This window comes from Streptomyces sp. NPDC047081, assembly GCF_040643775.1.
Taxonomy (GTDB): Bacteria; Actinomycetota; Actinomycetes; order Streptomycetales; family Streptomycetaceae; genus Streptomyces.
Genome location: NZ_JBEYUY010000036.1, coordinates 1 through 92987, shown reverse-complemented (window position 1 = coordinate 92987; position 92987 = coordinate 1). Strand labels below are relative to the sequence as shown.

Here is a 92987-nt window from a genome sequence, read left to right as displayed (position 1 = left end):
TCTCCCCTCTTGATCTATGGGGCGGTGGCGGGCGCCCCCGGGGTTGGTGTTCTTGCGGGTTTTATTTTGTCAGCTTCTGGGGTCGGCCCCGGCGACCAGTGGTCGCCGGGCCCCTCTCGTACTCTCCCCCCGCCCTCCCCACAAGATTTTTTTCCTCCACATATGGAGCACAAGGAGCGCACAGAGGAGGATTGCATTCCGCAGGTCACGGGTATGACGGGCTACGACCGTGATGCGCAGTGTGGCCGTGTGGGAGGGACCCCATGATGTTGTTCGAAGCGCTCGGCTCCGCTCTGCTCGGTCTGGTGCTGGCATGGGCGGCGAAGCGCCGCTTCTCGCACCGCCTCCCGGCCCGTTCCCTGGTGCTCGCGACGGGCGTCGCCGGAGCCCTCTTCGGCGCCTTCATCACCCACAGCGCGCTGGACCCCGGCTACGTGGTCTTCATCCTCCTGGGAGCGGCGGCCGTCTCGGCGGCCTCCCTCTCCCTGCTGCTGCGCCCGGCAGGAAGACTCCGCCGGTCGGCCCCGGCGTAGAGGACGACGGGCCCGACCCCTAGGCGGACCCCTAGGCGGCCAGCCCCAGCGCGGCCATCCGCTTGGTGTGCGCCTCGGTGATCCGGGAGAACATCCGCCCCACCTCGGCGAGATCGAACCCGTCGTCGACCCCGCCCACGAGCATCGTCGACAGGGCGTCCCGGTCGGCGACAACCCTCTGCGACTGCGACAACGCCTCCCCCATCAGCCGCCGGGCCCACAGCGCGAGCCGCCCGCCCACGCGCGGGTCGGCGTCGATGGCCGCCCGCACCTTCTCCACGGCGAAACCGGCGTGCCCGGTGTCGTCCAGCACCGCGAGCACCAGCTCGCGCGAGTCGGAGTCGAGCCGCGCGGCCACCTCCCGGTAGAAGTCGCTGGCGATCGAGTCACCGACGTACGCCTTGACGAGTCCCTCCAGCCAGTCCGAGGGCGCCGTCTGACGGTGGAAGCCGTCCAGGGCGGCGACGAACGGCTCCATCGCGTGGGTGGGCTCCTCGCCGATCTCCGTCAGGCGGTCGCGCAGCCGCTCGAAGTGGTGGAACTCGGCCGACGCCATCTTCGCCAGCTCCGCCTTGTCCGCCAGGGTCGGCGCCAGCTTGGCGTCCTCCGCGAGCCGCTCGAACGCCGCGAGTTCGCCGTAGGCGAGCGCGCCGAGGAGGTCGACGACCGCGGCACGGTACTGCGGGTCGGCGGAGGCCTTCGCCCAGTCCTGGGCGGCGACTCCGGTGTGTTCCTGGGGGGCTTCGGAGGCGTTGTCAGGCTTGTCAGAGGTCGTCATGAAGCGCACAATAGCCCGCCTGCCGGGCGGGGGAAGGCCCTGGTCAATCAGTGTGACGACGACTACGTGACCAAATCGGCCATCGCATGTGCAGGATTCCGGGGTATGGTGGTAATGCGCCTGCTGAGTACGTACGTCGCAGAGAAGCCTCTGCGGACGCCGTACACGACGGGCCGCACGTTTGAGGATGCCCGGTCGGTGGCCCGATCGGCTCCGACCCGACAGCTCTCCGAGGTCGCACGGCACATCGCGTACGACGACCGGAGAGACACCCTCAGCGGTACGAGCGCTAGAGCGTCGGCAGTGGTCCCGTGCGTTACGGCAGCAAGCCCGTAAGGCAGCCGACGTCCCCGGCACGGTCCGTCAACGACCCCCGCGCTCGCCTCGCACCGCGCACACAGAAGAGGCAGCACCCTGACTACGACGTTCAGAGATCTCGGAATCCTTCCCGAGACCGCCGAGGCCCTTGAGGCCGTCGGCATCATCACCCCCTTCCCCATCCAGGAGATGACCCTCCCCGTCGCCCTCTCCGGCACGGACGTCATCGGACAGGCCAAGACCGGCACCGGCAAGACGCTGGGCTTCGGCCTCCCGCTCCTCGAGCGCGTCACCGTCCCCGCCGACGTCGAGGCCGGCCGCGCGAAGCCCGAGGACCTCACCGACACCCCGCAGGCGCTCGTCGTCGTCCCCACGCGCGAGCTCTGCACCCAGGTCACCAACGACCTCCTCACCGCCGGCAAGGTCCGCAACGTCCGCGTGACGGCGATCTACGGCGGCCGCGCCTACGAGCCCCAGGTCGAGGCCCTCAAGAAGGGCGTCGACGTGGTCGTCGGCACCCCGGGCCGGCTCCTCGACCTCGCCGGCCAGAAGAAGCTCAACCTCAAGCACATCAAGTCGCTCGTCCTCGACGAGGCCGACGAGATGCTCGACCTGGGCTTCCTGCCCGACGTCGAGAAGATCATCGACATGCTCCCGGCCAAGCGCCAGACCATGCTGTTCTCGGCGACCATGCCGGGCGCGGTCATCGGCCTCGCGCGCCGCTACATGTCGCAGCCCACGCACATCCGCGCCACCGCGCCGGACGACGAGGGCGCGACGGTCGCGAACACCTCCCAGCACGTGTACCGCGCGCACAACATGGACAAGCCCGAACTCGTCGCACGCATACTGCAGGCCGACGGCCGGGGACTGGCCATGGTCTTCTGCCGCACCAAGCGCACCGCGGCCGACCTCGCCGACCAGCTCAAGCAGCGCGGCTTCGCGGCCGGCGCGGTCCACGGCGACCTCGGCCAGGGCGCCCGCGAGCAGGCCCTGCGCGCGTTCCGCAACGGCAAGGTCGACGTCCTCGTCTGCACCGACGTCGCCGCCCGCGGCATCGACGTCGAGGGCGTCACCCACGTCATCAACTACCAGTCCCCCGAGGACGAGAAGACGTACCTGCACCGCATCGGCCGCACCGGCCGCGCGGGCGCCAAGGGCATCGCGATCACCCTCGTCGACTGGGACGACATCCCGCGCTGGCAGCTGATCAACAAGGCGCTGGAGCTGTCCTTCAACGATCCGCCGGAGACGTACTCCACCTCCCCGCACCTCTTCGAGGAGCTGAGCATCCCCGCGGGCACCAAGGGTGTCCTGCCGCGTGCCGAGCGCACCCGTGCGGGCCTCGACGCGGAGGAGCTGGAAGACCTGGGCGAGACCGGCGGCCGCGGTGGACGCGGTCGCGGTGGCCGGGGCGACCGCAACGGCCGCGCCGATGACCGCACTTCGGACCGCGAGCGCCCGGCGCGCACCCCGCGTCGCCGCCGCCGTACGCGCAACGGAACCCCGCTGGACGGCACCGCCGCTCCGGAAGCCACGCAGGAGACGTCGACCGCCGCCGAGGAGGCCACGGCCACCCGGACCCCGCGTCGCCGCCGCCGCACCCGCGCCGGCGCGTCCTCGGACCAGCTGCCGACCACGGCAACGACGACGACCGAGCCCGCGGAGTCCGCCGTAGCCACGGCGGAGGGCCCGGCCCTGGACGCCCCGGAAACCCCGGCCACCCCGCGCCGCCGCACCCGCAAGGCGACGACCACGGCGGAAACCGCGGTCGACACGGCCGAGGGAACCACGGAGCCCACCCCGGCCGCGCCGGAGCCGACACCGCGCCGCCGTACCCGCAAGACGACGGCAGCGACGGAGACCGCCACGGAAGCGGCCGAGGCACCGGAGGCCAAGCCGCGCACCCGCACGGCAGCAACCACCGCGGTCGACACGGCCGAGGCCACCGAGGCAAAGCCCCGCACCCGGACCCGCAAGGCAACGGCCGCCGCCGAGACGGCAGTTGACACGGCGGAGGCGACGGAGGCCAAGCCGCGCCGCCGCACCCGCAAGACGGCCGAGGCGGTTACGGCGACGGAGGCCACGGCGTCCGAGCCCCAGCCGCGCACCCGTACCCGCAAGGCGACGACCACGGCCCCCGAGGCAGCGGCCGACACGGCCGAGGGCACGGAGGCCAAGCCCCGGACCCGCACCCGCAAGGCAACGGCAGCCGCGGAGGCCGCGGTCGACACGGCCGAGGCCACGGAGGCGAAGCCGCGCACCCGCACCCGCAAGACCGCGGCCGCAGCCGCCGAGATCCCGGCCCAGATCGCGGAGGAGCCCGAGGCCAAGCCCCGAGCCCGCCGTACCCGCAAGGCGACGGCGGCGGAGACGGCGGTCGACACGGCGGAAGCCACGGCCCCGAAGGCGCGCACGCGCAAGTCGACGGCAGCCGCCGAGGCCGCCACCGACACGGCGGAGGCAGCGGAAGCCAAGCCGAGCCGCCGCACCCGCAAGGCGACGACCACGGCCCCCGAGGCCGCCGCGCCGGAAACGACCGAGGCCAAGCCCCGCACCCGTACCCGCAAGGCAACGACGACGGCAGCCAAGGCCGCGGTCGACACGGCCGAGGGCACGGAGGCCAAGCCGCGCACCCGCACCCGCAAGGCGACGGCAGCGACGGAGCCCACGGCCGACACCACCCAGGCCACCGAGACCAAGCCGCGCCGCACCCGCAAGACCGCGGCCGCCGCCGAGATCCCGGCCCAGGCCACGACGGAGCCCGAGGCCAAGCCTCGAGCCCGCCGCACCCGCAAGGCAGCAGCCACAGCGGAGCCCACGGAGAGCTGACCCTCTCCACACCGACGGCCCGGCCCACTTCACGTGGCCCGGGCCGTCGCCATTCCAGCCAAGACAACGCAAGCCAGTCGAGCCCGAACCACCGCCCCGCGCCCCCCACGGGAGCGGACCAGCGGCGGCCCCACAACCGCTAGCCGCGTACTCACGTCGAGCGAGCCGGGGAGCCACGGCCGCCCACACACGGGGACGGACCAGCGGCGGGCCCACCGACCGGCAGCCGCGCACGCACCCGAGCGAGTCGAGGAACCCGCGACCACCCACACACGGGGACGGACCAGCGGCGAGCCCACCGGCCAACAGCCGCGCACGCACCCGAGCGAGTCGAGGAACCCACGGCCACCCAAACACCGGAACGGACCATCAGCGGACCCACCAACCGCCAGCCGCGCACGCACGGGAACGGGTCAGGGGCCCGCGGCCACCACACACGCGAGCAGACCAGCGGTCGAACCCACCGGCCGCCAGCCGCGTACGCACGGGAGTGGGTCGGGGCGGTGCGGCGCAACCCGCCGCGTACGACGCCAGACGGGCTCGCCCGCCTCCCGACCAACAGCGGGACCGACGGCGGCGGGTTCGCCGTACCGCCCCGACCCCGACCCCCCACGCACCACCCGCGACCAGGCACCCCCGGCCCCGACACCTCCCCGACACCCTCGCCGGATAACCTCACCCCATGAGCCGCCCCCCGACCTTCACCCCACCCCCCGGCGCCCACGCGATCACCCTCCGCACCTCCCGCGGAGACTTCGCAGCGGTAGACGCCCCCGCGGCGGCCGGCACCTCCCCGAAGGGCACCGCCCTCCTCCTCCCCGGCTTCACCGGCAGCAAGGAGGACTTCAACCCCCTCCACGAGACGCTCACCGCCCGCGGCTACCACACCGTCGCCGTCGACGGCCGCGGCCAGTACGAGTCCGACGGCCCGGAGACCGACGAATCGGCCTACGCCCAGGAGGAGTTGGCCCGCGACGTCCTCGCCCAAGCCGCCGCCCTCGCTGCCCTCGGCGCCCCGGACACGCCCGTACACCTCGTCGGCCACTCCCTCGGCGGCCAGATCGCCCGAGCCGCCGTACTCCTCGACCACTCCCCCTTCCGCTCCCTCACCCTCATGGCCTCCGGCCCCGCCCAGATCTCCGTCTCCCAGCAGCAACGCGTCAAGCTGCTCCAGGACGCCCTCGCCGTCATGACGATGGCCGAGGTGTGGGAGGCGATCCAGGCGATGGAGCCGCCGGAGGAGACCGAGACCGGAGACGTGGAGGGAGGCCTGGACGAAGGCCTCGCCGACCAGGAAGACCTGCGCCGCCGCTGGCTGGGCAACAAGCCCGCCCAACTCCTCGCAACCGGCCGCCAGTTGTGCGTCGAACCGGACCGCGTCGCCGAACTCGCCGCCGTCCCGATCCCGTTCCACGTCCTGTCGGGCTCCAGGGACGACACCTGGCCGGTGACCCTCCTCGACGACATGGCCCTACGCCTGCGCGCCCGCCGCACGGTCATCCAGGGCGCAGAACACTCCCCCAACACCGACAAACCCCTGGAAACGGCCCAAGCCTTCGCCGACTTCTGGGACCAGGCAGACCCGACCAGCCCACAGCACCAGAACTAGCACCAGCAGCCCGCAGCCCGCAGCCCGCAGCCCGCAGCCCCAGAACTAGTACTGCGCCTGCAAGTGCTCCCAAAACCCATCCCGCAACGCCCGCCGCAGATCCGCCTGCCCCCGCAGCGAGTACTGCAGCAACCCCTCCGCCTCCACCAGCAGATCCTGATCCACCGACCCCGGCAGATACGGATGCCCCGGCAGCAGCTCGACAAGCGCCTCCCGCCCCCGCGCCGCCAGCCACTTCGCCGCGATCTGCGCGCCGACGAACCGCACGTCCTCCCGGGTCGGCCGGGTCGCCGTGGCGTCGTACGCAGGCGCCGCCCGCCGGGAGACGTACGGCTTGAAGAAGTCGAGGTCGAAGGTCCGCTGGCTGTCGACCTCCCACAGCAGCGGCTCGGCCTGGTTGCGCCCCTCCGGCGCCTCGATCCCCCACAGGTGCACCCGCGCCCCGTACCCCTGCGCCGCCTCCACCGCCGACACCAGATCCTCGTCGCCGCCCAGCAACGCCGCGTCGCTGATCGCCCGGTGCCTGGCCAGCGACTCCAGATCCGTCCGGATCAGTGAGTCGACGCCCTTCTGCTGGTTGTTGGCGTTGAGGTTGCCCAACCGGACCTTCACGTCCGGGAGTTCGGCGATCGACTGCTGCTCGGCCGTATGGATACGCCGCCGAGCCCCGTCGTACCAGTAGACCCGCAGCAGCCGACTGTCCGCGAAGATCGTCCGCGCCTTGTCGATGAGCGCCTCGATCAGCCCCTCCGCGTCCAGGTCGAAGGCGCGCCGGTCCTCCGTCCCGGCGACGAGCCGTCCCGCGGCCGCGTACAGATACCCCGCGTCGACGAAGATCGCATGCGTCGAGGGCGTCTTCGCCACCTCGGCGAGCATGCGCTGGAGCAGCTCGTTCGTGCGGTCTATACGGGCACTGAGGGCCGCGTGGTCGTCGTTCATCGCCACCATTGTCCCGGCGGTCACGCTGCGAACACAACCGGTCCCGGTCAGTCTCCTTCAACCACCTCATACATGGCTTACCGGTCAGTAATTAGTCGTTCGAAAAATTTCTTTAGCGTAGGGAATGTTTGTAACACACAGGCCGTTGACTGCTATGGAACACAGCGAGACGAAGGGAGAGGCCATGCGCTTCGAAATCATGCGACTCGACGAGGTCGACGGTACGCCCGTGGACAGCACTGTCGTGGACGCCGCCTCCGTCAACCGGATCGTCCAGCAGGCCGCCGCGATCGGCCAGCGCCTCTGGATCCGGCCGGCCGAGAACACGGCCGCGTAAGAGACGCGGATCACGCGGATCACGCGGATCACCGCAGAAGCTTCGGAGCCCTGGTACGGCAGCGACGCCGTACCAGGGCTCTAACGCTTTCCGGCACCATCACGCGCCCTTGATCACCTGAGTCACCCCGTTGATGATCTGCTGCACGGCGATGGCCGACAGCATCATCCCCGCGAGCCGGGTCACCAGCACCACACCGCCGTCCTTGATGACGCGGATGATCAGCAGCGAGTACCGCATGACCAGCCACAGCACCACGTGAATGGCGAGGATCGCGCACCACACCGACACCTGCGTGGCCACGCTGTCGGCCTTCTGCACGGCGAGGATCACGGACACGATCGCCCCCGGCCCGGCCAGCAGCGGCATGCCCAGCGGTACGAGCGCCACGTTGACGTCCTTGGTCTGCTTCGGCTCGTCGGTCTTGCCGGTCAGCAGATCCAGCGCGATCAGCAGGAGCAGCAGCCCGCCCGCGATCATCAGCGCGGGCACGGAGACATGCAGGTAGTTCAGGATCTGATGCCCGAGCAGCCCGAACACCACGATCACACCGGCCGCCACGCACACGGCCTGGAAGGCCATCCGCTTCTGCACCTTGCCGGGCCGGCCGGCGGTCAGGGCGAGGAAGATCGGGGTGATCCCAGGGGGATCCATGATGACGAAAAGGGTCAGGAAGAGAGAGCCGAAGACGGCGACGTCGAACATGACTGAAGAGGCCTTGCGGGAAGAGGTACGAATACGGAGGTGAGGTTCGGACGGACCTCAGACCCCGCCCGCACCCGGCACCGGAAACGCCCCGGTGGCCCGCCGCGTGATCTCCCCGTACACCTCGGGATCCGTGACGTACTCCCCGAGCACGCACGTCTTCCGGCTGCCGTGATAGTCGCTGGACCCGGTGACCAGCAGCCCCAGTTCCTTCGCCAGCCCCCGCAGCCGCGCCCGGGTGTCCGGGTCGTGGTCCATGTGGTCGACCTCGATGCCGTCCAGCCCGGCGGCCGCCATCTCGGCGATCGCCGACTCCGGCACCGTACGACCGCGCTTGCTGGCCCCCGGGTGCGCGAACACGGTGACCCCGCCCGCGGCCTTGACCAGCCGGATCGCCTCGAAGGGGTCGGTCTCGTGCTTGTCCACGAAGGCCCGCGCGCCGTCGGCGAGCCACTCGGGCGTGAACGCGTCGCCCACGCTCGCCACGACACCCAGCTCGACCAGCGCGGTGGCGACATGCGGCCGCCCGACCGAACCGCCGCCGGCGATCCGCTCGACCTGCTCCCAGGTGACCGGCACCCCGAGCCCGTTCAGCTTGGCGACCATGCCCTTGGCCCGCGGCACCCGGTCGTCCCGCACCAGCTCGCGCTCGGCGAGCAGGGCGGGCTCCTCGGGGTCGAAGAGGTAGGCGAGCATGTGCATCGAGATGCCGTCGATACGGCAGGACAGCTCGGCACCGGTGACCAGCGTGAGCCCCTCCGGCACCGCGGCGATCGCCTCGGCGTACCCGCGGGTGGTGTCGTGGTCGGTCAGCGCGACGACGTCCAGCCCGGCCGCGGCGGCGTTCCGCACCAGCTCGGCGGGGGTGTCCGTACCGTCGGAAGCGGTGGAGTGGGTGTGCAGATCGATGCGCACGACGCGGACTCCAGGCGGTGACGGTACGGAAGGGGACACCCAAGGATAACGGGACTCCAGGGGTGCCTTGTCACACCCGAACCCGCGCCGCGCCCCCTACAGCCAACGCTCAGGGTTCCAACAGCCGGGGCGAAAGCGCCCCACAGGGAACCAGCTCGACCTCCGCCCCCGCGTCCCGCAGATCCGTCAGCACCAGTTCGTCGTACATCAGCAGCCCCGACTGCTCGGGCCACACCACGGCCCACAGCCACAGCCCACGCGCCTCACCCGCGAACACCGCACGGTCGTCCGGTGTGCCGGAGACATGCCAGAGCGGCGTGGGGCGGCCGCCGGCCAGGACCTTGGCCTGGGGTGGTTTCTCGACGTTCATGTACGGCCCCGGGTCCGGGCCGTCGATGCCCGCGTACCGCGCGCCGAGGCCGACGCCCAGCTCCTCGGCGACGAGGATCAGCTCCCCTATACCGCCGAGCGGGCCCGGTCCCGAGCAGGCCACCGCGGTGGCGCGGCCGCCGTGCCGGTCGTCGCCCGCGCAGGCCACGCCCGTGTGCAACCAGCCGACCGGCAGGGGCCACGGCATCCACACCGGGACCTGCGTGCGGTGCACCACCACGCTGAGGGCCTCGACGCTGGGCGGGATCACGGGCTGCACCGGATGCACGGTGCCGTGCACGTCGCACTGCCAGGTATCGGCGAAGAGTCCGGGAGCCCTGACCCGGCCACCACACTTCGGGCAACTGGGTTCGCCCCTCATAGGGCCCCACGGTCCTACCCTCGCTCCCCCACGTCAAGGACGATCACCCGTCCGGAGGGAACCCTTCCCCGCCGGGAACTAGATGCATCTTGCATTAATTAGCCGCCCTAACTTACTATGTGCATATACCAACCATCTCGATCCGGGAGGGCACGAAGACATGGACCCCTTCGATGCGGGAGCCGGTGGCATCCTGCGCCAGCCCAAGGCCGTGTGGGCGACGGCGGGCGCCTCGGTCGTCGCCTTCATGGGCATCGGCCTCGTCGACCCGATCCTGCCGTCCATCGCCAAGGGCCTGGACGCCACGCCCAGTCAGGTCTCCCTCCTCTTCACCTCGTACTTCCTGATCACGGCCGTGGCGATGCTGGTCACCGGCTTCGTCTCCAGCCGCATCGGCGGCCGCAGGACGCTGCTGCTCGGCCTCGCCTTCGTGGTCGTCTTCGCGGGCCTGGCCGGCACCTCGAACTCGGTCGCCGAGCTCGTCGGCTTCCGCGCGGGCTGGGGCCTCGGCAACGCCCTCTTCGTGTCGACCGCCCTCGCGGTCATCGTCGGCGCGGCGGCCGGCGGCAGCGCCGCGGCGATCCTGCTGTACGAGTCCGCACTCGGCCTCGGCATGGCCTGCGGCCCCCTGCTCGGCGCACTGCTCGGCAACCAGAGCTGGCGCTACCCCTTCTTCGGCACCGCGTTCCTCATGGCGGTCGGGTTCCTCTGCATCACGGTGTTCCTGAAGGAACAGCCGAAGCCGGCCCGCAAGACCTCGCTCCTGGACCCCATCAAGGCGCTCGGCCACGGTGGCCTGGCCTCCGCCGCCGCCTCCGCCTTCTTCTACAACTACACGTTCTTCACCGTGCTGGCCTTCACGCCGTTCGTGCTGAACATGACCCCGTACAAGTCGGGTGCCGTGTTCTTCGCCTGGGGCGTGCTGCTCGCCGTCTTCTCGGTGATCGTGGCGCCGCGCATGCAGGCGCGGTTCGGCTCGCTGAAGGTGCTCGGCGGCTCACTGGTGCTGCTCGCGGCCGACGTCCTCGTCCTCGGTTACGGCAGCCACACCGCGGCCGTCGTCTGCACGATCCTGTCCGGTGCCTTCATCGGCGTGAACAACACCGTCTACACCGAACTGGCGCTGGGCGTGTCGGACGCGCCGCGCCCGGTGGCGAGCGCCGGCTACAACTTCGTGCGGTGGTTCGCGGCGGCCGCGGCGCCCTACTTCGCGCCGAAGATCGAGGAGTGGAGCGACATCCACATCCCGTTCGTGGTCGCGGCGGTCACCGCGGTGCTGGGCGCGCTGGTGGTCGTCGTACGGCGGGAGGCGCTCACGCACGACGCCGAGGAACTGGGGACGAGGCACGCGAGCGAGGACAGTGTCACCGTGTTTGCCAACTGACGCTTTTCGGCCACCGGTTGGTGAGCTTGCTCACTCGGTGGGTCAGTCGAGCGGGACGGACTTCCGGGCGGGATCGCGGAGGTCCGTCCCGTTCGTCAGCCAGCGCTCCTGGAGGGCCTGGGCGCCGTGGACGCGCTTCCAGGCCGCCTCGTTCGCCGTCATCGGCAGCAGGGGGAGGAAGCGGACCGGGTCGAGGGGTTCGTCGAGTTCGAGGTCCTCGACCAGGCCGCCCGGCTCGGCGACCAGGACCGAGCTGAACGGGGCGCCGGGCCACAGGGGTTCACCGACGTCGAGGGAGGCGCCGGGGGCCACGATCACGCCCTCGACCTGCGGGGACGCGGCGAGCACGGCCAGCGGGCGCAGCGCCTTGTCGGTGTCGGCGAGACCTCCCCGTACCGAGAGGACCAGCTCCGCGCGCGGTCCCTCGACCGGATCCGCGAGGACCGCGGTGGGGTCGCTCATCGGCTGTGCGGACATGCCGAGCGTGGCGTAGCGGACGATGTCCTCCGACCGGAAACGCAGCACCTCGATGCGGTCCGTGCCCAGGAAGGTGACGGCCGCGCGGGCGTCCGGTTCGCCCAGCGCGGAGCGCAACCGGGCCTCGACCAACGGAAGAACATCAACCATGCGGCGAGCATAGAACTCGTCAGTACCGGGCAAAGCAGCGCCTTGACAGTTTGGGCGGCTGATACTCTGGCCCGGTCGTTCGGGCAGCACGCAGAAGCGTCGCGATCACGTCCCGACGCGATATGGGACTCCCTTACGAGGGACCGGCCGGAGGAGGTGGGGCTGTCATGGATCGAAGTCACCCGGGCAGTACCACTCGCTCTTCCCGCCGCTGATACAGCTGATCCGGCTCTGGCTGACCGCCGCCTTTCACGCTCACGTCTTCTTGCGGAAGAGCGCTTCGTCTCGTTTTGCCTGATCCGTCTGATCTGACTCTGCAGCGAAGCTCGCCACCGCGATGGTGCGGTGCTCCCCGCTTTGTGGACGTGCCAAACACCCGCAGCAGGACGTCCCCATTCCGGGTAGTTCCAACCGTCGTCGGCGGTCTTTCGTTGCCTGCCACGAAGGAGCCAGCCATGTCGATGATCCGTGACCTCCGAGCCGCGGTCCGGCCCTCCCGCCCGTCCCTGCGCAAGGACACCGGCACGTACGACACGACGCGCGACCCCGGCACCCCGTCGGCCGTCGTGGACTGCGCGGTCTACCGCGACGGCGCCCGCGTCGACACGGGCAAGTCGCTCACCCCGCACGAGGCGATGCGCACGGTGCGCCGCGACGGGGGCTTCGTCTGGATCGGCCTGCACGAGCCGACGGAGGCCGAATTCGCCGGTATCGCGAGCGAGTTCGGGCTGCACCCGCTGGCCGTGGAGGACGCGGTCCAGGCCCACCAGCGCCCCAAGCTGGAGCGCTACGACGACTCCCTGTTCACCGTCTTCAAGACCGTCCACTACGTCGAGCACGACCGGCTCACCGCCACCAGCGAGGTCGTGGAGTCCGGCGAGGTCATGTGCTTCACCGGCCGGGACTTCTTCATCACGGTCCGGCATGGCGGCCAGGGCTCACTGCGCGCGCTCAGGCACCGGCTGCAGGACGACCCGGAGCTGCTCGCCAAGGGCCCCTCGGCGGTACTGCACGCGATCGCCGACCATGTCGTCGACGGCTATGTCGCGGTCGCCGACGCCGTCCAGGACGACATCGACGAGGTGGAGACCGAGGTCTTCTCGCCCGGCCGGCGCGGGGTCGCACGCGGTGTGGACTCGGCGCGGATCTACCAACTCAAGCGCGAGGTCCTGGAGTTCAAGCGCGCGGTCTCCCCGCTGCTGCGGCCCATGCAGCTGCTGAGCGAGCGGCCGATGCGGCTGGTCGACCCCGACATCCAGAAGTACTTCCGGGACGTCGCCGACCACCTCGCCCGCGTCCAGGAGCAGGTCCTCGGCTTCGACGAACTGCTCAACTCGATCCTCCAGGCCAACCTCGCGCAGGCGTCCGTCGCCCAGAACGAGGACATGCGGAAGATCACCGCGTGGGCCGCGATCATCGCCGTACCGACCATGGTGACCGGTGTGTACGGCATGAACTTCGACCACATGCCCGAGCTGCACTGGCGGTTCGGCTACCCGATGGTGCTGTGCCTGACCGTCGGCCTGTGCCTGGGCATCCACCGCACGCTGAAGCGCAACGGCTGGCTGTGAGCGGGCCTGGATAGGCTGGGCCCATGACAAGCGAGCTGCTCGACCAGGCCCTCGTCGAGGAGGCCACGAAGAAGTCCGGCCTCGTCTGGGTCTCGGGAGCCGGCGTCCCGGCCCGTGCGCTGTGGCACGTGTGGCACGAGGGTGCCGCGTGCCTGGTCGGCGACGGGCCGGGCGAGCAGCCGCTGCCGGGGCTGGTGGACGGCGGCTCCGCCGAGGTCACCGTGCGCAGCAAGGACAAGGGCGGCCGGCTGGTCTCCTGGTCCGCGAAGGTCGTGGAACTGACCGCCGGGACCGAGCAGTACGAGGCGACGGTCGCCGAACTGAAGGGGAAGCGCCTCAACGCCCCCGACGGCGAGGCGATGCCGGAGCGCTGGGCGCGCGAGTGCCGGGTGCTGCGGCTGGAACCGACCGGGGCGACAGCGCCGTTGCCCGCCGACAGCCTGGCCGAGGCACCGCTGCCGACGCCGGCCACGACCCGCCGGCCCATTCCCGCGGGGCTCCCGCGGCTGCTGCTGAAGAAGAAACGCCGGTAGGCACCTAGGACGTCGGCAGCTGCTTGCCGTAGTCCACCGTCTCGCCGGCCTTCGGTTCGGTGAGCGCGAAGGCCTTGTTCCAGGAGGAGAAGGTCAGCGTGCCCGCGCCGGCCGCGCGCTCCAGCCGCAGCGGGTACGGCTTGCCCTCCAGGGAGACGTCCAGCGTGCCGCCGGAGCCCTTGTCGCCGGTGATGCGGATGGTCGGGGTACCCGACTGCTCGTGGTGGCCGTCGGTCGCGAGGTCACCGTGCAGTGTCAGCAAGCCTTCGAGGAGTACGTCCATGTCCGTGAAGCCGCTGAACTTCTTGTACGCCGGGTCGCCCGAGGGCACCTTCACGTACTTGCCGTCGAGCTTGCCCGCGGCCGACTCGTCCTTGTCCCCGTCCTTCTCCCCGTCGGCGTGGTCCCAGAACTCCGCGCCGGCCTTCAGATACAGGTGCTCGCCGATCCGCAGCAGCCCGAAGGCGATGCCCTTGGAGGTGACCGAGCCGGTGGCGCCGTCGGACTTCAGCCGCATGTCGAGCTTGTACGTGCGTCCATTGGTGACCACGGTCCCGGCCAGCCGCACGGCGTCGGCCGAGTCGGCGGCCGCCCGGGTCTTCGACTGGATGGTCGCGGCCGGCAGCTTGCCGACCCCGTTGGTCCCCTCGTCCGGGTCCGAACTGCACCCGACGAGCAACCCCGCCCCCATCACGGCCAGTGCGCACAGCGCGGTCCGGCGGTTACGGCCCTGGGGAATCGCGGTCACAGGCGGGGCTGCCTTTCGGTCGGGGGACGTGGGCGGCGTACGGCAGCGTACCGGTGAGTGGGGAGTCGAGCGGAGGCAGTCCGTCCGGACCTCCCACCAGCGCGGATCCGATCGGGACGGGCTAGCCTGAAGCCCACCGAGCGGGCAATCCGGAAAAGAAACCCAGAACGGAACCCTCGTGAGAAAAGGAGGCGCACCATGGCAGCGGGCGCCCCTTCCCGGATCTTCGTCTCGCACCTGTCCGGGGTCGCCGTGTTCGATCCCAACGGCGACCAGGTCGGCCGTGTGCGCGACCTCGTCGTCATGCTGCGCGTGGGCCGGCGGCCCCCGCGCGTGCTCGGGCTGGTCGTCGAACTGCCCACCCGGCGCCGCATCTTCCTGCAGATGACCAGGGTGACCAGTATCGAGTCGGGCCAGGTCATCGCCACCGGCGTGCTCAACGTCCGCCGCTTCGAGCAACGCCCCACCGAACGCCTCGTCTTCGGCGAGCTGCTCGACCGCCGGGTCACCCTCGTCGAGACCGGCGAGGAGGTCACCGTCCTGGACCTGTCGGTGCAGCAGCTGCCGGCCCGCCGGGACTGGGAGGTCGACCGGGTCTTCGTCCGCAAGGGCAGGAAGGGCGGCGCCTTCAGAAGGGCCGGAAAAGAAAGGCGCGTAGCGCTTCCTTGGAAGGGTGGTGGTGGGCGACGGGCGGGCGAGGCGCTGACCGTCGACTGGTCCTCCGTCACCGGCTTCTCCCTGGAGGAGCACGGACAGGGCGCCGAGAGCCTCCTGGCCACCTTCGAGCAGCTGCGCCCGGCCGACCTCGCCAACGTCCTGCACCACCTCTCCCCCAAGCGGCGCGCCGAGGTCGCCGCCGCCCTCGACGACGACCGGCTGGCCGACGTGCTCGAGGAGCTCCCGGAGGACGACCAGATCGAGATCCTCGGCAAGCTGAAGGAGGAACGTGCCGCCGACGTCCTGGAGGCCATGGACCCGGACGACGCGGCCGACCTGCTCGCCGAACTCCCCGAGGAGGACAAGGAGCGGCTGCTGAGCCTGATGCAGCCGTCCGACGCGGCCGACATGCGGCGCCTGATGTCGTACGAGGAGCACACCGCCGGCGGTCTGATGACCACCGAGCCGATCGTGCTGCGCCCCGACGCCACCGTCGCCGACGCCCTCGCGCGCGTGCGCAACCCCGACCTCTCCCCGGCGCTCGCCGCCCAGGTCTACGTCTGCCGCCCGCCCGACGAGACGCCGACCGGCAAGTACCTCGGCACGGTCCACTTCCAGCGGCTGCTGCGCGACCCGCCGTACACCCTGGTCAGCTCGATCATCGACGACGACCTGCAACCGCTGGACCCGGAGGCGCAGCTGCCGGTCGTCGCCGGGTTCTTCGCGACGTACGACATGGTGGCGGCGCCCGTCGTCGACGAGGCCGGGTCGCTGCTCGGCGCGGTGACCGTGGACGACGTACTCGACCACATGCTGCCGGAGGACTGGCGGGAGACCGAGTTCCACCTGGACGAGGGTGCGGAGGGGGTGACCGCGCATGGCTCCTGAGCGTGAGAGCACACGTGAGCGGACGCCGGCGGGCGCGACGGCGGCCACACGCCCGCGGGTCCGGCTGGACCAGCCGCGTCCGCCGCGGCGCAGGCTGCTGCCCGAGTGGGACCCGGAGGCCTTCGGGCGGCTGTCGGAGCGCATCGCGCGCTTCCTCGGCACGGGACGGTTCATCGTCTGGATGACGGTCGTCATCGTGCTGTGGGTGGTGTGGAACGTCTTCGCGCCGAGCGGCCTGCGCTTCGACAACTACCCGTTCATCTTCCTGACCCTGATGCTGTCGCTGCAGGCCTCCTACGCGGCCCCGCTGATCCTGCTCGCGCAGAACCGGCAGGACGACCGCGACCGGGTCAACCTCGAACAGGACCGCAAGCAGAACGAGCGGTCCATCGCCGACACCGAGTACCTGACCCGGGAGATCGCCGCCCTGCGCATCGGGCTCGGCGAGGTGGCCACCCGGGACTGGATCCGCTCGGAGCTCCAGGACATGGTGAAGGAGCTGGAGGAACGGCAGAACGGCCACCACAAACACGTGGTATTCCCGGCAGAACGGCCGTCGGGACGTGACGTAGACGACCGGTGACGGGCTTACCGGGGCCCGGCTACCGAGCCGTACCATCGTCTGTATGGCTAGCGAAGACGCGGTGCGCGAGGCACTGGCGACGGTGAACGACCCCGAGATCAACCGACCCATCACCGAGCTGGGGATGGTCAAGTCGGTGGACATCGGCGCGGACGGGGCGGTCGCGGTCACCGTGTACCTGACGGTCTCCGGCTGTCCGATGCGCGAGACGATCACGCAGCGCGTGACGGACGCGGTCTCGGCGGTCGAGGGCGTCACCCGCGTCGACGTCTCGCTGGACGTGATGAGCGACGAGCAGCGCAAGGAGCTGGCGAACGCCCTGCGCGGCGGCCAGGCCGAGCGCGAGGTCCCCTTCGCCAAGCCGGGTTCGCTCACCCGCGTGTACGCGGTGGCCTCCGGCAAGGGCGGCGTCGGCAAGTCGTCGGTGACGGTGAACCTGGCGGCGGCGATGGCGGCGGACGGTCTGAAGGTCGGTGTCGTGGACGCCGACATCTACGGCCACAGCGTGCCGCGGATGCTGGGCGCGGACGGCCGTCCCACCCAGGTCGAGAACATGATCATGCCGCCGTCCGCGAACGGCGTGAAGGTCATCTCCATCGGCATGTTCACGCCCGGCAACGCGCCGGTGGTGTGGCGCGGCCCGATGCTGCACAGGGCGCTCCAGCAGTTCCTCGCGGACGTCTACTGGGGCGACCTCGACGTCCTGCTCCTGGACCTGCCCCCGGGCACCGGCGACATCGCGATCTCGGTCGCCCAGCTGGTCCCGAACGCGGAGATCCTCGTCGTCACCACGCCTCAGCAGGCGGCGGCCGAGGTCGCCGAGCGCGCGGGCTCCATCGCCGTCCAGACCCACCAGAAGATCGTCGGCGTGGTCGAGAACATGTCCGGCCTGCCCTGCCCGCACTGCGGCGAGATGGTCGACGTCTTCGGCACGGGCGGCGGCCAGACGGTCGCCGACGGCCTGACCCGCACGACCGGCGCGACGGTCCCGGTCCTCGGCTCCATCCCGATCGACGTCCGCCTCCGCGAGGGCGGCGACGAGGGCAAGCCGGTGGTCCTGAGCGACCCGGACAGCCCGGCGGGCGCGGCGCTGCGGGGCATCGCGGGCAAGCTCGGCGGTCGGCAGCGGGGTCTTTCGGGACTGTCCCTGGGGATCACGCCGAAGAACAAGTTCTAGAGGACTTCTGTTCTGGAGGACTTCTTACGGCTGTGGGGCGCCACCCGGTGGGGTGGTGCCCCTTCGTCGTCGTCAGGCGTACTCGCCGATGTCCTTGATCATGGCGAAGCCCAGCCCGTAAGCGCTCATACCTCTCCCGTACGCCCCCACGTGCACGCCCTCCGAGGTGGACCCCGCGAGCACCCACCCGAACTCGGACTCCCGGTAGTGGAAGGGCGTCGGCACACCGTCGACGGGCAGGGACAGCGTCGACCACTCCGCGCCGTCCAGGTCGTCGGCCAGCGCCCACGCCGTCTCGGTCTGCTGCTCGAGCCAGTCGTCGCGCAGCGAGTGGTCCATCTGCCCGGGCCAGGTGAACGACAGCAGCCCGACCCCGGCCAGCCAGGCCGCCGAGGAGACGGACGTGGCCTCCAGCAACCCCGTACCGTCGGCGCTCCTGCGGGACGGATTCGCCGCGACCGTCACGACGACCGCGAACTTCTCGCGCGGCTCACCGGTGGAGCCCGCCTCGTTCTTCACCGAGGGCTCGTCGCCGTGTCCGATGGACCCGTGCTCGACGGCCCCGTCGGCCGCCGTCCCGACCTGCATCAGCCAGCGCGGCCCCGTGAAGGCCTCGTCGAGGCCGTACCACGGGAAGGGCGCCTGCAGGTAGCCGTCGACCGTGCGCCGGGCGGAGGGAACCTGTTGTCCACCCTCCGCGGCCGGCGCCTGCGCGACCTGACTCGTCGTCTCCATGTGCCCGGACGCCTCCTCGCTCTCGTCGGACCGGAGCGGCCCGCCCCCCTTCGGGCTGACTCGTCCGGTCCGCACAACAACTCGGCAGCATAGCCACACCACAGAGAGCAACCGGGAAATCGCCCGGCGCGTGGGTCGTGCGGAAGGCGGGTTCAGGCCGCGCGAAGGCGCGTACGAGTATGAAACGCGTCACGTACGACGGTCTCGAAGCCGGTGTCCGTACGGCTCAGGTGGCGTCCGCGTCGAAGGGCGGGCGGTCGTCGTCCTCGGGCTTCTTGGTCATGTCGACGCGGCCGGAGGAGGACGAACCGGAGGACGCGGAGGAGGAGGACGACGACGGGGCGTCGGTGCTGTGCACCGCGTCCGTGACCTCGGCCATCTCCTTCTTCAGGTCGAAGCCGTTGCGGATCTCCTTGAGCCCCAGCTCGTCGTTGTCCAGTTGCTTGCGGATGAACGTCTTGGGGTTCAGGTCCTCGAACTCGAAGTCCTTGAACTCGGGTCCGAGCTCGCTGCGGATGTCCTGCTTGGCGCTCTCCGAGAACTCCCGGATCTTGCGGATCGTCCGCATGACGTCCTGAATGACCTTCGGGAGCTTGTCCGGACCGAAGACGAGCACGGCGAGGACAACGAGCGTGATGAGCTCGAGCGGTCCTATGTCATTGAACACCTGAAGCTCCTTGCGATTCCGGGCCGGATCCACGGTACCCGGCGATCCGGTACGACCGGTACTGTCCCGGCCTCCGCGAGTGCGCGCGGCCGGGCGGTTTTCCGCGATGTTTGCCTTGTGGGACGGGGTACGGGCGGTCGCCTATGAGGTTTCTGTCAATCGCGCTCGGCCTTGCCCAGCCGCCTCAGCTGCCTTCGGAGGAGCCGAGGACCAGCGAGATCGTCAGCTCCTTGCCGCCGCGCCGCACGGTCAGCTCCAGTCGGTCGCCGGGCCGGTGGGCGCGGGTCTTGACGATCAGTTCCTCGCCGGAGTGGACGCGCTGGCCGTCGACCTCGGTGATGATGTCGCCCGCCTTGATGCCGGCCTTGTCGCCGGGACCGCCCGCGTTGACGGCGGGGCCGCCGCCGGTGGCCTTGGTGCCGACGCGGGCGCCGTCGCCGGTGTAGTCCATGTCGAGGGTGACGCCGATGACGGGGTGGGTGGCCTTGCCGGTGTTGATGAGCTCCTCGGCAACGCGCTTGGCCTGGTTGACGGGGATGGCGAAGCCGAGCCCGATGGAACCGGCCTGACCGGTGTCCGACCCGGAACCGTCGTCGGCGGACCGGATGGCGGAGTTGATCCCGATGACGCGGGCGCTGGTGTCGAGCAAAGGCCCGCCGGAGTTGCCGGGATTGATCGGCGCGTCGGTCTGCAAGGCGTCGACGTACGACACATCGCTCCCGTCGGCGCTGTCGCCGCCGGCCGTGATGGGCCGTTCCTTGGCGCTGATGATGCCGGAGGTGACGGTGCCCTCCAGGTCGAAGGGGGCGCCGATGGCGACGACGGGGTCGCCGACCTGGACGTTGTCGGAGTTGCCGAGGGCCATGGGCTTGAGCCCGTGCACGCCGGTCACCTTCACGACGGCGAGGTCGTACCCGGTGTCCCGGCCCACGACGGTGGCCTTGGCGGTGTCCCCGCTGTTGAAGGTCACCGATATCTGCCCGTCGGCCCCGGCGGGCTCGACGACGTGGTTGTTCGTGAGGATGTGCCCCCGGTCGTCGAGCACGAACCCGGTCCCGGTGCCGGACTCCTCGGCCCCGGTCACATGCAGGGTCACGACACTGGGCAGGGCCCGCGCGGCGATCCCGGCCACACTGTCGGGCGCCCGCCCGACGGCCTCTTTCCCGGCCTGCGGAAGCGATACGTCGCCCACCCCGCCGTTCCGCTCCAGATAGGCCCCGATGGCACCACCGACGCCTCCGGAGACGAGCGCCAGAACGACGGCACCGGTGACGAGGGCCTTCCTCACCCGCCGACGGCGCTTGTGTTGGTCGTCGACGGGGGCGCCGTTCTGCTGGAGGGGGGCGGCGGGGACGGGGACCCAGGGGTCGTAGTTCTGCCAGGGGTTGGTGGAGGGCTGGGGGTCGGGGTGAGGGGGCGGCGCGACGTGCTGGGGTGCGGGCGGGGCCGGCAAGGGCGTGCCGTGGGCCGGTGTGGTCGCGGGGTGCTGGACGGGCGGGGCGGGGGCCCAGGGGCCGGGTTCGCCGTACGGCGGGGTGCCGTAGGGGTCGGGAGCGTGCAGGGGCTTGGGCTGCTCGGCGCCGGGGGCGGGAGCAGGAACCGCAGCCGAGGGCGCAACGTCGCCGCCGGCAGCGGGCGAGGCGGGCACCTCGGAGGCAGCGGGCGGGGCAGGCACCTCGGCAGGCCGAGCCAGCTCGAAGTCGCCGTCGGCCCCGGACGCGTCGACACCCTGAGGAGGCCTCAACTCGAAGTCGCCATCGGCGGAAACGCCATCCGGGACAGGGACGGCATCCCGACCAGGACCGGCGTCCGACCCGGGAACGACAGCCGGCCGAGCCAACTCGAAGTCCCCGCCGTCGTCCTCCCGCGTCACCCCGGCCGCCCCCTCGGGACGCGGTCGGTTCCACCAGCGCTTCGTGGGCTTCCCCTCGTTCATGCTCTCCCCACAGCTGGCCGCGGCACGGCACGGCGGCGGCCCCAGTTCGTCGGCTCCGTGCCCCGCGGCCGAGGCCGGTCCCGGCCGTGGGCACGGCTCACCCTGGATTGAACCAGGTTCCCGGGCCGGGGGTCAGCGGGCGGTGTGGGAGGGGGAAGGAGAGGAAGTCGAGTCGGGGACGGGTGCGGCGAGGAGGCCGAGGCCCGTGGCCTCGGAGGCGGTGGACCAGGAGGTCAGGGTGAGCGGCTGAGAGTCGGTGAGCGGACGTATCAGCGGGGACATCACGGCCGCACCGGCCATCACGGGAGCGGCCAGCGTGTGCATGGCCTCCTCCCCGACGGCCGGGCTCGGTACGCCGGGCAGCAGCGGTGCGGACACCTGGGTCGGGGCGGCCGGGGTGTCGCCGAGCGAACGCTGCCCCTGCACCTGCCCGAGCAGCGGGCCGACGCCCCGGCGCCGCTGGCTCTCGGGAGCCGTCGCGGCCCCCGCCCCCGGCGTACGCGCCGGTGTCACATTCGAGCCGCCGGAACCGCCGCGCGCGTCCGCGGCCGTGTCCGTCACCGAACCGGTCGTGACCCCGCCCAGCGCGATCGCGGCCAGCGACACCGCCCCGGCGGCGACGAACGCGAACCGCATCCCACGCGAGGCCGAGCGGTCGGTCTCGTGCCGGCTGACGTCATGGATGCGGAAGCCACGGTCGGAGGCGGGGAGGCTCGGGGTGGGGGCGATGTGCGGCGCGGCGGGGGCGTAGTCGAACTCGAAGCGGTCGGGGCGCTGCTTCAGTCCGAAGACTCCGGTGGTGCCGAACTTCCCGGTGGCGGAGCCGGGGAGTCTTCCCCCGCCGAACGGCGAGCCGCCGTCCGGATCGTCACCTCCTCCGGGGAGCCCCTGGAGCCTGGCCAGGAAGCTCTCGGAGGGCGGCGGGGGCGCCGCCTCCGCGAAGACGTTCTTCAGCTGTCGCTGGGCGTCGGCCTCCGCCTTGCACCGGGCACAGGTGGCCAGGTGGGCGAGGACCCGCTCGCGCGACTCATGACCGAGCTCTCCGTCCACCAGGGCGGAGAGTCGGTCTCCCAGATGCTGCTCGGACAGATGCCGCTCGGCGGGGCCGGGGCCGGGTCGTGATCCACTCACGCGGTCGCGCCCCCTCCCCCCAGAGCGGCCACGCGTGGCACGAAGGACCGGCGCTCGGCCGCGCGGGCCTCCGGCGAACGGTGCGCGAGGGCCTTGCGCAGCTGGGAACGGCCGCGGTGGATCCGGGAGCGGACCGTGCCGAGCTTGACGCCGAGGGTCGCGGCGATCTCCTCGTACGACAGTCCTTCGATGTCGCACAGGACGACCGCGGCGCGGAACTCGGGCGCCAGGGTGTCGAGGGCCTGCTGGACGTCCGCGTCGAAGTGGGCGTCGTTGAAGATCTGCTGCGGGTTGGGCTCGCGGCTGGGCAGGCGCTCGGCCGCGTCGTCCCCGAGGGCGTCGAAGCGGATGCGCTGCTTGCGGCGGACCATGTCGAGGAACAGGTTCGTCGTGATGCGGTGCAGCCAGCCCTCGAAGGTGCCGGGCGTGTAGGTGGACAGGGAGCGGAAGACGCGGACGAAGACCTCCTGGGTGAGGTCCTCGGCGTCGTGCTGGTTACCGGTCAGGCGGTACGCCAGGCGGTAGACCCGGCCGCTGTGGGTGCTGACGATCTCCTCCCAGGTGGGCGGAGTCCATGCCTGCCCGTCCGCGTCGGTGGAGAAAGTCGCGGTCTGGGCCTCGCCCGCGTGGGCGTCGGCGTGGCTGTGGTCAGCAGCGGTGTCGTTCACGGATTTCGGCCTGCCCGCCGATCCGAGGAAGCGCCGCAGCACTCCTCCGCGATCCACAGGCGCAGCCGCACCTCCCCTGTCGGCTCTGGTGGTGTCCAGTGGAGCCCCTACCATAGCCACCTCGCCCGTTAGCTCCGGATAAGCGGTTTTACGAGAATTTGATCTGGGCTGATACCGCTCGGACCCCTGCGTCTGCAGTTGCTCGGGCCGCTGCCCCTCGTCGTGATCCAACTGTGTCCCCCCGGTGTCGTCTCCACCCCTCTAAACGCCCGGTCCCATCTGCGGGTTCCCGGCCCCAACGGATACAGTCACGCCCAGGCAACCACGGGGACAGGAGAGGGTCATTACCGGCAACCGGCAGACGAGCTGGGCGTTCGCCGACGCCTACGTCGCCGAGGACGAAGTCCTGCGCTGGGCCCGTGACCGGGCCCGTGACGCGGGGCTGCGCTCGGTGTCGCCCGGCACGGGCGCCGCGCTGCGGTTGCTGGCGGCCTCGGTGGACGCGAAGGCGGTCGCCGAGATCGGCACCGGCACCGGTGTCTCCGGCATCCATCTGCTGCACGGAATGCGCCCCGACGGGGTCCTCACCACCGTCGACCCGGAGCCGGAGCACCAGCAGTTCGCCCGCCAGGCCTTCCGCGCCTGCGGTTTCGCGAGCAACAGGGCCCGCTTCATCCCCGGGCGCGCCCTGGACGTCCTGCCCCGGCTCGCGGACGCCGGTTACGACCTCGTCTTCTGCGACGGTGACCGGCAGGAGGTCATGGACTATCTCGCTGAATCGTTGCGCCTGCTCCGTCCGGGGGGCCTGGTGGTCTTCGAGGGCGTCTTCGCCAACGGCCGCACGGTCGACTCGGGGCCCCAGCCGACCGAGGTCCTGCGACTGCGGGAGCTGCTGCGCGCGGTGCGCGAGAGCCAGGAGCTGGTGCCGTCGCTGCTGCCGGTGGGCGACGGTCTGCTGTGCGCCGTCAAGCGGTGACGAGGCCCACAAACAGCAACCCCGGCATCACTTGGATGCCGGGGTTGCTGAAAGGGTATGGTCGCTTCCGCGTCAGCCGACGACCTTCTTGAGGGCGTCACCGAGCGCGTCGGCCTCGTCAGGGGTCAGCTCGACGACGAGTCGACCGCCGCCTTCGAGCGGAACGCGCATGACAATGCCCCGCCCCTCCTTGGTCACCTCGAGCGGGCCATCGCCCGTCCGCGGCTTCATGGCCGCCATGCTCGTTCCCCTTCCTGAAACCAGCTCATCGTCAAAGCCGACGGCCCGGGAGGGCACGCGCGGGCCACAGCGTGGGACTGGGACACGCGACACCGGCATCGAACACATTGCTTCCAAGCCATTATCCCGCATCTCAGGACCCGATGACCAACATCAGTCGGCATCGCTTGGGCAACGCGCGCGAGCAAAACCACCCAATTCGGCGATGTGACTGCGATACTGCTCGGCCCCGCGGACTCCCGCCGACCGGAAACCGCCCCGAATTCTTTGACGCAGGTCACACGTCCACTCCGGTCTCTCTCCGCCATGCTGTCCTACGGACAGGGGCGTACCGGCCGGTACGCCCGAGCCGCGACTGCGGAGGGGACACACCATGGCCGACACCGTGCTCTACGAGGTGACCGACGGTCTCGCGACGATCACGCTGAATCGCCCCGAGGCGATGAACGCGCTGAACATCGCGACGAAGGTCGCGCTGCTGGAGGCGGTGCGCTCGGCGGCCGAGGACGACGCCGTACGGGCGGTGCTGCTGACGGCCGCCGGTGACCGGGCGTTCTGCGTCGGGCAGGACCTCAAGGAGCACATCGGGCTGCTCGCGGAGGGTTCGGCGCAGGTCATGAGCACGGTCAAGGAGCACTACAACCCGGTCGTGCGGGCGCTGACGGAGATGCCGAAGCCGGTGGTGGCCGGGGTGAACGGGGTCGCGGCGGGCGCCGGCTTCGGGCTCGCGCTGGCCGCGGACTATCGCGTGGTGGCCGACACCGCCGGGTTCAACACGTCCTTCGCGGGGGTCGCGCTGACGGCGGACTCCGGGATCTCCTGGACCCTGCCGCGGGTGGTGGGGCCCGGGCGCGCCGCCGACCTGCTGCTCTTCCCCCGCACGATCAAGGCGCAGGAGGCCTACGAGCTGGGGATCGTGAACCGTCTCGTGCCCTCCGCGGAGCTGCCCGCGGAGGCGGAGAAGACGGCGCGGGCCCTGGCCGAGGGGCCGACGGTGGCGTACGCGGCGATCAAGGAGTCCCTGGCCTTCGGCTTCTCGCACTCGCTCTCCGAGACGCTGGAGAAGGAGGACGAGCTGCAGGGCCGGGCGGGCGCGTCCGAGGACCACACGATCGCCGTACGGGCGTTCGTGAACAAGGAGACGCCGAAGTACCTGGGCCGGTAGCGGTCAGGCCCGTCTCGCGACACAGGTCGCCAGATGGTCGTCCACCAGCCCGCACGCCTGCATCAGTGCGTACGCCGTCGTCGGGCCGACGAAGCGGAGGCCCTGCTTCTTCAGGGCCTTCGACAGCGCCGTCGACTCCGGTGTGACCGCCGGGACGTCCGCGAGCGTCTTCGGGGCCGGGCCCGGCCCCGGGGCGTGGGACCAGATCAGCTCGTCCAGGGTGCCGGGCGCCCAGTCGGCCAGCACGCGCGCGTTGGCGAGCGTCGCGTCGATCTTGGCGCGGTTGCGGATGATGCCCTCGTCCAACAGGAGGCGGGCGCGGTCCTCGTCGGTGAACGCGGCGACCCTGGCGATCCTGAAGTCGGCGAAGGCCTTACGGAAGCCGGGGCGGCGGCGCAGGATCGTGATCCAGGAGAGCCCGGACTGGAAGGCCTCCAGGCTGAGGCGCTCGAAGAGGGCGTCGTCGCCGTGGACCGGGCGGCCCCACTCCTCGTCGTGGTACGCCACGTAGTCCTCGGTGGACAGGGCCCAGGGACAGCGCAGCGCGCCGTCCACCCCCGCGATCGCGGCGCCGTCGCTCACTGCTGCTCCCCCTGCCCGTGCACCGGCTTCTCCATGGAGACGTGGTGGGCGGCGGCCTGCGCCCCGGCCAGCGCGGACTCCAGGTCGGCGATCCGGGCGTCGCGCTCGGCGAGCTCCGCGGCGAGGCGGTTGAGCGCGTCGTCGACGTCCGCCATGCGGTAGCCGCGGGCGGCGAGCGGGAAGCGCAGGGCGTCCACGTCGGCGCGGCCCACCGGGCGGTCCAGCGGCAGGGGGTCCTGCAGGCGCTCGGGGTCCACCTCGGGCAACGGGCCCTCGCCCTCCCCGCCGCCCACCACGGCCAGTGTCACCGCGGCGACCACGACGGCGAGGGCGACGACCAGGAACAGGAACATAACCATCGCTGCGGTCCCCAAGCTCGATGTCAGGAAGCTGAATGTGTCAGGGTCCGATCGTGCCATGCGAGTCCGACAGTTAGGGTCGCAGGCGGCACAAAGGCCACCGACACCCAGGTCGTACTAGCGGAGGTCACAGGGGATGCTCAGGCTGGGCAGGCGTGAATTCGCGGCGCACGAGCCGGTGATCATGGCGATCGTGAACCGGACCCCGGACTCCTTCTACGACCAGGGGGCCACCTTCCGCGACGAGCCCGCCCTCGCGCGCGTGGAGCAGGCGGTGGCCGAGGGTGCCGCCATCATCGACGTCGGCGGGGTGAAGGCCGGCCCCGGCGAGGAGGTCACCGCCGAGGAGGAGGCGCGGCGGACCGTCGGCTTCGTGGCGGAGGTGCGGCGGCGCTTCCCGGACGTGATCATCAGCGTCGACACCTGGCGGGCGGACGTCGGCGAGGCCGTGTGCGAGGCCGGCGCCGATCTGCTGAACGACGCCTGGGGCGGGGTCGACCCCCGGCTGGCGGAGGTCGCCGCGCGGTACCGGGTGGGCCTGGTGTGCACGCACGCGGGCGGCGCGGAGCCCCGGACGCGGCCGCACCGGGTGACGTACGACGATGTCGTGGCCGACATCCTGCGGGTCACCCTGGGACTCGCGGAGCGGGCGGCGGAGCTGGGCGTGGCGCGGGAGTCGATCCTCATCGACCCCGGGCACGACTTCGGCAAGAACACGCGGCACAGCCTGGAGGCGACGCGGCGGCTCGGCGAGATGGTCGAGACGGGGTGGCCGGTGCTGGTCTCGCTCTCCAACAAGGACTTCGTCGGCGAGACGCTCGACAAGCCCGTGAAGGAACGGGTGGTCGGGACGCTCGCGACCACCGCCGTGTCGGCCTGGCTCGGTGCGCAGGTCTACCGCGTGCACGAGGTCGCGGAGACCCGGCAGGTGCTGGAGATGGTCGCGTCGATCGCGGGCCACCGGCCCCCGGCGGTCGCCCGCCGAGGGCTCGCGTAGGCGGCCCGCGCTAGCGCGCGGCCTCCTTCGACACCAGGGCGACCGCCTCGTCCACGTCGTCCGTGACGTGGAACAGGAGCAGGTCCTTCTCCGAGGCCTTGCCCTGGGCGATCAGCGTGTTCTTCAGCCAGTCGACCAGGCCGCCCCAGTACTCGCTGCCGAACAGGACGATCGGGAACCGGGTGACCTTCTGGGTCTGGACGAGGGTGAGCGCCTCGAAGAGCTCGTCGAGGGTGCCGAGGCCGCCGGGCAGGACCACGAAGCCCTGCGCGTACTTGACGAACATCATCTTCCGCACGAAGAAGTAGCGGAAGTTGAGGCCGATGTCGACGTAGGGGTTGAGGCCCTGCTCGAAGGGCAGCTCGATGCCCAGGCCGACCGAGACGCCCTTCGCCTCGACGGCACCCTTGTTGGCCGCCTCCATGGCGCCGGGGCCGCCGCCGGTGATGACCGCCCAGCCGGCTTCCACCAGCGCGCGTCCGAGCCGTACGCCCGCCTCGTACTCCGGGGAGTCCGCCTTGGTGCGGGCCGAGCCGAAGACGCTGATCGCGGGCGGGAGTTCGGCCAGCGTGCCGAAGCCCTCGATGAACTCCGACTGGATGCGCAGGACGCGCCAGGGGTCGGTGTGCACCCAGTCCGACGGGCCGCCCGCGTCCAGCAGCCGCTGGTCGGTGGTGCTCGACGTCACCTGACCCCGCCTCCGGAGGACGGGTCCCAGGCGCTGTTCCTCCGGTGGCTGCTTCTTGCCCTCGGGGTTCCCGGTAGCCATGTGCGCTCCCTCCGCTTGCAGGTGTTCCTGCTTCAGCGTAGATCTACGCGGGTTACGGACGGGGGACGTCAGCGTGTCAGCCACTTCCGCAGGCGCTCCTCGCCCGCCAGGATCTTTCCGGTTTCGACCCGTTCGTCCCTCTTGTGCGCCAAGTGTGGATTTCCGGGGCCGTAGTTGACCGCGGGGATGCCCAGGGCCGAGAAGCGGGAGACGTCGGTCCAGCCGTACTTGGGCATCGGGGTGCCGCCGACCGCCTCGATGAAGGCCGCCGCGGCCGGGTGGGAGAGGCCGGGCAGCGCGCCGCCGCTGTGGTCGTCGATCACGAACTCCTCGACCCCGCAGTCCGCGAAGACCTCGCGGACGTGCGCGATCGCCTCCTCCTCGGTGCGGTCGGGTGCGTACCGGAAGTTGACCGTGACCACGCACTCGTCGGGGATGACGTTGCCCGCCACCCCGCCCGAGATCCGCACGGCGTTCAGGCCCTCGCGGTACTCCAGGCCGTCGATGACCGGGTACCGGGGTTCGTACGAGGCGAGGCGGGCCAGGATCGGGGCGGCCGCGTGGATCGCGTTCGAGCCCATCCAGGAGCGCGCCGAGTGCGCCCGCTCGCCCTTGGTCTTCAGCAGCACCCTCAGCGTGCCCTGGCAGCCGCCCTCGACCTCGCCGTCGGACGGCTCCAGCAGCACCGCGAAGTCGGCCTCCAGCCACTCCGGGTGGGCCGCGGCGACGTGCCTCAGGCCGTTGCGCTCGGCCTCGACCTCTTCGTTGTCGTAGAAGATGAAGGTCAGGTCCCGGTTGGGCGCGGGGACCGTGGCCGCGATGCGCAGCTGGACCGCCACCCCGGACTTCATGTCGCAGGTGCCGCAGCCCCACAGCACGCCGTCCTCGTCCAGCCGGGAGGGGACGTTGTCCGCGATCGGCACGGTGTCGATGTGGCCGGCCAGGACGACCCGCTCGGACCGGCCCAGGTTCGTCCGGGCGATCACGTTGTTGCCGTACCGCTCGACCGTCAGGTGCGGCAGGGCGCGCAGGGCGGTCTCGATCGCGTCGGCGAGGGGCTTCTCGGTGCCGCTCTCCGAGGGGAAGTCGACGAGCTGGGCGGTGAGCTCGGCGGCGTTCAGGGTGAGGTCAAGCGGGGTGTCGGCCATGCCGTCGACCCTAACGCGCCAGGGCCTTCATCAGTTGTCCACACCCGTAGCAGGGGCCACAGCGCGCTCCGCTACCTTGTACGGCGTGCCCGAGCCGTCATCCACCCTCAAGCGCCGCGGCCGCCTCTTCCGGATCGGGGCGGCCTTCGTTGTCCTGCTCGCCCTCGCGGGCTACCTCGTGGTCCAGTACGTCACCGGGGGCAACGGCCCGGGCTGCAAGGTGGTCTCGGGCACGGGGGACGGCAAGGCGTACGAGTTCACGCCGGAGCAGGCGGTGAACGCGGCGACGATCGCCGCCGTCGGCACCGGGCGCGGGATGCCCGAGCGGGCCGTGACGATCGCCCTGGCGACCTCGCTCCAGGAGTCGGGGCTGCGCAACATCCAGCACGGCGACCGGGATTCGCTCGGCCTGTTCCAGCAGCGGCCCTCGCAGGGCTGGGGCACCGAGAAGCAGATCCTGGACCCGACGTACGCGGCCGGTGTCTTCTACGAGCATCTGGCCAAGGTGGACGACTACCTGAAGCTCCCGCTCACCGTCGCCGCGCAGCGCGTGCAGCGCAGCGGCTATCCGGAGGCCTACGCCAAGCACGAGCCGGACGCCGCGCTGCTCGCCGCCGCGCTCACCGGGGACTCCCCCGCCACGCTGACCTGCCAGGGCCGGCCGGACGCGACGACGATCCAGGCGGCGGGGCCGGACGCCGTACGGGCCGCGCTGGTACGGGACTTCGGGCGCGACGTGCTGCAGTCGGCCGGCGCGGAGGTGAGCAGCCGCAAGGCCGCCTCCTCGTCGCCGTCGCCGACCGAGAGCACGACGGCCGGCGGGCGGACCGTCACGCTGCCCGTCGCCGCCGACCGCAGCCCCGCCAAGGGGCGCACCGTCCGCCAGCGCGGCTGGCAGCTTGCGCACTGGGCCGTGGCCAACGCCACCGCCCTGCACATCGAGCGGGTCTCCTACGGCGGGCGCGAGTGGATCGCCGGGAACACCGACAGCCAGTGGCGCACGGCGCTTTCGCAGGCGAGCTCGGTCCGAATCGTCACCGGGCAGTAGTACGGGGCTTCACCCGTCCGGGTCAGCGCGGTGGCGTCGGCGCCGCTGTGTGCGCAGGTTTTCGCGCCGTCACCCCCGTATCCGCCGAAACCCTTGAGAACAAAGGGCTGCGAGGATTCGGCACACTTTCGGATCGGGCACAGTTTGCCCGTTTTTATCCGCAGCCGATTATGCGACGCATTGCCAACTCTTTACGTTTCGCCGCCGCAACCTTCGCGGGGGTTCGAGCGGTAGTCACTGCGTCCGAGCCCGGACGATCAACATCCGTTCGACCAACAGGAGCATCATGTCCCTCCCTCTGACCCGTCGGATCGCCCGTGCCGCGCTGCTCGTCGCAGCGGGAGCGGCCGCCGGGGTCGGTGCGGCCGGCTCCGCGAGCGCGGCCCCCCAGCTTCCCGCCACCCCGAACCTCGGCGGCCTGACCGCCCTGGACGGGGCGAACGTCGGCAACACCGTCGACGGCGCGGCCCAGAACGTCACGGGCCTCGCGGGCAGCACCGGCGGCAAGACGGTCGGGAAGGCGGTGCCGGCCGCGGGCAAGACCGGCGGCAAGGCCGTGAAGAAGGCGACGCCGGCGGCGCAGCGCGCGGCGGGGGAAGCGGCGGGGTCCGCCGGGGGGATCGTCGGTGACACGGCTCAGACCGCGACGAAGGGTGGGCTGCCGACGGATTCGCTCACCAAGGGTGGGCTGCCGGCCGCGCCCTCGCTGCCGGTGAAGGGGCTGCCGCTCGGCTGACGCCTTGGTGGCGCCGCTGCGGTGAAGAAGGGGCCCGGGGTTGTCTCCTGGGTCCCTTCTCGTTGTGCGTCGGGTGCGGGGCGGTGGGGGCTGGGCGCGCAGTTCCCCGCGCCCCTTAGGGCGCGGCCCTCAGGTGAGTCGTTCAGTTGCCGCTTGGATGCGCTCGTCCGTTGCCGTCAGGGCTACTCGTACGAACTTCTCGCCCGCCTCGCCGTAGAAGTCGCCCGGCGCCACCAGGATGCCCAGGTCGGCGAGGTGCGCCACTGTCTGCCAGCAGGACTCGTCCCTTGTCGCCCACAGGTACAGGCTTGCCTCGCTGTGTTCGATGCGGAAGCCGTGGGTCAGCAGGGCCTCGCGGAGGGCTGTGCGGCGGGCGGCGTAGCGGGCGCGTTGTTCCTGGACGTGGATGTCGTCGCCCAGGGCCGCCACCACCGCCGCCTGTGTCGGGGCCGACGTCATCATGCCGCCGTGCTTGCGGATCTCCAGGAGGGGGGCCAGGACCGTCGGGTCGCCCGCCAGGAAGGCGGCGCGGTAGCCGGCGAGGTTGGAGCGCTTGGAGAGGGAGTGGACCGAGACGATGCCCTCGTACGAGCCGCCGTTCACGTCGGGATGGAGGACCGAGACCGGGTCGGCCTCCCAGCCCAGTTCGAGGTAGCACTCGTCGGAGAAGACCAGCACGCCGTGCTCGCGGGCCCAGGCGACGATACGGGTGAGCTCGGCCTTCGAGAGGACCCTGCCCGTCGGATTGGACGGGGAGTTGAGCCAGAGGAGCTTCAGGCCCGTCGGGTCCAGCTCCGTCGGGTCGTCGTAGACCTCGTACTCCGCGCGGGCCAGCCGGGCGCCCACCTCGTACGTCGGGTACGCCAGACGCGGGTACGCCACCCTGTCGCCGGGGCCGAGGCCCAGCTGGGTCGGGAGCCAGGCGACGAGTTCCTTGGAGCCGACGATCGGCAGGACGTGCCGGTGGGTGACCTCGCGGGCGCCCAGACGGCGCTCCAGCCAGCCGGTGATCGCGTCGCGCAGCGCCGGCGTGCCCCAGACCGTCGGGTAGCCCGGGGAGTCCGCCGCGTCGATCAGGGCCTTCTGGACCAGGTCGGGGACCGGGTCGACCGGGGTGCCGACGGAGAGGTCGACGATGCCGTCCGGGTGCGCGGCGGCCGTCTTCTTGTACGGCTCCAGCTTGTCCCAGGGGAAGGTGGGCAAGCGGTCGGAGACTGCGGACACGGGCTGATGCTCACTTTCGGGTCGTACGGCAAACGCCTCGGTCCCGTACGGCGATCAGGGCTGATCGGGCCGTACGGGACCGAGGCGGCACGAGGATGCGGGCCGCTTACGCGCTTACGCCTGGGGCGGCAGCGCGGCGATGAAGGGGTGGTCCCGCTCGATCAGACCCAGCTTGCTTGCGCCGCCCGGGGAGCCGAGCTCGTCGAAGAACTCGACGTTCGCCTTGTAGTAGTCCTTCCACTCCTCCGGGGTGTCGTCCTCGTAGAAGATGGCCTCCACCGGGCAGACCGGCTCACAGGCCCCACAGTCGACGCATTCGTCCGGGTGGATGTACAAGGACCGGGAGCCCTCGTAGATGCAGTCGACCGGGCACTCCTCGATGCACGCCTTGTCCTTGACGTCGACACAAGGCTGCGCGATGACGTAGGTCACGCTGTCGTTCCTCCTCGATAGGGCGCTGGCGGGCCTGTCGTAGGCTCCGCCGCCTGGCGCGCGGGAGCGCGGCGTCGTCGATGCCCGCCCCTAGTATCTCCGTTCTTGGGCATGATCCGAACAGGAGGGGTGGACAGACCTGTGGAAATCTCGGCCGGCGGACGACTCGAGGTCCGTATCACCGCTGCTGACGTGGGTAAACGAGTCTCCGTACGGCGCAGATGCGAACCCGGGGTCACGGAAGAGAAGTTCACCGACACGGTGGGTGTTCTCACATCCTGGAACAACGGTGTGCTGCTGATCACACGGAAGAGCGGCGAGAGCGTCCGCATCCCGGAATCCTCGCTGGTCGCGGGGAAGGTGGTGCCCGCCGCGCCGGCCCGCCGCCGGGGCCCCGCCGCCTCGTACGAGGAACTCGCGCGTGTCGCCTCGCGCGCGTGGCGGCCGGTGGAGAGCGAGCGGCTGGGTGGCTGGGAGCTGCGGGCGGCCGCCGGCTTCACACGGCGCGCCAATTCCGTGCTTCCGCTGGGCGACCCGGGCATACCGCTCGACGAGGCGCTGGATGTCGTACGACGGTGGTACGGCGACCGTGGTCTGCCCGCGTACATCCAGACCGCGACCGGCGCCGAGGGCACGCAGGAGCTGTTGTGCGCGGAGCTGGAGCGGCGCGGGTGGGTGCGTGAGGTGACGGCCGAGCTGTGGGTCGGCGCGCTGGCGCCGGTCGCGGACCGGGTGGCGGCGGAGGAGGTCGTGCTGTCCCGGGAGGCCGACGAGGCGTGGCTGTCGCGGTATCAGCGCAAGGGGGTGAGCGAGGTGGCGTTGCAGGTGCTGGGGAGCGGGCCGTCGGTGTGGTTCGCGACCGTGCCCGGGGCGGACTCGCCCGCCGCGATCGGGCGGTGTGTCGTGGACGGGCGCTGGGCGTCCTTCGCGGCCGTGGAGGTGGATCCGGCGCTGCGGCGGCGGGGGCTGGCCACCACGGTGATGGCCGCGCTGGCCGGGCGGGCCCTGGAGGAGGGCGCCTCGGCGGCGTGGCTGCAGGTCGAGGAGGAGAACGCGGGGGCGCGGGCCCTGTACGCCGGGATGGGCTTCGGCGCGCACCACGCGTACCACCACTACCGGGAACCGGCGGCTCCCGGCGGCGGCCGGTAACGGATCGCCGTGGAAGGGCACGACCCAGCTATGCGTCCCCCGAATCCCCCGTCCCCCGAGCGCTCCGCGGAACTGCGCCGACGGTTCGCCGAGGAGGCGCGCTGCGAGCGGCCCGACCTGTCCCTGCTCTGTCTGCTGCTGGGCGCGGAGGCGGACGGCGGGCTGGACGAGACGGGCATCGACGCGGCCCAGATGGAGCTGGACCGGCTGGCGGGCCAGGTCCCCTTCCGCCCCGGCGGCCCGATGTCCTGGGCGACGGCCCTGCACCACGTCCTGGGCACCCGGGAGGGCTTCCGCGGCTCCCCCGTCGACTACCAGCGCCTGGAGTCGTCCCTGCTGCACGAGGTGCTGCGCCGGCGCCGCGGGCTGCCGATCCTGCTGTCGGTGGTGTGGATGGAGGTCGCGCGCCGGGCGGGGGCTCCGGTGTACGGCGTCGCCCTCCCCGGGCACTTCGTGGTCGGCTTCGGCCCGCAGGAGCAGCAGGTGCTCGCCGATCCCTTCGACGGCGGGCGGGTGCTCAGCGGAGGCGACGCGGAACTCCTGGTCGCCGGGGCGACGGGGTCGCCGCTGCACCCGTCGATGCTGACGCCGGCGGACCCCCTGGACGTCGTCCTGCGGATCCTCAACAACATCCGCGCGTGGGCCGCGGCCCGGCCGGAGCGGTCGGATGTCGGTCTGTGGGCGGTGGAACTGTCGCTGCTCCTCCCGTCCCACCCGGCGCGACTGCGATACGAACGCGCCCAACTCCTGGTCCAGCGCGGCGACTTCCTCACCGGAGCCGCGGAACTCGACGCGTACGCCGAGGTGGTGGCGGCGGTGGACGAACCGGCGGCGGAACGGGTACGCAGGCAGGCGGACTCGGCTCGGGCGATGCTCAACTGAGTCCGCCGTGGCGGGTTCTGTGGCTGGGCGAGTGCGAGTACGTCGTGGCTTGTCGCGCAGTTCCCCGCGCCCCTTTAGGGCGCTACAGCCAGCCTTTTTCTCGGGCGATCCGTACTGCCTCAGCCCGATTCCGCACCGCCAGTTTCTGGATCGCCGTGGAGAGGTAGTTGCGGACCGTGCCCTGGGAGAGGTGGAGGGCTGTTGCCAGTTCGGCGTTGGTGGAGCCGTCGGCCGCTGCGCGCAGGACCTCTCGTTCGCGGTCGGTCAGGGGGTTGGCGCCCTCCGCCAGGGCCGCTGCCGCGAGGGTGGGGTCGATGACGCGTTCGCCCGCCAGTACCTTCCGTACCGCTTGCGCCAGTTGGGCCGCCGGGGCGTCCTTGACCAGGAAGGCGTCGGCGCCCGCTTCCATCGCGCTGCGGAGGTAGCCGGGGCGGCCGAAGGTGGTGAGGACGACCAGCTTCACCGCCGGGAGGGCCTTGTGGACCTGGGCCGCCGCCTCGATGCCCGTGCAGCCCGGCATCTCGATGTCGAGGAGGGCCACGTCCACGGCGTGCTCGCGGGCCGCGGCCAACACCTCGTCGCCGCGCGCGACTTGGGCGACGACCTCGATGTCGTCCTCCAGGCCGAGCAGCGCGGCCAGCGCCTCGCGGACCATGGACTGGTCCTCGGCGAGCAGCACCTTGATCGTAGGGCTCATGCCCCGGATCCTACGGTGGCCGACGCGTCCACCGGGACGCGGGCGACCAGGCGGAAGCCGTGCTTGAGGCGGCCCGCGTCCAGCGCTCCGCCCGCCTTCTCCAGACGCTCGGTCAGGCCCGTCAGACCGTTGCCGGGGCCCTTGCCGGAGCCGCCCGAGCCGTTGTCCTCGACGGTGAGTTCCAGGACCCGTCCGTCGAGGGTCTGGCGGGTGAGCAGTTCGACCGTGCAGCGGCTGGCCCCGCTGTGCCGTACGACGTTGGTGACCGCCTCGCGCAGCGCCCAGGCCAGGGCGGCCTCGCTCTCGTCCGGGACGCCCGTGAGGTCGGGCTCCACGGGCACCTCGGCGACGACCTGGGCCGCCGTCAACGCGACCTGCGCGCCCGCGAGTTCGGCGGACAGGCGGGGGCGCCGGTAGCCGGTGACGGCCTCGCGGACGTCGACCAGGGCCTGGCGGCTGACCTGTTCGATGTCGGCGACCTGCTGGGCCGCCTTGTCGGGGTGGTCGGGGAGCATCCGGCCCGCGAGTTCGCTCTTGAGCGTGATCAGGGAGAGGGAGTGGCCGAGCAGGTCGTGCAGATCGCGGGCGAGCCGCAACCGCTCCTCGTTCGCGGCCAGTTGGGCCACCGTCGCCCGCGCCTTGCGCAACTCGACCGTCGTACGCACCAGTTGCTTGACGCCCGTCATCGCGAAGCCGAGGAGCACCACGATCAGCAGCAGGCTCCAGTCGAAGCCGCCCACACGCAGGCCCACCAGGAGCATCGCGAGGGCGTTCGCCCCGATCGCCCAGTACGCCGTCCGCAGCGGCAGGGTCGCGCCGCAGGTGACGGAGACGTACACGAACAGGCCGACCCACGCGTTGCCGAGGGTGAGGCACAGGACGACGGCGAGCGTGCCGAGCAGGACGACCAGGGCGAGGACGGCCCGGTCCGGGAGGGCCCGGCCCATGTTCCGGAACACCAGCGTCAGATAGACGCCGGTGAAGGTCACCAGGGCCACCCAGCCGAGCACGACGGCGATGGTCGCGTGATGGCCGCTGGTCAGGTCGCGCACCGGCGAACCCAGGAAGATCAGCCACGGCAGGATCCAGACCACCTTGCGCATCGCCTCGCTCATGGTGCGGGGCGCCTGGCCGACCCGGATCGCGTTCTCGGGCCGCACGTCCTCGGGCAGCGTGTCGTCCGTCATCGTGCTCACGCCTTCAGCGTGTCCTTCCGGTACAGCCAGGCCGCGCCGCCCGCGAAGAGCAGGAAGAAGGCGACGAGGATGGCGATGTCCTGGGCGTGGGGGGCCTGGCTCTGCTCGATGGCCCATCCGAGGGCAGCGTACGCGTGCGTGGGCAGCCACTTGGCGATGTCCTGCAGCCAGGACGGGAAGGACGAGGACGGCATCCACAGACCGCCGAGGATCGACAGGCCGAAGTAGACGATCATCGTGATCGGGCGGACCGCGTCCCCGGAGGCGAGGTAGCCGATGGCGACGCCGAGCGCGGCGAAGACGAAGCTGCCCGCCCAGATCGCGCCGGTGAGGGCGACCCACTGCCAGGCGTCCAGCCGTACGTCCTTCACGGCGGCGGCGACCAGGAAGACGACCACGATGGACGGCAGGCTCACCACGGCCGCGCTGGCCGTCTTGGCGAGGACGTAACCGCGCCCGGGCAGCGTCGTCAGCCGCAGCTGCCGTACCCAGCCGCCCTCCCGCTCCTTCGCGATGCGCTCGCTGTTGCCCATCAGGACGGCGGTCAGGGCGCCGAAGGAGGCCATGGAGACCATGACGTACTTCGCGACGCTCAGGCCGGAGCCGTCGACATTGCCCGTCTGGTTGGAGACGAGCAGGAAGATCACCGACGGGTAGATCACCGAGAAGAACAGGAACTTGCGATTCCGCAGGGCGCGGGTGAGTTCCAGCTTGATGAGACTGTTCATGACTGCCTGGCCTCCTCGGCGGCGGTGATGGCGACGAAGGCCTGCTCCAGACCGAGGCCGGCGACTTCGAGGTTGCGGGGGTAGAGGCCGAGGCCGTAGAGGGCGTGCACGGTCGCGTCGGCGTCGGTGGACTGGATGCGGATGGTCTGGCCGGAAATGTCGACGGAGGTGAGGAAGGGGAGCGCCCGGAGCGGGCCCTCGTCGATCTCACCCTCCAGGTCGAAGGAGACGCGACGCGCGCCCGCCTTCGCCTTGATCTCGGCCGCCGTGCCGTCCGCGAGCAGCCGCCCCCGGTGGAGCACCAGCACCCGGTCGGCGATCGCGTCCGCCTCCTCCAGGTAGTGCGTGGCGAACAGAACCGTCCGCCCCTGCTCGGCCTGCTCGCGCATGGTGGCCCAGAAGGCCTGGCGGGCGGAGACGTCCATGCCGGTGGTCGGCTCGTCCAGGACGATCAGGTCGCTGTCGCCGGCCGTGGCGAGCGCGAAGCGGACGCGCTGGGCCTGGCCGCCGGAGAGCTTGTTGACCTTGCGGTCGGCGATCTGGGTGAGGCTCGCGCGGGCCAGCACGTCAGCGGCCTTGTACGGCTTCGGGTGCAGATCGCAGGCGAGCTTGACCAGCTCGGCGACGGTGACCTCGTCCATCAGGCCGCCGCTCTGCAGCATGGCGCCGACCCGGCCGTTCACGATGGCCTCGCGGGGGCTGGTGCCGAAGACGCGGACCGTGCCGCTGTCGGCGTTGCGCAGGCCGAGGAGCAGGTCGAGGGTGGTCGACTTGCCGGCGCCGTTGGGGCCCAGCAGCGCCACGGTCTCCCCCGGGTGCAGGGCGAGCGACAGCCCGTCCACGGCCCGTACGCTCCCATAGGTCTTGCTCACCTGGTCGAAGCCGACCACCGGGGTGGTGGCTGTCGCTGTCGTCGTCATGTGATCCATCGTGGCCGCGACGGCCGTACGGACGGCAGTGTCGGCGGTCCTGAGTGGCGGATGACAGATGTCATACGACGACCAGGGGGCACCCGGCGCGTGCCGGGTGCCCCCTGGTGAGGTCGGGCTCCGCTAGCTGGGGTTCGTGTCGATGACGCCGACCCGGTCGGTCTTGCTGAGCAGGGCCTGGCGCAGGGCGACGTAGACGTCCTGCGGGGTGACGGCGGTCTTCTTGCCGGTGGCGCGGGTGATGAGGACCCCGTCGAACTGGCCGCCGTAGAGCTTCTTGAGCGCGACGAGGTCCGGCTTGTCGACGAGCTTGCCGTTGACCGCCTCGACCCTGAGGAACTTCCACAGGGAGTTCTGCGGGCTGAGCGGAAGGGAGATGCCCGTGTCCGTCTTGACCGTGACGAGACCCGACATCGCCGGTTCCGCGAAGGCCTTCATCTCGCGGTCGACCTCGGCGTTCGTGACCGTGGGCTGCTTGGTCGTGGTGGCGACCGCGACCGGGTCGGTGGAGCCGGTCTCCACCTGGGTGCGGTAAGCCTCCTTGATCGCCTCGATCGACCCGGCGGCGTCGATGCCCTTGCCCGCCTTGCCGTAGACGGCGACGGCCTTGCCGGACTTGAACTCGATCGTGCCCTCGGTCATCGAGCCGGAGCCGCCGGCCGCGGCCTGCAGGGCGGCGGTCAGCTTCTCCTCGTCGACGGGCATGTCCGGCTCGACCACGCGGTGCTGTCCGAACAGGGAGCCGATGACGGAGATCGGGTTGTAGTCGCTCTTCGCGGCCGCGGAGACGGTCGACTGCTCGTCGAACTGGAGGCCCGCCTGGTCCGGCGTGAGGGAGACGGTGGAGCCGCCGACCTTGAGCTTCAGCGGCTTGTTCACGCTCTTGCCGAAGGCCGCGTCGAGCTTCTTGACCGCGTCGTCGCGGGTGCCGCCGCCGATGTCGACGCCGAGCACGGTGGTGCCCTTGGGCACGTCGGAGTGGTTCATCAGCAGCCCGGCGCCGTAGGCACCGACGCCGGCGACGACCACGAGTCCGCCGACCAGGACCAGCTTGTTGCGGCCCTTCTTTTTCTTCTTGGGCGCGTTGGACGCCGACGAGCTCTGCGAGGGCGCGTCGGGCAGCTTCGGGGGCGTGTGCGGGCCCGAGGGCTCGGTGTCGGTGCCCTGGCCGAACGCGCCCGGTCCGAACGGCGAGTTGGCGCCCTGCGGCACCACCGGCATGCCGCTGGTGACGGTGTGCCCGGAGACGTTGTCGGGGGCCGGGTAGCCCTGTGTGCCCGGCTCGGGGGCCGGCTTCTGCGGGGTGAGGATCGCGGTGTCGTCACTGAGCCCGCCACCGGGGCCGAGGCTCGCACCGGGGCCCTGCGGACCGGCGTTGATGCCGGTGCCGGGGCCCTGCGGGCCGGAGCCGATGCCCGTACCGGGGCCCAGGGGACCGGCGCCGAGACCCTGGGGGCCCGCGCCCGGGCCGAGGGGGCCGCTGCCGGGTCCCTGCGGACCCGCGCCGGGGCCGCGAAGGCCGGAGCCGGGGCCCTGCGGGCCGGAGCCGGGGCCGACGCCGCTGCCGGGGCCGAGGGGACCCGCGCCCGGACCCGCCGGTCCGCCGGGGCCTGCTCCGATCCCGGCCGGGCCCGCGCCGATGCCGCCGGGGCCCGCGCCGATCGGCGGGACCATCGGGCCGTCGCCGGTGACCGGGCCGCCCGTCGGGCCCGCGGGGCCCTGTGAACCGCCCTGGCCGCCGCGGCCGTTCGGCCCGTTGAAGCCGCTGGCGCCGCCCTGGCCGCCGTAACCGTCCGGGCTGTTGAAGTCGTTCGCACCGGGGTAGGTGTCCGGGGCGTTGAAGTCGATCGCGCCGCCCGGGCCGCCGTAGGTGTCCGAGCCGCCGTAGCCGCTCTGGCCGTTCGGCGAACCCTGGCCGTGCTGCGCGCCGCGGTCGTTCTCCGAGAAGTACGGCAGGTCGTCGCGGCGCGGCTCGCCGCCGGGGCGCGAACCGTTGCCGCCGCCCAGCGGTCCCGCGGCCAGGGCCTCGGTGACGTCGAAGGAGCCGGTGCCGCCGCCGTGCCCGGGGGCCACGGGCCCGCCGGTCGCTCCGCCGGGGAGCCCGGCGCCGTTCGTCCCGCCCGGCCGCGCGCCGCTCGCGCCGCCGGACCGGGAGCCGCCCGGCACGCTCATGGAGCCGACCACACCACCGGGACGCCCGGAACCCGTACGCGGACCGACGGGAGCACCCGTACCGGATCCGCCCGGTCGCGCGCCGCCGGAAGCGGCACCCGCCGCGGTCGCGCCGGCACCCGAACCGCCGGGCAGACCGGCCCCGTTGGTGGCGCCGCCGCCCTGACCGCCCTTCGCGGGGCCGGACTTGCGCGGGGCGAACCAGTCGCTCTGCTTCTCGGCCGACTGGCCCGGCTCGGCGGACGGCTCGACGGCACCCGTGGCCGGGCCCGCTGCCGGGAGCTCGGTCTCGCCGGTCTCCTCGGCGGGGCTCTCGGTACCCGCGACGGGCGTCCGCACGACGACCGGCGGAATGGGCCGCGACCCGGGGATGTTGATCCGGATACGGGTCGTCAGCGTGGTCTCGGTCTTGCGCTCCTCCGGCTGCGCGGCCGAACGGCCCGCATCCGTACCGGCGTCGGAAGCCGTGGGGGTCCCGTACGGCGGCGTGCCGGAGGGGTATGCGGCCCCGCCGTGCCCGTTGGGCCCGGAGGACGGAGTGTCAGTTTCACGACTCAAGGCAGGTTCTCCCGGTTGGCTCCGCCGCCCGACACGACCTGAACACGCGGGCGGCTCGGCGGCGCGCACCACCATACTGGCCACTTCTGGCGCGTATCCCACGACCGCCGGGGAAACCCACACGGCACTTGCACGCGCCCTTAACGGCGAAGTGGTACGTCACTTGCCAAGTCGGACGTCACGACCGACCGGTTGCCGCCCCTGACCAAGGGTGGCGCAGATCACAGCGACGGCCATCCCTCCGAGGAGGAAGAGGTACGAGCCTCCTCCCGCGCCGAAGAGGAAGTCCCCCTCGGGTCTGCTCGCGGTGAGCAGGATGACGGCGATCATCCAGCCGGCCGCGGGCGCCACGGCCCCGCCCCGGCTGCCGGTGGCCCGCGCTCCGCCGAGGCAGAGCCCCGCCTCACCGGCGAGTGCGAGCAGCAGTCCGCCGGGGAACCAGCCGGCCTGCACGAGGGAGCCGGCGGCGCCGACGACCGCGCCGAGCACGAAGAGGGCCACATACAGCAGCGTCCGCCCGGCGGAGGGCCGCCGCAACGGCTGGGCGAGCAGGGAACCGCGCTCGTTCACGACGCCTCCCCGGCACCCAGCCCGGCGAACAGGTCGTTCTCTCTCGGCGCCCCGGCCCGCCCGCGCACCAACTCGTAGTACTCGGTGGTGAAGAGGGGTTGCGCGAGCTCGTTCGAGAGCGCGAAGTACGGCTCCGCGACCTCGATCTGTGTCGCGTGCGCCCGCATCGCGGCGGCCTTGGCCCCGGCGTACGCAGTGCCGTCGATCTCGGCGGTGATGCGCTCGTCGGCCACGACGCCCGGCACGTCGTCGAGGACGCCGGCCTTGGAGAAGGGCAGAGCGGACAAGTCGCCCTCAAGCCGGGCGAAGGCGGCTTCACCGACGGACCGGGGCACGCGGTTCCAGTAGACCTTGGGGATCTCCCAGCCCCGCTCCGCGGCCAGCTCGGCGGCGCGCATGGCGACGCGGTGGGCCTGGATGTGGTCGGGGTGGCCGTAGCCGCCGTTGTCGTCGTACGTGACGAGGACCTGGGGGCGTACCTCCAGGATCACCTCGGCGAGCCGGCCGGCGGCCTCGTCCACGTCGGCCTGCCAGAAGCAGGCCGGGTCCTCGTTGTCCGGCAGGCCCATCATTCCGGAGTCCGTGTAGTGGCCCGGGCCGCCGAGCAGACGGAAGTCCTCGACGCCGAGCCCGGCCATGGCGGCGGTGAGCTCGCCCAGCCGGTGCTCGCCCAGCGCCGCGCCGGTGAGGTGGCGCAGCCCGGGCGGGATGACCTCGCCGCGCTCGCCGAGCGTGCAGGTGACCAGGGTCACCCGGGCACCCTCGGCCGCGTACCTGGCCATGGTCGCGCCGTTGTTGATCGACTCGTCGTCCGGGTGCGCGTGCACCAGCAGCAGACGCCGGGTGGGTTCCGTCATGGAGCCCACCCTACGAGGCGCCACTGACAGCGCGGCGCAGCCCCGGTCAGAACTTGATGCTGCCGATCATGCTCGCGATGTTCGTCGTCAGGTCGTTGATGGTGGGCGCGACGGTCGACGAGGCGAGATAGAACCCGAGAAGGATGCAGACGACCGCGTGCCCGCCCTTCAGCCCGGACTTCTTGACCAGTAGGAAGACGACGATCGCCAGCAGCACCACCGCCGAAATCGAGAGTGCCACGGCGGCTCACCTCCAAAGATCCACAGGAGCGCGGGGGTCGGACCAAGGGGCAGAAAAGTCCGTGCAGATAAATCCACAAGGACCAGCAGGTTCATACCCACTATGCGCTAGTGATCATAACTATCCGTGCGTGCGCATCGGTCGGCGCACGGCCGCACAAGGGGGCGCATGGCCAATATGGTCGGGGCATGACGACGACGTCCGACTCCTTCCCCCGCCGGCACGCCCGCACCCAGCGCTTCACGCTCGGCGCGCCGCGTGCTTTCGCCGTGGCTCCCGACGGTGCCCGTGTCGTGTTCCTGCGCTCCACCTCCGGTACGGACAGGGCGAGTTCCCTGTGGGTTCTCGACACGGCGGACGGCGGGGAGCGCGTGGCGGCCGACCCGCGCGCCCTGCTCGACGGCGGCTCGGAGGACCTGTCGCCCGAGGAGCGGGCGCGGCGCGAGCGCAGCCGTGAGGGCGGCGCCGGCATCGTCGGCTACGCCACCGACGCGGACGTGGAGTTGGCCTCTTTCGCCTTGTCAGGGCGGCTTTTCACGGCCGAACTGCGGGCCGGCACGGCACGTGAACTCCCCGTCCCGGGACCGGTGATCGACCCCCGCCCTTCCCCCGACGGCCGGCACATCGCGTACGTGGCCCGGGGCGCCCTGCGCGTGGTGGGCGCCGAGGGCGAGGGCGAACGGGCGCTCGCGGAGCCGGAGTCGGCCGAGGTCACCTATGGACTGGCCGAGTTCATCGCGGCCGAGGAGATGGGCCGTTCGCGCGGCTTCTGGTGGTCCCCGCAGTCCGACCGGCTGCTGGTCGCGCGCGTGGACGACACGCCGGTACGGCGATGGTGGATCTCGGACCCCGCACAGCCGGAACGTGATCCACAGCACGTCGCCTATCCCGCGGCCGGCACCGACAACGCGGACGTCCGGCTGTTCGTCATGGGCCTGGACGGCTCGCGCACGGAGGTCGTCTGGGACTGGGCCCGTTATCCGTATCTGGCGCATGCGCACTGGTCAGACGCGGGTGCGCCGCTGCTGCTCGTACAGGCGCGCGACCAGCGCAGCCAGCTGTTCCTGGCCGTGGACCCGGACACCGGGGCGACCCGCCTGGTGCACGCGGACGAAGATCCAATTTGGCTTGATCTTTTCGCCGGGGTGCCCTGCTGGAGCCCTTCGGGACGGCTCGTGCGGGTCGCGGACGAGGGCGGCGCGCGGGTCCTCGCGGTGGGTGAACGGCCGCTCACGGGACCGCAGTTGCATGTCCGCGCGGTGCTGGACGTGAGCGACGCCGACGTGCTGGTCTCGGCCTCGGCCGGGGAGGAGGCCGAGCATCCGGAAATCGGCGAGGTGCACGTATACCGGGTCAACGAGCTCGGCCTGGAGCGCGTGTCGCAGGAGCCCGGCGTGCATTCGGCGGTGCGCGCCGGGGGCGTGACCGTGCTGGTGTCCGCCACGCTGGACCGGCCCGGGGCCCGGGCGCATGTGCTGCGGGACGGCGACCGAAGGGAGATGGGGGTCCCCCCGGCCGAAGGCTGGGGGAAGATCGCGACCGTCACCTCGTACGCCGAAGATCCCGGTTTGTCCCCGCGCGTGACGCTCACCGAGGGGGGCGCACGGCGAATCCCGTGCGCCGTGCTCTTGCCACGTGACTACGCCGGTGACACCTCGCTGCCGGTGCTCCTCGACCCGTACGGCGGTCCGCACGGGCAGCGCGTGGTCGCCGCGCACAACGCGCATCTGACCTCGCAGTGGTTCGCCGACCAGGGCTTCGCGGTGGTCGTCGCCGACGGGCGGGGCACCCCGGGGCGCTCCCCCGCCTGGGAGAAGGGCGTCCACCGGGACTTCACCGCCTCCCTCGACGACCAGATCGAGGCCCTCCAGGACCTCGCGAAGACGCACCCCCTGGACCTGTCCCGGGTGGCGATCCGCGGCTGGTCGTACGGCGGCTGGCTGGCGGGCCTCGCGGTGCTGCGCCGGCCGGACGTCTTCCACGCGGGCATCGCGGGCGCGCCGGTCACCGACTGGCGGCTGTACGACACCCACTACACGGAGCGGTACCTGGGCGACCCCGGCGCGGACCCGGAGGCGTACGCGAAGAGCTCGCTCGTCACCGACGAGGGGCTGTCCGACCCCGCCGAGCCGCACCGGCCGCTGATGATCGTGCACGGTCTCGCCGACGACAACGTGGTCGTCGCGCACGCACTGCGGCTGTCCTCCGCGCTGCTGGCCGCGGGCCGCCCGCACGAGGTGCTGCCGCTGTCCGGGGTGACCCACATGACGCCGCAGGAGCAGGTCGCGGAGAATCTGCTGCTGCTCCAGGTGGACTTCCTCAAGCGCTCACTGGGGCTCGCATAAGCACACAAACCCATGTCAATCGCGTTAACACGCAGGCAACTTGGCCGACCCGGTCCCGATATACGGACGCGTCAGTCTAAAGAACGTACGGCCGTGCGGGTGCCGTAAACGGACCGGGGTGCGCCATGTCACCCCGGTCCGTTGCCGTCCGGGGTCTGCGAAGGGCTCTCGCCCGGCTCCTCCGGCGGCACCACCTGCTTCTCCTCCGCGAAGTGGCACGCCGAGTCGTGGGCCGCCGGGCCGCTCGCGAGGCGGAACTCCGCAGGGACCGCGAGCAGCGGCACCTCCAGCGCGCAGCGTTCCTGCGCCTTCCAGCAGCGGGTGCGGAAGCGGCAGCCGGAGGGGATGTTCGTCGGGGACGGCACATCGCCGGAGAGGATGATCCGCTCCCGGTGCTCGCGGGCCTCCGGGTCGGGCACGGGGACGGCGGAGAGCAGCGCCTGGGTGTACGGGTGGGTCGGGTGGTCGTAGATCTCCTGGTCCCGGCCGATCTCCACGATCCGCCCGAGGTACATCACCCCGACCCGGTCCGAGATGTGCCGCACGATCGACAGGTCGTGCGCGATGAAGACGTAACTCAGCTCGAACTCGCTCTGCAGCCGGTCGAGCAGGTTGATCACCTGGGCCTGCACGGACACGTCGAGCGCGGAGACCGGTTCGTCGGCGACGATGACCTCGGGGCGCAGCGCCAACCCGCGCGCGATGCCGATGCGTTGACGCTGGCCGCCGGAGAACTGGTGCGGGTAGCGGTTGATGTACTCGGGGTTGAGCCCGACGACGTCCAGCAGCTCCTGGACCTTCTTGCGCCTGTCGCCCTTGGGCGCCACCTCGGGGTGGATCTCGTACGGCTCCCCGATGATGTCGCCCACCGTCATGCGGGGGTTGAGGGAGGTGTACGGGTCCTGGAAGACCATCTGGATGTTGCGGCGGACCGACTTGAGCGCCTTGCCGGACAGCTTGGTGAGGTCCTCGCCCTTGTACTTGATCAACCCTTCGGTGGGCCGCTCAAGATTGACCAGCATCTTGGCAACGGTTGACTTGCCGCAGCCGGACTCGCCGACGATGCCGAGGGTCTCGCCCTTGTTGAGCGTGAAGTCGACGCCGTCAACGGCCTTGACGGCACCGACCTGTTTCTTGAACAGAATGCCCTGGGTCAAGGGGTAATGCTTGACCAGTCCACTCACTTCCAGGATCGGCTCGCCCTGGTCAATTCGATCAAGTTGATCAACCATTGAGGCACTCCCTCCAGAAGTGGCAGGCACTGCCCCGGTCCTCGTCAACCTCGTACAGAGGCGGCACGTCGGTCCTACAGACGTCTTGGGCCATCGGGCAGCGGGGGTTGAACGCGCAACCCGGAGGGATGTGCATCAAGTTGGGCGGCAGTCCCTTGATCGCGTACAGCTCCTGCCCCTTCTGATCAAGACGGGGGATGGAATCGAGGAGTCCCCGCGTATAGGGGTGGGCCGGCGCCTTGTAGATGTCGTGCACCGGCGCCGACTCGACGATCCGGCCCGCGTACATCACGGCGATCTTGTCGGCGACGTCGGCGACCACGCCGAGGTCGTGGGTGATGAGGATGAGCCCCATGTTGTACTCGCGCTGCAACTCGGCGAGCAGGTCCATGACCTGGGCCTGGACGGTGACGTCGAGGGCCGTCGTCGGTTCGTCGGCGATGATGAGCGCGGGCTCCAGGGCCAGTGCCATGGCGATCATGATGCGCTGGCGCATACCGCCGGAGAACTGGTGCGGGTAGTCCTTGACCCGGGCCGCGGCGGCCGGGATGCGTACGCGGTCCATCAGCTCGACGGACTTGGCGCGGGCGTCCTTGCGGGACATCCCCCGGTGCACGACGAACATCTCGCCGAGCTGGTCCCCCACGGAGAGCACGGGGTTGAGGGAGGACAGCGCGTCCTGGAAGATCATCGCCATCTCGGCACCGCGGACCTTGCGCCGCTCGTCCTCCTTGAGCTTGAGCAGGTCCTGGCCCCGGAAGAGGATCTCGCCGCCGGTGATCCGCCCGGGCGGCATGTCGAGGATCCCCATCACGGCCTGCGCGGTCACCGACTTGCCCGACCCGGACTCCCCGAGCACGGCAAGGGTCTCCCCCTCGTCCACGCTGTAGTCGACCCCGTTGACAGCCTTGGCGACCCCGTCCCGGGTCCGGAACTCCACGTGCAGATCACGCACTTCGAGCAGCATGACGGCGACTCACCTCAGCTTCGGGTCGAGGGCGTCGCGGACCGCGTCGCCGAGCATGATGAACGCGAGGACGGTGATCGCGAGGGCTCCGGCGGGCCAGAGGAGCATGTGCGGGGCGTTGCGGATGTAGGCGGAGGCCGCCGAGATGTCGATGCCCCAGCTGACCGTGGGGGGCTTCAGGCCCACGCCGAGGTAGGACAGGGTCGCCTCCAGGGCGATGTACGTGCCCAGCGCGATGGTCGCCACGACGATGACCGGCGCGACGGCGTTGGGCGCGATGTGGCGCAGCAGGATGCGGGAGTCGGAGGCGCCCAGGGCGCGGGCCGCCTGGACGTAGTCGTTCTGCTTGGCCGTGATGACCGAGCCGCGGGCGATGCGGTAGACCTGGGTCCAGCCGAGCAGCACGATGAACCCGATGACCGGCCAGATCGTGTTGCTGGTCACCACGGAGAGCAGCACGAGACCGCCGAGCACGACCGGGATCGCGAAGAAGATGTCGGTGATCCGGGACATCACCGAGTCCCAGGCCCCGCCGAAGTACCCGGCGAGCCCGCCCAGGATGGAGCCGAAGACGGCGACGCCCAGTGTGGAGAGGACACCCACGCTGATGGAGATACGGGTCCCGTACACCGTGCGCGTGTACACGTCGCAGCCCTGGCCGTCGTAACCGAAGGGATGGCCCGGCTGGGATCCCTCCTGCGCCTTGGCGAGGTCGCACTTCAGCGGGTTTCCCGAGGCGATCAGGGACGGCCAGAGGGAGATGACGACCAGGAAGAGGATCACGAGGGCGGAGATGATGAAGACCGGGTTGCGCCGGAGGTCCCGCCAGGCGTCGGACCAGAGGCTGCGGGCCCGTCCGCCGGAGGCGGCTGATGGATGCAGCTGCTGGGGGCCGGTGCCTTCCGGTCCTCCCGGGGTCCTCTCCAGCGTCTCCGCCTCGCTCGTCGCGAGGTCCATCGCGCCGCCCATGCCGGTCCCGGCGATGGCACCCTCCGGTTCGTACGGCTGCTCAGGCATAGCGGATCCTCGGGTCGAGTACGGCGTACAGGAGGTCGACGAGCAGGTTGGCGACCAGGAAGACGAGGACGAGGACCGTCACGAAGCCGACGACGGTCTGGGTGTTCTGGCGGAGGATGCCCTGGTAGAGCTGGTAGCCGACGCCGTGGATGTTGAAGATCCGCTCGGTGACGATCGCGCCGCCCATCAGGGCGCCGATGTCGGTGCCGATGAAGGTGACCACGGGGATGAGCGAGTTGCGCAGCAGGTGCCGGATGATCACCCGCTGGCGGGGCAGGCCCTTGGCGATGGCCGTACGGACGTAGTCGGCGCGCCGGTTCTCCGCGATGGAGGTGCGGGTCAGCCGGGTGACGTAGGCCAGGGACACGGACGCCAGGACCAGGCCCGGCACGATCAGTTCGCTGAAGGTGGCGTCCGTGGAGACCGACGGTTTGATCCAGCCCCACTCGACGCCGAGCAGCAGCTGGAGCAGCAGGCCGGTGACGAAGGTGGGGACGGAGATGACGACCAGGGTGAGGAGGAGGACCGAGGTGTCGACGGGACGGCCTCGCCGTAGACCCGTGACCACGCCCAGCGTGATGCCGATGACGATCTCGAAGAGGATCGCCACGATCGTCAGCCGGATGGTGACGGGGAACGCGGTCGACATCAGCTCGGTGACCTTCTGCCCGTTGAACGCCGTACCGAAGTCTCCGGTGAAGACGTTCCCCATGTAGGTCAGGTATTGCTGCCAGACCGGCTTGTCGAGGCCGAACTCCTTCTTCAGCTGGGCGGCCGTGGCCGGGTCGCACTGCCGCTCGCCGCACAGGCCCGCGATGGGGTCGCCCATCACGTTCACCATCAGGAAGATCAGCAGCGTGGCCCCGATGAACACCGGGATCATCTGGAGCAGACGCCGGACCACGTACCGTCCCATGCGCGGTCAGCCCACCTTGATCTCGTTGTAGACCGGGACGCTGAAGGGGTTGAGGGCGACGTTGGAGAGGCGGTCGGACCAGCCGGCGCTGCCGTTCTGGTACCAGAGCGGGATGGCCGCCATGTTGTCGCGTACGACCTTCTCGGCGTCCTGGAAGAGACCGATGGCCTTGCTGGTGTCGGTCTCCTGGTTGGCCTGGTCGACGAGCTTGTCGAAGTCCTTGTTGGACCACTTGCCGTCGTTGGAGGAGGCGTTGGTGTAGTAGAGCGGCTGGAGGAAGTTCTGGATGAGCGGGTAGTCCATCTGCCAGCCGGCCCGGAACGGCCCGGACATCTTCTTCTCGGTGATCTGGTTGCGGAAGTCGGCGAAGGTGCCGACCGGGTTGCCGACGCAGGCCTTGTCGTTGCCGAGCGCGTTGTTGATGGAGTTGCACACGGCGTCCACCCACTCCTTGTGCGAGCCCGTGTCCGCGTTGTACGTGATCTTGACCTGGCCGCCGGGCAGCCCGCCGCCCTCCTGGATCAGCTTCTTGGCCTCGTCGGGCTTGTACTCGCAGCCGTCGCCGCACAGCCCGTCCTGGAAGCCGCCCTTCTCGCCGAGGACCGGTGAGGTCCAGTCGGTGGCCGGGGTGCGGGTCTTCTGGAAGATGGTGTTGGTGATCTGCTCGCGGTTGATGGCCATGGACAGGCCCTTGCGGACCTTCTCCGAGCCGCTCTTGTTCCAGTTCTTGTCGTAGTACGGGAAGGCGAGCGTCTGGATGATGCCGGCGGGGGTGTTGAGGTAGCGGTCGCCGAGGTCGTTCTTGACGTTCTTGAGCTGGGCGGCCGGGACGTCGTCGACCAGGTCGAGGTTGCCGGCCATCAGGTCGGTGTAGGCGGTGTTGTTGTCGGTGTAGACCTTCAGGTCGACGCCGCCGTTCTCGGCCTTGTCGTCACCGGGGTAGTCGTCCCACTTCCTGAGGGACATCTTCGAACCCTTGGTGTACGACTCGATCGCGTACGGCCCGTTGCCGACCGGCTTCTTGATCCACGCGTCATGGGCGCTGAAGAAGGTCTTGGGCAGCGGGGCGAAGGCCGGGTAGCCGAGGGTGTCCGGGAAGGTCGAGAACTTCTGGGTGAGCTTGATAGTGAAGGTGTTCGTGCCGGTGACCTTCAGGCCGGAGAGCGTGTCGGCGGTCTGCTTGGAGCCGTCCTCCGGGTGGACCTTGTCGTAGCCCTCGATGTATCCGAAGAAGTACGCGTTCTTCTGGTTGTTCTTCAGGGAGGCTCCGTAGTTCCAGGCGTCCACGAAGGACTGGGCGGTGACGGCCTCGCCGTTGCTGAACTTCCAGCCACTCTTCACGGTGACGGTGAAGTTCTGCGAGTCCGAGGTGTCGATCTTCTCGGCGAGCATGTCCTCGGCGGCGCCCGTCTTCGAGTTGTACCGCTTCAGGCCGCGGAAGATCATGTCGAGGACCTTGCCGCCCTGCACCTCGTTGGTGTTGGCCGGCTCCAGCGGGTTCTGCGGGTCTCCCCAGGAGGAGCTGAGCACCGCGCTGCTGTCACCACCGCCGCTGCCGCTGTCCCCGCCCCCACAGGCCGTGGCGGCGAGTGCGACCGCCGCCGCGCATGCGGCCCACTTGGCGTGCGTGGCTCCACGCATGGAGTGCCTCCTCAGAAATGCCAGTCCGTTATCGGCAAATATCGGGGCAAGTCACATACACCGCACATTCGGCGCGCCCATTTGCAGGAGTCACGAGATCGTCACGGTGGCGGAATCCGTTCGGTGACGGCGTCAGCGCCTCACCAGGACCCCTTCAGTGGTCTCGACCAATATCGGCGGGATCGCACATCAATTCGGCGTTTCCGCAGGCCACGGAGGTTTCATGCGCCGTTGACGGGTGCAGACCACCGCTGATAGACACACTCATCACCCAGCTGGCGTCACCAGGCGAAACCCGGTCCCGAAGCTCCGACAAGCCGTCCCTGTGCGAGCGATGACGCGAGGTCACGATTCCATGAGCACTCAAGACCAGCACGGCAGAAGGCGTTCACACCCGAGAAGCCCGTTCTCTCGTGCGCTCCGGCTGGTCGCCGCCGCCGGCGCCGCCGCGCTGACCCTCTCGGCGGGCCTCGCGACACCACTGAACCCGGCGCCCGAGCGGGCCCAGGCCGCCGACGGCGACAAGGTGCTCACGGTCGCCGTCGCCCAGAGCGTCGACTCGCTGAGCCCCTTCCTCGCGGTACGGCTGCTCAGCACCAGCATCCTGCGGCTCACCTACGAGTACCTGACGGACTACGACCCCGGGGACGCCCACCCGGTACCGGGCCTCGCCACCAGCTGGAAGCCGTCCGCCGACAAGCTGACGTGGACGTACACGATCCGCTCGGACGCGAAGTGGTCGGACGGGCAGAAGGTGACCGCCGAGGACGCCGCCTGGACGTTCGACAAGATGATGACCGACGAGGCGGCCGCCACCGCGAACGGCAGCTTCGTCGCCAACTTCCGCAAGGTGACGGCCCCGAGCCCCACCCAGCTGGTCATCGAGCTGAAGAAGCCGCAGGCGACCATGACCGCGCTGGACGTGCCGATCGTCCCCGAGCACATCTGGAAGGACGTCAAGGACTTCTCGAAGTTCAACAACGACAAGTCCTTCCCCGTCGTCGGTGACGGACCGTTCGTCCTCACGGACTACAAGGCGGACAGTTACGTCCGGCTGAAGGCGAACAAGAGCTTCTGGCGCGGGGCGCCCAAGTTCGACGAGCTGGTCTTCAAGTACTACAAGGACCAGGACGCGGCGGTGGCCGCCCTGCGCAAGGGCGAGGTCTCCTTCGTCGCCGGCCAGCCCGCCCTGACGCCGGCTCAGGCGTCTTCTCTCAAGGGCCAGCAGGACATCCACGTCAACGAGGGCCCCGGCCGCCGCTTCTACGCCCTGGCCACCAACCCGGGCGCCCAGGCCAGGAACGGCCAGAAGTTCGGCGACGGCGACCCCTCCCTGCTGGACGAGCGGGTCCGGCACGCCCTGTTCATGGCCGTCGACCGCAAGACCATCATCGACAAGGTCTTCCAGGGCCACGCGGTCGAGGGCCAGGGCTACATCCCGCCGCGCTTCTCCACGTACTTCTGGCAGCCCTCGGGCAGCCAGACCCTCTCGTACGACCCCACGAAGGCGGCCCAGCTCCTCGACCAGGCGGGCTACAAGAAGAACGCCGACGGCAAGCGGGTCGGCAAGGACGGCAAACCGCTGAACTACCGCGTCCTGTGCCACGCCACCGACCCGAACGACAAGGCGGTCGGCCAGTACCTCAAGGAGTGGTGGGGCAAGCTCGGCATCGGCATGACGCTCGACTGCCTGGACAACGTCACCGACCCCTGGCTGGCCGGCAAGTACGACCTCGCCTTCGACGGCTGGTCCGTCAACCCCGACCCGGACTACGTGCTGTCCATCCACACCTGCGCGGCCCTGCCCGCGACCCCGAAGGACACCGGCGCGACCGACAACTTCATCTGCGACAAGACGTACGACGACCTGTACGCCAAGCAGCTCGCCGAGTACGACTCGGCCGAACGGGCCGACATCGTCAAGCAGATGGAGTCGCGGCTGTACGACCTCGGGTACATGAACGTCATGGCGTATCCGAACGCCGTCGAGGCGTACCGCACCGACCAGATCAAGTCGATCGAGACGATGCCCAAGGCGGCCGGCAACATCTACGGCCAGGACGGCTACTGGAGCTGGTGGTCGGCCGTGCCCGCCGACTCCTCGTCCTCCTCCGGGGGTTCCTCGACCGGCGTGATCATCGGGGTCGTCGCGGGGGTCGTCGTGCTCGCCGCGGCCGGGGTGTTCTTCGCGATGCGCCGCCGCACCACCGCCGACGACCGCGAGTAGGTGGTCCATGGTCTCCGACGCCGTAACAGCGCCCGTCGCCAAGGCGAGACGGCCCCGCACGGGCACCGGCTATCCGCGGTACGTCGCCGCCAAGGCGGGCGGTGCCGTCGTCTCGCTGCTCGCCGTCCTCGTCACCGGCTTCTTCCTGTTCCGGCTGATCCCGGGCGACCCGGTCAAGACCATGACCGGCGGCCGCCCGGTGGCCGCCGAGCAACTGGCCGCGTACCGACGGGAGTTCGGGCTCGACCTCCCGCTCTGGCACCAGTTCACCGACTACTGCGGCAAGGCGCTCACCGGCGACCTCGGCACCTCGTACCAGTTCCGCACCCCGGTCATCGACAAGATCACGGAAGCCCTGCCGAACACCCTCCTGCTCACCGGCACGGCCTTCATCCTCTACACCGCGCTCGGCATGTGGCTCGGCACCCGCTCGGCCTGGCGGCACGGCAGGCTCGGCGACCGGCTCAACACCGGCCTGGCGCTGACCCTTTACTCCGTCCCGTCCTTCTGGCTCGGCCTGCTGCTCATCATCGTGTTCGCGGTGGGCCTCGGCCCGATCCCCGGGCTGTTCCCGACCGGCGGCATGGAGTCGGGCGGCAAGGAGGGCTTCGCGTACGTCGTCGACGTCGCCCATCATCTGATCCTGCCGGTGATCACGCTGGTCGCGGTCGAGTACGGGCAGACCCTGCTGGTCACCCGCTCGGCGCTGCTAGACGAGATGGGCAGCGACTACCTGACGACGGCCCGCGCCAAGGGCCTCCGCGACGACCTCGTCCGCCGCCGGCACGCCGTACCGAACGCGCTGCTGCCCACGGTCACCCTGGTCTTCGTCAACCTCGGCCGGACCGTCGCGGGCGTCATCCTGGTCGAGACCGTGTTCTCCTGGCCGGGCCTCGGCGGCCTCTTCTACCAGGCCCTCAGCGTGCCCGATCTCCCCCTGGTCCAGGGCCTGTTCCTCGTCTTCGCCTCGGCGGTGATCGTCATGAACACCCTGGCCGACCTGATCTATCCGCTGCTCGACCCCCGGGTGGGCCGATGACGACCGACACCGCAGCCACCCCGGCTCCCGGCCCGCGCGCGCTCGCCTGGCAGCGGCGCCGCCGCTCCGCCGCACGGTTCTGGCGGCAGTACCGCACCCACCGCGCCGGACTCGTCGGCCTGGCCGCGCTCGTCCTGTTCGCGCTGGTCGCGCTGACCGCGCCACTGACAGTCGGCTCGGACGTGACCGGGGTGACCGACGCGCCGGGCAACCCGCTGGAGGCACCGAGCGCCGAATTCCCGCTGGGCACCGACCGGTTCGGGCGCGACCTGCTCGGCCTGGTCGTCTGGGGCTCCCGGGTCTCCCTCCTCGTCGGCCTGCTCGCGGCCGTGCTGTCGGTGGCGATCGGCGCGGTGGTCGGGATCACCGCCGGGCACTTCAAGGGCGCGTACGCGACCGTGCTGATGCGGGTCACCGACTGGTTCCTCGTCATGCCGACGCTGGTCCTCGCCATCGCCCTGGCCACCGTGATGTCCCGCTCGCTGGGCACGGTGATCCTCGCGATCGGCGTCACCTCCTGGCCGACCACGGCCCGGCTGGTGCGCGCCCAGACGCTGGCGGTGGAGTCACGGCCGTACATCGAGCGCGCGAAAGCGCTCGGCGGCGGCCACTGGCACGTCATGACCCGCCACGTCCTCCCCAATGTGATGCCGCTGGTGCTCGCCCAGACGACCCTGATGATCTCCTCGTCCGTGCTGGCCGAGGCGACGCTCGCCTTCCTCGGGCTCGGGGATCCGACGGTGATCTCGTGGGGCGGGCTGCTGCAGGACGCGCGCGAGGCGGGAGCGGTCAGTGCGGGCGACTGGTGGTACCTGGTGCCGCCGGGCATCGCGATCGCGGTCGTGGCGCTGACGTTCACGCTGTGCGGGCGGGCCGTGGAGTCCGTGCTCAACCCGAGGCTGGGGGTGGCCCGTTGACACTCCTGGAGATCCGGGACCTGACCGTGACGTATCCGGGTGGGGCCGCCGCCGTCCGCGGTGTGGACCTGTCCCTCGACGCCGGCCGCAAGCTCGGCATCGCCGGCGAGTCCGGCTGCGGCAAGTCCACTCTCGCACTCGCGCTGCTGCGGTTGCTCCCGACCGGTACCGAGGTCGGCGGGGAGATCCTGCTCGACGGCGAGGACGTCCTGAAGATGCGGTGGGGCCAGGTCCGCGCGGTGCGCTGGGCGGGGGCCTCGATCGTCTTCCAGGGCGCGATGCACTCGCTCAACCCCGTGCACCGCGTGGGCGACCAGATCGCCGAGCCGATCCTGCTGCACGGCGGGGCGACGGCCGGGGCGGCGAAGAAGCGGGCCAGGGAGCTGCTGGAGCAGGTGGGTCTGCCGGCGGCGCGGGCAAGGGCGTACCCCCACGAGCTCTCGGGTGGCCAACGGCAACGCGTGATGATCGCCATGGCCCTGGCCTGCGACCCCCGCCTGGTCATCGCGGACGAACCGACCACAGCCCTCGACGTGATGATCCAGGCGCAGATCCTCCGACTGATCGAACAGCTGGTCAGCGAGCAGGAGTTGGGCCTGATCATGATCAGCCATGACCTGGCCGTCCTCGCCGACACCTGTGACCGGCTGGCGGTGATGTACGCGGGCCGGGTGGTCGAGGAGGGTCCGGCCCGGACGGTGTACGAGGACGCGCTGCACCCGTACGGCAGGGCCCTGTCGGGGGCCTTCCCGCGCATCGGCGACCCGGCCTCCCGCTTCGCCCCGCGCGGCCTGCCGGGCGACCCGCCGGACCCCTCGGACCTGCCGTCCGGCTGCGCGTTCCATCCGCGCTGCCCGGTGGCGCTGGAGGAGTGCGCGGTGGAGGACCAGTGGCTGCGGGAGGGCGAGCCGGGGCGACGGGCGGCGTGCGTGCACGTGGGTACGGCAGTGCCGCCGCCGACGGGCCCGACGCAGGACGTGAGGAGTACGACATGACGACTCCCGATCCGCTGCTCAGCGCGCGGGGACTGCACGTGACGTTCCCCGGACGGCACGGCGCGCCGGCGGCCCGGGCCGTGGACGGCGTCGAACTGGACATCGGGGCCGGGGAGATCGTGGCGCTGGTCGGCGAGTCGGGCTGCGGCAAGACGACGTTGGCACGCTCCTTGCTGGGGCTGGTCCCGCCGACGGCGGGGAGCGTGAGCTTCGCCGGAAAGCCACTGACCTACAACTCCCGTGCGCTGAAGGCGTATCGGAAGCGCGCACAGCTGGTGCTGCAGGACCCGAGCGGCTCGCTGAACCCACGCCACACGGTGTACGAGGCGGTGGCGGAGGGCCTGCGGATCCACGGCTACAGGGGCGACGAACAGGCGCCGGTGGCGGGGGCGTTGGCGCGAGCGGGCCTCAGACCCCCCGAGCGCTTCTTCCTGCGCTACCCGCACGAGCTGTCGGGCGGCCAACGCCAACGGGTGGTGATCGCGGGCGCGTTGGTACTGGAGCCCGAACTCCTGGTGGCCGACGAGCCGGTGGCGTCCCTCGACGCGTCGGTCCGGGGCGAGATCCTGGCCCTGCTGCTGCGCCTGCGCACGGAACTGGGCCTGTCCGCGCTGGTGGTCACCCATGACCTGGGCCTGGCGTGGAACATCGCCGACCGGGTGGCGGTGATGTACCTGGGCCGGATCGTGGAGACGGGCACGGTGGAGGAGGTCCTGACGGCACCGAGACACCCGTACACCCAGGCCCTGCTCTCGGTCCTCCCGGAAGCCCCGGGCGCCCCGGTGGTCCTGACCGGCGAACCCCCGGACCCCTCCCGCATCCCGCCCGGCTGCCGCTTCCACGCGCGCTGCCAGGTACTGGCGAGCGGCGAGGCGGAGGAGGCGGGCGTGGCGGAGTCATGCCGAACCGAGGACCTGGAGATCCTGGCGGGGAGCGGGGAGGGGCAGGTGGCGTGCCACTGGGCGCGGGCGAGGGTGACTACGTAACTTCGCCGGCCACCAACTCGACCTCGAAACCGTCGGAGTTGGCGAGGTAGGCGGCGTAGTGCTCGGGCCCGCCGGCGAACGGATACCGCTCGGCGAAGAGCGACTGCCAGCCGTGGGCGGGGGCGGCCGCGGCCAGCACGTCTACGTCGTCGCGCGAACCGGCATGAAAAGCAAGGTGGTTGAGCCCGGGCCGCATCCGGTCGTGTGCCGCGTCGGTCATCGCCGGGGACTCCTCGACGACCAGATAGGTCTCCCCCGCCCGCCAACTCCGCCCCCGCTCCCACTCCTGATACGGCACCCACCCAAGCCGCCCGAGCAACCAGCCCCACTCCCGCACCGCACGGTGCAGCGAGGGAACCCAAAGCTCAACGTGGTGCAACATGCATCTCCCTGCACAGAAACGCCGCAAAGGGGCGCGGGGAACTGCGCGACCAGCCACGACGGCGCAGCAGACAACACGCAACCGGCCCCCCGAAACAAGAGTTCCCGGCACCCCAAAACAAGGGGCACCGGGAACAACGGCTCAGCCGCCGCAGGCTACGCGTGGACGACGTCCTTCTCCTCCGCGAAGTGGCACGCCGACTCGTGCGCCGCAGGCGTGTCCGCGCCCTTGAAACGCTCAGGAATCGCCAGCAACGGCACCTCCTCCGCGCACTTGTCCTGCGCCTTCCAGCACCGCGTCCGGAAGCGGCACCCCGACGGCGGATTCGCCGGGGACGGCACGTCACCGGTGAGGATGATCCGCTCGCGATGGTCCCGGGCCTCCGGATCCGGCACGGGCACGGCCGACAGCAGCGCCTGGGTGTAGGGATGCGTCGGGTGCTCGTAGATCTGCTCGTCCGTGCCGATCTCGGCCATCTTGCCGAGGTACATCACACCCACCCGGTCCGAGATGTGCCGGACGATCGACAGGTCGTGGGCGATGAAGATGTAGGACAGGTTGAACTCGTCCTGCAGTCGCTCCATCAGGTTGATGACCTGCGCCTGGACGGACACGTCCAGGGCCGACACCGGCTCGTCGCAGATGATGATCTCGGGGTTGAGCGCCAGGCCGCGCGCGATGCCGATGCGCTGGCGCTGACCGCCCGAGAACTGGTGCGGGTAGCGGTTGATGTACTCGGGGTTGAGCCCGACGACGTCCAGCAGCTCCTGCACCTTGCGGCGCCGGTCGCCCTTCGGAGCCACCTCGGGGTGGATGTCGAAGGGCTCGCCGATGATGTCGCCCACCGTCATACGCGGGTTGAGCGAGGTGTACGGGTCCTGGAACACCATCTGGATGTTGCGGCGGACCGCCTTCAGCGCGCGCCCAGACAGCTTGGTGATGTCCTGGCCCTTGTAGAAGATCTCGCCCGCGGTCGCCTGCTCCAGGTTCATCAGGAGCTTGGCCACCGTCGACTTGCCGCAGCCGGACTCGCCCACGATGCCCAGGGTCTCGCCCTGGTGCAGGTCGAAGGAGACGCCGTCGACGGCCTTGACCGCGCCGACCTGCTTCTTGAACAGGATGCCCAGCGTCAGCGGGAAGTGCTTGACGAGGTTGCGCACCTGGAGGATGGGCTCGCCGCGGTCGACGGGCGCGTCCAAGGCGGTTACGGCCTCCGCCTCGGAGTGCACGTCCGCCACCTCGACCTCGGAGACGTTGGGCGTCGCGTCCTGCGGCTCGTCGTTCTTTTCGAGCTCAGCCATGGAGCGTCTCCTTCCAGAAGTGGCAGGCCGAGGCGCGGCCCGGCAGCTCGCCGCCGTCCTGCTCGGTGACCGGCAGCAGGGCCGGGACGTCCGTACGGCAGACGTCCTGGGCCTTGGGGCAGCGCGGGTTGAAGGCGCAGCCGGTCGGGATGCGCAGCAGGTTGGGCGGCAGGCCCTTGATCGCGTAGAGCTCCTGGCCCTTCTGGTCCAGGCGCGGGATCGAGTCCAGCAGACCGCGGGTGTAGGGGTGCGCGGGCCGCTTGTACAGCTCGTGCACCGGCGCGGTCTCGACGATCCGGCCCGCGTACATCACGGCGATCTTGTCCGCGACGTCGGCGACGACGCCGAGGTCGTGGGTGATCAGGATCAGACCCATGTTGTACTCGCGCTGCAACTCCGCGAGCAGGTCCATGACCTGGGCCTGCACGGTCACGTCGAGGGCCGTGGTCGGCTCGTCGGCGATGATCAGCTCCGGCTCCAGCGCGAGCGCCATGGCGATCATGATGCGCTGGCGCATACCGCCGGAGAACTGGTGCGGGTAGTCGTTCACCCGCGCCGCGGCGGCCGGGATCTTCACCCGGTCCATCAGCTCGATCGCCTTGGCCTTGGCGTCCTTCTTCGACATGCCGTGGTGGACACGGAACATCTCGCCGAGCTGGTAGCCCACGCTGAGCACCGGGTTGAGGGAGCTGAGCGCGTCCTGGAAGATCATGGCGATGCGCCGGCCGCGGATCTTGCGGCGGTCCTCGCCCGACATCTGGAGCATGTCCTGGCCGCGGAAGCGGATCTCGCCCTGCGGGATCTTCGCCGGCGGCATGTCGAGGATGCCCATGATGGCCTGCGCGGTCACCGACTTGCCGGAGCCCGACTCGCCGAGGACGGCGAGCGTCTCGCCCGAGCCGACGCTGTAGTTGACGCCGTTGACGGCCTTGACCACGCCCTCGCGGGTGTGGAACTCGACGTGCAGGTCACGCACTTCGAGCAGCGGGCCGTCGTCGCCCTCGCGCGGCGAGGGCACGGAAACTTCTTCGATGATGGTCACGTACGCCTCCCTCAGCGCATCTTCGGGTCGAGGGCGTTGCGGACGGCCTCACCAAGCATGATGAACGCCAACACGGTGATGATGAGCATGATCGACGGGTAGAGCATGATCCACTGTGCGACGCGGATCTGGTTGCCGCCGTCGGAGATGTCGTTGCCCCAGGACACGCCGTTCAGGCCGAGGCCCAGGTACGACAGGGTCGCCTCGGCGGAGATGTAGATGCCGAGCGAGATGGTGGCGACGACGATCACCGGGGCCAGCGTGTTCGGCAGGATGTGCCGGAACATGATGCGCGGCGTGCTCGCGCCCAGCGCCTGGGCGGCGTGCACGTAGTCGGACTGCTTGGTGGTGATCACCGCGCCGCGCATCACGCGGGCTATCTGGGTCCAGCCGAAGAAGCTCAGGGCGCCGATGACGACCCAAGTCGTGCGGTCCTGGAACGAGTTGAGGATGACCATCGTGCCGAGCAGGAACGGGATGCCGAAGAAGACGTCGGTCAGCCGGGACAGGACGGAGTCGACGATCCCACCGAAGTAGCCCGCGATCATTCCGATCAGACCGCCCGCGACGGTCACCGCGACGGTCGTACCGAAGCCGACCGCGATGGAGGCCCGGGCGCCGTAGATGACACGGGAGTACACGCTGCGGCCCTGCTGGTCGTAGCCCAGCCAGTCGGCGGAGAAGAAGTTGCCCAGCTTCGGCTTCTGCAGGAAGTGCTTGGCCAGGTCGCCGTGGTTCGGGTCGGCGCCGGTGTACCAGCCGGGGAAGAAGGTGATGGTCAGCAGCAGCAGGATCAGCACCGCGGAGACGATGAAGATCCAGCTGCGCCGCAGGTCCTGCCAGGCGTCGCCCCACAGACTGCGGGTCTTCTCCGGTTTGGGCTCCGGCAGGGAGCCTCCGGCCGCCGCGACGGCTGCGTCCTCGGCAGCGGCCTCGGGAACGGTCTTGGTGACGTCAGGCATAGCGAATCCTCGGGTCAAGGACCGCGTAAAGCAGGTCGACGAGCAGGTTGGCGAGGAGGTACACGAGGACCAGGATGGTCACGAGGCCCACGAGGGTCGTGCCCTCGCGGCGCACGATCGACTGGTAGATCGTGCCGCCGATGCCCTGGATGTTGAAGAGGCCCTCGGTGACGACCGCGCCGCCCATCAGGGCGCCGATGTCGGTACCGAGGTAAGTGACCACGGGGATCAGCGAGTTGCGCATCAGGTGGACGCCCACCACGCGGCGCCTGGGCAGGCCCTTCGCGACGGCCGTACGGATGTAGTCGGCGCGCAGGTTCTCGGCGATCGACGTACGGGTGAGCCGGGTGACGTACGCCAGGGACGCGGTCGCCAGCACGATGGCCGGCATCAGCAGCTCGTTGTAGTTCGTCGAGTCGTTGACGTTCGGCGGCAGCCAGTTCAGGTCGAAGGCGAAGACGACCTTGAGGATGTAGCCGAGGACGAACACCGGGACCGAGATCAGCAGCAGGGTGACCAGCAGGATCGCGTTGTCCGTGAAGCGTCCCGCGCGCAGGCCCGCGACGATGCCCAGGGCGACGCCGAAGACCATCTCGATGAGGAAGGCGAGGGCGGCCAGGCGGAGGGTGACGGGGAACGCGTCGCCGAGCACGTCCGTGACCGGACGTCCGCTGGCGATCTGGGTGCCGAAGTCGGCGTGCAGGATCATGTCCCGCATGTAGTGCCAGTACTGGACCAGGATCGGCTGGTCCAGGCCGTACTGATGTCTCAGTGCCGCGATCACCTGCGGGCTGCCGCCCTTGTCGCCGAAGAGCCCGCGCACGGGGTCACCGGGCAGGGCGTACACCATGAGGAAGATCAGCAGGGTTGTCCCGATGAAGACCGGGATCATCTGGAGCAGTCGTCGTGCGACGTAGCGCCCCATCGTGCCTCCATGTCAGTCACAGCGGCAGCCAACGGGCCCTTTCCCCGCGCACCGGTGATTGATGCACGTGGAAAGGGCCCCCCAGCCACTGCCGTTGCCCGGGGCGCGAGCAGCCGCGCCCCGGGTACGGGCTTGTGGTTACTTCTTCTTGACCTGAACGCCGGTCAGGATCGGGTCGCCGTCCTGGGCGTACTTGACGCCGGTGACGTTCTCCGAGTAGCCCGCGTTGACCTTGTAGTACCAGAGCGGAATGCTCGGCATGTAGTCCGGGAGCTGCTTCTCGATCGCCTGGTACTTCTTCTCCGACTCCTCCAGCGTGGGCGCGGCGTCGGCCGCGGCGATCTCGCTGTCGATCGTCTTGTTGGAGAAGCCGCCCTGGTTGCCGTCCGACTCGGTGCCGTACAGGTCGCGGATGAAGTTGGCGTTGAACGGGTAGTCCAGCACCCAGCCCGAGCGGTACAGCGACTTGACCTGGTGCGCGTCACGCGCGTTCAGGTCGGCCTGGAAATCGGCCTTCGAGTCGCCGGAGCACTTCACACCGGTGGCGTTGGTGATGGAGTTGCAGACCGCCTCCACCCACTCCTTGTGACCGCCGTCGGCGTTGTACTGGATGTAGATCTGGTTGCCCGGAACGCCGCCGCCCTCCTTGATGAGCGCCTTGGCCTTCGTCGGGTTGTACGTGGTGACGTCGCCGGCCGCGTTCGGCTGGTAGCCGAGAACGCCCTTGGCGACCCAGCCCGTTGCCGGCTCACGCGTGCCCTGCAGCACCGTCTTGGTGATGGTGTTGCGGTCGATGGCCATGGACAGACCCTGGATGACCTTGGGGTCGATGTCCTTCCACTGCTTGGTGTAGTAGGCCACGGCGATCGTCTGGATCGCGGAGTAGGCCTGGTCCACCGCGCGGTCGCCGAGGTCCGTCTTGTAGACCGGCAGGTCCTTGGGCGCGATCTGGCGCAGCACGTCGACGTTGCCGGACTTCAGGTCCTCGTACGCCGTCTCGAGGCTGGTGTAGTTCTTGAAGATCACACCGCCGTTCTTCGCGGCGTTCGGGCCCTTGTAGCCGTCGAACTTGGCAACCTCGATCTGCTTCTTGTGCTGCCAGCTGACGAACTTGTAGGGGCCGTTGCCGATCGGGTGCTCGCCGGCCGCCTTCGGGTCCTTGTAGAAGGACGCCGGCAGCGGGTCGAAGACCTCGTAGCCCAGCTTGTAGACGAAGTACGGCAGCGCCTTCGACAGCGTGATGGTGAAGGTGTTGTCGTCGACGACCTTCAGACCGGAGAGCGTGGTCGCCTTCGGCTTGCCCTTCGCCGGGGCGACGTCGTCGTAGCCCTGGATGTCGGAGAACCAGAAGCTGTTGGTCTGCTTGTTGGCCGGGTTCGCGGCCCAGTTCCACGCCTTGACGTAGGAGTCGGCGGTCACCGGGGTGCCGTCGTGGAACTTCCAGCCGGACTTCAGCTTGACCGTGAAGGTCTTGTTGTCCGTGGAGTCCACCGACTGGGCGTTGACCATGACGATCTTGCCGCTGGAGTCGTAGTCGACGAGACCCGAGAACAGCGAGCGGATGACGATGCTGCCGTTGGACTCCATGGTGTTCGCCGGCTGCAGCGGGTTCTGCGGCTCGCCGACCTCGATCGAGAACTTCCCGTTCGGGTCGACGGCGGCCTTGCTGTCACTGCCACTGTCGTCACCGCCACCGCCACACGCAGTGGCCCCCAGCGCCACAACCGCAGCTATCGCAACCCACTTGGCGCTCTTGGCACCACGCATGGGGCTCCTCCTCATGAGTCCATTGGTTCACCGCATGGAGGAGCACATGACACGTCACCGTCACCGGTGCCTGAAACGGTCAAGTGCCCCCGCGCTCGTGAGTCGGCGCCGTCTGCGACGCGTGACCCGTTGATCCGAGCTCTACGCGCCTAACTATCTGCCATGCGCCGTGGCCGAACCACACTGAAAAGGTCTCGGTTCGATCACACCTGACACGAACATCTTCCAAAATCCGGACAAACGGTTTGACGAAAGATCCCTGCGAAACGGACTTGTTACACACCTATCGGACCTGCATGTCCGTATACCGAACGCGAGCGGCATGAAAATTCGCTTGCGGATCCCAGTCCGCTGTGCATGGGCGCCCGACAGACCGCTTTCGGCCAACAGGCCTGTGTCTCAAGGCAGTTGGCGGGCTTCACAGCGGAGGGACAGTTCTCACCCTGGCAGAAGCCTAGTGCGGTTCGATCCGCCTTTGCGGAACCGGAACGAGAACTAGGGTTTTCCCTATTTCTTCCTGACACGGAGCACCTCCGCCCCAACGGAAAGCCGGGCACCCCGCGTTGCGGAGTGCCCGGCGCCGTCGTGGGACGGAAGCGGCTCGAATCAGCCGTGCTTGGCGCGGCTCGCGGCGCGGGCGCGGTCGCGGGCGTCCAGGCTCACCTTGCGGATGCGGACGGCCTCCGGGGTCACCTCGACGCACTCGTCGTCGCGGCAGAACTCCAGCGACTGCTCCAGCGAGAGCTTGCGCGGCGGGACGATCGACTCGGTCACATCGGCCGTGGACGACCGCATGTTGGTGAGCTTCTTCTCCTTGGTGATGTTGACGTCCATGTCGTCGGAGCGCGAGTTCTCGCCGACGATCATGCCCTCGTACACCTCGGTGCCGGGCTCGACGAACAGCACGCCGCGCTCCTGGAGGTTGGTCATCGCGAACGCGGTGACGGAACCGGAGCGGTCGGCCACCAGGGAGCCGTTGTTACGGGTCTGCAGGTTTCCGAACCAGGGCTCGTGGCCCTCGTGGATGGAGTGCCCGATGCCCGTACCGCGGGTCTGGGTCAGGAACTCGGTCCGGAAGCCGATGAGTCCGCGGGACGGCACCACGAACTCCATGCGCACCCAGCCCGAGCCGTGGTTGGACATGTTGTCCATCCGGCCCTTGCGGACGCCCATGAGCTGCGTGACGGCGCCCATGTGCTCCTCGGGCACGTCGATGGTCATGCGCTCGACGGGCTCGTACACCTTGCCGTCGACGTCCTTCGTCACGACCTGCGGCTTGCCGACCGTCAGCTCGTAGCCCTCCCGGCGCATGGTCTCGACGAGGATGGCGAGCGCGAGCTCACCACGGCCCTGGACCTCCCAGGCGTCCGGCCGCTCGGTCTCCAGGACGCGCAGCGAGACGTTGCCGACCAGCTCGCGGTCGAGGCGGTCCTTGACCTGACGGGCGGTCACCTTGCGGTCCTTGACGGCCGCCTTCGCGTCGGCGCCCTTGCCGGAGCCGCCGCGGCCCACCATCGGGGAGGTGTTGGTGCCGATGACCATGGAGATCGCGGGCTCGTCGACCGTGATCAGCGGCAGCGGGATCGGGTTCTCGGTGTCGGCCAGGGTCTCGCCGATCATGATGTCCGGGATACCGGCGACGGCACAGATGTCACCCGGGCCGGCCTTCTCGGCGGGCTTGCGGGTGAGCGCCTCGGTCATCATCAGCTCGGAGATGCGGACGTTGGCGATGGAGCCGTCCCGCTTGATCCACGCGACGGTCTGGCCCTTCCTGAGCTCGCCCTGCTCGACGCGGAGCAGCGCGATACGGCCGAGGAAGTTGTCGGCGTCCAGGTTGGTGACGTGGGCCTGGAGCGGGGCGGCCTCGTCGTAGGTCGGGGCCGGGATGTGCTCCAGGATCGTGGAGAAGAACGGCTCCAGGCTGTTGGAGTCGGCGGGCACGGTGCCGTTCTCCGGCTTGGTCAGCGAGGCGATGCCGTCACGGCCGCAGGCGTAGACGATCGGGAACTCGATCTGCTCCTCGTCCGCGTCCAGGTCGAGGAAGAGGTCGTACGTCTCGTTGACGACCTCGTCGATGCGGGAGTCCGGGCGGTCCGTCTTGTTGATGCACAGGATGACGGGCAGGCGCTGCTGGAGCGCCTTGCGCAGCACGAACCGGGTCTGCGGCAGCGGCCCCTCGGAGGCGTCGACGAGCAGCACCACACCGTCGACCATCGACAGACCACGCTCGACCTCGCCGCCGAAGTCGGCGTGGCCGGGAGTGTCGATGATGTTGATGGTGATGACGTCCCCGCCGTCCTTGGGGTGGTACTTCACCGCCGTGTTCTTGGCGAGGATCGTGATGCCCTTCTCACGCTCCAGGTCGTTCGAGTCCATCATGCGGTCGTCGACCGAGTCGAGCTGGTGGGCGGCGAAGGCACCGGCCTGCTTCAGCATTCCGTCGACGATGGTCGTCTTGCCGTGGTCGACGTGGGCGACGATGGCGACGTTGCGGATGTCGTGGCGCGTGGCCATGAAGGCGTACTCCTGGAGTGTGAGGAAGGCCTGCGCGTACGTCGGTGATACGCGGACCCTGCCGGGCTGAACATGCCACGGGCTCACCCCATGGTACGGGGCGATGGGATGAGGGGCCTCCTGGGGCCGCGGGGCGGACTCCCACGGGCGGGGTCAGGCGGCCTTCGTCGCCCTGGATCCGACCGGACACCTCTCCCGGGCGGCGGTGCGGCCGGTCGCCTGCGGCGCGGGGTCGTCGGCGCAGGACATGAAGCCGCTGCCGGTCGTCGTCCAGGTGCGTACATGCCCCTTGACCGGCTCGTCGCTCCCACAGGTGTACGTGAAGTCGGCGTCCACGAGACTGATCCAGCCCCAGGCGTAGTACGCGCCCTTCAGGTCCCCGATGTTCATCTCGAAGTAGTGGTCGTCCTCCGGGCCGTCCGTCTCGGACGGGCCCGCGAGCGGCTCCTCCACCTTCAGACGCGCGCCGAGCGCCTTGATCACGCCGGCCGCGCTCGCGCCCGAGGGGACGCTCGTCACCGTGGGCCGGTAGACGGTGTCGCCCACCGGTTTCAGGTGACTCGTATACGACGCCGTCTTCTTCTTGAAGAGGATGGGATCGGCGAGCGCGGTCAGCGTCTCCGTGTGCCGGATGCCCGACCAGGCGTACGTCCCCCGCGAGCAGGCCTTCGCCCCCTCGTCCTCGCTCTTGCCGCCGCCGCTGCACCCCACGAGCCCCGCCGCCAGCGCCATCGGGACCAGTACCGCCGCCCGGCTCCCCCGCCCGAAGGTACGCATTCCGCGCCCCCGCTCTCCCCCGTGCACGAACGCCCGGCGCCCGCACCATGATCGATACCGACCTCATGGTGCGGGCGCCGGGCGGACGACGCAAGCGTGTTCAGCCGGCCGACGACGCGCTCGCCGACGGCTTCGCCCCCTTCTTCAGGAAGCCCATGTCCTCGTACACCGGCGTCTGGAAGCCGAAGGCCCCGGCGTTCACCACGTCCTTCTTGGCCGCTGTCAGCTGTGGGCGCTGGTAGAGGGGGATCGAGCCGGCCGCCGCCCAGATGCGGGAGTCGGCCTTGCGGATGAGGTCCCGGCTCTCGTCGTCGTCCAGCGTGGCCATGGCCTGGTCGAACAGCTGGTCCACCTGGTCCGTGCCGACCCGCGTGTAGTTCTGCTCGACGTCCAGCGAACCGTCGGCCGCGGGAACCGGCTTCGCGTAGATCGGCCGGGCGTCGGTCGCCGGGAAGGCGGAGGCGGGCCACGAGTAGAGGGCGAGGTCGTACTGCCCGGCCGCGATGTGGTCCTTGAAGTAGCTGTCGTCGGACACCTTCACGATGTCCGTACGGATCCCGACCCGCGCCAGCATCCGGCCGATCCGGTCGGCCACCGTGCGCAGCGTCTCGGAGCCGGGCCCCGACGGGAGCACGAAGCGGAGGGTGAGCGGCTTGCCGTCCTTGGCCAGCTGCGCGGCCGCCGCCCCGCCCGGCGCCGCCGTGCCCTTGGGCGCGTACGCGCCCGGCGCCCCGCCCTGCTTGAGGTGCTTCTCGCCGTACTGCTTGCCGTCGGCGAGGTGCTTGGACCCGTCCTCGCCCTTGTGCTCGTGCTTCTTCTCGTGGTCCTTGGTGTCCTTGCCGTCGGCGCCCTCGCCCTTGTTGTCCTCGCCGACGATGTACGTCCCGTCGTCGCCGCCCTCGGACTCGTCGTCCGACTTCTTGCCCTTGGACCCGGCCGCCTTCTCGCCCTTCTTCTGCTCCTTGACCGGCCCGCCGGGCACCCACCCGGCGTCCGCGAGCAGCGCCTGCGCCTCCGCGGTGTCCTGGCCGCCGATCGCGCCGCTGTTGTCGGCGTAGTCCTCCTGGCCGGACAGCGCGAGGTGGCTGCCGACCGGCACCGCGGGCAGGCCGAGCGGCTTGAGCACGGCCTCGGCCAGGGCCTGCCGGTCGAGGGCACGGGCCACCGCGCGGCGGACGCGTTCGTCGGCGAGGGGGCCCTCGGAGCCGTTGAGGGCGAGCTGGGTGAAGGCCGGTTCGAGGGACTTGCGGACCACGAAGCCGCGCAGGGTCTCCTGCCGCTTCCGCAGCGTGGCGATCTTCCTGCGCTGCTCGGCGAGGGCGCGCACCTCCTCGTCGGCCGCGTCCTCGTCGGTGCCGTGCGCCAGCGCCCAGGAGCGCAGCGACTTCGCGGCGACCCGCCCGCCGCCGACGGAGCCCATCAGCGGGGAGGCGCCCTGGAGAGGGGTGTTCGTGCCGCTCCTCGCCCGGTCCGCGAGGGCGATGCGCTGGGCCGCTGACGGGTCGATCTCGGCCAGGTCGATCGTCCCGGCGGCCAGCGCGTCGGCCCGCTTGTCACGCGGTACGGACATCAGGTCGATCTCGGACAGCTTCGCGGGCCGGCCCCACCAGCGGGGGTTGCGGGCGAGGGTGACCTGGTCGTTCTTGCGGTCGACCTTCTTGAGCGCGAAGGGTCCCGCGGTGACCTTGAGCTTGCGGCGGGCGCCGTCGTTGAAGGAGTCGGGGGTGCCCATGACGTCCTTCGGGTACAGCGGCGAGAAGAGGGACTGCCAGTCGGCGTACGGGCGGGCGAAGGTGACCTTGACCTCCAGGTCGTTCGCCCCGCGCTCGATCTTCTCGATGCGGTCGTAGCCGGCGTTGCGGGCGGTCCAGTAGGCGCTGTCCTTGCCGGACAGGGCACGCCACTGGGCGGCGAAGTCGGCGGCGCCGATCTCCCGGCCGTCGCTCCACACGGCCTGCTGGTTCAGCTTGTATACGACGACCTGCTTGGGCTCGGTGTCGACGACCTTGGCGGACTCCAGGTAGTCGGCGTTGCGTACGGGCCTGCCGTTCGCGTCCATGCGGTACATCGACGGCAGCACGGCCTGCGCGATCCGGTTGGTGGCCGCGTCGGCGTCGGACTGGAAGGCGTTGAGCGTCTCGGGCACGTCGTCCACGGCCCAGCGCAGCGTGCCGCCGTCTTCGACGAGCTCTCGGGCGGCGGGGGCGATGTCCTGGGCGGCGAGGGGCTTGCCGGCGGGATCGTCCGAGCTGCAGGAGGCGAGCAGGGGGATGGCCAGCGCGCCGGCGGTGAGGAATGCGGCCGATCTAAGCGCTGCGCGGTCGGCCGTCGTTCGTCTGACGGTCCGATGTGGCTGGTCGCGCAGTTCCCCGCGCCCCTTGGGGGCGCTGCCGGAGCCGTCGTTCGACATGTTTGCCTACCTCCGGAGAGCCGGTCCCGCCCATTGCCGCGAATAGGGCTTCTGATCACATTTGGCGGTATTTTGGAGTTGATCAGATCTACGGCCCCACTGAAGAGGAAAGGGTTCGCCTACCGGGGGCGACACGGCGGCAGGGGCGGACAAGCCCACCCGTGCGGCGCAATGCCGACGCAATGCGCTCCCCGGCGCACACAGAGCGCATGCGGGCGTGCACTGGAGGCGTGCAATCCGCCAATCGCTGCACATCCCTTCCCACCGGCAGGTGTGACGCGCAACACTCGCAGGCGCATGAACGTTGCCGACCTAGGCCGCAAGGCCGACGGAAGTGAGGTCACGTCATGTCCGTGCACGACGACCTGACGTCAGTCCAGCGCTGCCTCGACGACCTGACCCGGTCGGTGAGCCGCCTGGAACAGCAGCTCGGCAGCGGCGGTCTGGACATGCGCCGCGTCCGGGCCGACGCCGATCACCTGCGGGAGAGCGTCCAGCTCCTGCGCGCGGCGGCGTCGCTCCAGGCCACGCCCGCCAAGCCCGAGCTGGTCACCATCCCCGACACCCCGTACGACCCCAAACTGTGGACGGACTCGGACGACGAGGGACTCGGCGCCCGCGACCGGCACGCCCCCTGACCCGAACCCCCGGAGCCTTCAGTTGGCCACTGGTACGGAACCCCATCCGAACAGCGGCGGCGTGAGAACCGGTACGCGCGCCGCGATCGACGCCCCACATCTGCGCACCGACCGCTGGTGGCTGGCCCCCGCCGCCACCGCGGCGGGACTGCTCGCCTTCATCGTCTACTCGACCTGGCGGGCGTTCGCCAACGCGGACTACTACTCGGCGCCGTACGTCTCCCCGTTCTACTCGCCGTGTCTGGCGGAGAACTGCAAGAACATGCCCTCGGGCCCCAACGCCGACGTCTTCGGCAGCTGGTGGGGCATCTCCCCGGCGATCATCATCCTGATCTTCCCGCTGGGCTTCCGACTGACCTGCTACTACTACCGCAAGGCCTACTACCGGGGCTTCTGGGCGTCCCCGCCGGCCTGCGCGGTGGCCGAGCCGCACAAGAAGTACTCGGGTGAGACGCGCTTCCCGCTGATCCTGCAGAACATCCACCGGTACTTCTTCTACGCGGCGATCGTGGTCGCGGGCATCCTGACGTACGACACCGTGCTGTCCTTCCGGGACACCGACGAGAACTGGGGCCACATGGGCCTCGGCACCCTCGTCTTCCTGGTCAACATCACGCTGATCTGGGCGTACACGATCTCCTGCCACTCCTGCCGGCACATCGTCGGCGGGAAGCTCAAACACTTCTCCAAACACCCCGTGCGCTACAAGGCATGGCAGTTCGTCGGGAAGCTGAACGCCCGTCACATGCTGCTGGCCTGGGCGTCGTTGGTGAGCGTGGCGCTCGCCGACTTCTACGTCTATCTGCTCGCGTCCGGTGCCTTCGACGATCCGCGCTTCTTCTGACTGAGATGAGTGGGGCCTAACTGATGTCCGTGGTCGACCGCCAGGAGTGGGACGTCGTCGTGGTCGGCGCCGGGGGCGCGGGCCTCCGGGCCGCCATCGAGGCGCGCGAACGAGGCGCCCGTACGGCCGTGATCTGCAAGTCGCTGTTCGGCAAGGCGCACACCGTGATGGCCGAGGGCGGCATCGCGGCGGCGATGGCGAACGCCAACGAGCACGACAACTGGCAGGTCCACTTCCGCGACACCATGCGCGGCGGCAAGTTCCTCAACCAGTGGCGGATGGCCGAGCTGCACGCCCAGGAGGCCCCGCAGCGGGTCTGGGAGCTGGAGACCTGGGGCGCCCTCTTCGACCGCACGAAGGACGGCCGCATCTCGCAGCGCAACTTCGGCGGCCACGAGTACCCGCGGCTCGCACACGTCGGCGACCGCACGGGCCTCGAACTGATCCGCACCCTCCAGCAGAAGATCGTGTCGCTCCAGCAGGAGGACAAGAAGGAGACCGGGGACTACGAGTCCCGTCTGAAGGTCTTTCAGGAGTGCACGGTCACAAGGATCTTGAAGGACGGAAGCCGGGTTTCCGGGGTCTTCGCGTACGAGCGTGAGACCGGCCGTTTCTTCGTCCTGGAGGCGCCTGCGGTCGTCATCGCCACCGGTGGCATCGGCAAGTCCTTCAAGGTGACGTCGAACTCGTGGGAGTACACCGGCGACGGGCACGCGCTGGCGCTGCTCGCGGGCGCTCCCCTGCTGAACATGGAGTTCGTGCAGTTCCACCCGACGGGGATGGTCTGGCCGCCGTCGGTGAAGGGGATTCTGGTCACCGAGTCGGTCCGCGGTGACGGGGGTGTGCTGCGGAACTCCGACGGCAAGCGGTTCATGTTCGACTACGTGCCCGACGTCTTCAAGGAGAAGTACGCCGAGTCGGAGGAGGAGGGCGACCGCTGGTACGAGGACCCGGACAACAACCGGCGGCCACCCGAGCTGCTGCCGCGTGACGAGGTCGCCCGCGCCATCAACTCCGAGGTGAAGGCGGGCCGCGGCTCCCCCCACGGCGGCGTGTTCCTGGACGTGTCGACGCGTATGCCGGCCGAGGTCATCCGGCGCCGACTGCCGTCCATGTACCACCAGTTCAAGGAGCTGGCGGACGTCGACATCACGGCGGAGGCGATGGAGGTCGGGCCGACCTGTCACTACGTGATGGGCGGTATCGCGGTCGAGTCCGACTCGGCGGCGGCGCGCGGGGTGCCTGGACTGTTCGCGGCCGGCGAGGTGGCCGGCGGTATGCACGGCTCCAACCGCCTCGGCGGCAACTCCCTCTCCGACCTGCTGGTGTTCGGGCGCCGGGCCGGCTGGCACGCGGCCGAGTACGCGAGCGGCCTCACGGACAGCCGCCCGCCGGTGGACGACGTCCAGGTCGACACCGCGGCGGCCGAGGCGCTGCGCCCCTTCTCCGCAGAGGGCCCCGCCCCGGGCGAGGACGACGGACGCCCGCCGGAGAACCCGTACACCCTCCACCAGGAACTCCAGCAGACCATGAACGACCTGGTCGGCATCATCCGCCGCGAGGGCGAGATGGAGCAGGCCCTGGAGAAGCTGGCGGATCTGCGGGTACGGGCGCGCCGGGCCGGTGTCGAGGGGCACCGCCAGTTCAACCCGGGCTGGCACCTCGCGCTCGACCTGCGGAACATGCTGCTGGTCAGCGAGTGCGTGGCGCGGGCGGCGCTGGAGCGCACCGAGTCGCGCGGCGGCCACACCCGCGAGGACCATCCGACGATGGAACGCAAGTGGCGCAACATCAACCTGCTGTGCCAACTGACCGACCCCACGGGCGGGTTGGCGGCCACGGACCCCGTCCGCGGCCAGATCGACCTCACCCGCGAGACCACCGAACCCATCCGCGCCGACCTGCTCGCTCTCTTCGAGAAGGAGGAGCTGGTCAAGTACCTCTCCGAAGAGGAGCTCTACGAGTGAGCAGCTACGAGGCCCGCTTCAAGGTGTGGCGGGGCGACGTCAAGGGCGGCGGCCTGGAGGACTTCGAGGTCGAGGTGAACGACGGCGAGGTGGTGCTCGACATCATCCACCGCCTCCAGGCGACCCAGGCCCCCGACCTCGCCGTCCGCTGGAACTGCAAGGCGGGCAAGTGCGGTTCGTGCTCGGCGGAGATCAACGGCCGCCCGCGCCTGATGTGCATGACCCGTATGTCGGTCTTCACCCGAGAGGAGACGATCACGGTCACTCCGCTCCGCGCCTTCCCGGTGGTACGGGACCTGGTGACCGACGTCGGCTTCAACTACACCAAGGCGCGGGAGGTTCCGGCGTTCGTGCCGCCGGAGGGGGTGGGTCCCGGCGAGTACCGGATGTTCCAGGAGGACGTGGACCGGTCGCAGGAGTTCCGGAAGTGCATCGAGTGCTTCCTGTGCCAGGACACCTGCCATGTCGTCCGCGACCACGAGGAGAACAAGCCCGCGTTCGCCGGCCCGCGCTTCCTGATGCGCGTGGCAGAACTGGACATGCACCCGCTGGACGCCGCCTCCGAGTCCGGCCTGGACCGCAAGAAGACCGCCCAGGACGAACACGGTCTCGGCTACTGCAACATCACCAAGTGCTGCACGGAGGTCTGCCCCGAGGGGATCCACATCACGGACAACGCGCTGATTCCCCTGAAGGAACGGGCCGTTGACCGCAAGTACGACCCGCTGGTGTGGCTGGGCTCGAAGATCATGAGAAGGCCGACAGGAGGCTGAGCGCCTGCCGGAGGTTGTACTCCGCGATTTCCCGGAACGTCACCCGGTCCGGGAAATCGCCGTCCAGCAGCCGCAACGGGCCCGCCACCAGGGACAGATGCATGGCCAGCCGGTAGAGCCGGAGCCGGTCCTCGTCCAGGTCCGGGACGCGCAGGGCTTCGTAGTGCTCCTGGAAGCGGAGCCGCAGGAACACGTGCTCCCACTCCACGTCGAAGTACAGCAGCCCCTCGATGTCGATGAGGGCCGGGTACCCGTCCGGCGTCAACAGGACGTGGTCCGGGCCGAGTTCGCCGTGGATGAGGGAGTACCGGGTGCGGGGGCGGACGGCTGTCGCCAATGCCCGTACGGCATCTGTGAGTTGATCGCGTGCCGCGGCCGCCCGTGGATCCCGTACGGCGATCTCCTCGATGTCGCGCAGGGCGCCCTCCGTGACGCGCTGTTCGCATGAACCGGCCGATGGGGTACCGCCGTTGTCGACGAGGGCGACCTTGCCGAAGGTCGGGCCCTCGTGGGCGTGCAGGCGGCCGAGCTGGGCCGCGAGCAGGTCCAGGGAGGCGCGGGCCGTGGGCGGGTCCCGGCGCAGGGTCTCCTCCAGGCTGCCGCCCGCCATGTCCTCGACGACCACCTGGCCGTCACCGGCGTACAGGAGGCGGGGTGTGCGGACGCCGGCCGCGGTCAGGCGGTCGTACACGGCCGTGAACAGGTCGAAACCGGTGCCGTGGGAGAAGGGGTCGCGGAGGTCGGGCGGGTCGGCGTCCCAGTAGTCCTCGTCGGGCGACCAGACGTAGGCGACGGCGGTGGTGTCGTCGTCGAGGGCGAGGCGGTAGGCGCCTTTCTTGCTGCCGCCGCGCAGGCGGGTGACGGTGGCGAGGGTGCGGCCGGTCGCCGCGCGGGCGAGAGGGGCGAGGTCGTCGCGGGTCAGGTGCTTGCGGGCGGCGGTCATCGGGGGATCGTCGCATCGCGCCCGGTGCGGCCGCAGCCGGATTTCGGCGGGCTCGTGTCACTCCTGTGTCGTCGGCGTGGGCAGCTCCACCGCGACGCGCAGGCCGCCGCCGGGGCGCGGTGTGAGGGTCAGTGTTCCGTCGTGCGCGTCGGTGATGGTCTTGACGATGGCCAGGCCGAGGCCGACGCCCGCGTGGTCGGTGTGGATGCGTGCGGTGCCGCGCCGGAAGGGTTCGGTGAGGGTGGAGGCCATCTGCGGGAGGAGCTTCTCGCCGGTGTTCTCGACCGTGAGCAGCACGGACTTGGGTCGGACGGCGGTGGTGACCCACACCGTGCCCTTCTCGGGCAGGTTGTGGACGATCGCGTTGTGGACGAGGTTCATGGTCAGCTGGAGCAGAAGGGCGGGTGATCCGGCCGTCGGCGTGATGTCGCCGGAGGTCTCGACGGTGACACCGTGCTTCTCCGCGAGCGGGAGGAGGGTCTCGGTGGCTTCCTCCGCCATGAGGGACAGGTCGACGCGTTCCCGGGTGAAGGACCGCTGCTCGGCGCGGCTGACCAGGAGCAGTGCCTCGGTGAGGTCGATCGCCCGGGTGTTGACGGCGTGGAGACGGTCGATGAGTTCGCCGGGGTCGCGCTTCGGGTCGGTGCGGGCCACCTCCAGGAGCGCCTTTGAGACCGCGAGCGGCGTGCGCAGTTCGTGGGAGGCGTTGGCCGCGAACCTCCGCTGCTCCTCGACGTGCGCTTCGAGCCGGGCGAGCATCGCGTCGAAGGCGTCGGCGAGTTCCCGGAACTCGTCCGTGCGGCCCGGCAGCCGGATGCGGTGGGAGAGCGACCCGTCGGCGGCCATGCGGGTGGCGTCCGTGATGCGGGTCAGGGGCGCGAGCATGCGCCCGGCGAGGATCCACCCGCCGACGAGACCGAACACGAGCAGGAACACCAGCACCGCGGCCGCCACCTGCCCGAAGGCCTGCTGGGTGTTGGAGCGCCCGGGAGCGAACGCCCCGCCGATACCGGACCTGGTGGCCCTGATCATCACGGAGTGCGGGAAGAGCTTCAGGAGGACCGACCACAGGGCGAGCACCGAGGCTCCGGCGAGCACCAGGAATCCGGCATAGCTGAGGGTCAGCTTGAAACGGACGCTCAGCCCGGGTGCCCTATCCACGCTCTCCCCCTTCGTGCCCGGCCGGCGGCTGGGTGTCGATGCGGTAGCCGACGCCCGGCACGGTGGCGATGATCCACGGCTCGCCCAGCCGTTTACGCAGGGCCGAGACGGTGATCCGCACGGCGTTGGTGAACGGGTCGGCGTTCGCGTCCCACGCCCGCTCCAGCAGCTCCTCGGCGCTGACGACCCCGCCCTCGGCGGCGACGAGGACTTCGAGCACCGCGAACTGCTTCCTGGTCAGCGCGACGTAACGGCCGTCCCGGTAGACCTCCCGGCGGAACGGGTCGAGGCGCAGCCCCGCGATCTCCCGCACGGGCGGCCTGCTGTGGCCGCGTCTGCGGTCGAGTGCGCGGAGCCTGAGCGCGAGCTCCTGGAGCTCGAAGGGTTTGGTGAGGTAGTCGTCGGCGCCGAGTTCGAAGCCGGAGGCCTTGTCGTCGAGGCGGTCGGCCGCGGTGAGCATGAGGATCGGCATGCCGCTGCCGGAGGCGACGATGCGTTTGGCGATCTCGTCACCGGACGGGCCGGGGATGTCCCGGTCGAGTACGGCGATGTCGTAGGCGTTGACGCCCAGCAGCTCCAGCGCGGTGTCGCCGTCCCCCGCGATGTCGGCCGCGATCGCCTCCAGGCGCAGACCGTCGCGGATGGCCTCCGCCAGGTAGGGCTCGTCCTCGACAATCAGCACACGCATGCTCCCGATGCTAGGAGCCCGCGTATATCGCGGGCATATCGAAAACCGCATACGGGACGGCAACACCCTGCCGTCTTGACTGGCAGCATGACTCGAACCCCGCCACCGGCCCGAACGTACGCCGCCCCCGCCCAGGCCCCGAGGGTGCAGCGGTGAGCGAAACAGTGACCGACCGTGCGCGGGGCGGAACGGCGACGCAGCCGGACACCGAGCAGGAGGTCGCAGGACCCCGGCGCGCGAGCCTCCGTCGGACGATCCGCGCCGCAGCCCGGCCGGGCCCCTGGAAACGCGGCCCGCTACTGGCCGCGGCGGCGCTGCTGCTCGGTCTGCTCATGCTGCTGCACGCGGAGATCCCGGACACCGGGGGCCTGGGCAGCCTGGTGGAGAGCGTGCTGCCGTGGTTCGGCCTGCTGTTCGTCCCGCTGCTGCTGGCCGGAGCCCTGTGGCGCCGCTCCGCCGCCGCGGGGCTCGCGCTGCTGCTGCCGGTGACCGTGTGGCTGAACCTCTTCGGCGGCCTGCTCACCGACAAGTCCCACGCGGGCGGCGACCTCGTCGTGGCCAGTCACAACGTCGGCGCCGACAACCCCGACCCGGCCGGTACCGCCCGCGCCCTGGCCGCCTCCGGCGCGGACGTGCTGGCGCTGGAGGAGCTGACCCCGCAGGCGACGGCCGCGTACGAGAAGGCGCTGGCGACCACGTACCGCTATCACACGGTCCAGGGCACGGTCGGGCTGTGGAGCAAGCTGCCGCTGTCGGACGCCCGGCCGGTCGAGATCGAGACGGACTACGGCCCGCTGGCGGCCACCAAGCCGGCGGCCGTCACTCTGGCCGACAACCGGGCGCTGCGCGCCACGGTGGCCACGGGCCGGGGCCCGCTGGCGGTGTACGTCGCCCACCTGGGATCCGTACGCCTGCTCCCCAGGACCGGTTTCTGGACGGAGAGCCGGGACCGCAACGCCAAGGCGCTCGCCAAGGCCGTCGCCGCCGAGCCGAACAAGCGGATGGTGCTGCTCGGCGACCTGAACGGCACCACCGACGACCGCGCCTTCACCGCCCTCACCGCACAGCTGGACTCGGCCCAGACCGAGGCCGGGGACGGCTTCGGCTTCACCTGGCCGGCGAAGTTCCCGATCGCGCGGATCGACCAGATCCTGGTCCGCGGAGTCCACCCGCAGAGCTGCTGGGTCCTGCCGGCCACGGCCAGCGACCACCGCCCGGTGGCGGCCGCCCTCAGCTGGTGACCCGACCCCCCCTCCGGCATCGTTGGCCCACCCCGCTCGCGCCCACGCATTCCTCCTCATACGCTCCGAAATGTGACGTCATCCTTGATTCGGGGCCGCCCCCGGCGGGCCACCTCCCACATATCCGTGCGCGTGGTGCACACCCTGGTGGGCGGGCTGGCCGGGGTGGTGTGGCTGCTGCTGCCCGGGATGACGATCAGCGACGGCGGCGCACCCCCGGACACGCGGGCGCACGCGACGAGCGCACAGGTGACCGCAGCCGAGGACGAGACCTCGGCCGCCGATCTGGTACTGCCGCTGGTAGCCGTGGGCGCAGCAGGCGTGCTCGCCGGATACGGCTATGTGAGGCGCACCCGGCGGGCGCGGACCCGCACGACACCCGGCGGTGTCCCGGCCCCGGCAACACCCACCGCGCCCCCGCTGGACGAACTGGACGAACGCGTAAGGGCGTTGCTCGTCGAAACAGACGACTGCATACGCACCAGCCGGGAGGAACTCGCCTTCGCCGAGGCCCGTTTCGGCACGGACGCGGTCATGCCCTTCGCACAGACCGTCGGGGACGCCAGCGCCGAACTGTCGGCCGCCTTCCGGATGCGGCAGCAGTACGACGAGGGCGTCCCCGGGGACGAGACGGCCAGGCGGCACGCGCTCGCGGGGATGGTCGGGCGGTGTCAGGAGGCGGGAAGGCGGCTGGACGCGGAGGCGGAGGCGTTCGACCGGCTGCGGGGGCTGGAGGCCGGGATCGGAGAAGCGCTGGAGGTGGCCGAGGCCCGCTTCCGGGAGTTGGCGGGCCAAACCGGAGCCGCAGAGGCGAAGCCGGCGGAACTGACCGCGCGATACGGCCCCTCGGCGGTCGCCGACGTCACCGGCCACGTCGAACAGGCCAAGGACCGCCTGCTGTTCGCCACGACCCGGCTCAACGAGGCCCGCCAGTCGGCCGACAGGGGTGAGGGAGCAGCGTCGGTACGCCATCTGCGGGCAGCCGAGGGCGCGATCACACAGGCCGACGAATTCCTCGCCGGCATCGACCGCCTGGACAAGGCTCTGGCATCGGCGGCAGCGCTGATCCCGCCCGCGCTGACGGGAGCGGAGGCGGAGCTGGCAGGGGCGCGCGAGAAGGGCGTCACCCAGGCCGACCAAGTCCTGGCCGCCGTACGAGAAGAACTGACCGCGACCGGCCCGTACGACCCCCTCGACGCCCTGCGCCGGATCGTGACGGCGACCACGGCGGTCGGTGTGGGGCGGACCGGAGTCCTGTCGGCCGCCGCACTGCTGGTCGCGCGGGCCGACATCGCCGGAGCGGCGGGTTTCGTGGCGACGCACAGGGGTGCGGTGGGCGCCACGGCCCGCACCCGACTCGCAGAGGCGGAACGCCGGCCGGCCGACTCCCTGGCCCGCGAGTCCCGAGACCTGGCCGAACAGGACGTACGCCTGCACGGCAACCCGTACGAGATCCACGCGGCCGGCATGGCAGGAGCGGTCCTGGGCGGAGTCCTCCTGCCCAACGGCACACCCCCGACGTACGGCGGCCCAACCACCCGCACTCGCCACGCAACAGCACCCACCCAATCCCTGGGCGCACTCAAAACAGACTGAGCAAAGCCTCCGCAGGGTCCGCCAGCCCCGTCTCCCCGTCCGGCAGCGGCAGTTCGAACCACACCGTCTTCCCCCGAGGCGTACGCCGAGACCCCCAAGCCGCGCTCAACAGCCCCACCAGCTGAAGCCCCCGGCCCCCTTCGTCCGTGTCGCGGGCGCGGCGCCGGCGGGGCTGGACGAGGCCGGAGTCCCAGACCTCGCACACCAGGGTCCGGTCCAGCAGCAGCCGCAGCCGAATATCACCCTCGCCGTACCGCAGAGCGTTCGTCACCAGCTCACTGACCAGCAGCTCCGTCGTGTCGACCAACGGCTCCAGATCCCACGTCAGCAGCTGCCCGCGCGCATACTCCCGCGCCCGCCCCACGCTCCGCGGCTCCCGCGGCAGCGTCCAGTCGCCCACGGAGTCGGCCGGCAGCCCCTGCACGCGGGCCATGAGCAGCGCGATGTCGTCCTCGCCGTGGTGCGTGTCGAGGGTGTTGAGGACGTGGTCGCAGACGTCCTCCAGGGGCCGGGTGGGGTCGGTCAGCGCGCCGACGAAGGCCTGGAGGCCCTCGTCGAGGGGATGATCGCGGCTTTCGACCAGTCCATCCGTGTAGAGCGCCAACAGCGCACCTTCGGGTAGTTCGACCTCCACCTCCTCGAAGGGTTCCCCGCCGACGCCGAGCGGCATGCCCGGCGGCACGTCGAGCATCAGCGCGTCCTCGCCGGGTTCGACCAGGACCGGCGGGAGATGCCCCGCGTTGGCGAAGGTGCAGCGGCGGGTGACGGAGTCGTAGACAGCGTAGACGCAGGTCGCGAGGTAGACCTCGGAGAGATCGGCCTCGCGGGGGCGGCGGGCGGCGCGGGTGGCCTGCTGGACGCCGCCGGGCGCGCCGAGGCCGCGGGCGATCTCGTCCAACGCGCTGAGGACTTCGGCCGGTTCGAGGTCGAGCAGGGCCAGGGTCCGTACCGCGGAGCGCAGTTCGCCCATCGCCACCGCCGCGCGCAGGCCGCGGCCCATGACGTCGCCGACCACCAACGCCGTGCGGTGGCCCGGCAGTTCGATCACGTCGAACCAGTCGCCGCCGACCTCGCTGGGGCGGTCCGCGGAGGAGTTGCCGGGGAGGTAGCGGCAGGCGATGTCAAGGCCGGAGGCGACCGGGTCGCCGGGTGGGAGCAGGGAGCGCTGCAGGATGAGCGCGCGTTCGTGCTCGCGGCGGTAGAGGCGGGCGTTGTCGATGCAGACGGCGGCGCGGGCGGCGAGCTCCACCGCGAGGTCACGGTCCCGGTCGCCGAACGGCTCGCTGCCCTTCGTACGGGCGAACTGCGCGAGTCCCACGACCGTGTCGTGGGCGACCATCGGCACGGCCAGCGTCGACTGGACGAGGCCGCCCTCCTCGGCGGGGATGAGCTGCGTGCGGGCGGTGCGCAGGGCGTCCGCGCAGGGCGAGTTGAACGGGAAGTGGTGGACCGCGCCGACCGACACGGGCGGGCCCGAGCCGGTGAACGGGGCGTCGGAGACCGCGCTGGCGAAGGCCACCCGGCGCAGCTCGGCGCTGCCGTCGGCGAGGCCGGGCGGGGTCTCGTCGCCGGCCAGCAGGCCCTGGTAGAGGTCGACCGTCGCGAGGTCGCAGAAGCCGGGGACGACGACGTCCAGGAGTTCGCGGGCCGTGGTCTCCAGGTCGAGGGAGTTGCCTATGCGGGCGCCCGCCTCGTTCAGAAGGGCGAGATTGCGCCGCGCGGAGGCCGCTTCCCGGGCCGCTGCGCGGCGGGCGGTGATGTCGGTTCCGAGCCAGGCGATGCCGATGGGGCGGCCGGAACCGCTGTGCACCCGGTAAAGGTTGATGGACCAGTGACGGCGCTCGTCCGAGCCCGGCAGAAAGCCCGTGACGTGCATGTCCGTGATGGAGTCGCCGGTATCCAGGACCCGGCGCAGGGTCGCGGCGACCCGCTCGGCCTCGGGGCGCGGCAGGTAGTCGTGGACGCCCTTGCCGCGGTGGTCGTCCGGACTGCCGCCGAAGAGCGAGGCGAACCGCTGGTTGGCGCGCCGGACCCGCAGGTCGGGGTCGATCAGCAGGAAGCCGAACGGAGATTGACCGAAAATCGCCTGCGAGGCGGCGAGGTCGGTCTCGATGCTGCGCAGGGTGCGGACGTCGACGACGATGCAGACGGCCGCCTTCTCACCCTCCTCGGTCCGCGTCGGCATGACATAGACCTCGGCGAGGCCCTCCCGGCCGCACTCGCCGTCGGCCGTCTCCGGCATCCGGAAGGGGACCACACCGGTCCACTCCCGCCCGTCGAGGATCTCGGCCATCTTGCGCTGGCCCTGCTCGCGCAGATCCGAGTCGATGAACGCCTCGATGGGGTCCATCCCGACGGCGTGCTCCGCGGGGATGCCGAAGAGCTGCTCGGCCCTGAGGCTCCACTGGTCGACCAGGCCGTCGGGGCCGATGGAGAAGGACGCGACCTTGATGTAGTCGTAGATCGAGCCGGGCGGACTGCTCTGCCACATCGCGTCACCGCCCGGCGCGTCGCCCAGGCCGATGTCACGAAGCCCCGCGCCACCCGTCGTCGCACGCCTCGTCGCGTCCGCGGCGGCATCACCCGCGGCCTGTGACCTCGCGCCGCCCGACGGGTCCGTGGACTCCGTGGCCTTCGCTGGTATCTCGCTCACGCGAACCGTCCCCTCCAGCTCACCGCGTCCGGCACCGGTCACCGGGGGCGGCTGCCCGCAGTATCCAGCACTACGGCGCCGCACAACACGGTGTTCACGATCACAGCACGGTCCCGACGGTTTTCGGTCCCGGCTGCGAGAACACTTCCAGTCTTCTAACCAGCCAACACCTCGTCGAATCACGCCCACCGACAACTGCCACTGGCCTGAACCAGTCGGTCGACAGGGCGGGGGTGGTCGTACAGCACGGATCGGCCTCGATCCGCCCGGATCAGCCAGGTACCGCCAGTTCGAACCACACCGTCTTGCCCGCCTCGCCGGGGCGGGTGCCCCAGCGGCGGGAGGAGTGGGCGACCAGCTGGAGGCCGCGGCCGCTCTCGTCCTCGGGGCGGGCGACGCGTTCGAGGGGCGGGTCGGGGAGGGGGTCGGAGACCTCCACGAGCAGGACGTCGGGGAGGCTTCCGGGGCGGACGAGGCGGACGCCGATGGGGCCGGTCGCGTGCCGCAGGGAGTTGGTGACCAGCTCGCTGACCAGCAGGGTTGCGAGGTCGCCGAGGGTGTCGAGGTTCCAGGTGTGCAGTTGACCGCGGACCGCTGCGCGGGCGTTGCGTACGGCGCCCGGTTCCGCGGGGAAGGTCCACTCGGCGCAGTCGCCTTCGGTGTCGATCACGCCGATCACTTCCCAGGACAGCGAGCCCACCGATGTCTGGTTTCGTGGGGTTAATTGGGACATACCCGATATTCGGTGGGCGTTACCGTCCGGGGCGGCGCACTGTGGCACGAATGGAGTAAGCGGCGTGCGCCTGGGAGCTCGGGGGGTGAGGTTGTGTGGCGGGTGCGGGTGCGTTGGGGCTTGTCGCGCCCACGCGGCGGAGCCGCATATCAATACAGCCCCGCGCCCCTGAAAAGAAGGTTGGTCAGCGCTTGGACTGCTTCTACGTCCTGGTCGAGCCAATCGACGTCCCACAGCTCGTCCAGGGTCAGCCAGCGCAGGTCGTCGTGGTCCTGGAGGGGCTTCGGGGGCGGGGAATCCGGGAGGAGTCTGGCCGTCCAGACCTGGAGGATGTACGGCGGTTTTAGAGGCCACTCGCCTGGGACGCGGGTCTGGGGCTCCGCCTGGACGCCCAGTTCCTCCTGGAGTTCGCGGACCAGGGCCGCCTCCGGGGTCTCGCCCGGTTCCACCTTGCCGCCGGGGAGTTCCCAGCGGCCGGCCAGGGCGGGGGGTGCGCTTCGGCGGGCTGCCAGGAGGTGGGTGCCGTCGAAGAGGGCCGCGCCCACCACCACGATCCGTTCCGTCATGGAGTGGAGCCTAGGGGAGGCGCGCGGGGCGGGTCAGTTGGCCGTGGCGGTGCCGCCCTGGCCGTTCTGGCCGATGCGTTCGACCCAGTAGAGCTGCTTGTGGCCGCGGTCGTCGAGGCTGTCCGCGATCTTCTGGGCCTCCGCCCTGGTCGCGTACCTGCCCACCCGGTAACGGTTGCCGTTGTCGTCCTGCCGTATGACGAGCCAGGGAAGAGTGATCGTGCCGTCGTTCATCGCCCCCCACCACTCCTTCCCACCTCGGCGCGCCCGCCGCCACGCGGTTCGTGCCGTGCCCCGCCCGCTAAGGAAACCGCAATCCGCATATGCCCGAGCCTACGCCTAACCTTTACGCAGCGAACACGGCTTTTCACAAAGAGGTACGCAACCGGCCAGAACGAGGGGGGCGCACGAGTTCGAACGCGCCGCTCGGGAGCCTTGACGCATCCGGTCAGCGGGATTTCGGGCATGCCTCGGGCGACCTGCGAGAACGACCGGAATCCACCGGCGCGCGGACGGGGCGCGCGAGCGGTGGGAGGGGGTGCGGAGGGGAGCCGGCGGGGGCAACCGCCGTAAAGGTGTGCGCTATTTCACCGGGAGGTGGTACGCGACCCGGTAGCGGTCGGCCGGGATGACCACGTCGGCGGTCTCCACGGCCCGGCCCGAGGCGTAGAACGTGCGCTGGATGACGAGGACGACATGGCCGGGGACGCCGCCCAGGTCGACCAGCTCCTCGGCGAGGCCGGGGCGGGCGCCGACCTCCTCCGTGACGTTGTCCACGACCACGTCGATGGCCGCCATGCGCTCGACCACGCCCATGCCGCCCAGCGGGCCCTCCTCGGGGAGCATCACGGGCGTACGGCCGGTGAGCGCGAGGGGCTCCCAGGAGGTGGAGAGCATCATCGCCTCGCCGGCCTCCCGGAACACGTACCTCGTGCACATCACGCGGTCGCCGGGCTTGATGCCGAGGCGCTCGGCGACCATGCCGCCGGCCTCGGTCTGCTCGCTGCGGGACTCCCAGGTGCCGCGGGCCGCGCCGTCGGCCTGCTCCTGGCGGAAGGGGGTGGCCCCGCCGTCGGGGCGGAAGCCGGAGCGGGCGACGCTGCGCGGGACGGGGCGCTCGCGGACGTACGTCCCGGAGCCGGAGCGGCCCTCGACCAGGCCCTCGGCCATCAGCACCTTGCGCGCCTCCAGGGCGACGGTGTCCGAGACGCCGTACTCCTCGCGGATTCTGGCCTGGGAGGGGAGACGGGTGTGCGGTGGCAGCGAACCGCTGACGATCTTCTTGCGGAGATCACCCGCGACCCGCAGATACGCCGGCTGCTCACCGAAAGTCACTGGCCGCTCCCATCAGGTTGTACAGACAGCAACAGCGTGGCAACCGTGGGTTCCGCCATGCAAGCAAAGGCCAGAGAATCACTCGATGTGATGACATGTTCCGGGGGAAGGCTTTACGCAGGCACTTTCTCCCCGCTATAGCCGCCGTCACACCTGAATGTCGGAGGAGTCTCCGCCGCTCTCCTCTCCGCCGCCGGTTTCGCCGTCCGGAGGCGGGGTGGTGGCGAGGCCCAGAGCCTTGCGTGCGGTGACCGACCTGCCGGTGGTGGAGAGGGTCATGGCACGGTCGTAGGACGCGTAGAAGGCGTCCGCGTCGGTGGCCTTGGCGGCCTTCGCCCACTCCTTCCGGATCGTCTCGACCTGCTGGGCGACGGCCGTGACCGGGCCCTGCGCGCCGGACGGCCAGTCGTGGGCGCGGAGTTGGGCGGCCTGCCTGGTGAACGCGTCCGACATCCGGTCCGCCCAGCGGGTGTTGGCCTTGAGGTCGTCGTCCGGGCTGTCCACAGGCTGTGCGTCCAGGGCCCGGTTGGTGATGTTGACGGCGTTCAGGTAGGCGAGCTGGTCGGCGTCCAGGGTCCGGGCGTCGTTGCGCACCGAGCCGGTCAGGCTCGCCTTCTCGTCGGTGTTGCCGAACACGCAGGTGATCTCGCGGTCGCCGAGTCCCCAGCTGTCCCGGGTCGGCGTCAGGTAGTACACGTCCACGTCGTCGGGGACGGCCCAGGCGTCCATGGCGTAGTCGTAGCGCAGCGACCAGCAGCGGGTGTCGGCAACGTCGGTGACCTTGCGGTCGCCGGGGTAGGAGTCGTAGCCGCTCATCCTGAACGAGGCGAAGACCTCGCCGTCGTGCTCACCGGCGCAGGGCACCTTGTCGACGTCGTAGGCCTCGCCCTCCAGGGAGCCGCTCGGGGAGTCGAAGCACTCGCCCTTGGCGAGGGTGTAGGCGCTGCCGTTGTCGCGGGCGGTGTCCTTGAAGCCGTCCCAGAAGTCGGAGGCGGCGCCGGTCGAGAGGACCAGCACCCACAGGATGAGCCCGAGCGTGGAGAGCACCGACCCGTAGACCGCCATGCTCTTGCCGCGCTCGCCGTTCTTCCTGATCTGGCCGAGCGCGATCAGGCCGAGCAGCAGTCCGAGGCCCGGGATGCAGCAGAGGATGCCCAGGACGAGGGAGGCGATGGCGAGGCCGTTGACGGGGGCGGGGCGGTTGTACGGGGTGTAGCCCTGGGCCCACGGCTGGTACGGGAACTGGCCCTGCTGGTAGGGGAACTGGCCCTGCTGGTACGGCCCTTGGGGTTCCTGGGGCTGGTAGGGCCCAGGGGGCGGGGGTATGGACACAGGTACCGTGCTCCTGGCTCGGGCGGTGGGTGGGGAGACGTACGTGTGCCGCTGTGCCGCGGGTGTACGACTGGGCGCATCGTAAACAGGGGCCCTCGGGGACGGATACCGCGGTCACTCGGCCGGTTCGCCCGCCAGCCTTCGCTGTTCCTCCTCCACGATCCGGCGGGCGATGCCGGCGTCCGTGACGTCGACCGCGTCCGGTGTCGCCTCCGCGGTGTCGCTGCGGCGGGCGTACGCGTCGAAGAGGCGGTTCTTGTTCTCCAGGATGCGCAGCAGGCGTTCGTCCACGCTGTCCGTGGCGAGCAGGCGGTGCACCTGGACCGGGCGGACCTGGCCCATGCGGTGGGCGCGGGCCACGGCCTGGTGTTCCAGGGTGGGTTTGACCTGCGGTTCGCAGAGGATCACGACCGAGGCGGCCTGGAGGTTCAGGCCCACGCCGCCGGCCTCGATCTGGGCGAGCAGGACCGCGTGGCCGTCGGCGGCCGTGAAGTCGTCGACGAGCCGCTGGCGGCGGGCGGCCGGGACCGTGCCGGATATCGGGCCGAACACGGCGTCGCCCAGGGTCTCGTGGACCGTGGCCAGGACGTCGCGGAAGTACGAGAAGACCACCACCTTCAGGCCGTTGGCCGCCGCCTCCGCGACCAGTTCGCGCAGGCGCTGGAGCTTGGCGGACTTCTCGGGGTCGGCGTATCCGGCGCGGCGCATCGCCATGAAGTTCCCCGCGGCGACCGCCGTGCGGTACGCGTCCTCGTCCGCCGCGCTGAACTCCTCCCACTCGTCGACCTGGAGCAGCGCGGGCAGTTCGGTGAGGACGTCCTGCTGGTTGCGGCGGAGGTAGGCGGGGGCGACGGACCGGCGGAAGACGTACGGGCCTGCGACCGCGTCCCCGTCGCGGATCCTGGGGACCAGGTCCGGCTGGAGGTAGCGGACCAGGGTGCGGAACTCCTCGACGTGGTTCTCCATCGGGGTGCCGGTGAGGAACAGGACGCGGTCGGCCGACCTGGTCCAGGCGGCGATGGACTTGGCGCGGCGGGTCTCGGGGTTCTTCACGTAGTGCGCCTCGTCGACGACGAGCATGGCGGGCTTCGGGGAATCCGGCGCCATGAGAGTCTTGGGGGCCTTCGAGGTCTTCTGGGATTTCGGGGATCTCGGGGGCTTCGAGTACCTCGGAGACCTCTTGGCGTCCGGTGCCGGCAAGGTGTGCAGCAGGTCGAAGGTGGTGAGGGCGACGCCGCCGCGCTCGCGCCACTGCGCGTACGCCTCCTGCCGGTCGGGGCCGTGCACCGGGACCGCCCGCAGGGCGCTGCGGGAGCGGATCTCGCGGGTCCAGTTGATCAGGACGCTCGCCGGGCAGACGACGAGGAAGTGGGTCTGGCCGTCGGCCGCGAGGTGGGCGAGGGCGGCGATCGCCTGGACCGTCTTGCCCAGGCCCATCTCGTCGCCGAGGACCACCCGGCGCTGGGCCAGGGCGAAGCGGGCGCCGAAGGACTGGTAGCCGCGCAGGGACACCCGGCTGTGGGTGTCGTCGAGTGGCTGGGCGCGGACCCGCTCGGCGACCTCGGACGGCAGGTAACCCTCGGCGGCCTCCTCGTCCGTGCGGTGCGCGGAGACGTCGGCGAGCCGGCTGTAGTACTCGGCGGAGCGCAGCTCGAAGTCGACCCAGGCCTCGATGTCCGAGGCGGGGCCGCGCAGGAGGTCGGTGGAGGCCTGGGCCAGCTGGAGGCGGGTGCCGCGGGTCTCCGCGTCGGCGGTCAGCTCGCGGAGCTCGGCCGTGGCGGCGAGGGCGGCCTCCTTGCGGCGGCGGCCGGTGAGGGCGAGGCGGAGGCGGCCGGTCGCGGGGCGGGCCGCGGGAATCAGCTCCCGCAGTCTGCGGTCGAGTCGGGTGGCGGTGTCGACGGCCTTGCGGAGCTCGGGGCCGGCCTCGACGAGCCGGTGCAGGGCGACGACCAGGGCGGTGGTGCGGGGTTCCGGGTTGTCGACGTCGATGCGGACCGAGACCGTCTCCTCGACGGCGCGGGCGATCTGGCGGGCGGCGGCGAGGGCCTGGTCGGCGGTCTGGGCGCCGACGCCGGGGATCTGGCGCAGGTCGAAGCGGGTCGCCTCGTACACCGAACGCACGGTCGTGAACCCGGCCGACTCGACGGCCGTCAGCCGCAGCCGGCCCTCGGCGGCGTCCTTGAGGCGGCCGACCGGGATGTTCTCCAGCTCCTTGGCGACGAGTTCGTCGCGGAGCGGGGCGAGTGCGGAGCGGACGGCTTCCAGGGCGCGGGTGTGGTCGTCGAGGACGGTGCGGGCGGCGTCGTACAGCCGCGTGCCCCGCGCGCACACGTCCCGCGCCCGCCGCCCCACGGGCACCGCCTGCACCCCCTCGCCCGCCACGATCCCCACCCCTCAGACGCCACCCGACCCGTACGCCCATAGTGGCATCGGGGTCTGACAACGGTGACGGCTCGCGGGGAGAGAGGGTTGCACGCGCGCGATGTGCTTCAGTCCCGGAAACCCGTGCGGCGGGTGCGTTTCTCCCAGGTCATGACGTCGTCGCGCACCTGGTCCAGGTGGGCGAGCACCGCGCTCACTCCGTCGTCGCCCAGGGGGAGGCGGAGGGGGGTGTGCTCTGAGGCCAGGGCCGTGAGGATCAGGGTCGCCGCCTTCGCGGGGTCGCCGGCCTTGTCGTCGAAGCCCGCGTCGACCATCGCCCGCGTGCCGCCCACCGTGGCGTACGCGCCCGCGTCCGTGCTGGCCTGCGTGCCGTCGTAGAGGGACGTGCGGAACGCGCCCGGCTCCACGACCAGCACCTTGATGCCGTACTCCGCGACCTCGCCCACAAGCGCCTCGGACATGCCCTCCAGGGCGAACTTCGTGCCGCTGTACGCCGAGAAGCCCGGGTAGGAGGTCTGCCCGCCCATGCTGCTCATCTGCACGATCGCCCCCGAGCGCCGCGAGCGCATGTACGGCAGTACCGCCCGCACCAGCGCCGCCGGCCCGAAGACGTGCACGTCGAACAGGGCGCGCAGTTCCTCGTCCGTCGTCTCCTCGAACGCGCCGACATGCCCCCGGCCCGCGTTGTTGACCAGCACGTCGATCCGCCCGTGCCGTGCCACCACGTCCCGCACGGCCGGCTCGGCGGCGCTCACGTCGGCGACGTCCAGTTTCAGCGCCTCCACCTGGTCGGGGTGGGCGGCCACCAGGTCGTCCAGCCCCTCGGGCCGCCGCGCCGCGCCGACGACCACGTCGCCGTCGGCGACGGCCGCCTCGGCGACGGCGCGCCCCAGTCCGCTGCTCGCGCCGGTGATCAGCCAGACCCTGTTCATGGCTCGCTCCCTCCCGAAGTGGTTCGGGATCCAGGTTCTTCCCGTGCACCGGCACCCGTCCAAGACCTACGGTGATAACCGATGGCTATGACGACGGACGTCCATGTGCGGGACCTGCGGTACTTCGTCACGGTGGCGGAGGAACTGCACTTCACGCGCGCCGCCGAGCGGCTGTACGTGTCGCAGCCCGCGCTGAGCAAGCAGATCCGGGCGCTGGAGCGGCAGTTGGGGGTGGAGCTGCTGCGCCGGGACCGGCGGGGCGTGGAGCTGACCGCGGCCGGTGCCGCGCTACTGCCGTACGCGCGGCGGGTGTTGGCCGCGTGGGCGCAGGGCGCGGACGTGGTGGCCGAGGCGCGGGCCGCGCTGCGCAGCACGCTGGTCGTCGGGATGAGCACCAGCCCGGGGCGCGGTGGTCTGCTGCCCGCGATCCGCTCCCGCTTCACGGCGGCCCAGCCACAGGCCGTGGTACGGCTGCGGCAGGTGAGCTGGGAGGATCCGACGGCGGGGCTCGCGGACGGTGACGCGGACGTGGCCTTCGTCTGGCTGCCGCTGCCCGACCAGGAGCGTTACGCCTGGACGGTGGTCGCCGAGGAGCCCCGGCTTGTCGCGCTGCCCGAGGGCCATCGGCTCGTCGACCGCGCCGAGATCGACTTCGCGGACCTGGCCGACGAACCGTTCCTCGCCCTCCCGGCCGGCGCCGGGCCGCTGCGCGACCACTGGCTCGCCCTCGACGAACGCGACGGGCAGCCGCCGCGGATCGGCGCGGAGATCGCGAGCACCGAGGAGACGTACGAGGCGCTGGTCGCGGGGCTGGGCGTCTGCCTGGTGGCGGCGGGGAACGTCCCGCTGATCACCCTGGGCGGCGTGCTCACCCGCCCGGTGCGGGGCCTGGCGCCCAGCCGTTACGCCCTGGCCTGGCGGAAGGGAGACCGCAGACCGCTGGTGCGGGCGTACGCGGAGGCCTGCCGGCAGGTGGCCGAACCGGCCTGAGCCTCAGGCTCCCCGCCCGATCTGCGCCAGGATCGACGCGTCGGTTATGCGTGTGTCGTCGGCCAGCAGGAACGCCTTGCTGAGGATCAGGGACAGCCGCTCGTCCTCGAAGGGCAGGAACACCTTTCCGTCGCCGCCCTTGCCTCGCGCCGGGACGATGCAGAGATACGAATCGTCCGGCTCCATCAGGATGTTGGCCGAGCCGAGATGGATCCTGTACGTGCGCAGCTCGCCGCGGACCACCAGGAAGCGGCCGTCGAGCGAGCAGCGGTCGGCGATCTTCAGGCGCGGCAGGATCCGCCCCAGGACATCGCGGCGCGCCTCGGCGCTCGCGGTCAGCTCGGCGAAGCCGGCCCGCTCCCAGTAGGCGCGCACAGGACCGCCGTCGGCCCAGTCGGGGTCGGCGGCGACGGACGTGACGCCGACGAAGAGGTCCACGTCGCGCATCGCCTCGCTGAACACCAGCGGCGGTACCTCGGCGAGCGGCGCCTCCCGCCAAATCCCCTCCACCCGGCGGGAGAAGCGCACCTGGTCGGTCGAGGCCAGCGGCTCGTCGCCGTCCCAGTCGGCCAGCGAGTGCAGGAAGCGGACCTGCCACTCCCCCGCCGCCAAGATCCGTACGGCGCCGTCCTGTTCGCCGTCGGACCAGTGCCCGAGCAGGTTGCTCTTCCAGCCGCGCGCCCGGAACAGCGCGAACATCCTGCGGTAGTGCACGAGGTGGGCGGCGAAGCGGTTGGAGTAGGTGCGGGTCGCCTCCTCGGCCGGGGTGAGGAGATAGATCTCGCGGAAGGCCTGCTTGAACGGCTGCCGTATGCGCCGCTCGGTCAGCAGGTCCCGCCAGGTGCGGACAGAGTCCGGGTCGGAGCGCAGGGGATGCCACAGGCGTACGGCGGCGTCCTCTGGGGCGTCGGGGAGGTCGTCGGTCTCCGTCTCCGGCAGGACGGCGCGCCAGTCGCCCGGCGCGGTCTCGACCTCCCAGATCAGGCGGCGGACGACGGAGCGGGCGAGGGGATGGGCGGCCAGCCCGGTGCGCCACCAGCCGTACGGGTGGACCGCGTCGACCGTGTAGCCGCCCTCCAACGCGCGCACCAGGGTGGCGAGTTGGCTGCCGACCCGCTTGACCAGGTCGCGCAGCTCCTTGACCAGCTCGGCGTGGTCACGGCGTACCGGCGCGGGGACCGAGCGCAGGGGGCGGCCGTCCTTCTCCCAGGTCAGTTCGGCGGTCGTGCCGTCGACCCGGACGACGGCCGCGTACTCGCCCGCCTCCCGGCGCAGGACGCCGTCGCCCTCGAAGCCCAGCGCGGGCAGCCGCAGCGCGACGTCGGTGCGTTCGGCGAGGGCCGCGTCGATCTTCTTGAGCATCTTGGCGAGCTGCTTGGGCACGCCCGCGTGCCGGACGATCGTGCGCACGTGACGCAGCGCGGTGACCATCTCGGGGGTCGGGAAGTCCTGGGCGGCGCGGGCCAGTTCGTACAGCAGCGCCTGCGACGGGACCGTCCTCGCCGCCGTCGGGGCGAGGACGATGCCGGGCAGGAGGCGGTCGAGGAGTGCGGGCAGCCAGGGCTCGTCGCGCAGCAGGGCGACGCGTGCGGCGCGGCCGAGCGTGCCGATCTCCCGCTCGGTGAACGCCTTGTCGGCCCGGTAGGGGATCTCGCCGGCCCGGATCGCGTCGGCGCGGTCGGCCGCCGCCTCCAGCGCGCGGCGGGCGAACGCCACGTAGGCGGGGTGCTCGGCGGCCTCGCGCCATGCGTCGGCGGAGGACGGCGTGGGGTCGGACCAGTGCTCCTGCACGATCTCGGACAGCCGTGCCTGCTCCGCCGCGTCGAGGCCGGCGACGGCGGCGATCTCGTCCGCGACGACGGGGCCCACGTCCCGGGAGAGGCGGGCCACGACCGCGCGCTGTGTCTCCCCGCCGGTGAGCGTGGCCATGGTGATCAGCGCGAACGGCTGGCGTACGACGTCCTTCGCGAGACGGAACTCGACCAGGGCGCCGACCTGTTCGGACACGTCGGGGAGCGGACCCGTGCAGTGCCGCAGGGCGTCCACACCTGGCTCGAGGTCCACCCAGCCGCGCTCCTCGCTCCGCTCCACCAGCACCTCGAACATCCGGCGACAGGCGGCGGGTGTGTAGCGCGGCTGCCGGTTCTTCGCCGCGCCCTCGACGGCGAAGGCCAGCCGCGTCAGTTCGTGCGGCGCGGTCGAGGGCACGGCGTGGGCCTCCGGGAGGAGGGTGCCGAGCTGGGTCTCGGTCAGGCGCGGCAGCTCGGCGTACGGGACCTCGATCCTGAAGTCCGGGTCGGTCAGCGCGCGCAACAGCCTGTCGTAGAGCATGCGGCGGATGATGGCAGCCGCCACTGACAATCCGGATCCCGCGTCTCAGCCCTTGTGCGTCACGCTCACCCGTACCGTCAGCGAGCCCCGGTTGTCCTGGGAGCAGTAGCCGGCGGTGTCGTTCATGCCGAGTTGGAGGGTGCCGCTGCCGGCGGCCTTGAAGGTCAGGCCGCGTCCGACGGTGTGCACGGGAGGGTTCTTGACGCCGGCGAGGACGGCCAGCAGCGCACCGAACGGCGCCGCCTTCTTGATCTTGCAGTCCTTCGCGCCGTCGAGCCGCTTGTCGGTCTCCGCGTCGTACCCGGCGGGCCCGGTCATGGGCATGTTCGCGGTGGCGGCCGTCCACTCCCCCGACACGAACCGCACGGCGACCTGGTCCCCGCGCCGCACCGACACCCCGGTCACCGCCTGCCAGCCGGTCGCCGACTGGACGACCTGACTGACGGTCGTCGTCTTCACCCCGTCCGCGAACGGCGGCAACCCGGCGAGAAACAGCCCTCCGACGGTCCCCGCCGCCAGCACCGCCGTACCCGCCAGGACCCACCGCAGCCGCCCGGGCCGCGCCGGCCGCCCGTCCGAGGGCCGGAGCGACGTGGTGCCCCAGGCCGTCGGCACGCCCTCCCCGTGCGATACGGCAGCGTGCCGCCCGCCGGTCACGGTCTCACCGTAGGCCACGGCCCCCTGCGGCCCGCCGGTCACCGTCTCTCCGTACGCCACCGCCGCCTGCCGCCCGGCGGTCACCGTCTCCGCGTCGGCCAGCGGGTCCGAGGGCCGGCGACCGAGACGCTGGTGCGGGTGCCGGACGCCATGCCGTATCTGGGTGTGCTGCGACGCCTGGCGGAC

General features: G+C 70.8%; 83 protein-coding genes and 1 pseudogene. 30 read left to right on the top strand and 54 right to left on the bottom strand.

Annotated features, from left to right (window positions below):
• Window positions 1-266 precede the first annotated feature (266 nt).
• Window positions 267-533, top strand: coding sequence for a hypothetical protein (locus ABZ848_RS42890; protein WP_360840898.1), 267 nt, complete (start codon window positions 267-269; stop codon window positions 531-533).
• Between the two features lie 31 nt (window positions 534-564).
• On the opposite strand, the gene ABZ848_RS42885 is transcribed toward ABZ848_RS42890, so the two are convergent.
• Window positions 565-1311 carry a ferritin-like fold-containing protein gene (locus ABZ848_RS42885; protein ID WP_360840888.1) on the bottom strand — a complete coding sequence of 249 codons (747 nt, stop codon included), beginning with the start codon at window positions 1309-1311 and terminating at the stop codon, window positions 565-567.
• Between the two features lie 507 nt (window positions 1312-1818).
• Between ABZ848_RS42885 and ABZ848_RS42880 the strand changes: the two genes are divergently transcribed.
• Both ABZ848_RS42880 and ABZ848_RS42875 read left to right on the top strand, forming a co-directional pair.
• A complete protein-coding gene (locus ABZ848_RS42880; RefSeq protein WP_360840886.1) occupies window positions 1819-4461 on the top strand; it encodes a DEAD/DEAH box helicase in 2643 nt (880 codons plus the stop codon).
• A gap of 682 nt (window positions 4462-5143) precedes the next feature.
• Window positions 5144-6070, top strand: coding sequence for an alpha/beta hydrolase (locus tag ABZ848_RS42875; RefSeq protein WP_360840884.1), 927 nt, complete (start codon window positions 5144-5146; stop codon window positions 6068-6070).
• Window positions 6071-6115: 45 nt separating this feature from the next.
• Here the strand turns inward: ABZ848_RS42875 and ABZ848_RS42870 are convergent, their stop codons facing one another.
• Window positions 6116-7009, bottom strand: coding sequence for an NYN domain-containing protein (locus tag ABZ848_RS42870; RefSeq protein WP_360840883.1), 894 nt, complete (start codon window positions 7007-7009; stop codon window positions 6116-6118).
• A 184-nt stretch (window positions 7010-7193) separates the two neighbouring features.
• Here ABZ848_RS42870 and ABZ848_RS42865 point away from each other — a divergent pair, with 184 nt between their 5' ends.
• Window positions 7194-7346 (top strand): hypothetical protein, encoded by a 153-nt coding sequence (locus ABZ848_RS42865; RefSeq protein ID WP_133044490.1) that lies wholly within the window; start codon window positions 7194-7196, stop codon window positions 7344-7346.
• A 99-nt stretch (window positions 7347-7445) separates the two neighbouring features.
• Here the strand turns inward: ABZ848_RS42865 and ABZ848_RS42860 are convergent, their stop codons facing one another.
• From ABZ848_RS42860 to ABZ848_RS42850, 3 genes are all read right to left on the bottom strand, one after another.
• A complete protein-coding gene (locus ABZ848_RS42860; protein WP_360840881.1) occupies window positions 7446-8051 on the bottom strand; it encodes a MarC family protein in 606 nt (201 codons plus the stop codon).
• A 57-nt stretch (window positions 8052-8108) separates the two neighbouring features.
• On the bottom strand, window positions 8109-8966 hold the full coding sequence (locus tag ABZ848_RS42855) for a PHP domain-containing protein (protein WP_360840880.1): 858 nt from the start codon (window positions 8964-8966) through the stop codon (window positions 8109-8111).
• A gap of 109 nt (window positions 8967-9075) precedes the next feature.
• Window positions 9076-9717 (bottom strand): DUF6758 family protein, encoded by a 642-nt coding sequence (locus ABZ848_RS42850; protein WP_360840879.1) that lies wholly within the window; start codon window positions 9715-9717, stop codon window positions 9076-9078.
• Between the two features lie 160 nt (window positions 9718-9877).
• On the opposite strand from ABZ848_RS42850, the gene ABZ848_RS42845 reads away from it, so the two are divergent.
• Window positions 9878-11101, top strand: a complete 1224-nt coding sequence (locus tag ABZ848_RS42845; protein ID WP_360840877.1) for an MFS transporter — start codon at window positions 9878-9880, stop codon at window positions 11099-11101.
• Between the two features lie 42 nt (window positions 11102-11143).
• Here the strand turns inward: ABZ848_RS42845 and ABZ848_RS42840 are convergent, their stop codons facing one another.
• Window positions 11144-11728, bottom strand: coding sequence for a suppressor of fused domain protein (locus ABZ848_RS42840; RefSeq protein ID WP_360840875.1), 585 nt, complete (start codon window positions 11726-11728; stop codon window positions 11144-11146).
• 455 nt (window positions 11729-12183) lie between these two features.
• Here ABZ848_RS42840 and ABZ848_RS42835 point away from each other — a divergent pair, with 455 nt between their 5' ends.
• Both ABZ848_RS42835 and ABZ848_RS42830 read left to right on the top strand, forming a co-directional pair.
• Window positions 12184-13299 (top strand): magnesium and cobalt transport protein CorA, encoded by a 1116-nt coding sequence (locus tag ABZ848_RS42835; protein WP_360840874.1) that lies wholly within the window; start codon window positions 12184-12186, stop codon window positions 13297-13299.
• 23 nt (window positions 13300-13322) lie between these two features.
• Window positions 13323-13832 carry a hypothetical protein gene (locus tag ABZ848_RS42830; RefSeq protein ID WP_360840872.1) on the top strand — a complete coding sequence of 170 codons (510 nt, stop codon included), beginning with the start codon at window positions 13323-13325 and terminating at the stop codon, window positions 13830-13832.
• Window positions 13833-13836: 4 nt separating this feature from the next.
• Here the strand turns inward: ABZ848_RS42830 and ABZ848_RS42825 are convergent, their stop codons facing one another.
• Window positions 13837-14580: a hypothetical protein gene (locus tag ABZ848_RS42825; protein WP_360840870.1), complete on the bottom strand. Its 744-nt coding sequence runs from the start codon at window positions 14578-14580 to the stop codon at window positions 13837-13839.
• A 198-nt stretch (window positions 14581-14778) separates the two neighbouring features.
• Here ABZ848_RS42825 and ABZ848_RS42820 point away from each other — a divergent pair, with 198 nt between their 5' ends.
• From ABZ848_RS42820 to ABZ848_RS42810, 3 genes are read left to right on the top strand one after another with little or no spacing between them, the layout of a single operon-like run.
• Window positions 14779-16125 (top strand): CBS domain-containing protein, encoded by a 1347-nt coding sequence (locus ABZ848_RS42820; RefSeq protein ID WP_360840868.1) that lies wholly within the window; start codon window positions 14779-14781, stop codon window positions 16123-16125.
• Complete coding sequence (locus ABZ848_RS42815; protein ID WP_360840867.1) at window positions 16115-16708, top strand: DUF1003 domain-containing protein; 594 nt, start codon at window positions 16115-16117, stop codon at window positions 16706-16708. Before ABZ848_RS42820 ends, ABZ848_RS42815 begins: the two co-directional genes overlap by 11 nt.
• 43 nt (window positions 16709-16751) lie before the next feature.
• On the top strand, window positions 16752-17885 hold the full coding sequence (locus ABZ848_RS42810) for an Mrp/NBP35 family ATP-binding protein (RefSeq protein ID WP_360840865.1): 1134 nt from the start codon (window positions 16752-16754) through the stop codon (window positions 17883-17885).
• Window positions 17886-17957: 72 nt separating this feature from the next.
• On the opposite strand, the gene ABZ848_RS42805 is transcribed toward ABZ848_RS42810, so the two are convergent.
• From ABZ848_RS42805 to sigE, 5 genes are all read right to left on the bottom strand, one after another.
• On the bottom strand, window positions 17958-18620 hold the full coding sequence (locus ABZ848_RS42805) for a hypothetical protein (RefSeq protein ID WP_360840864.1): 663 nt from the start codon (window positions 18618-18620) through the stop codon (window positions 17958-17960).
• Between the two features lie 226 nt (window positions 18621-18846).
• Window positions 18847-19287: a sec-independent translocase gene (locus ABZ848_RS42800; RefSeq protein ID WP_242766121.1), complete on the bottom strand. Its 441-nt coding sequence runs from the start codon at window positions 19285-19287 to the stop codon at window positions 18847-18849.
• A 184-nt stretch (window positions 19288-19471) separates the two neighbouring features.
• The gene (locus ABZ848_RS42795) at window positions 19472-21223 is read right to left on the bottom strand and encodes a trypsin-like peptidase domain-containing protein (RefSeq protein ID WP_360840862.1); all 1752 of its coding nucleotides are present in this window, start codon (window positions 21221-21223) and stop codon (window positions 19472-19474) included.
• Window positions 21224-21355: 132 nt separating this feature from the next.
• Window positions 21356-22354, bottom strand: a complete 999-nt coding sequence (locus tag ABZ848_RS42790; RefSeq protein ID WP_360840861.1) for an anti-sigma factor — start codon at window positions 22352-22354, stop codon at window positions 21356-21358.
• Window positions 22351-23064 carry an RNA polymerase sigma factor SigE gene (sigE, locus tag ABZ848_RS42785; RefSeq protein WP_360840896.1) on the bottom strand — a complete coding sequence of 238 codons (714 nt, stop codon included), beginning with the start codon at window positions 23062-23064 and terminating at the stop codon, window positions 22351-22353. Before sigE ends, ABZ848_RS42790 begins: the two co-directional genes overlap by 4 nt.
• Window positions 23065-23299: 235 nt before the next feature.
• Here sigE and ABZ848_RS42780 point away from each other — a divergent pair, with 235 nt between their 5' ends.
• The gene (locus tag ABZ848_RS42780; RefSeq protein ID WP_360840894.1) at window positions 23300-23998 is read left to right on the top strand and encodes an O-methyltransferase; all 699 of its coding nucleotides are present in this window, start codon (window positions 23300-23302) and stop codon (window positions 23996-23998) included.
• Window positions 23999-24070: 72 nt separating this feature from the next.
• On the opposite strand, the gene ABZ848_RS42775 is transcribed toward ABZ848_RS42780, so the two are convergent.
• The gene (locus ABZ848_RS42775) at window positions 24071-24238 is read right to left on the bottom strand and encodes a DUF3117 domain-containing protein (protein WP_003966491.1); all 168 of its coding nucleotides are present in this window, start codon (window positions 24236-24238) and stop codon (window positions 24071-24073) included.
• Window positions 24239-24611: 373 nt separating this feature from the next.
• Here ABZ848_RS42775 and ABZ848_RS42770 point away from each other — a divergent pair, with 373 nt between their 5' ends.
• Window positions 24612-25403, top strand: a complete 792-nt coding sequence (locus ABZ848_RS42770) for an enoyl-CoA hydratase-related protein (protein ID WP_360840860.1) — start codon at window positions 24612-24614, stop codon at window positions 25401-25403.
• 3 nt (window positions 25404-25406) lie between these two features.
• On the opposite strand, the gene ABZ848_RS42765 is transcribed toward ABZ848_RS42770, so the two are convergent.
• Window positions 25407-25985, bottom strand: a complete 579-nt coding sequence (locus ABZ848_RS42765) for a DNA-3-methyladenine glycosylase I (protein ID WP_360840859.1) — start codon at window positions 25983-25985, stop codon at window positions 25407-25409.
• Window positions 25982-26344, bottom strand: a complete 363-nt coding sequence (locus ABZ848_RS42760) for a DivIVA domain-containing protein (protein WP_242766117.1) — start codon at window positions 26342-26344, stop codon at window positions 25982-25984. The genes ABZ848_RS42765 and ABZ848_RS42760 overlap by 4 nt, the downstream gene beginning before the upstream one ends.
• Before the next feature lie 136 nt (window positions 26345-26480).
• Here ABZ848_RS42760 and folP point away from each other — a divergent pair, with 136 nt between their 5' ends.
• A complete protein-coding gene (folP, locus tag ABZ848_RS42755; RefSeq protein WP_360840858.1) occupies window positions 26481-27341 on the top strand; it encodes a dihydropteroate synthase in 861 nt (286 codons plus the stop codon).
• Between the two features lie 10 nt (window positions 27342-27351).
• Here the strand turns inward: folP and ABZ848_RS42750 are convergent, their stop codons facing one another.
• Both ABZ848_RS42750 and dapE read right to left on the bottom strand, forming a co-directional pair.
• The gene (locus ABZ848_RS42750; RefSeq protein ID WP_360840857.1) at window positions 27352-28110 is read right to left on the bottom strand and encodes a TIGR00730 family Rossman fold protein; all 759 of its coding nucleotides are present in this window, start codon (window positions 28108-28110) and stop codon (window positions 27352-27354) included.
• Window positions 28111-28178: 68 nt separating this feature from the next.
• Window positions 28179-29258, bottom strand: coding sequence for a succinyl-diaminopimelate desuccinylase (gene dapE / locus ABZ848_RS42745; protein WP_360840855.1), 1080 nt, complete (start codon window positions 29256-29258; stop codon window positions 28179-28181).
• Window positions 29259-29343: 85 nt separating this feature from the next.
• Here dapE and ABZ848_RS42740 point away from each other — a divergent pair, with 85 nt between their 5' ends.
• Entirely contained in the window at window positions 29344-30306 is a 963-nt protein-coding gene (locus ABZ848_RS42740; protein ID WP_360840853.1) for a heavy metal transporter, read from the top strand.
• A gap of 286 nt (window positions 30307-30592) precedes the next feature.
• A complete protein-coding gene (locus tag ABZ848_RS42735) occupies window positions 30593-31042 on the top strand; it encodes an ATP-binding protein (RefSeq protein WP_360840852.1) in 450 nt (149 codons plus the stop codon).
• Between the two features lie 129 nt (window positions 31043-31171).
• Here ABZ848_RS42735 and ABZ848_RS42730 read toward each other — a convergent pair whose 3' ends face one another.
• Window positions 31172-32266 carry a bifunctional succinyldiaminopimelate transaminase/glutamate-prephenate aminotransferase gene (locus tag ABZ848_RS42730; protein WP_360840851.1) on the bottom strand — a complete coding sequence of 365 codons (1095 nt, stop codon included), beginning with the start codon at window positions 32264-32266 and terminating at the stop codon, window positions 31172-31174.
• Between the two features lie 114 nt (window positions 32267-32380).
• Window positions 32381-32698 carry a ferredoxin gene (fdxA, locus tag ABZ848_RS42725; RefSeq protein WP_010047804.1) on the bottom strand — a complete coding sequence of 106 codons (318 nt, stop codon included), beginning with the start codon at window positions 32696-32698 and terminating at the stop codon, window positions 32381-32383.
• A gap of 141 nt (window positions 32699-32839) precedes the next feature.
• On the opposite strand from fdxA, the gene ABZ848_RS42720 reads away from it, so the two are divergent.
• Both ABZ848_RS42720 and ABZ848_RS42715 read left to right on the top strand, forming a co-directional pair.
• Window positions 32840-33847, top strand: coding sequence for a GNAT family N-acetyltransferase (locus ABZ848_RS42720; protein ID WP_360840892.1), 1008 nt, complete (start codon window positions 32840-32842; stop codon window positions 33845-33847).
• Window positions 33848-33877: 30 nt separating this feature from the next.
• Window positions 33878-34729, top strand: a complete 852-nt coding sequence (locus ABZ848_RS42715) for a transglutaminase-like domain-containing protein (RefSeq protein ID WP_360840850.1) — start codon at window positions 33878-33880, stop codon at window positions 34727-34729.
• A gap of 82 nt (window positions 34730-34811) precedes the next feature.
• On the opposite strand, the gene ABZ848_RS42710 is transcribed toward ABZ848_RS42715, so the two are convergent.
• The 8 genes from ABZ848_RS42710 to ABZ848_RS42675 all read right to left on the bottom strand — a co-directional run bounded on the left by ABZ848_RS42710 (window position 34812) and on the right by ABZ848_RS42675 (window position 42677).
• Window positions 34812-35426 carry a response regulator transcription factor gene (locus ABZ848_RS42710; protein ID WP_360840848.1) on the bottom strand — a complete coding sequence of 205 codons (615 nt, stop codon included), beginning with the start codon at window positions 35424-35426 and terminating at the stop codon, window positions 34812-34814.
• The gene (locus tag ABZ848_RS42705; RefSeq protein ID WP_360840891.1) at window positions 35423-36613 is read right to left on the bottom strand and encodes a histidine kinase; all 1191 of its coding nucleotides are present in this window, start codon (window positions 36611-36613) and stop codon (window positions 35423-35425) included. The genes ABZ848_RS42710 and ABZ848_RS42705 overlap by 4 nt, the downstream gene beginning before the upstream one ends.
• 5 nt (window positions 36614-36618) lie before the next feature.
• Window positions 36619-37350 (bottom strand): ABC transporter permease, encoded by a 732-nt coding sequence (locus ABZ848_RS42700; RefSeq protein WP_360840846.1) that lies wholly within the window; start codon window positions 37348-37350, stop codon window positions 36619-36621.
• Window positions 37347-38270 (bottom strand): ABC transporter ATP-binding protein, encoded by a 924-nt coding sequence (locus ABZ848_RS42695; protein WP_360840844.1) that lies wholly within the window; start codon window positions 38268-38270, stop codon window positions 37347-37349. The genes ABZ848_RS42700 and ABZ848_RS42695 overlap by 4 nt, the downstream gene beginning before the upstream one ends.
• A gap of 132 nt (window positions 38271-38402) precedes the next feature.
• Window positions 38403-41009, bottom strand: coding sequence for a hypothetical protein (locus ABZ848_RS42690; RefSeq protein ID WP_360840842.1), 2607 nt, complete (start codon window positions 41007-41009; stop codon window positions 38403-38405).
• Between the two features lie 159 nt (window positions 41010-41168).
• Complete coding sequence (locus ABZ848_RS42685; RefSeq protein ID WP_360840840.1) at window positions 41169-41579, bottom strand: DUF6113 family protein; 411 nt, start codon at window positions 41577-41579, stop codon at window positions 41169-41171.
• On the bottom strand, window positions 41576-42436 hold the full coding sequence (mshB, locus tag ABZ848_RS42680) for an N-acetyl-1-D-myo-inositol-2-amino-2-deoxy-alpha-D-glucopyranoside deacetylase (RefSeq protein WP_360840838.1): 861 nt from the start codon (window positions 42434-42436) through the stop codon (window positions 41576-41578). The genes ABZ848_RS42685 and mshB overlap by 4 nt, the downstream gene beginning before the upstream one ends.
• 46 nt (window positions 42437-42482) lie before the next feature.
• Window positions 42483-42677: a hypothetical protein gene (locus ABZ848_RS42675; RefSeq protein WP_058923418.1), complete on the bottom strand. Its 195-nt coding sequence runs from the start codon at window positions 42675-42677 to the stop codon at window positions 42483-42485.
• A gap of 188 nt (window positions 42678-42865) precedes the next feature.
• Here ABZ848_RS42675 and ABZ848_RS42670 point away from each other — a divergent pair, with 188 nt between their 5' ends.
• On the top strand, window positions 42866-45022 hold the full coding sequence (locus tag ABZ848_RS42670) for a prolyl oligopeptidase family serine peptidase (RefSeq protein WP_360840836.1): 2157 nt from the start codon (window positions 42866-42868) through the stop codon (window positions 45020-45022).
• Window positions 45023-45150: 128 nt separating this feature from the next.
• Here ABZ848_RS42670 and ABZ848_RS42665 read toward each other — a convergent pair whose 3' ends face one another.
• From ABZ848_RS42665 to ABZ848_RS42645, 5 genes are read right to left on the bottom strand one after another with little or no spacing between them, the layout of a single operon-like run.
• Entirely contained in the window at window positions 45151-46254 is a 1104-nt protein-coding gene (locus ABZ848_RS42665; RefSeq protein ID WP_360840835.1) for a dipeptide ABC transporter ATP-binding protein, read from the bottom strand.
• Window positions 46247-47221 carry an ABC transporter ATP-binding protein gene (locus ABZ848_RS42660; protein WP_360840833.1) on the bottom strand — a complete coding sequence of 325 codons (975 nt, stop codon included), beginning with the start codon at window positions 47219-47221 and terminating at the stop codon, window positions 46247-46249. Before ABZ848_RS42660 ends, ABZ848_RS42665 begins: the two co-directional genes overlap by 8 nt.
• 9 nt (window positions 47222-47230) lie before the next feature.
• Window positions 47231-48238 (bottom strand): ABC transporter permease, encoded by a 1008-nt coding sequence (locus ABZ848_RS42655; protein WP_360840831.1) that lies wholly within the window; start codon window positions 48236-48238, stop codon window positions 47231-47233.
• A complete protein-coding gene (locus ABZ848_RS42650) occupies window positions 48231-49154 on the bottom strand; it encodes an ABC transporter permease (protein WP_360840829.1) in 924 nt (307 codons plus the stop codon). The genes ABZ848_RS42655 and ABZ848_RS42650 overlap by 8 nt, the downstream gene beginning before the upstream one ends.
• A gap of 6 nt (window positions 49155-49160) precedes the next feature.
• Window positions 49161-50795, bottom strand: coding sequence for an ABC transporter substrate-binding protein (locus ABZ848_RS42645; RefSeq protein WP_360840827.1), 1635 nt, complete (start codon window positions 50793-50795; stop codon window positions 49161-49163).
• 355 nt (window positions 50796-51150) lie between these two features.
• Here ABZ848_RS42645 and ABZ848_RS42640 point away from each other — a divergent pair, with 355 nt between their 5' ends.
• The 5 genes from ABZ848_RS42640 to ABZ848_RS42620 are packed head-to-tail and all read left to right on the top strand — an operon-like array spanning window position 51151 to window position 56959.
• The gene (locus ABZ848_RS42640) at window positions 51151-53022 is read left to right on the top strand and encodes an ABC transporter substrate-binding protein (RefSeq protein WP_360840826.1); all 1872 of its coding nucleotides are present in this window, start codon (window positions 51151-51153) and stop codon (window positions 53020-53022) included.
• A 7-nt stretch (window positions 53023-53029) separates the two neighbouring features.
• On the top strand, window positions 53030-54061 hold the full coding sequence (locus ABZ848_RS42635; protein ID WP_360840825.1) for an ABC transporter permease: 1032 nt from the start codon (window positions 53030-53032) through the stop codon (window positions 54059-54061).
• Window positions 54058-54978 carry an ABC transporter permease gene (locus tag ABZ848_RS42630; RefSeq protein ID WP_360840823.1) on the top strand — a complete coding sequence of 307 codons (921 nt, stop codon included), beginning with the start codon at window positions 54058-54060 and terminating at the stop codon, window positions 54976-54978. Before ABZ848_RS42635 ends, ABZ848_RS42630 begins: the two co-directional genes overlap by 4 nt.
• Window positions 54975-55973: an ABC transporter ATP-binding protein gene (locus tag ABZ848_RS42625; protein ID WP_360840822.1), complete on the top strand. Its 999-nt coding sequence runs from the start codon at window positions 54975-54977 to the stop codon at window positions 55971-55973. The genes ABZ848_RS42630 and ABZ848_RS42625 overlap by 4 nt, the downstream gene beginning before the upstream one ends.
• Window positions 55970-56959: an ABC transporter ATP-binding protein gene (locus ABZ848_RS42620; RefSeq protein ID WP_360840821.1), complete on the top strand. Its 990-nt coding sequence runs from the start codon at window positions 55970-55972 to the stop codon at window positions 56957-56959. Before ABZ848_RS42625 ends, ABZ848_RS42620 begins: the two co-directional genes overlap by 4 nt.
• Here ABZ848_RS42620 and ABZ848_RS42615 read toward each other — a convergent pair.
• The 9 genes from ABZ848_RS42615 to ABZ848_RS42575 form a co-directional block, all read right to left on the bottom strand.
• A complete protein-coding gene (locus ABZ848_RS42615) occupies window positions 56952-57341 on the bottom strand; it encodes a VOC family protein (RefSeq protein WP_360840819.1) in 390 nt (129 codons plus the stop codon). The two genes, ABZ848_RS42620 and ABZ848_RS42615, sit on opposite strands and share 8 nt — an antisense overlap.
• A gap of 155 nt (window positions 57342-57496) precedes the next feature.
• Complete coding sequence (locus tag ABZ848_RS42610; protein WP_360840817.1) at window positions 57497-58642, bottom strand: dipeptide ABC transporter ATP-binding protein; 1146 nt, start codon at window positions 58640-58642, stop codon at window positions 57497-57499.
• Entirely contained in the window at window positions 58635-59684 is a 1050-nt protein-coding gene (locus tag ABZ848_RS42605; RefSeq protein WP_360840815.1) for an ABC transporter ATP-binding protein, read from the bottom strand. Before ABZ848_RS42605 ends, ABZ848_RS42610 begins: the two co-directional genes overlap by 8 nt.
• An 11-nt stretch (window positions 59685-59695) precedes the next feature.
• Window positions 59696-60646, bottom strand: a complete 951-nt coding sequence (locus tag ABZ848_RS42600) for an ABC transporter permease (protein WP_360840813.1) — start codon at window positions 60644-60646, stop codon at window positions 59696-59698.
• Window positions 60639-61571, bottom strand: a complete 933-nt coding sequence (locus tag ABZ848_RS42595; protein ID WP_360840811.1) for an ABC transporter permease — start codon at window positions 61569-61571, stop codon at window positions 60639-60641. Before ABZ848_RS42595 ends, ABZ848_RS42600 begins: the two co-directional genes overlap by 8 nt.
• 138 nt (window positions 61572-61709) lie before the next feature.
• The gene (locus ABZ848_RS42590) at window positions 61710-63338 is read right to left on the bottom strand and encodes an ABC transporter substrate-binding protein (RefSeq protein ID WP_360840809.1); all 1629 of its coding nucleotides are present in this window, start codon (window positions 63336-63338) and stop codon (window positions 61710-61712) included.
• A gap of 606 nt (window positions 63339-63944) precedes the next feature.
• Window positions 63945-65852, bottom strand: coding sequence for a translational GTPase TypA (gene typA, locus ABZ848_RS42585; protein ID WP_360840808.1), 1908 nt, complete (start codon window positions 65850-65852; stop codon window positions 63945-63947).
• A 153-nt stretch (window positions 65853-66005) separates the two neighbouring features.
• Complete coding sequence (locus tag ABZ848_RS42580; RefSeq protein WP_360840806.1) at window positions 66006-66629, bottom strand: hypothetical protein; 624 nt, start codon at window positions 66627-66629, stop codon at window positions 66006-66008.
• Between the two features lie 100 nt (window positions 66630-66729).
• Window positions 66730-69039: an ABC transporter family substrate-binding protein gene (locus ABZ848_RS42575; protein ID WP_360840804.1), complete on the bottom strand. Its 2310-nt coding sequence runs from the start codon at window positions 69037-69039 to the stop codon at window positions 66730-66732.
• Between the two features lie 347 nt (window positions 69040-69386).
• Here ABZ848_RS42575 and ABZ848_RS42570 point away from each other — a divergent pair, with 347 nt between their 5' ends.
• From ABZ848_RS42570 to ABZ848_RS42555, 4 genes are read left to right on the top strand one after another with little or no spacing between them, the layout of a single operon-like run.
• Window positions 69387-69677, top strand: a complete 291-nt coding sequence (locus tag ABZ848_RS42570; RefSeq protein WP_360840803.1) for a hypothetical protein — start codon at window positions 69387-69389, stop codon at window positions 69675-69677.
• A gap of 22 nt (window positions 69678-69699) precedes the next feature.
• Window positions 69700-70521, top strand: a complete 822-nt coding sequence (locus ABZ848_RS42565) for a hypothetical protein (RefSeq protein ID WP_360840802.1) — start codon at window positions 69700-69702, stop codon at window positions 70519-70521.
• Between the two features lie 23 nt (window positions 70522-70544).
• Window positions 70545-72488: a fumarate reductase/succinate dehydrogenase flavoprotein subunit gene (locus ABZ848_RS42560; protein WP_360840800.1), complete on the top strand. Its 1944-nt coding sequence runs from the start codon at window positions 70545-70547 to the stop codon at window positions 72486-72488.
• A complete protein-coding gene (locus ABZ848_RS42555; protein WP_360840798.1) occupies window positions 72485-73261 on the top strand; it encodes a succinate dehydrogenase/fumarate reductase iron-sulfur subunit in 777 nt (258 codons plus the stop codon). The genes ABZ848_RS42560 and ABZ848_RS42555 overlap by 4 nt, the downstream gene beginning before the upstream one ends.
• Here the strand turns inward: ABZ848_RS42555 and ABZ848_RS42550 are convergent.
• From ABZ848_RS42550 to ABZ848_RS42540, 3 genes are read right to left on the bottom strand one after another with little or no spacing between them, the layout of a single operon-like run.
• Window positions 73236-74204, bottom strand: coding sequence for a phosphotransferase (locus ABZ848_RS42550; protein WP_360840796.1), 969 nt, complete (start codon window positions 74202-74204; stop codon window positions 73236-73238). The genes ABZ848_RS42555 and ABZ848_RS42550 overlap by 26 nt on opposite strands.
• A 57-nt stretch (window positions 74205-74261) precedes the next feature.
• Window positions 74262-75365, bottom strand: coding sequence for a HAMP domain-containing sensor histidine kinase (locus ABZ848_RS42545; protein WP_360840794.1), 1104 nt, complete (start codon window positions 75363-75365; stop codon window positions 74262-74264).
• Complete coding sequence (locus ABZ848_RS42540) at window positions 75358-76053, bottom strand: response regulator transcription factor (RefSeq protein WP_360840792.1); 696 nt, start codon at window positions 76051-76053, stop codon at window positions 75358-75360. Before ABZ848_RS42540 ends, ABZ848_RS42545 begins: the two co-directional genes overlap by 8 nt.
• Window positions 76054-76307: 254 nt before the next feature.
• Between ABZ848_RS42540 and ABZ848_RS42535 the strand changes: the two genes are divergently transcribed.
• Both ABZ848_RS42535 and ABZ848_RS42530 read left to right on the top strand, forming a co-directional pair.
• Entirely contained in the window at window positions 76308-77294 is a 987-nt protein-coding gene (locus tag ABZ848_RS42535; RefSeq protein ID WP_360840889.1) for an endonuclease/exonuclease/phosphatase family protein, read from the top strand.
• Window positions 77295-77366: 72 nt separating this feature from the next.
• Window positions 77367-78890, top strand: a complete 1524-nt coding sequence (locus ABZ848_RS42530) for a hypothetical protein (RefSeq protein ID WP_360840790.1) — start codon at window positions 77367-77369, stop codon at window positions 78888-78890.
• Here ABZ848_RS42530 and ABZ848_RS42525 read toward each other — a convergent pair.
• The 8 genes and pseudogenes from ABZ848_RS42525 to ABZ848_RS42490 form a co-directional block, all read right to left on the bottom strand.
• Entirely contained in the window at window positions 78877-81543 is a 2667-nt protein-coding gene (locus tag ABZ848_RS42525; protein WP_360840789.1) for a SpoIIE family protein phosphatase, read from the bottom strand. The two genes, ABZ848_RS42530 and ABZ848_RS42525, sit on opposite strands and share 14 nt — an antisense overlap.
• A 271-nt stretch (window positions 81544-81814) precedes the next feature.
• Window positions 81815-82243 carry an ATP-binding protein gene (locus tag ABZ848_RS42520; RefSeq protein ID WP_360840787.1) on the bottom strand — a complete coding sequence of 143 codons (429 nt, stop codon included), beginning with the start codon at window positions 82241-82243 and terminating at the stop codon, window positions 81815-81817.
• Between the two features lie 182 nt (window positions 82244-82425).
• Window positions 82426-82842, bottom strand: coding sequence for a (deoxy)nucleoside triphosphate pyrophosphohydrolase (locus tag ABZ848_RS42515; protein WP_360840786.1), 417 nt, complete (start codon window positions 82840-82842; stop codon window positions 82426-82428).
• 33 nt (window positions 82843-82875) lie between these two features.
• Window positions 82876-83145, bottom strand: a pseudogene (locus ABZ848_RS42510) (SPOR domain-containing protein); the annotation flags it as partial.
• Window positions 83146-83424: 279 nt separating this feature from the next.
• Complete coding sequence (locus tag ABZ848_RS42505; RefSeq protein WP_360840785.1) at window positions 83425-84177, bottom strand: GntR family transcriptional regulator; 753 nt, start codon at window positions 84175-84177, stop codon at window positions 83425-83427.
• 147 nt (window positions 84178-84324) lie between these two features.
• A complete protein-coding gene (locus tag ABZ848_RS42500; protein ID WP_360840783.1) occupies window positions 84325-85509 on the bottom strand; it encodes a DUF4190 domain-containing protein in 1185 nt (394 codons plus the stop codon).
• Window positions 85510-85623: 114 nt separating this feature from the next.
• Window positions 85624-87891, bottom strand: a complete 2268-nt coding sequence (locus ABZ848_RS42495; protein ID WP_360840781.1) for a DEAD/DEAH box helicase — start codon at window positions 87889-87891, stop codon at window positions 85624-85626.
• A 107-nt stretch (window positions 87892-87998) separates the two neighbouring features.
• The gene (locus ABZ848_RS42490) at window positions 87999-88823 is read right to left on the bottom strand and encodes an SDR family NAD(P)-dependent oxidoreductase (protein WP_360840780.1); all 825 of its coding nucleotides are present in this window, start codon (window positions 88821-88823) and stop codon (window positions 87999-88001) included.
• A gap of 81 nt (window positions 88824-88904) precedes the next feature.
• Here ABZ848_RS42490 and ABZ848_RS42485 point away from each other — a divergent pair, with 81 nt between their 5' ends.
• Window positions 88905-89813 carry a LysR family transcriptional regulator gene (locus ABZ848_RS42485; protein ID WP_360840778.1) on the top strand — a complete coding sequence of 303 codons (909 nt, stop codon included), beginning with the start codon at window positions 88905-88907 and terminating at the stop codon, window positions 89811-89813.
• Window positions 89814-89816: 3 nt separating this feature from the next.
• Here the strand turns inward: ABZ848_RS42485 and ABZ848_RS42480 are convergent, their stop codons facing one another.
• Both ABZ848_RS42480 and ABZ848_RS42475 read right to left on the bottom strand, forming a co-directional pair.
• Window positions 89817-92144: a DUF4132 domain-containing protein gene (locus ABZ848_RS42480; protein ID WP_360840777.1), complete on the bottom strand. Its 2328-nt coding sequence runs from the start codon at window positions 92142-92144 to the stop codon at window positions 89817-89819.
• Window positions 92145-92189: 45 nt separating this feature from the next.
• Window positions 92190-92987, bottom strand: a 798-nt coding sequence (locus ABZ848_RS42475) for a hypothetical protein (RefSeq protein ID WP_360840775.1), incomplete at its 5' end; no start/stop codon positions are given.

What these genes read in the sequence shown, in the direction of transcription:
- ABZ848_RS42890 (WP_360840898.1), top strand. Translation starts at nt 267, where the DNA reads ATGTTGTTCGAAGCGCTCGGCTCCGCTCTGCTCGGTCTGGTGCTGGCA.
- ABZ848_RS42885 (WP_360840888.1), bottom strand. Translation starts at nt 1,311, where the DNA reads ATGACGACCTCTGACAAGCCTGACAACGCCTCCGAAGCCCCCCAGGAA.
- ABZ848_RS42880 (WP_360840886.1), top strand. Translation starts at nt 1,819, where the DNA reads ATGACCCTCCCCGTCGCCCTCTCCGGCACGGACGTCATCGGACAGGCC.
- ABZ848_RS42875 (WP_360840884.1), top strand. Translation starts at nt 5,144, where the DNA reads ATGAGCCGCCCCCCGACCTTCACCCCACCCCCCGGCGCCCACGCGATC.
- ABZ848_RS42870 (WP_360840883.1), bottom strand. Translation starts at nt 7,009, where the DNA reads ATGAACGACGACCACGCGGCCCTCAGTGCCCGTATAGACCGCACGAAC.
- ABZ848_RS42865 (WP_133044490.1), top strand. Translation starts at nt 7,194, where the DNA reads ATGCGCTTCGAAATCATGCGACTCGACGAGGTCGACGGTACGCCCGTG.
- ABZ848_RS42860 (WP_360840881.1), bottom strand. Translation starts at nt 8,051, where the DNA reads ATGTTCGACGTCGCCGTCTTCGGCTCTCTCTTCCTGACCCTTTTCGTC.
- ABZ848_RS42850 (WP_360840879.1), bottom strand. Translation starts at nt 9,717, where the DNA reads ATGAGGGGCGAACCCAGTTGCCCGAAGTGTGGTGGCCGGGTCAGGGCT.
- ABZ848_RS42845 (WP_360840877.1), top strand. Translation starts at nt 9,878, where the DNA reads ATGGACCCCTTCGATGCGGGAGCCGGTGGCATCCTGCGCCAGCCCAAG.
- ABZ848_RS42840 (WP_360840875.1), bottom strand. Translation starts at nt 11,728, where the DNA reads ATGGTTGATGTTCTTCCGTTGGTCGAGGCCCGGTTGCGCTCCGCGCTG.
- ABZ848_RS42835 (WP_360840874.1), top strand. Translation starts at nt 12,184, where the DNA reads ATGTCGATGATCCGTGACCTCCGAGCCGCGGTCCGGCCCTCCCGCCCG.
- ABZ848_RS42830 (WP_360840872.1), top strand. Translation starts at nt 13,323, where the DNA reads ATGACAAGCGAGCTGCTCGACCAGGCCCTCGTCGAGGAGGCCACGAAG.
- ABZ848_RS42820 (WP_360840868.1), top strand. Translation starts at nt 14,779, where the DNA reads ATGGCAGCGGGCGCCCCTTCCCGGATCTTCGTCTCGCACCTGTCCGGG.
- ABZ848_RS42815 (WP_360840867.1), top strand. Translation starts at nt 16,115, where the DNA reads ATGGCTCCTGAGCGTGAGAGCACACGTGAGCGGACGCCGGCGGGCGCG.
- ABZ848_RS42810 (WP_360840865.1), top strand. Translation starts at nt 16,752, where the DNA reads ATGGCTAGCGAAGACGCGGTGCGCGAGGCACTGGCGACGGTGAACGAC.
- ABZ848_RS42805 (WP_360840864.1), bottom strand. Translation starts at nt 18,620, where the DNA reads ATGGAGACGACGAGTCAGGTCGCGCAGGCGCCGGCCGCGGAGGGTGGA.
- ABZ848_RS42795 (WP_360840862.1), bottom strand. Translation starts at nt 21,223, where the DNA reads ATGAACGAGGGGAAGCCCACGAAGCGCTGGTGGAACCGACCGCGTCCC.
- ABZ848_RS42775 (WP_003966491.1), bottom strand. Translation starts at nt 24,238, where the DNA reads ATGGCGGCCATGAAGCCGCGGACGGGCGATGGCCCGCTCGAGGTGACC.
- ABZ848_RS42770 (WP_360840860.1), top strand. Translation starts at nt 24,612, where the DNA reads ATGGCCGACACCGTGCTCTACGAGGTGACCGACGGTCTCGCGACGATC.
- ABZ848_RS42760 (WP_242766117.1), bottom strand. Translation starts at nt 26,344, where the DNA reads ATGGTTATGTTCCTGTTCCTGGTCGTCGCCCTCGCCGTCGTGGTCGCC.
- folP (WP_360840858.1), top strand. Translation starts at nt 26,481, where the DNA reads ATGCTCAGGCTGGGCAGGCGTGAATTCGCGGCGCACGAGCCGGTGATC.
- ABZ848_RS42750 (WP_360840857.1), bottom strand. Translation starts at nt 28,110, where the DNA reads ATGGCTACCGGGAACCCCGAGGGCAAGAAGCAGCCACCGGAGGAACAG.
- dapE (WP_360840855.1), bottom strand. Translation starts at nt 29,258, where the DNA reads ATGGCCGACACCCCGCTTGACCTCACCCTGAACGCCGCCGAGCTCACC.
- ABZ848_RS42735 (WP_360840852.1), top strand. Translation starts at nt 30,593, where the DNA reads ATGTCCCTCCCTCTGACCCGTCGGATCGCCCGTGCCGCGCTGCTCGTC.
- ABZ848_RS42715 (WP_360840850.1), top strand. Translation starts at nt 33,878, where the DNA reads ATGCGTCCCCCGAATCCCCCGTCCCCCGAGCGCTCCGCGGAACTGCGC.
- ABZ848_RS42710 (WP_360840848.1), bottom strand. Translation starts at nt 35,426, where the DNA reads ATGAGCCCTACGATCAAGGTGCTGCTCGCCGAGGACCAGTCCATGGTC.
- ABZ848_RS42705 (WP_360840891.1), bottom strand. Translation starts at nt 36,613, where the DNA reads ATGACGGACGACACGCTGCCCGAGGACGTGCGGCCCGAGAACGCGATC.
- ABZ848_RS42700 (WP_360840846.1), bottom strand. Translation starts at nt 37,350, where the DNA reads ATGAACAGTCTCATCAAGCTGGAACTCACCCGCGCCCTGCGGAATCGC.
- ABZ848_RS42695 (WP_360840844.1), bottom strand. Translation starts at nt 38,270, where the DNA reads ATGACGACGACAGCGACAGCCACCACCCCGGTGGTCGGCTTCGACCAG.
- mshB (WP_360840838.1), bottom strand. Translation starts at nt 42,436, where the DNA reads ATGACGGAACCCACCCGGCGTCTGCTGCTGGTGCACGCGCACCCGGAC.
- ABZ848_RS42670 (WP_360840836.1), top strand. Translation starts at nt 42,866, where the DNA reads ATGACGACGACGTCCGACTCCTTCCCCCGCCGGCACGCCCGCACCCAG.
- ABZ848_RS42665 (WP_360840835.1), bottom strand. Translation starts at nt 46,254, where the DNA reads ATGGTTGATCAACTTGATCGAATTGACCAGGGCGAGCCGATCCTGGAA.
- ABZ848_RS42660 (WP_360840833.1), bottom strand. Translation starts at nt 47,221, where the DNA reads ATGCTGCTCGAAGTGCGTGATCTGCACGTGGAGTTCCGGACCCGGGAC.
- ABZ848_RS42655 (WP_360840831.1), bottom strand. Translation starts at nt 48,238, where the DNA reads ATGCCTGAGCAGCCGTACGAACCGGAGGGTGCCATCGCCGGGACCGGC.
- ABZ848_RS42650 (WP_360840829.1), bottom strand. Translation starts at nt 49,154, where the DNA reads ATGGGACGGTACGTGGTCCGGCGTCTGCTCCAGATGATCCCGGTGTTC.
- ABZ848_RS42645 (WP_360840827.1), bottom strand. Translation starts at nt 50,795, where the DNA reads ATGCGTGGAGCCACGCACGCCAAGTGGGCCGCATGCGCGGCGGCGGTC.
- ABZ848_RS42640 (WP_360840826.1), top strand. Translation starts at nt 51,151, where the DNA reads ATGAGCACTCAAGACCAGCACGGCAGAAGGCGTTCACACCCGAGAAGC.
- ABZ848_RS42635 (WP_360840825.1), top strand. Translation starts at nt 53,030, where the DNA reads ATGGTCTCCGACGCCGTAACAGCGCCCGTCGCCAAGGCGAGACGGCCC.
- ABZ848_RS42630 (WP_360840823.1), top strand. Translation starts at nt 54,058, where the DNA reads ATGACGACCGACACCGCAGCCACCCCGGCTCCCGGCCCGCGCGCGCTC.
- ABZ848_RS42620 (WP_360840821.1), top strand. Translation starts at nt 55,970, where the DNA reads ATGACGACTCCCGATCCGCTGCTCAGCGCGCGGGGACTGCACGTGACG.
- ABZ848_RS42615 (WP_360840819.1), bottom strand. Translation starts at nt 57,341, where the DNA reads ATGTTGCACCACGTTGAGCTTTGGGTTCCCTCGCTGCACCGTGCGGTG.
- ABZ848_RS42610 (WP_360840817.1), bottom strand. Translation starts at nt 58,642, where the DNA reads ATGGCTGAGCTCGAAAAGAACGACGAGCCGCAGGACGCGACGCCCAAC.
- ABZ848_RS42600 (WP_360840813.1), bottom strand. Translation starts at nt 60,646, where the DNA reads ATGCCTGACGTCACCAAGACCGTTCCCGAGGCCGCTGCCGAGGACGCA.
- ABZ848_RS42595 (WP_360840811.1), bottom strand. Translation starts at nt 61,571, where the DNA reads ATGGGGCGCTACGTCGCACGACGACTGCTCCAGATGATCCCGGTCTTC.
- ABZ848_RS42590 (WP_360840809.1), bottom strand. Translation starts at nt 63,338, where the DNA reads ATGCGTGGTGCCAAGAGCGCCAAGTGGGTTGCGATAGCTGCGGTTGTG.
- typA (WP_360840808.1), bottom strand. Translation starts at nt 65,852, where the DNA reads ATGGCCACGCGCCACGACATCCGCAACGTCGCCATCGTCGCCCACGTC.
- ABZ848_RS42580 (WP_360840806.1), bottom strand. Translation starts at nt 66,629, where the DNA reads ATGCGTACCTTCGGGCGGGGGAGCCGGGCGGCGGTACTGGTCCCGATG.
- ABZ848_RS42575 (WP_360840804.1), bottom strand. Translation starts at nt 69,039, where the DNA reads ATGTCGAACGACGGCTCCGGCAGCGCCCCCAAGGGGCGCGGGGAACTG.
- ABZ848_RS42570 (WP_360840803.1), top strand. Translation starts at nt 69,387, where the DNA reads ATGTCCGTGCACGACGACCTGACGTCAGTCCAGCGCTGCCTCGACGAC.
- ABZ848_RS42560 (WP_360840800.1), top strand. Translation starts at nt 70,545, where the DNA reads ATGTCCGTGGTCGACCGCCAGGAGTGGGACGTCGTCGTGGTCGGCGCC.
- ABZ848_RS42550 (WP_360840796.1), bottom strand. Translation starts at nt 74,204, where the DNA reads ATGACCGCCGCCCGCAAGCACCTGACCCGCGACGACCTCGCCCCTCTC.
- ABZ848_RS42540 (WP_360840792.1), bottom strand. Translation starts at nt 76,053, where the DNA reads ATGCGTGTGCTGATTGTCGAGGACGAGCCCTACCTGGCGGAGGCCATC.
- ABZ848_RS42515 (WP_360840786.1), bottom strand. Translation starts at nt 82,842, where the DNA reads ATGACGGAACGGATCGTGGTGGTGGGCGCGGCCCTCTTCGACGGCACC.
- ABZ848_RS42490 (WP_360840780.1), bottom strand. Translation starts at nt 88,823, where the DNA reads ATGAACAGGGTCTGGCTGATCACCGGCGCGAGCAGCGGACTGGGGCGC.
- ABZ848_RS42485 (WP_360840778.1), top strand. Translation starts at nt 88,905, where the DNA reads ATGGCTATGACGACGGACGTCCATGTGCGGGACCTGCGGTACTTCGTC.
- ABZ848_RS42480 (WP_360840777.1), bottom strand. Translation starts at nt 92,144, where the DNA reads ATGCTCTACGACAGGCTGTTGCGCGCGCTGACCGACCCGGACTTCAGG.